98 protein-coding genes, 1 tRNA gene, 2 pseudogenes and 1 other annotated feature (1 of these 102 running past the window's edge) are annotated in these 115343 nt (G+C 43.9%); of the genes and pseudogenes, 46 read left to right on the top strand and 55 right to left on the bottom strand.

Annotation, left to right across the window (positions count from 1 at the left end):
• The 42 genes and pseudogenes from T357_RS0112505 to T357_RS0112300 all read left to right on the top strand — a co-directional run.
• Window positions 1-389, top strand: the 3' portion of a protein-coding gene (locus tag T357_RS0112505) for an ABC transporter ATP-binding protein (RefSeq protein ID WP_031553149.1). Its footprint begins 325 nt before the window's first position; only the last 389 of its 714 coding nucleotides appear in the window; the start codon falls outside the window, past its left edge; the stop codon is at window positions 387-389.
• A gap of 173 nt (window positions 390-562) precedes the next feature.
• Window positions 563-2197, top strand: a complete 1635-nt coding sequence (locus tag T357_RS0112500; protein ID WP_442944866.1) for an MBL fold metallo-hydrolase RNA specificity domain-containing protein — start codon at window positions 563-565, stop codon at window positions 2195-2197.
• 6 nt (window positions 2198-2203) lie between these two features.
• The gene (locus T357_RS0112495; RefSeq protein WP_090814998.1) at window positions 2204-2770 is read left to right on the top strand and encodes a hypothetical protein; all 567 of its coding nucleotides are present in this window, start codon (window positions 2204-2206) and stop codon (window positions 2768-2770) included.
• Window positions 2771-2891: 121 nt separating this feature from the next.
• Window positions 2892-5597 (top strand): alanine--tRNA ligase, encoded by a 2706-nt coding sequence (gene alaS / locus T357_RS0112490; protein WP_031553143.1) that lies wholly within the window; start codon window positions 2892-2894, stop codon window positions 5595-5597.
• 156 nt (window positions 5598-5753) lie between these two features.
• A complete protein-coding gene (gene rpsU / locus T357_RS0112485; protein WP_005539624.1) occupies window positions 5754-5930 on the top strand; it encodes a 30S ribosomal protein S21 in 177 nt (58 codons plus the stop codon).
• 112 nt (window positions 5931-6042) lie between these two features.
• A complete protein-coding gene (locus T357_RS0112480; RefSeq protein ID WP_031553140.1) occupies window positions 6043-7083 on the top strand; it encodes a PhoH family protein in 1041 nt (346 codons plus the stop codon).
• 89 nt (window positions 7084-7172) lie between these two features.
• Complete coding sequence (gene ybeY / locus T357_RS0112475; RefSeq protein WP_031553138.1) at window positions 7173-7670, top strand: rRNA maturation RNase YbeY; 498 nt, start codon at window positions 7173-7175, stop codon at window positions 7668-7670.
• A complete protein-coding gene (locus tag T357_RS0112470) occupies window positions 7667-9409 on the top strand; it encodes a putative polysaccharide biosynthesis protein (RefSeq protein ID WP_081828162.1) in 1743 nt (580 codons plus the stop codon). Before ybeY ends, T357_RS0112470 begins: the two co-directional genes overlap by 4 nt.
• A 130-nt stretch (window positions 9410-9539) precedes the next feature.
• Window positions 9540-10898 (top strand): aminoacetone oxidase family FAD-binding enzyme, encoded by a 1359-nt coding sequence (locus T357_RS0112465; protein ID WP_049962409.1) that lies wholly within the window; start codon window positions 9540-9542, stop codon window positions 10896-10898.
• Window positions 10899-10978: 80 nt separating this feature from the next.
• The gene (locus tag T357_RS0112460) at window positions 10979-12622 is read left to right on the top strand and encodes an NAD(P)/FAD-dependent oxidoreductase (protein ID WP_031553132.1); all 1644 of its coding nucleotides are present in this window, start codon (window positions 10979-10981) and stop codon (window positions 12620-12622) included.
• A gap of 95 nt (window positions 12623-12717) precedes the next feature.
• Window positions 12718-13584, top strand: a complete 867-nt coding sequence (gene proB, locus T357_RS0112455; protein WP_031553131.1) for a glutamate 5-kinase — start codon at window positions 12718-12720, stop codon at window positions 13582-13584.
• A gap of 90 nt (window positions 13585-13674) precedes the next feature.
• Complete coding sequence (locus tag T357_RS20890; protein ID WP_081828161.1) at window positions 13675-13983, top strand: DUF896 domain-containing protein; 309 nt, start codon at window positions 13675-13677, stop codon at window positions 13981-13983.
• Between the two features lie 113 nt (window positions 13984-14096).
• Window positions 14097-15380: a glutamate-5-semialdehyde dehydrogenase gene (locus T357_RS0112445; RefSeq protein ID WP_031553128.1), complete on the top strand. Its 1284-nt coding sequence runs from the start codon at window positions 14097-14099 to the stop codon at window positions 15378-15380.
• A 140-nt stretch (window positions 15381-15520) separates the two neighbouring features.
• The gene (gene miaB, locus T357_RS0112440; protein ID WP_031553125.1) at window positions 15521-16960 is read left to right on the top strand and encodes a tRNA (N6-isopentenyl adenosine(37)-C2)-methylthiotransferase MiaB; all 1440 of its coding nucleotides are present in this window, start codon (window positions 15521-15523) and stop codon (window positions 16958-16960) included.
• A gap of 132 nt (window positions 16961-17092) precedes the next feature.
• On the top strand, window positions 17093-19771 hold the full coding sequence (gene mutS, locus T357_RS0112435; protein ID WP_031553121.1) for a DNA mismatch repair protein MutS: 2679 nt from the start codon (window positions 17093-17095) through the stop codon (window positions 19769-19771).
• Between the two features lie 182 nt (window positions 19772-19953).
• Entirely contained in the window at window positions 19954-22182 is a 2229-nt protein-coding gene (gene mutL / locus T357_RS0112430) for a DNA mismatch repair endonuclease MutL (protein WP_031553118.1), read from the top strand.
• Between the two features lie 86 nt (window positions 22183-22268).
• Window positions 22269-23270 (top strand): tRNA (adenosine(37)-N6)-dimethylallyltransferase MiaA, encoded by a 1002-nt coding sequence (gene miaA / locus T357_RS0112425; protein WP_330373125.1) that lies wholly within the window; start codon window positions 22269-22271, stop codon window positions 23268-23270.
• Entirely contained in the window at window positions 23234-24523 is a 1290-nt protein-coding gene (locus T357_RS0112420) for a methionine gamma-lyase family protein (protein WP_031553112.1), read from the top strand. The genes miaA and T357_RS0112420 overlap by 37 nt, the downstream gene beginning before the upstream one ends.
• An 87-nt stretch (window positions 24524-24610) precedes the next feature.
• Window positions 24611-25309: a RadC family protein gene (gene radC / locus T357_RS0112415; RefSeq protein WP_031553108.1), complete on the top strand. Its 699-nt coding sequence runs from the start codon at window positions 24611-24613 to the stop codon at window positions 25307-25309.
• Window positions 25302-26162: pseudogene (mreC, locus tag T357_RS22220) on the top strand (rod shape-determining protein MreC); the annotation flags it as partial. The gene radC and the pseudogene mreC, both read left to right, overlap by 8 nt.
• Before the next feature lie 501 nt (window positions 26163-26663).
• Window positions 26664-27200: a rod shape-determining protein MreD gene (gene mreD / locus T357_RS0112405; protein ID WP_044916888.1), complete on the top strand. Its 537-nt coding sequence runs from the start codon at window positions 26664-26666 to the stop codon at window positions 27198-27200.
• Window positions 27201-27211: 11 nt separating this feature from the next.
• On the top strand, window positions 27212-30085 hold the full coding sequence (locus T357_RS0112400) for a penicillin-binding transpeptidase domain-containing protein (RefSeq protein ID WP_031553100.1): 2874 nt from the start codon (window positions 27212-27214) through the stop codon (window positions 30083-30085).
• 66 nt (window positions 30086-30151) lie between these two features.
• A complete protein-coding gene (locus T357_RS0112395; protein ID WP_031553097.1) occupies window positions 30152-31294 on the top strand; it encodes an FtsW/RodA/SpoVE family cell cycle protein in 1143 nt (380 codons plus the stop codon).
• Between the two features lie 28 nt (window positions 31295-31322).
• On the top strand, window positions 31323-31712 hold the full coding sequence (locus T357_RS0112390) for a methylglyoxal synthase (protein WP_031553094.1): 390 nt from the start codon (window positions 31323-31325) through the stop codon (window positions 31710-31712).
• A 9-nt stretch (window positions 31713-31721) separates the two neighbouring features.
• Window positions 31722-32741 (top strand): D-alanyl-D-alanine carboxypeptidase family protein, encoded by a 1020-nt coding sequence (locus T357_RS0112385; RefSeq protein ID WP_081828159.1) that lies wholly within the window; start codon window positions 31722-31724, stop codon window positions 32739-32741.
• 143 nt (window positions 32742-32884) lie between these two features.
• Entirely contained in the window at window positions 32885-33304 is a 420-nt protein-coding gene (locus T357_RS0112380; protein ID WP_031553088.1) for a hypothetical protein, read from the top strand.
• A 15-nt stretch (window positions 33305-33319) separates the two neighbouring features.
• Window positions 33320-34756 carry a biotin/lipoyl attachment domain-containing protein gene (locus T357_RS0112375; protein WP_031553085.1) on the top strand — a complete coding sequence of 479 codons (1437 nt, stop codon included), beginning with the start codon at window positions 33320-33322 and terminating at the stop codon, window positions 34754-34756.
• Window positions 34757-34918: 162 nt separating this feature from the next.
• Window positions 34919-35437 (top strand): cell division protein SepF, encoded by a 519-nt coding sequence (locus tag T357_RS0112370; RefSeq protein WP_031553082.1) that lies wholly within the window; start codon window positions 34919-34921, stop codon window positions 35435-35437.
• A 60-nt stretch (window positions 35438-35497) separates the two neighbouring features.
• Window positions 35498-36577 carry a 3-dehydroquinate synthase gene (aroB, locus tag T357_RS0112365; protein WP_031553079.1) on the top strand — a complete coding sequence of 360 codons (1080 nt, stop codon included), beginning with the start codon at window positions 35498-35500 and terminating at the stop codon, window positions 36575-36577.
• Between the two features lie 84 nt (window positions 36578-36661).
• Window positions 36662-37219: a signal peptidase II gene (gene lspA / locus T357_RS0112360; protein ID WP_031553076.1), complete on the top strand. Its 558-nt coding sequence runs from the start codon at window positions 36662-36664 to the stop codon at window positions 37217-37219.
• Window positions 37216-38127, top strand: a complete 912-nt coding sequence (locus tag T357_RS0112355; protein WP_031553073.1) for an RluA family pseudouridine synthase — start codon at window positions 37216-37218, stop codon at window positions 38125-38127. Before lspA ends, T357_RS0112355 begins: the two co-directional genes overlap by 4 nt.
• Window positions 38128-38134: 7 nt before the next feature.
• Window positions 38135-40729, top strand: a complete 2595-nt coding sequence (locus T357_RS20380; RefSeq protein WP_081828158.1) for an NlpC/P60 family protein — start codon at window positions 38135-38137, stop codon at window positions 40727-40729.
• Between the two features lie 131 nt (window positions 40730-40860).
• Complete coding sequence (gene rplU / locus T357_RS0112345) at window positions 40861-41166, top strand: 50S ribosomal protein L21 (RefSeq protein ID WP_031553068.1); 306 nt, start codon at window positions 40861-40863, stop codon at window positions 41164-41166.
• Between the two features lie 30 nt (window positions 41167-41196).
• A complete protein-coding gene (rpmA, locus tag T357_RS0112340; RefSeq protein WP_029200208.1) occupies window positions 41197-41460 on the top strand; it encodes a 50S ribosomal protein L27 in 264 nt (87 codons plus the stop codon).
• A 283-nt stretch (window positions 41461-41743) separates the two neighbouring features.
• Window positions 41744-43129 (top strand): GTPase ObgE, encoded by a 1386-nt coding sequence (gene obgE / locus T357_RS0112335; RefSeq protein WP_081828157.1) that lies wholly within the window; start codon window positions 41744-41746, stop codon window positions 43127-43129.
• Window positions 43126-43419 (top strand): annotated as a pseudogene (locus T357_RS22215) (YhbY family RNA-binding protein); the annotation flags it as partial. The gene obgE and the pseudogene T357_RS22215, both read left to right, overlap by 4 nt.
• Window positions 43420-43606: 187 nt before the next feature.
• Complete coding sequence (gene nadD, locus T357_RS0112325; RefSeq protein WP_044916884.1) at window positions 43607-44242, top strand: nicotinate-nucleotide adenylyltransferase; 636 nt, start codon at window positions 43607-43609, stop codon at window positions 44240-44242.
• A gap of 24 nt (window positions 44243-44266) precedes the next feature.
• Complete coding sequence (gene yqeK / locus T357_RS0112320) at window positions 44267-44890, top strand: bis(5'-nucleosyl)-tetraphosphatase (symmetrical) YqeK (protein WP_044916882.1); 624 nt, start codon at window positions 44267-44269, stop codon at window positions 44888-44890.
• A 54-nt stretch (window positions 44891-44944) separates the two neighbouring features.
• The gene (rsfS, locus tag T357_RS0112315; RefSeq protein WP_031553049.1) at window positions 44945-45304 is read left to right on the top strand and encodes a ribosome silencing factor; all 360 of its coding nucleotides are present in this window, start codon (window positions 44945-44947) and stop codon (window positions 45302-45304) included.
• A 188-nt stretch (window positions 45305-45492) separates the two neighbouring features.
• A complete protein-coding gene (gene lexA / locus T357_RS0112310) occupies window positions 45493-46137 on the top strand; it encodes a transcriptional repressor LexA (protein WP_081828155.1) in 645 nt (214 codons plus the stop codon).
• 49 nt (window positions 46138-46186) lie between these two features.
• A complete protein-coding gene (locus T357_RS0112305; RefSeq protein WP_031553043.1) occupies window positions 46187-46615 on the top strand; it encodes a hypothetical protein in 429 nt (142 codons plus the stop codon).
• Between the two features lie 150 nt (window positions 46616-46765).
• Window positions 46766-48223, top strand: coding sequence for a sensor domain-containing diguanylate cyclase (locus T357_RS0112300; protein ID WP_175456415.1), 1458 nt, complete (start codon window positions 46766-46768; stop codon window positions 48221-48223).
• A 140-nt stretch (window positions 48224-48363) separates the two neighbouring features.
• Here T357_RS0112300 and T357_RS0112295 read toward each other — a convergent pair whose 3' ends face one another.
• Window positions 48364-49440: a tyrosine-type recombinase/integrase gene (locus tag T357_RS0112295; RefSeq protein WP_155991419.1), complete on the bottom strand. Its 1077-nt coding sequence runs from the start codon at window positions 49438-49440 to the stop codon at window positions 48364-48366.
• A 418-nt stretch (window positions 49441-49858) separates the two neighbouring features.
• Between T357_RS0112295 and eno the strand changes: the two genes are divergently transcribed.
• On the top strand, window positions 49859-51157 hold the full coding sequence (gene eno / locus T357_RS0112290) for a phosphopyruvate hydratase (RefSeq protein WP_029200215.1): 1299 nt from the start codon (window positions 49859-49861) through the stop codon (window positions 51155-51157).
• 150 nt (window positions 51158-51307) lie between these two features.
• On the opposite strand, the gene T357_RS21215 is transcribed toward eno, so the two are convergent.
• From T357_RS21215 to T357_RS0112025, 53 genes are all read right to left on the bottom strand, one after another.
• Window positions 51308-51826 carry a hypothetical protein gene (locus T357_RS21215; RefSeq protein WP_155991413.1) on the bottom strand — a complete coding sequence of 173 codons (519 nt, stop codon included), beginning with the start codon at window positions 51824-51826 and terminating at the stop codon, window positions 51308-51310.
• A 328-nt stretch (window positions 51827-52154) separates the two neighbouring features.
• Window positions 52155-53603 (bottom strand): TrkH family potassium uptake protein, encoded by a 1449-nt coding sequence (locus T357_RS0112280; protein WP_031553030.1) that lies wholly within the window; start codon window positions 53601-53603, stop codon window positions 52155-52157.
• Window positions 53604-53619: 16 nt separating this feature from the next.
• Complete coding sequence (trkA, locus tag T357_RS0112275) at window positions 53620-54981, bottom strand: Trk system potassium transporter TrkA (protein WP_031553027.1); 1362 nt, start codon at window positions 54979-54981, stop codon at window positions 53620-53622.
• A gap of 15 nt (window positions 54982-54996) precedes the next feature.
• The gene (locus T357_RS0112270) at window positions 54997-55566 is read right to left on the bottom strand and encodes a Holliday junction resolvase RecU (protein ID WP_044916878.1); all 570 of its coding nucleotides are present in this window, start codon (window positions 55564-55566) and stop codon (window positions 54997-54999) included.
• Window positions 55567-55568: 2 nt separating this feature from the next.
• Window positions 55569-56714: a tryptophan--tRNA ligase gene (gene trpS, locus T357_RS0112265; RefSeq protein WP_031553020.1), complete on the bottom strand. Its 1146-nt coding sequence runs from the start codon at window positions 56712-56714 to the stop codon at window positions 55569-55571.
• Between the two features lie 45 nt (window positions 56715-56759).
• Window positions 56760-57215, bottom strand: a complete 456-nt coding sequence (locus T357_RS0112260) for a YraN family protein (RefSeq protein ID WP_330373124.1) — start codon at window positions 57213-57215, stop codon at window positions 56760-56762.
• A gap of 9 nt (window positions 57216-57224) precedes the next feature.
• Complete coding sequence (locus T357_RS0112255) at window positions 57225-57890, bottom strand: ribonuclease HII (RefSeq protein WP_031553014.1); 666 nt, start codon at window positions 57888-57890, stop codon at window positions 57225-57227.
• Window positions 57887-58759 (bottom strand): ribosome biogenesis GTPase YlqF, encoded by an 873-nt coding sequence (gene ylqF, locus T357_RS0112250; RefSeq protein ID WP_031553011.1) that lies wholly within the window; start codon window positions 58757-58759, stop codon window positions 57887-57889. The genes T357_RS0112255 and ylqF overlap by 4 nt, the downstream gene beginning before the upstream one ends.
• 94 nt (window positions 58760-58853) lie before the next feature.
• Entirely contained in the window at window positions 58854-59381 is a 528-nt protein-coding gene (gene lepB, locus T357_RS0112245) for a signal peptidase I (RefSeq protein WP_031553009.1), read from the bottom strand.
• Between the two features lie 84 nt (window positions 59382-59465).
• Complete coding sequence (rplS, locus tag T357_RS0112240; RefSeq protein ID WP_031553005.1) at window positions 59466-59813, bottom strand: 50S ribosomal protein L19; 348 nt, start codon at window positions 59811-59813, stop codon at window positions 59466-59468.
• Window positions 59814-60006: 193 nt separating this feature from the next.
• The gene (gene trmD, locus T357_RS0112235; protein ID WP_044916875.1) at window positions 60007-60798 is read right to left on the bottom strand and encodes a tRNA (guanosine(37)-N1)-methyltransferase TrmD; all 792 of its coding nucleotides are present in this window, start codon (window positions 60796-60798) and stop codon (window positions 60007-60009) included.
• Entirely contained in the window at window positions 60795-61313 is a 519-nt protein-coding gene (gene rimM / locus T357_RS0112230) for a ribosome maturation factor RimM (RefSeq protein ID WP_031553000.1), read from the bottom strand. Before rimM ends, trmD begins: the two co-directional genes overlap by 4 nt.
• A gap of 56 nt (window positions 61314-61369) precedes the next feature.
• Window positions 61370-61597 (bottom strand): KH domain-containing protein, encoded by a 228-nt coding sequence (locus tag T357_RS0112225; RefSeq protein WP_031552997.1) that lies wholly within the window; start codon window positions 61595-61597, stop codon window positions 61370-61372.
• A 19-nt stretch (window positions 61598-61616) separates the two neighbouring features.
• Window positions 61617-61859 carry a 30S ribosomal protein S16 gene (gene rpsP / locus T357_RS0112220; protein ID WP_031552995.1) on the bottom strand — a complete coding sequence of 81 codons (243 nt, stop codon included), beginning with the start codon at window positions 61857-61859 and terminating at the stop codon, window positions 61617-61619.
• Window positions 61860-62019: 160 nt separating this feature from the next.
• Window positions 62020-63417, bottom strand: coding sequence for a signal recognition particle protein (gene ffh / locus T357_RS0112215; protein WP_031552993.1), 1398 nt, complete (start codon window positions 63415-63417; stop codon window positions 62020-62022).
• Window positions 63407-63721: a sigma factor-like helix-turn-helix DNA-binding protein gene (locus tag T357_RS0112210; protein WP_031552991.1), complete on the bottom strand. Its 315-nt coding sequence runs from the start codon at window positions 63719-63721 to the stop codon at window positions 63407-63409. Before T357_RS0112210 ends, ffh begins: the two co-directional genes overlap by 11 nt.
• A 76-nt stretch (window positions 63722-63797) precedes the next feature.
• Window positions 63798-64670 (bottom strand): signal recognition particle-docking protein FtsY, encoded by an 873-nt coding sequence (gene ftsY / locus T357_RS0112205; RefSeq protein WP_031552990.1) that lies wholly within the window; start codon window positions 64668-64670, stop codon window positions 63798-63800.
• Between the two features lie 161 nt (window positions 64671-64831).
• Window positions 64832-68116, bottom strand: coding sequence for a chromosome segregation protein SMC (smc, locus tag T357_RS0112200; protein ID WP_031552989.1), 3285 nt, complete (start codon window positions 68114-68116; stop codon window positions 64832-64834).
• Entirely contained in the window at window positions 68097-68804 is a 708-nt protein-coding gene (gene rnc / locus T357_RS0112195; RefSeq protein ID WP_031552986.1) for a ribonuclease III, read from the bottom strand. The genes smc and rnc overlap by 20 nt, the downstream gene beginning before the upstream one ends.
• Window positions 68805-68853: 49 nt before the next feature.
• Window positions 68854-69096 carry an acyl carrier protein gene (acpP, locus tag T357_RS0112190; protein WP_031552984.1) on the bottom strand — a complete coding sequence of 81 codons (243 nt, stop codon included), beginning with the start codon at window positions 69094-69096 and terminating at the stop codon, window positions 68854-68856.
• Window positions 69097-69100: 4 nt separating this feature from the next.
• Window positions 69101-70147, bottom strand: a complete 1047-nt coding sequence (plsX, locus tag T357_RS0112185) for a phosphate acyltransferase PlsX (RefSeq protein ID WP_044916872.1) — start codon at window positions 70145-70147, stop codon at window positions 69101-69103.
• Between the two features lie 185 nt (window positions 70148-70332).
• The gene (locus T357_RS0112180; RefSeq protein WP_031552977.1) at window positions 70333-72426 is read right to left on the bottom strand and encodes an elongation factor G; all 2094 of its coding nucleotides are present in this window, start codon (window positions 72424-72426) and stop codon (window positions 70333-70335) included.
• Window positions 72427-72764: 338 nt separating this feature from the next.
• Window positions 72765-73862, bottom strand: coding sequence for a prephenate dehydrogenase (locus T357_RS0112175; RefSeq protein WP_031552974.1), 1098 nt, complete (start codon window positions 73860-73862; stop codon window positions 72765-72767).
• Between the two features lie 87 nt (window positions 73863-73949).
• Window positions 73950-78539, bottom strand: a complete 4590-nt coding sequence (locus T357_RS0112170) for a PolC-type DNA polymerase III (RefSeq protein WP_031552971.1) — start codon at window positions 78537-78539, stop codon at window positions 73950-73952.
• A 124-nt stretch (window positions 78540-78663) separates the two neighbouring features.
• A complete protein-coding gene (ispG, locus tag T357_RS0112165; protein ID WP_031552968.1) occupies window positions 78664-79722 on the bottom strand; it encodes a flavodoxin-dependent (E)-4-hydroxy-3-methylbut-2-enyl-diphosphate synthase in 1059 nt (352 codons plus the stop codon).
• Window positions 79723-79727: 5 nt separating this feature from the next.
• On the bottom strand, window positions 79728-80924 hold the full coding sequence (locus T357_RS0112160; RefSeq protein ID WP_031552966.1) for a M50 family metallopeptidase: 1197 nt from the start codon (window positions 80922-80924) through the stop codon (window positions 79728-79730).
• A 14-nt stretch (window positions 80925-80938) separates the two neighbouring features.
• Window positions 80939-82096 carry a 1-deoxy-D-xylulose-5-phosphate reductoisomerase gene (locus tag T357_RS0112155; protein ID WP_031552964.1) on the bottom strand — a complete coding sequence of 386 codons (1158 nt, stop codon included), beginning with the start codon at window positions 82094-82096 and terminating at the stop codon, window positions 80939-80941.
• Window positions 82097-82112: 16 nt separating this feature from the next.
• Complete coding sequence (locus T357_RS0112150) at window positions 82113-82967, bottom strand: phosphatidate cytidylyltransferase (RefSeq protein ID WP_044916870.1); 855 nt, start codon at window positions 82965-82967, stop codon at window positions 82113-82115.
• Between the two features lie 184 nt (window positions 82968-83151).
• Window positions 83152-83904, bottom strand: coding sequence for an isoprenyl transferase (locus T357_RS0112145; RefSeq protein ID WP_031552959.1), 753 nt, complete (start codon window positions 83902-83904; stop codon window positions 83152-83154).
• A gap of 1 nt (window position 83905) precedes the next feature.
• Window positions 83906-84460: a ribosome recycling factor gene (frr, locus tag T357_RS0112140; RefSeq protein ID WP_029200677.1), complete on the bottom strand. Its 555-nt coding sequence runs from the start codon at window positions 84458-84460 to the stop codon at window positions 83906-83908.
• 48 nt (window positions 84461-84508) lie between these two features.
• Window positions 84509-85213, bottom strand: coding sequence for a UMP kinase (pyrH, locus tag T357_RS0112135; protein WP_031552955.1), 705 nt, complete (start codon window positions 85211-85213; stop codon window positions 84509-84511).
• Between the two features lie 202 nt (window positions 85214-85415).
• Entirely contained in the window at window positions 85416-87077 is a 1662-nt protein-coding gene (locus tag T357_RS0112130) for a peptide ABC transporter substrate-binding protein (RefSeq protein WP_031552953.1), read from the bottom strand.
• Window positions 87078-87107: 30 nt separating this feature from the next.
• Window positions 87108-88094: an ABC transporter ATP-binding protein gene (locus T357_RS0112125; RefSeq protein WP_031552951.1), complete on the bottom strand. Its 987-nt coding sequence runs from the start codon at window positions 88092-88094 to the stop codon at window positions 87108-87110.
• Entirely contained in the window at window positions 88094-89158 is a 1065-nt protein-coding gene (locus T357_RS0112120) for an ABC transporter ATP-binding protein (RefSeq protein ID WP_081828153.1), read from the bottom strand. Before T357_RS0112120 ends, T357_RS0112125 begins: the two co-directional genes overlap by 1 nt.
• Window positions 89159-89168: 10 nt before the next feature.
• A complete protein-coding gene (locus tag T357_RS0112115; protein WP_031552945.1) occupies window positions 89169-90224 on the bottom strand; it encodes an ABC transporter permease in 1056 nt (351 codons plus the stop codon).
• A gap of 74 nt (window positions 90225-90298) precedes the next feature.
• Window positions 90299-91216 (bottom strand): ABC transporter permease, encoded by a 918-nt coding sequence (locus T357_RS0112110; protein ID WP_031552942.1) that lies wholly within the window; start codon window positions 91214-91216, stop codon window positions 90299-90301.
• Between the two features lie 407 nt (window positions 91217-91623).
• Window positions 91624-93108, bottom strand: a complete 1485-nt coding sequence (locus tag T357_RS0112105; protein WP_031552939.1) for a DUF1846 domain-containing protein — start codon at window positions 93106-93108, stop codon at window positions 91624-91626.
• Window positions 93109-93237: 129 nt separating this feature from the next.
• The gene (locus tag T357_RS0112100) at window positions 93238-94614 is read right to left on the bottom strand and encodes an MATE family efflux transporter (RefSeq protein WP_031552937.1); all 1377 of its coding nucleotides are present in this window, start codon (window positions 94612-94614) and stop codon (window positions 93238-93240) included.
• Window positions 94611-95231: a hypothetical protein gene (locus T357_RS0112095; RefSeq protein ID WP_031552935.1), complete on the bottom strand. Its 621-nt coding sequence runs from the start codon at window positions 95229-95231 to the stop codon at window positions 94611-94613. Before T357_RS0112095 ends, T357_RS0112100 begins: the two co-directional genes overlap by 4 nt.
• Window positions 95232-95258: 27 nt before the next feature.
• On the bottom strand, window positions 95259-96278 hold the full coding sequence (fliB, locus tag T357_RS0112090; protein ID WP_031552933.1) for a flagellin lysine-N-methylase: 1020 nt from the start codon (window positions 96276-96278) through the stop codon (window positions 95259-95261).
• The gene (locus T357_RS0112085) at window positions 96275-97279 is read right to left on the bottom strand and encodes a tRNA dihydrouridine synthase (RefSeq protein ID WP_031552930.1); all 1005 of its coding nucleotides are present in this window, start codon (window positions 97277-97279) and stop codon (window positions 96275-96277) included. Before T357_RS0112085 ends, fliB begins: the two co-directional genes overlap by 4 nt.
• 12 nt (window positions 97280-97291) lie before the next feature.
• The gene (locus T357_RS0112080; protein WP_031552927.1) at window positions 97292-98107 is read right to left on the bottom strand and encodes a L,D-transpeptidase family protein; all 816 of its coding nucleotides are present in this window, start codon (window positions 98105-98107) and stop codon (window positions 97292-97294) included.
• A 90-nt stretch (window positions 98108-98197) separates the two neighbouring features.
• Window positions 98198-99565 (bottom strand): L,D-transpeptidase family protein, encoded by a 1368-nt coding sequence (locus T357_RS0112075; protein ID WP_049962406.1) that lies wholly within the window; start codon window positions 99563-99565, stop codon window positions 98198-98200.
• A 96-nt stretch (window positions 99566-99661) separates the two neighbouring features.
• Window positions 99662-100444: a tRNA pseudouridine(38-40) synthase TruA gene (gene truA / locus T357_RS0112070; protein WP_031552922.1), complete on the bottom strand. Its 783-nt coding sequence runs from the start codon at window positions 100442-100444 to the stop codon at window positions 99662-99664.
• Window positions 100445-100466: 22 nt separating this feature from the next.
• Window positions 100467-100733, bottom strand: coding sequence for an acylphosphatase (locus tag T357_RS0112065; protein ID WP_031552920.1), 267 nt, complete (start codon window positions 100731-100733; stop codon window positions 100467-100469).
• 273 nt (window positions 100734-101006) lie between these two features.
• A complete protein-coding gene (gene tsf, locus T357_RS0112060; protein WP_031552918.1) occupies window positions 101007-101951 on the bottom strand; it encodes a translation elongation factor Ts in 945 nt (314 codons plus the stop codon).
• A gap of 126 nt (window positions 101952-102077) precedes the next feature.
• Window positions 102078-102824, bottom strand: coding sequence for a 30S ribosomal protein S2 (gene rpsB, locus T357_RS0112055; RefSeq protein ID WP_031552915.1), 747 nt, complete (start codon window positions 102822-102824; stop codon window positions 102078-102080).
• Window positions 102825-103092: 268 nt separating this feature from the next.
• Complete coding sequence (topA, locus tag T357_RS0112050; RefSeq protein WP_031552912.1) at window positions 103093-105087, bottom strand: type I DNA topoisomerase; 1995 nt, start codon at window positions 105085-105087, stop codon at window positions 103093-103095.
• A gap of 31 nt (window positions 105088-105118) precedes the next feature.
• The gene (locus tag T357_RS0112045; RefSeq protein WP_031552909.1) at window positions 105119-107005 is read right to left on the bottom strand and encodes a threonine--tRNA ligase; all 1887 of its coding nucleotides are present in this window, start codon (window positions 107003-107005) and stop codon (window positions 105119-105121) included.
• A gap of 85 nt (window positions 107006-107090) precedes the next feature.
• Window positions 107091-107292, bottom strand: a binding site (T-box leader).
• Window positions 107293-107370: 78 nt separating this feature from the next.
• Window positions 107371-108273: a DNA-processing protein DprA gene (dprA, locus tag T357_RS0112040; protein WP_031552906.1), complete on the bottom strand. Its 903-nt coding sequence runs from the start codon at window positions 108271-108273 to the stop codon at window positions 107371-107373.
• On the bottom strand, window positions 108270-110018 hold the full coding sequence (locus T357_RS0112035; protein WP_081828151.1) for a YifB family Mg chelatase-like AAA ATPase: 1749 nt from the start codon (window positions 110016-110018) through the stop codon (window positions 108270-108272). Before T357_RS0112035 ends, dprA begins: the two co-directional genes overlap by 4 nt.
• Before the next feature lie 194 nt (window positions 110019-110212).
• Window positions 110213-111319 (bottom strand): RluA family pseudouridine synthase, encoded by a 1107-nt coding sequence (locus T357_RS0112030; RefSeq protein WP_031552900.1) that lies wholly within the window; start codon window positions 111317-111319, stop codon window positions 110213-110215.
• A gap of 89 nt (window positions 111320-111408) precedes the next feature.
• Window positions 111409-112197 carry an SDR family NAD(P)-dependent oxidoreductase gene (locus T357_RS0112025; protein WP_031552896.1) on the bottom strand — a complete coding sequence of 263 codons (789 nt, stop codon included), beginning with the start codon at window positions 112195-112197 and terminating at the stop codon, window positions 111409-111411.
• Window positions 112198-112413: 216 nt separating this feature from the next.
• Between T357_RS0112025 and T357_RS20375 the strand changes: the two genes are divergently transcribed.
• Together T357_RS20375 and T357_RS0112015 are read left to right on the top strand one after the other, a co-directional pair.
• Window positions 112414-113853 carry an N-acetylmuramoyl-L-alanine amidase family protein gene (locus T357_RS20375; RefSeq protein ID WP_155991410.1) on the top strand — a complete coding sequence of 480 codons (1440 nt, stop codon included), beginning with the start codon at window positions 112414-112416 and terminating at the stop codon, window positions 113851-113853.
• Window positions 113854-113886: 33 nt separating this feature from the next.
• A complete protein-coding gene (locus T357_RS0112015; RefSeq protein WP_031552889.1) occupies window positions 113887-114744 on the top strand; it encodes a hypothetical protein in 858 nt (285 codons plus the stop codon).
• A gap of 105 nt (window positions 114745-114849) precedes the next feature.
• Here T357_RS0112015 and T357_RS0112010 read toward each other — a convergent pair.
• Window positions 114850-114933: transfer RNA gene (locus tag T357_RS0112010), tRNA-Leu, on the bottom strand.
• Window positions 114934-115109: 176 nt separating this feature from the next.
• On the opposite strand from T357_RS0112010, the gene T357_RS0112005 reads away from it, so the two are divergent.
• On the top strand, window positions 115110-115343 hold a 234-nt coding region (locus tag T357_RS0112005; RefSeq protein WP_031551869.1), incomplete at its 3' end, for a helix-turn-helix domain-containing protein.

Genomic DNA, 115343 nt, shown 5'->3' with positions numbered 1-115343 from the left:
ATAAAGAGGGCATTGAAGCCACTCTCAGAACGGTATATGAGCATTTCCCCAGACTGGAGGAGCGCAGAAACCAGATGGCCGGAACGCTTTCCGGAGGTGAGCAGCAGATGCTTGCCATGGGAAGAGCGCTTATGAGTAAGCCTGAAATGATGGTTCTGGACGAGCCCTCCATGGGACTTTCACCTATCTATGTAAATGAGATCTTCAACATCATTGAGAAGATCCACGACTCAGGCGTTACGGTGCTTCTGGTAGAGCAGAATGCCAACAAAGCCCTGTCCATTGCTAACCGTGCTTACGTGCTTGAGACCGGAAATATCACCATCGAGGGTAATGCTCAGGAGCTTGCGAATGACCCCAAGGTCAAGGCTGCTTATCTTTCGGAATAATTATCGACAATCAAATATAGAAGCATGGAATTCAAAAAGTTCTGTTGGTATAATAATGTTATATCGACAGGACTTTTTTATTTGTTGTATCGGGTTTTTGTGAAAACATGTCGGCATCGTCAACCCTTTACAAAGCGCTTTTAAATTGGCTGACATTCCAGATTTGACCGGAGGTGACTATGAAACTTTACTTTATCGGAGCAGATCATGAAGTAACCGGTTCATTACATTATCTTCATGCAGCAGGATTAAAGATCATGATTGACTGCGGCATGCAGCAGGGGATCAAGCATTATGAGAATGCTCCCATGCCGGTGAAATATTCTGATATTGATTACATACTTTTGACACATGCCCATATCGACCATTCCGGTATGATTCCATATGCTTACAAGAATGGCTTTAACGGAACGGTGGTTACCACAAGGGCAACGGAAGACCTGGTTAACATAATGCTCAGGGATTCGGCACATATTCAGATGCAGGAGACGGAGTATAAAAATCGTAAGGGTCAGAGAGCAGGAGCTGACAGAGTGGCTCCTATCTATGATCTCAATGATGTAAATGGAGTGCTGGAGCATTTTCGCGGTGTTGACTACAATGAAGTTGTGGAGCTTGGGGACGGAGTTAAGATTCGGTTTATAGATGCCGGACATCTGCTGGGGTCTGCGTCCATTGAAGTTTTGATAAATGAAAACGGAATTTCGAAGAAGATAGTGTTCTCCGGAGATCTGGGTAATTTTGATAAACCGCTTATCAGAGACCCGCAATACATTCATGATGCGGATTATGTGGTAATGGAATCCACTTATGGAGACAGGTTCCATGATAAGAGCGTTAATCACATTGATGATCTTGTAAAGATAACCCAGAGAACCCTGGACAGGGGCGGTAATGTGGTAATGCCTGCATTTGCGGTTGGGCGTACTCAGGAGCTTCTGTATCTGTTCAGGCAGATAAAGCAGGATAAGCTTGTAACGGGACACGGGGATTTTCCTGTTTATGTAGACAGCCCCCTGGCAGTTGAAGCAACTCATGTGTTTACTCAGAATCTTTCGGACTGCTATGATGATGCCACAAGAGAGCTTGTCATGAAGGGTATAAATCCTATATCCTTTAAAGGACTTAATCTCCTGATCACCTCCGAGGAATCCAGATACATCAATTATGACGAGACACCAAAGGTTATTATCTCCGCATCCGGAATGTGTGATGCCGGACGTATCAGGCACCATATCAAGTACAACCTCTGGAGACCTGAGTCCACAATAGTTTTTGCGGGATATCAGGCTGAGGGAACCCTGGGGCGCGTGCTTGTAGACGGTGCAAAGACTGTCAGGATATTTGGAGAGGAGATTGTGGTCAGGGCAGAGATCGCCCAGATGGCGGCGATGTCTTCACACGCTGATCAGGACGGTCTTATAGACTGGATATCTGCGTATGATCTCAACAGGCCGGACAGAGTTTTTCTCGTTCACGGTGATGATGACGCAATGAAGACATTGGCTTCACTTATTTTTGAAAAGCTTGGTTATAAAGTTGACTGTCCGTATTCCGGATCCGTTTTCAACCTTGCAAACGGTAAGTGGGAATTTGAGGGACAGCCTGTCCGAGTGGTTAAGGAAGCTGAGTATTCTTCCAGCGGCATACCCGGGCGGAGAAAGATATCTGACGCGGCATATGACAGACTTATGTCTGCTTACAATAAGCTTCTTACGGCTGTCAGGGCAAATTACGGCGGAACCAACAAGGATCTTGCGAAGTTCACAGACCAGATACTGAATCTCTATGACAAATGGATGAGATGATAAAACATGCACAACAGAATTTCTAAAAAAACACTTTGGGGGATAATGGTGCTCACTTTGGTGTGCACCATTATTACTTTGGGATTAAGAATATATCTTAAGGACAGACTCGATTCTTTCGAGATGGAATCTGTAGCGGAGACCCTTCCGCATGAAAAAGAAGAGCAGCTTATATTCACGGCTATTGAAGAAATCAGTGAGCCTGAAGAGGAGCTTTTGGAAAAATATAATTCTAGTTTTGAGGAGATAGATACCCTTTATGAAAGGATCTCCACACTGGAACAGGATGAGTCTCTTAAAGATAATTATCAGAAAATAGCGGATCTCTGGGACCGTGAGTTGAAAGCTCTTGGAAATGATATAACGGCCAAGATGCCGGAGGGAGAGAAAAAGGCATTCTTTGACGGAGAAAACACTTTCCTGGTCTCCAGGAATCATGAGTGTATGAAGACCGTGGGACAAAACAAAGTCAGCATTCAGGAGAGGATAGATTATCTTGACAGATACATCGTGATGACGCGGGAACATTGTAAAGACCTTGTCAAAGAATATACGTCCTATCTTGCAACTTAAAATGTGCTGTGGTATATTTTACGGGTTAACGAACTGTGTAAGTATGCCCAAAGGAAAGGACTTATACAGAAATACAGCCTAATCGGCAATATAGTTTAGAAATAACGAGGAGATAACAAGAATGCAGTACAGAGGCGTAAATGAATTACGTGAACTGTTCCTTAGCTTCTTTGAGGAGAAGGGATGCTTACGCTTAAACAGTTTCTCACTGGTGCCACACAATGACAATTCATTGCTTATTATAAATTCAGGCATGGCGCCTATGAAGCCATGGTTTACCGGACAGGAGATTCCACCAAGACGCAGAGTGACAACCTGTCAGAAGTGTATCCGTACAGGTGATCTTGAGAATGTTGGTAAGACTGCCCGTCATGGCACATATTTCGAGATGCTCGGAAACTTCTCGTTTGGTGATTACTTTAAGAAAGAAGCTATTCCATGGGCCTGGGAGTTCCTTACAGAAAGAGTCGGTCTTGATCCCGAGAGACTTTATCCGTCAGTTTATGTGGATGACCAGGAAGCTTATGATATATGGCTTAACGATATGCACATTCCTGCCGAGCGCATTTATAAGTTCGGAAAGGAAGATAACTTCTGGGAGCATGGTTCAGGCCCCTGCGGTCCCTGCTCAGAGATCTACTATGACCGCGGAGAGAAGTATGGCAACGGTCCTGAGGATGTAATGGGTGGAGAAGGCGACCGTTTCATGGAAGTATGGAACATAGTATTCAGCCAGTTCAACAACGATGGCGAGAACCATTACACAGATCTTGCACAGAAGAACATCGATACAGGTATGGGTCTTGAGAGACTTGCGGTAGCTGTTCAGGATGTTGCATCTATCTTTGATGTTGATACACTTAAGAGCCTTAGAGACCTTATCTGCGAAATCGCAGGTGGAATCGAATATGACAAACCTGAGACACATGAGTCTGACATTTCTGTTCGTATCATCACAGATCATTCACGTTCCATGACTTTCATGATCTCGGACGGTATCATGCCTTCAAACAACGGAAGAGGTTATGTACTCCGCCGTATCATCCGTCGTGCAGTACGTCACGGAAGAAAGCTTGGCATCAAAGGTTCATTCCTTCCTACTCTTGTTGAGAGAGTTATCGAGACCTCAAAGGACGGTTATCCTGAGCTGGATGAGAAGAAGGACTTCATACTCAGCGTAGTTAAGGCTGAGGAAGAGAAGTTCGAGAAGACTTATGAGCAGGGTATGGAGATCCTTGAAGAGATGGAAGCGGCTCTGTCTGCATCAGGCGAGAAGGTGCTTTCAGGTGAGGACGCATTCAAGCTTTATGATACATATGGATTCCCTGTTGACAATACCAAGGAGATTCTTGAGGAGAAGGGCTTCACAGTAGATGAAGAGGGCTTCAAGGCTGCCATGGAGAAGCAGAAGAAGCAGGGACGTAAGGACAGACTCGAGTCCGGTAAGATGTCAGAGTACAGCGGACATGCTGCAACAGTTTATGACGAGCTTGATCCTGAGATCAGCTGTTCATTTGACGGCTATAACAAGCTTTCGATGGAAAGCAGGGTGGTATCAATGGTTTCTCTCGGTGAAGAGGAAGCTGTTGTTGAGGCTCTTTCTGACGGTGAAGAGGGTGCTATCATTACTGAGGCTACTCCATTCTACGGAACAATGGGTGGTCAGGTAGGTGATACCGGTGTTATCGTTCTTGGTGAGGCTTCCGATGATGAAGCTGCAAAGCTTGGTAAGGGTGCCGCAGTATTTGAAGTTAAGAAGACAGAACATATCGGCGGAAACAAGATCGCACATATCGGTGTAATGAAGAACGGTATGATCAAGCTTAATGATACAGTTACACTTAAGGTTGATGCTTCAAATCGTATGGATACCTGCAGAAACCACTCTGCAACACACCTTCTTCAGAAGGCGCTCCGTGAAGTTCTCGGAACTCATGTAGAGCAGGCCGGTTCCTTCCAGGATGCAGGCAGAACCAGATTTGACTTCTCACACTTCCAGGCTATGACCAAAGAAGAGCTCAAGAAGGTTGAGGATATCGTTAATGAGAAGATCCGTGAGGGACTTTCCGTAAGAACAGATGTCATGACTCTTGAAGAGGCTAAAAAGTCAGGAGCTATGGCACTTTTCGGTGAGAAGTACGGTGCAGAGGTAAGAGTTGTACGTATGGGCGACTTCTCTGTAGAACTTTGCGGTGGTACTCACGTTGAGAACACACTTCAGATCGGTCAGTTCAAGATCGTAAGTGAAGCCGGTGTTGCTGCCGGTGTAAGACGTATCGAGGCTCTTACAGGCGAGAATGTACGTAAGTATTACGAGAACCTTGAGAAGGAGATCAATGCTGCAGCAGAGCTTGTTAAGGCTACACCTGCAACTCTGGCAGATCATATCAAGTCCCTTCAGAAGGAACTTAAGGATCTCAAGAGTGAGAACGAGGCGCTGAAGAGCAAGGAAGCCAAGAATGCACTTGGTAATGTTATGGACAATGTTACAGAAGTTAACGGTGTCAAGTTCCTTGCAGCTCATGTTGCCGGAGTAGATATGAACGAGCTTCGTAACCTTGGGGATGACCTTAAGGCTAAGCTTCAGGAGGGAGTAGTTCTTCTTATCTCAGATAAGGATGGCAAGGTATCCATGGTTGCCATGGCTACAGATGCAGCTGTCAAGGCAGGTGCTCACGCAGGAAACCTTATCAAGGCTGTTGCTCCTATTGTAGGAGGCGGCGGAGGCGGACGTCCTAACATGGCTCAGGCCGGTGGTAAGGACGCTTCCAAGATCGATGAGGCTGTTAAGAAGGCCGGTGAGGTTATCAAAGAGCAGATAAAATAAAGATTGAAATCCGTGAGGATTTTAAGGTATAATACATGGCGCTGATCATCATTTCGATATAAAACTTTAATTTCATTAAGGTTTTTGCTTGACGAATTGAGATCATGTGTTATAATTATCCAGAGTTTGTACCCGAAGGGAGGTTTGGGTTTCAGCATGTCAAATGTTATCGTAAAAGAGAACGAGTCTCTTGACAGCGCTTTACGTAGATTCAAGAGAAACTGTGCTAAGGCCGGCATTCAGCAGGAGATTCGCAAGAGAGAGCATTACGAGAAGCCATCTGTAAGACGTAAGAAGAAGTCTGAGGCGGCTAGAAAGCGTAAGTTCAACTAATCGTAAATAGATTATTTAAAAAGTGTAGCCCTGATTCAGAAATGAATTGGGGCTTTCTTCATACTTTGGAATTGAAGGTTTGAATAGTATTGAGAGACCGGAGGGGCAGTATTTGGCTACAGTAGAAGCAATTATGGATATTCCGATGGAACATGAGCAGAATGTTCTGGGCCAGTTGGATATGAATATAAAGAAAATAGAGAGATCTTTCAATGTAACCATCATAGACCGTAATGGTGTGCTTAAGATCATAGGCGATGAGGCAGATACCGAAAAGGCCAAAAATGTTATAAAGAAACTTTTGCAACTGAGCCAGCGTGGCAATACCATTACAGAGCAGAATGTGGATTATGCCATATCTCTTAGTTTCACTGAAAAAGTAAGGGTTAATGATATCGTCGAGATAGACAAGGATATACTGGCAAGGACGGCATTGGGCAAACCTGTAAAACCGAAAACTATCGGACAAAAGGATTATGTTGATGCCATCCGGAAAAATATGATCACATTCGGTATAGGACCTGCCGGAACCGGAAAGACTTATCTTGCTATGGCTATGGCTATCACGGCTTTCCGTCAGCAGGAGGTACAGCGTATCATTCTGACAAGACCGGCAATTGAAGCAGGCGAAAAACTGGGTTTTCTTCCAGGAGACCTCCAGTCAAAGGTGGATCCTTATATGAGACCTGTGTACGATGCTTTGTACTCCATCATGGGAGCAGAACAGTACCAGTCAAATTCCGAGAAGGGGCTTATCGAGGTTGCCCCGCTAGCTTATATGCGAGGAAGAACACTGGACAATTCCTATATCATTCTTGATGAGGCCCAGAACACTACACCTGCACAGATGAAGATGTTTCTTACCCGTATCGGCTTTGGATCAAAGGTTGTGGTGACAGGCGACCTTACCCAGAAGGATCTTGAGGAAGGTAAAAAATCGGGTCTTGAGGATGCCATGCGTGTTCTTAAAAATGTGGAAGGCATAGAGTTTATAGAGCTTACAAGTGCGGATGTTGTGAGACATCCTCTTGTACAGCGTATTGTCAATGCCTATGAAAAGGACGAAGAAAAACGCGCCAGAAGAGCAAGACAGCATGAAATATCACCGAGAAATTATGGTGAGCAGAGAAATGAAAACAGGCACAGGGACTGAAAGATAGAGTATGTGTTTTGGCATGATCAGAATTAGTCCGAGAATGTAAGGGGATACGATGCGGAGAATTGATTTAAGAGGGGACAGGAATGACTGTTAATATAGATTTTGAGGTTGAAAAGCGACTTGATCTGCAGTTCGAAGATATAATCAATGAGATCATCGAGGCTGCCATTACATACGAAAAATGTCCGTATGAATGCGAGATAAGTGTTGTTATCACGGATGATGAGGGTATCCATCAGTTAAATAAAGAAGCAAGGGGGATAGATTCACCTACGGATGTACTTTCTTTTCCTATGGTTGACTGGGAAACTCCGGCGGATTTTGATGTTATAGACGAAGAGGATTCAGATATCTTTAACCCTGATTCGGGAGAACTGCTCCTGGGGGACATCGTTCTGAATCAGAACCGTATAGAGTCTCAGGCAGAAGAATACGGGCATACAGAGCGAAGAGAACTTGCATTTTTAGTGGCTCACAGTATGCTTCATCTTTTTGGTTACGATCATATGGAAGATGACGAGCGTGTGGAAATGGAAAGACGCCAGAAAGAAATATTGGAAGGAAAGGGCTATTTCAGATGAGTGGTCAAAGAAGAAACTCGAATATCGGAAATAACGAAGGCAGGTTTTCGAGATCACAGAATATAAGATCAAGAAATACTGTCAATTCGGGCTTTGACAGAAACAGACGAAACAATTTCATCGTTCAGGGTTCTCTTCTCGCAGTGGCAAGCATCGTGGTCAGGATCATTGGCATGGTCTATCGTGTGCCTCTTACTGCCATAATCGGAGATGAGGGAAACGGCTACTATACAAGTGCCTACAGCATTTATACGCTGCTTCTTATCCTGTCGAGTTTTTCCATGCCTACGGCTGTTTCCAAGATCGTTTCTGCCAATATGGTAAACGGTAATTACAGGAACACTCACAGGGTTCTGAAAACAGCATGCTTTTATGCGACTATTGTTGGCTTTTTGATGTTCTGTATGCTGTGGTTCGGCTCTGATTTTATAGCAGAGGTATTTCTGAAGAAGCCGTTTTGTAAATATGCACTCAGAGCTTTGGCTCCCACTGTGTGGATCATGGCTTATCTCGGAATCCTGAGAGGTTACTTTCAGGGAAGCGGAAACATGGTGCCTACAGCAATCTCTCAGATACTGGAGCAGATCCTGAATGCCATTATTTCCATTCTTGCTGCCAGCATTCTGTTTAAAAAGGGTGCAGTTGCCAATGTCATCTACCAGAGTGATAAATACAGTACGGCATTTGGTGCTGCCGGTGGTGCTATAGGAACCGGTGCCGGAGCTCTTACGGCCCTTGCTTTCTTTTTGATCCTTTACAGTTCCCAGATGCACGAGATGCATAGGAATATACGGGAGGACAGGAGTCGTGTGGACAGCTACGGTACTATAGGACTGCTTCTTGCAGGAACCATGCTTCCGATTCTTATATCCTCAACGGTTTACAATATTTCGTCGGTTATTGATGATTCCATATTCGGAAACATTATGACTTATCTCGGAAAGGCAGAGAATATCGTAACCCAGTGGGGAGTTTTTGGAGAATATCATATCCTTTTCAACATTCCGGTAGCTTTGTCCAATGCTTTGTCATCGTCGCTTATCCCGAGTCTTACCAGAGCCGTTGCGGAGCATAATCGCAGGGATACGGTTTCAAGAGTGCGATACAGTATCAGATTTACAATGCTGATAGCCATCCCGGCTACTGTCGGGCTTTGTGCATTGGCTGACCCTATATGCCGCATGCTATTCCCGGGAAAAAATGTGGGACTTCTTATAATGCTCACAAGGATAGGTTCTGTGGCAGTGGTTTTCTATTCGCTGTCAACTATCAGCAATGCCATACTTCAGGGACTTGGTCATCTGAGTATCCCTTTAAAGCATGCGCTTATATCCCTTGTGATACATATAGCTTGTCTTATTGCCCTGTTGCTTACGGGTATGGGTATCTATGCGGTGGTTATTTCAAATATAATCTTTGCCTTCATGATGTGCTTACTTAATCAGCTGGCTATCAAGAAGCATGTAAGGCTTAGCTATGGTGTGACAGAGACTTATATTCTGCCATTTATTGCAGCTGCTGTTATGGGTATCGTAGCTTTCGCATGTTCCATGGGAATCCGTATGGTTCTTCCGGAGGCTCAAAGATATGGACGTATAGGATCTGTTATAGAGGTCGCTCCGTCAGTGGTTATAGCAATAGTGGTTTATTTTGGACTGCTTATCAAGCTGCATGCATTCACCGCAGAAGATCTTGATAACATGCCTATGGGCGGAAGACTCAAGAGATTTGTACACTGATGTAAATTTTGCCGGAACCGATTGTCGCTAAGGAGTGTGCTTTTGATTTTTTACTCCCAGGTTTAACGTGTTTAAAAGGATACCTACGGGTTCCGGTGAAATCTTATACCTGCACTGTGGAGGTAATAGTTTGAGTATAATAACCAGCTTAACAGAGAGCGGAACAGTGGATGTGGCAGTGATAGGTGCCGGCGCAGCCGGAATGATGGCAGCTATTGAGGCGGCACGTGCCGGGGCGAAGGTACTTTTGATCGAGAGGAACCGGGAACCCGGGAAAAAACTTGCCACCACCGGAAACGGAAGATGCAATTACACAAATCTTGATATGGAAAATCTGGTTGGAGGAAAGTACAGGGGATGTAATCCTGAGTTTTCTGAAATTCCACTTGAGAGTTTTGGGCCGGAACAGGCTGTGGAATGGTTCCGGGGTATAGGCATTGAACCAAAATACAGAGGAAACTATGTGTATCCGAACTCCGATCAGGCTTCTTCTGTTGTGACAGCTCTTTGGGATGAGGTTGTTCATTCAGGAGTTCAGGTCCTTTTGGGGACGCTGATAAGAAAGGTAAGAAGGAATGAGAGCGAAGCGGTAAATCATACAGGCAGAGAACAGTATTCTTCACAGAAGAATCATGGTAAATCCAGAGGTGTGAAGTCGTACAGAACCGATGGATTTCTGCTTGATATAGAGGGCTGTGATAATGTAATAAGAGCAAAAAAGCTTATTCTGGCTACGGGTTCAAGGGCGGTGCCAAAGACCGGCTCCACCGGGGACGGATATGTCTGGTCAAAGGCTCTGGGACATTCACTGGTTCCGCAGGTACCTGCACTGACAGCGGTAAAATGTAAGGGCAGCCATTATAAGAATATGGCAGGAGTAAGAACCGATGCGAAGCTCTGTGTCAAGGTGAGTGGCGAAACAGTTGCTGCCGAAGAAGGAGAGCTTCAGCTCACGGATTACGGCATTTCAGGCATACCGGTTTTTCAGATATCGAGACACGTAGCTTACGGACTGAGAGACGGTAAAGAAGTATCGGTATATATAAATTTCCTTCCTCATATTTCGGAAAAGAAGGAAGAAATAATTGAGTTCTGCAAAAAACGTGCGGAGAGACTTGGATATAAGGAAATGGGAAGCTTCTTCACAGGCCTTCTGAATCAGAAGCTCGGAAACACCATTCTGCAGCTTGCAAATATTGACAGCAAGCTGCCGGTTTCAAAACTTTCAGAGAAACAGCTGAAGGCTCTCGGTGCCCTTACAGTCAGCTTTAAGGCAGAATGTGTGGAGGTGAATCCTTTTGCCAATGCCCAGTGCGCAGCAGGAGGCATTAACACTGCAGAAGTGGATCCCCATACCATGGAGTCGAAGCTTGTGAAGGGGCTTTACTTTGCGGGTGAAATCCTGGATATCGACGGAATCTGCGGAGGTTACAATCTCCAGTGGGCCTGGAGCTCAGGGTTTATTGCGGGTAATGCGGCAGCGGGTTGACCCTGTCGGGAAAGGCAAGTTGAGTTTTAATCCCGGATATGCCCGGATCGTACATAAATAAAAAGTATAAAGGAAAAGAAATGATAAAGATAAATCAGTTAAAGCTCGGTGTGACAGAATCGGTCGTGAAGCTAAAGCTCTTAAGTGCCAAAGTGTTGAAGATAGAACCAAAGGACATAGAGACACTTGAAGTAGTAAAACGCTCCATCGATGCCAGAAAAAAGCCGGAGCTTTTCTTTAGCTATACGGTTATGATAGGGACTTCTCTTGGCGAAGCTAAAGAGAAAAAACTGGTTGAGAAGCTGAAGAACAGAGACGTAAGTATTGACAGAACAGTATCGTACAGAGAGCCAAAACTCAACGATGTGATATGCGGAGTTGACAGGCGTGAATTCTTCAGGGAGGAAAAGAACAGACCTGTTGTGGTGGGCTTCGGTCCCGCAGGTATGTTTGCGGCACTGATTCTTGCAAGAGCAGGTATGCATCCCATAGTTTTTGAGAGAGGTGCGGATGTTGATGAAAGAATAAAGAATGTTCAGGATCTTTGGGAGAAGGGCGTTCTTCATACAGAATCAAACCCTCAGTTTGGAGAGGGCGGCGCCGGTACCTTTTCCGACGGCAAGATCAATACTCTTGTAAAGGATAAGGATGGAAGAAGCCGTTTTATACTTGATCTCTTTGTGGGCTATGGTGCTGATTCATCCATTATCATCGATTCGAAGCCTCATGTGGGAACGGATAAGCTTGTAAATATCGTTAAGAATATCAGGCAGGAAATAGTGGCTCTTGGGGGAGAAATAAGGTTCAACACCAGGTTCACCTACGATAAAGAAAGAGATAAGGACAGAAAGATCATCCTTGCCATAGGTCACTCTGCAAGGGATACCTATAAAGAGCTTTTTGAATCCGGCCTCGAAATGCAGGCAAAGGATTTTGCCATGGGCTTCCGTGTACAGCATCTCCAGTCAATGATCAATGAAGATCTTTACGGGGATGTGGATGAGAAGACATTGGCGGCCCTGGGCCCCGGCGTTTACAAGGTTACTCACACATCCGATAAGAATGGCCGCGGTGTATACAGTTTCTGTATGTGTCCCGGAGGATATGTTGTGAACAGCTCGTCTGAAACCGGGAAGCTCTGTGTGAACGGTATGAGCTACCATGCAAGAGATGGTGTCAATGCCAATGCCGCCATCATAGTCTCAGTCCGTAAGAGCGATTATAACGGAGAAAATGAGCCTTTGGGCGGAATCGGACTTCAGAGAGAACTGGAGGAAAGAGCCCACAGACTTCTTGACGGAAAGGTTCCGGTTCAGACTTACGGCGATTTCAAAAAGGATATGGCAAGCACAGAAAAAAGCCTGGGAGAAGTGAAGCCACAGATAAAGGGACAGTATGGATTCTCGAAGCTGAACGATATCTTCAGGTTTGAAGAGGGTTCTAAATATGCGGCCCTCAATGATTTTAACGAGACCTTTATGGAGGGCATGGAAAGCTTCGGACATAAGCTTAAGGGCTTTTCGAGAGAGGATACAGTTCTGGCAGGAATAGAGGCCAGAACATCAAGCCCTGTAAGGGTACCGCGAAATGAGGATTTTGAGTCCAATATCCCGGGAATCTACCCCTGCGGCGAGGGCGCAGGCTATGCCGGTGGTATCATGAGTGCCGCTATGGACGGAATGAAAACCGCTGAGGCGCTTGTAAAACATTATAATTCATTGTAAACTTCTGCATAAGTCGGTGTCATGCAGCTATCACGTTAGTGTTGCGATACGTGTGACTTATGAGTCTGTGTCATGAAAATCAGATGGAGGTCTATATGACAAACGAAGAAATGCGCGCTTTGCTTAAAGATAAAAAACGTATCGTTATCAAAGTCGGTTCTGCAAGCATTACCCACGCAAAAACCGGCGGGCTTTACCTTTCAAAGATTGAAAAGCTTGTCAGAGTCATATCTGATCTGAACGGTGAAGGTAAGGATGTCATTCTGGTTTCTTCCGGTGCCATCGCAACCGGCAGACAGACCCTCGGCATACACAGACGCCCCAGGACTATGGAGGAAAAGCAGGCATTTGCGGCAGTCGGACAGGCCAGACTTATGATGACCTACCAGAAGCTTTTTTCTGAGTATGGTGTCATCGCAGCTCAGGTGCTTCTCACAAGAAATGTTATGCTGATCCCGGAATCCTGCAGCAACACCAGAAATACATTTGAAGAGCTCCTCAACCTGGGTACAGTTCCTGTTGTCAATGAAAATGACACCATTTCAACCTCTGAGATAAATCAGGTGGAGACCTTTGGGGATAATGACCAGCTGGCCGCTATAGTGGGAGCCGTTGTCAATGCTGACCTCGTGATATTGCTGTCGGATATAGACGGACTCTTCACCGATGACCCGCATGAAAATCCGGAGGCGGAGTTTATTCCGTTTATTCCTGAGATAAATGAAAGAATCCTGGATATGGGTAAATCCAAGAGCGGTTCCAATGTTGGTACCGGCGGCATGTCCGCCAAGCTTGCGGCAGCCCGCATCGCAACGGATTCAGGTGCCGATATGGTCATTGCAAAGTTTACGGGAGCTGAAGTTATAAGTGATATCCTGGAAGGCAAAAACATTGGCACACTTTTTGCTGCCCACAAGAATAAGGATTTTGACCTGATGGAATATGTGGGGCAGAACGAATAAAACGGGGCACGGGAAAGTGCTGTGATGAGAGTATCCAGGCATCAGCCTTTGGCGACTCATAAAAAAATAAAAACAAAAATGAGGAAATAAATGATTACAGAGAAAGAAATAGCAAGAATTAACGAGCTTTATCATAAATCAAAGGAAGGCGGCGGACTTACTGCCGAGGAAAAGGATGAACAGGCAAAGCTCAGGAGAGCCTATATAGATTCAGTTAAGGCAAACCTTGGCGTATACCTTAAGGATATAAAGAATGCAAGTGAGGATACTTCTGCATCAGGAGATGTAAAAGAAAGGGTTCAGAAGGCTATGGAAAAGACCGATGCGGAGCTTGCCGGGGAAGATAAAAGTGCAGCTAATTCCGGAAATCCTGAGATTTCAAGCCACCTGCATATTTGATGAAGCGAAGTATATTGAAGCAGATTATTTTGCTTAAGCGGTATAGTTCATATTGATTCATTGGCATACGTTCCGGTTGATTTCCGGGCGTGCATTTTGAAAGGAAGGTTCTTATGACGGATCTTTTGATGATTGGACAAAGAGCTAAAACGGCATCACATAAGCTTGCCGGGCTTTCTTCAGATGAGAAAAATGCGGTGCTGCTAAAAGCAGCGGAAGAGCTTGAGGCAGATGATAATATTCAAAAGATATTGGGGGCCAATGCAAAGGATCTTTTGAATGCCGAGCAATCCGGCATGAGTGACGGACTTAAGGATCGCCTGCGTCTTACAAAAGAGCGTCTGCAGGACATGGGTAAGGCACTTCGAGATATTGCAAAACTTCCTGACCCTGTTGGAGAGGTACTTGAAACCATAGAACGTCCCAACGGACTTAAACTTTTAAAGACTTCAGCACCAATCGGTGTTATCGGCATCATCTATGAGGCACGTCCGAATGTAACCAGCGATGCCTGGTCACTTTGCTTTAAGTCATCAAATGCCGTTATTCTGAAGGGTGGTTCCGATGCCATTAACTCAAACATTGCCATAACAGAGGTTATACGGAAAGCCATGGAGGAAAGCGGAGCAGATCCTGACGGACTTATGCTTATCGAAGCTACGGATCATGAGACCACAAACCACTTCATGCAGATGAATGATTACGTTGATGTGCTGATCCCACGAGGTTCCATGCGTCTTATCCAGGCAGTTGTGAAAAATGCTTCCGTTCCTGTTATAGAGACCGGTGCAGGCAATTGTCATATTTATATAGAAAAAACCGGGGATAGTGACAAGGCGGTTTCTATCATTTATAATGCTAAGACCCAGAGAATAGGTGTCTGCAATGCCTGTGAGTCTCTTGTGGTTGACAGAGAAGCATTGGAGAAACTTGTTCCGGTTGTTAAGAAGCTTCAGGAAAAAGATGTTATTACCTATGCGGATGAGGCATCCTTCGAAGTTTTAAAGAAGGCGTCCGAAGACGGATCAGGCATACGTATGGAACTGATAAAGGAGGCTTCTCCCGAGGATTTCGCCACAGAGTATCTTGACTACAAGATTTCAGTTAAGACAGTTGACAGCACGGAAGAAGCCATAGAGCATATTAATGCTAACAGCACTCATCACAGTGAGGCAATCATCACAGAGGATGCGGATAAGGCCGAGAAATTCCTTAACGGAATCGACAGTGCCTGTGTTTACTGGAATGCTTCCACCCGTTTTACAGACGGAGGCTGCTTTGGTTTCGGAGCGGAGATAGGCATCTCAACGTCAAAGCTCCACGCAAGAGGCCCTATGGGACTCAGGGAGCTCACAACGTATAAATACAAGGTATATGGAAACGGACAGATAAGATAAGCGGATCTGGATGCACCTTCCAATTTAATTATTGCCGGAAATATCGCACGAACATATTGAGATTCAGTGCTTTAATAAATTAATTTTTTTTACAGTATCCCAGGGGATTTACTATCCCCTGGGATTAACAATGAGGTTTTATGGAATACATTATCGATTATAAGGAAATAATTGAACAGGCACCAACAGAGGAGCCCGCAAGACAGTACTACTTTATGGACAGGGTACGTGAGCTTGTTGAGATTAAGAAACAGGAAGGTTACAAGGCTCACTGTATGGTTGAAGTTATGGGATGCCAGATGTCTGCCAAGGATGGCGAGAAGCTTCTGGGAATCCTTGAGAAGTGCGGATACACAACCACTGAAGATGACTGGGATGCGGATATCGTGCTTTTCACAACCTGTACTGTAAGAGAGAATGCAAATCAGAAGCTTTACGGCCGTGTGGGAAGACTTAAGCATCAGTATGAGAAGCGTGACGGAATGATCATCGGTATCACCGGCTGTATGATGCAGGAGAAGGATGAGGTTGAAGGCATATGTAAGCATTATCCTTATGTAAAGCTTGTGTTCGGAACACATAATGTCTACAAGCTGGCAGAGCTTTTATACAAGTCACTGGTTACCGGAAAGCGTACAGTCGAGGTTATCGACGATACAAAGATGATCGTTGAGGATCTTCCTTCTGACAGAAAGTTCAGGTTCAAGGGCTCTGTAAACATCAGCTACGGATGTAACAATTTCTGCACATATTGCATCGTGCCTTATGTAAGAGGCCGTGAGAAGTCACGTAATGCAACAGATATACTTAGAGAGTGCGAAAAGCTCATCGCAGACGGTTGTCTGGAGATCATGCTCCTTGGTCAGAATGTCAATTCCTATGGCAATGACATCCCGGGATCAACCACATTCCCGGAACTTTTGAAAGCTGTTGCAGAACTTCCGGGTCTTAAGAGACTTCGCTACATGACTTCAAATCCCAAGGATTTTTCAGATGAGCTTATCGAGGTAATGAGAACTCATCCAAATATAGAGAGACATATACACCTGCCTCTTCAGTCTGGTTCAAGTGCAATTCTTAAGAGGATGAACAGACATTACACAAAGGAGAGTTATCTTGAGCTGGTCAGAAAGATAAGAACGGCTATTCCGGAGGCAACTCTCACAACAGATATAATCGTTGGATTTCCGGGAGAGACTGAGGAAGATTTCCTGGATACCATTGAGGTTGTTAAGGAGTGTAAGTACGACGCTGCGTATACATTTATATACAGTAAGCGTACGGGCACACCTGCTGCAAAGTTTGAAGATCAGGTTCCGGAGGATATCGTTAAGGACCGCTTCGACAGACTTCTCAAGGTGGTTCAGGACAGCTCGGCGGAGAATGAGACAAGAGACCTCGGCAAGGTCATGGAGGTTCTGGTTGAGGATGAGAACAAAAACCAGGAGGGTTATGTCACAGGCAGACTTTCAAACAGTGTGCTTGTTCACTTTCCCGGAGATAAGAGCCTCATCGGAACCATGCAGATGGTGAAGCTGACGGAGAGTAAGGGATTCTATTACTTCGGTGAGTTATCCTAGTTGCGTCAGCAATTAGGATGCCGCCCAGCCGGCGAGGCTGGTTTCGGCGTGAGCCGAAATCAAACGAAAATGCCCGGCGCGTAAGCGCCATCTAATGGCATTTTCTCTTTGTATTTATTTAAGGAGAGATAGATGGCTGAAAAGAAGATGTCACCCATGATGGCTGAATATCTGGAGACGAAAAAACAGTATCCGGACTGTATTCTGTTTTACCGCATAGGTGATTTTTATGAGATGTTCTTTGAAGACGCAAAAACCGCATCCTCAGTGCTTGATCTGGTTCTCACCGGCAAGGACTGCGGAATGGAGGAACGTGCACCTATGTGCGGTATCCCCTTCCACGCAGCAGATGGATATGTGGCACGTCTTGCCGCAAGCGGCTATAAGGTTGCCATTGCCGAGCAGCTTGAGGATCCAAAGCTTTCAAAGGGTCTTGTGAAAAGAGGAGTTATCCGTGTTATCACGCCGGGAACCCTGACCTCTGAGCAGGCACTGGATGAAACAAAGAACAACTTCCTCATGAGTATCTTTTATGACGCTACGGGGTTTGGCGTTTCCAGTGTAGACATTACCACAGGTGAGTTTATGACCACTACCTGCGGTAATGAAAAGGATGTTATGGATGAGCTCAGCAGATTTTCTCCTGCGGAGATAGTATGCAACCAGGCATTTATGATCTCCGGCATCGATACCGATGATATCAAGAATCGTTTCGGACTTATCATAACAGAACTTCCGGATGAGGTTTATGATGACGGAAAGGCTACAACGCTTCTGGAGGAGCATTTCCATGCAAGCATCAGCGGCATCGGTCTTTCCGACAGAGACCTTGCAAGACTTAGTGCCGCAGCGGCTCTCAGATACGTTTATGACACACAGATGAATGCTGTGGAGCATATCGCAAATATAAAGTATTATTCCAGTGACCAGTATATGATCATTGATACGGCTACCCAGCGTAATCTGGAGCTTTGCGAGACCATGAGAGAGAAGAAAAAGAGAGGATCCCTTCTCTGGGTTTTAGATAAGACAAAGACTGCCATGGGCGCCAGAATGCTGAGACGTTTTCTGGAACAGCCGCTTATCGACAGGGCGACTATCCTTGCCCGTCAGGATGCAGTGGAGGATTTCTGCTCTCATTACATTGACCGTGAGGAGATTTCCGAGTATCTGAATACCATTTATGATTATGAGAGACTTCTCGGACGTATATGCTATAAGTCTGCAAATCCAAGGGATCTTATAGCTTTTAAGCAGTCGCTTAAGATGCTCCCGGATATCATTCAGGAGCTTTCAAGCTTTGACTCCGCCCTTGTAAAGGAAATACATGACGGCATTGACCCCATGGAAGATCTTTATGAGCTTATAGACAAAGCTATAGAGGAGAATCCGCCTTTATCCTCAAGAGATGGCGGTGTCATAAAGGAAGGCTTCCATGAGGAAGTAGACCGCTACAAGGACTCCCGTGTCAGCGGTAAACAGTGGCTCGCGGATCTTGAGGCCTCGGAACGCGAAAAGACCGGGATCAAGTCTCTGAAGATAAAGTACAACCGTATATTCGGGTACTGCTTTGAGGTTACCAATACATTCCGGGATATGGTGCCGGATTATTTCATCAGAAAACAGACACTTACAGGCAGTGAACGTTATACTACCGATAAGCTTGAGGAGCTTCAGAACACAATTCTCGGTGCAGAAGAGAAGCTTAACCAGCTGGAGTATGAGCTGTTCTGCGATGTGAGAGACACCATTGCCGGAAATATTCAGCGTATACAGAAGACTTCTCACTATGTGGCTCTTATCGACTGTATAATATCTCTTTCCAAGGTGGCTACGGATAACAATTACTGCCGTCCGGAGATTAATGAAAATGGAATCATTAATATAAAGGATGGAAGACATCCGGTCATCGAGAAGCTCATAAGGGATGGTATGTTTGTGTCCAATGACACTGTCCTGGATGACAGCACCAATCGTATCGCTGTTATCACAGGACCTAATATGGCAGGTAAATCCACCTATATGAGACAGGTGGCACTTATCGTGCTTATGGCCTCTATCGGTTCCTTTGTCCCGGCGCAAAGTGCGGAGATATCTATCTGCGACAGGATATTTACCCGTGTCGGAGCCAGTGACGATCTTGCTTCAGGGCAGTCTACCTTTATGGTGGAGATGAACGAGGTTGCCAATATTCTGAGAAATGCCACAACCAGGTCACTTCTTATTCTGGATGAAATAGGAAGAGGAACCAGTACCTTTGACGGTCTCAGCATTGCCTGGGCGGTGGTTGAATACATCGCAAAGGTTGTTAAGGCGAAAACTCTTTTTGCCACCCACTATCATGAGCTCACAGAGCTTGAGGGTAAGCTTGAGGGCGTGAATAATTACTGTATCGCGGTTACAAACCACGATCAGGACATCGTGTTCCTTCGTAAGATTATCCCGGGAGGCGCCGACAGGTCCTATGGTATCGATGTGGCGAGTCTTGCGGGAGTTCCGAAGCCGGTTATCGACAGAGCAAAGGTTATCGCAGCGGAGCTCAGTGATGCAGATATTACTGCAAAGGCGAAGAATATCGAGACAAGTGAGAGCTTTACTCAGGAAGCATTTGACGAAGAAGGCTTCCTTGCAGACCGGGATGAGACCCGGGTTTCGAATACAGCCGACCGTAAGGCTGAAGGAAACACTCAGGAATACGGCGCCGATGTGGCAGAAGCCATTGAGTTCCTTAAGGCTATTGATGTGAACCACATGACACCACTTGATGCCATGAACACTCTGTATGAATTGAAATCAAAATTTGGTGTATGATTCCTACGCAATGCAGTACCTCTGAAAGGTGCTGCATTTTCTGTACATAAAAATAAAACTTGCATTTGATATACAGGATATGATTGAATTATTAATTGGTCAGAGATGGGGAATCTGAACTGTTACCTCACTCGTTTGTTGAGATATTATTTCGTTTAGACTGATTATAAAGGACGACCAATATGAAAATCAAAGTTCTAAGTGATGAAACCATAAACCAGATCGCAGCAGGTGAAGTTATAGAGCGGCCTTTAAGCGTTGTTAAGGAGCTTTTGGAAAATGCCATCGATGCGGGTTCCACCTCGGTTACCGTGGAAGTCCGGGACGGAGGCATCGCCATGATACGAATAACCGATAATGGAGGCGGCATAGACAAGGATGATATAAGGAATGCGTTTCTGAGGCATGCAACCTCCAAGATCAGGGAGGCCAGGGATCTTGAGAATATTCAGACCCTTGGGTTCAGAGGCGAGGCACTGGCGTCCATAGCAAGTGTTTCGAGAGTTGAGCTCATAAGCAAGACTCCCGGGGCGCTCATGGCCTCACACTATGAGATAGAAGGCGGAGTGGAGAAGGACTTTTCCGAGATCGGTGCTCCCAACGGCACAACTTTTATAGTCCGGGACATTTTCAAAAATGTTCCCGCCAGAAGAAAGTTTCTGAAGAGTCCGCAGACGGAAGCTGCCCGCATTCAGGATATCCTGGAGAAGGAGGCATTGGCACATCCCGAAGTGGCGTTCCGATATATTCAGGATGGCCGTCAGAGACTGGCGACTCTTGGCAACGGTTCGCTTCTGGATGTGATTTACTCCATTTACGGCCGTGATGTGACGAATCAGCTTATTACAGTAAATCGCCAATATCAGCGTTCACAGCTTACGGGACTTCCTGCGGTAACGGTCCGAGGCTTTATCGGAAAGCCTGTGATCACAAGAGCAAACCGCAATTTTGAGATATATTTTGTAAACTCGAGATTCGTGAAGAATCCTATGGTTACGAAGGCCATAGAGGACGGCTATCATGCTTTTCTTATGCAGCATAAGTTTCCGTTTACAGTCCTTATGGTGGATGTGAATCCGGAGATTGTGGATGTCAATGTTCATCCCCAGAAGCTGGAGGTAAGGTTCTCGGACGGGATGCTCATATATAATTCTATTGTGGATTCTGTTCAGAATGCCCTTAGGGAAACAGAGCTTATTCTTAATACGGATCTGGAGAACTTCGGAAGAGATGAGAATACCTCAAAGAAAGCGGATCTTGACCCTCATGTGGAGATAGAAGAAAAGGAAAAGACTCTGCCTCATGTGGAACCCTTCGAGAAAAACCGTAAGGAAGAAACAAACCGGCAGTATGAGGAAGCCCTGAGACCGGAGATACATCCGGAGGCGGTACCTAAGTCAGATATATATCTGAATGGAAAAAATACTGCCGGCACAGGTGTGAGTGAAAAAAGCGGTTGGTCCGGTAATGCGGTTGGATACAGTCAGTATCGCAGGGACTATGCAGCAAAGCACAGCAGCGAAGGCATCGGGAGTTCATCAGGAGACGCGAGAGTGGCCGAGCATAAGTCAGGGTTCGGACTTTCTGACTTCAAAGAGGCAGCGGACGAGGTTGATAAGAATTATGGTCAGGTAAACAGACTAAACGGAAGCTCTGCAGAGTCTGATGCTTATAACATTGATAAATCAGAAATAAAAACTCTTTCCGTTACACAGGATGACTCAGCAACAGCAGGTGAAGCATCAGAAACCGGTAAAGGATCTGAAAAAATGCTTATCACGAAGCCTCAGCAGGAAACATTATTCTCGGAGAAGTTTCTGAGCGAAAAAGCAAAGATCCAGCACAGGATCATAGGACAGGTGTTTGAGACCTACTGGTTGATAGAGTATGGCGACAAGCTTTATATCATTGATCAGCACGCAGCTCACGAAAAGGTGAATTTTGAAAGAATGATGAAGCGCCTTAAGGAGCGTAAACCTGCAAGCCAGTATCTCAATCCGCCGATTCTCGTGACACTTACCTCAGAAGAGGCAGTGCTTCTCAATGAGTATGAGGAATATTTCCGGAATCTGGGATTCGAGATCAGCGATCTCGGAGGCAGAGATTTCAGCATTTCGGCGGTTCCCACGGACCTTCCGGAAATAGGAAAGAAGGAGCTTCTGCTTGAGATGCTAGATGGTTTAAGTGACGAAACAGGCATGACAACACCGGATTCCATATATTATAAGATTGCCTCTATGTCCTGCAAGGCGGCAGTTAAGGGCAATAATAAACTTAGTCTGATGGAGGCGGATACCCTTATTTCAGAGCTTTTGGAGCTTGAAAATCCTTATGCCTGCCCCCACGGACGCCCTACCATCATTTCTATGTCAAAATATGAGCTGGAAAAGAAGTTTAAACGTATCGTTTAACAGTTTTATATATGTCATAAGACTATCTGACTTCGGAACATTAATCCGTAGACGGAGTGGGGTCGTGACATTGGAAGGTATTAAGTTTGAAAAAAATTGATTTAACAAAGAAACCTCTTATCATTATCGCGGGGCCTACAGCTGTGGGGAAAACGTCAACATCAGTTGCTCTGGCCAAAACCCTTGACGGTGAGATAGTCTCGGCGGATTCTGTTCAGGTATATAGAAAACTTGATATAGGAAGTGCAAAGGTTACAAAAGATGAGATGGAAGGTGTGCCTCATCATCTCATAGACATTATCGACGTGACAGAGGATTATGATGTAAGCCTTTTCCAGAAGATGGCCTCCGATGCTATCGAAGGGATATATGAGAGGGGCCATGTGCCTATTCTTGCGGGAGGCACCGGTTTTTACATTCAGGGGCTTCTTTATGGTATAGATTTCACTGAAGAGGACGAAGATGCCCATAAGGAGATAAGAGACAGACTGGAGGCTATGGCAAAGGAACCGGGAGGTCCTGAGGCAATGTATAAAAAGCTTTCGGAGGTAGATCCCAAATCTCTGAAAAAAATCCATGAGCACAATATTCGCCGCGTTATAAGGGCACTTGAGTTTTATGAGCTTCATGGTTCGCCCATTTCAGCCCATAATGAGGAGGAAAGGGAAAAGCAGGCTGTATATTCACCGGCATTTTTTGTACTTACAGATGACAGAGAGGCTCTGTATGAACGCATAAACAAACGTGTCGACCTGATGGTGGAACAGGGACTTATAGATGAAGCCAGGTGGCTTTACGATCTTCATCTTCCCAAGGAAAGGACCTCCATGAAGGGCATCGGCTACCGTGAGCTTATTGCTGCCTTTGAGGCCCTTGATAAAGGAAATCTTGCGGCATCGGAAAAAAGTGCTATAATCGTTCAAGCTGTCGAGAAGATAAAGCAGGATTCCAGGAATTATGCTAAAAGACAGATCACATGGTTCAAAAGAGAACGCAATGTGAATTTTGTAAATATACAGGATTTTGATTATAAGAAGGACAGGATTACAGAATGGATAACAGAGAAATGTTTGAGTCTCTTGGGATAGCATCGGAGGTTTATGATTTTTGCGAGACAGAGCTCCGTACACTTAAGGACAGATTTCAGGAGATAGATGACATTGCCGAGTTCAATCAGCTTAAGGTTATTAAGGCAATGCAGGATGCCCAGGTTTCTGAGGCTCACCTCTACGGAACCACAGGCTACGGCTATGATGACATCGGCCGTGACACCCTGGAAAAGGTTTACGCCAATCTTTTTGATACGGAGGATGCGCTTGTCCGCTCACAGATCGTTTGCGGTACACATGCACTTTCCACGGCTCTTTATGCAAATACAAGACCGGGAGATGAAATACTTTGCCCTGCTGGAAAACCCTATGACACTTTGGAAGAGATCATTGGCATCAGACCTTCAGTGGGAAGTCTTCAGGAGTATGGAGTAAGCTACCGCCAGGTGGATCTTCTTCCTGGTTCGGAATTTGATTATGAAGGCATTAAGGCTGCAATAAATGAAAAGACAAAGCTTGTGGAGATACAGAGATCAAAAGGATATGCCACAAGAGATACATTCTCACCGGAGAAGATCGGTGAGCTTATAAAATTTATAAAGGAAATCAAACCGGACGTCATCTGTATGGTGGATAATTGTTACGGTGAGTTTGTAACAAAGGAGGAACCTTCGACTTTTGGAGCAGATATGGTTGTGGGTTCACTCATCAAGAATCCGGGTGGCGGACTTGCGCCTATCGGAGGTTATATAGCCGGAACAAAGGAGTGTATCGAAAGATGTGCGGTTCGTCTCACAACCCCGGGACTTGGCAAGGAAGTAGGACCTTCTCTTGACGTTAACAAGAGCTTCTATCAGGGACTTTTCCTGGCTCCTACCATAACAGCTGCAGCTGAAAAGGGAGCGATCTTTGCGGCTAAGGTATTTGAGAAGCTTGGTTTTGCATGTCACCCCACTGCTGACAGTGCGAGATATGACATCATACAGGCCATCACACTTGGTTCCGAGGAGGCGGTGGTTGCCTTTTGTCAGGGAATACAGGCAGCAGCCCCTGTAAACAGCTTTGTTACACCATATCCTGATGATATGCCGGGCTATGACAGTAAGGTAATCATGGCAGCAGGCGCTTTTGTTCAGGGCAGTTCTATCGAGCTTTCTGCGGATGGTCCCATTAAGCCGCCGTTTAATGTTTATTTTCAGGGCGGTCTCACCTGGTACCATGCAAAGCTCGGCATCATGATGGCAGTGCAGAAGATGTACGAGAAAGGACTTATCATCATTTCGAAGAAATGATGATGCCGTGTAATATTTACGCATCGAACGCTTTATGTTACAATAATCAACCGTGGGCTCCTGCTTCTCTTTGGGACAGGAGAAAAAATGAATTTAAAAACAACAAAGCTTACACAGGATGAGATGCCATATGAAAAGTGCATCAAAAACGGTCCGGAGGCCTTAAGCGACGCTGAGCTTCTGGCTGTGCTTCTACGTACCGGAACACAGGGATCTTCAGTACTGGAGGTTTCCCAAAAAGTTCTGGATATGAATCCTCTATATGACGGACTCGTTGGGATGATGCATTTTGGTGCCGAAGAGTACATGAAGATCAATGGCATCGGGAAAGTGAAGGCTATCCAGCTGAGTGTCATCGGCGAAATAGCCCGCAGAATTTGGAATCGTAAGAAACGTGTAAGACATATGCGCTTTACAGATTCGCGTCAGGTGGCGGATTATTACATGGAAGATCTAAGATACCTGGACCATGAAGTTGTTCGTGTGTTATATCTGGATCATCAGATGCAATTGATCAAAGAGGAATTACTTTCCGCAGGGACAAGCTGCAATTCTGCAATATCCTCAAGAGAGATATTTATTTCGGCACTGAAGCTTAGCGCGTCTTGTCTTATTGTGGTACACAATCACCCAAGCGGTGATCCGGAACCCTCCGGGGAGGACATTAGATTTACAAAGGAGCTGTGTGAAGCCGGAAAAGTTATCGGCATTGGACTCATTGATCATGTTGTGATAGGGGACAATGTCTATTTCAGTTTCAGCGAACAGGGATTAATCAGTGGATAATAAGAAAAGCAAGTATATATTCATAGTTCTTTCTGTGGTGTGCATAATGATGATTGTGCTTTCTTCCGTAAAGGACGGCATCATGAATCCTATACGGAACACTATAGGTTATGTGCTGGTTCCTTTTCAGAAGGGAGTCAATACCCTTGGATTCGGAATATATGAGAATCTGAAGGAACACCGTACGTTGGAGGAAGTGCTGGAAGAAAACAAAAGGCTTAACGAGAAGATAGGTATTCTTGTTGAGCAGAACAATCGTCTTACTCAGGATAGCGGAGAGCTTCAGAGACTGAGAGAATTGTATGATCTGGACCAGGACTATATGCAGTATGAAAAAATAGCTGCAAGAGTCATAGCAAAGGACTCGGAAAACTGGTTCCAGGTTTTTCGTATAGACAAGGGATCCCAGGATGGCATAAGGGTTGACCAGAACGTTATGGCTAACGGAGGGCTCATAGGCATAGTGACTGACGTGGGTCTTAATTATGCTACGGTTCGTTCCATAATCGATGATGAGTCAAGAGTTTCTGCCATGGGTATACAGGCCAGTGATACCTGTATAGTAGCCGGGGATCTGACTCTTTACGAAAAGGGACGCCTCAGAATCACGGATATGAAAAAGGATGCCTCCATACAGGATGGTGACCGTATAGTAACTTCTTCAATATCGGCAAAGTTTATGCCGGGAATTCTTATCGGATATGCGGTTGATGTTAAAGAGGATGAAAAGAGACTTATGAAAGACGGTTATCTGATCCCGGCTGCGGATTTTGACGATCTTTCAGAAGTTCTGGTAATAAAAGAAGTTAAGAGTGACAGTTTCCTGGATGAAAATAACGGAGAAGCTGCCTTAAACAGAACCAAAACCAAAAACAGCGAGACTCTGCCGGATGCGGCTAATGTTACAGCAGGCACCAATGTCAAGTCATCCTGGGCAGGAATGGAAGGTCTTACACCGCTGAGTGAGGTGGTGGGAAATGGCACTGCCGATACGGCGGACGATTATATCGTTACTGCGAAAGATATAACTGACGTACCGAGTGTCACCATAGGTTCCAATGAATCTGATGATGACGATGATGAAGATAATACTGGAAACAGATCTTCGAGTACATCAGCGTCAGAGGATAATGCCGGGAACGAAGGTACATCACAGAGAAGAAATGTAAGCAGACAGGAAGAGGATGATGAAGAAAACCGGGAAGCCGAAACTACCTCTTCGTCTGAAACAGAAAGTGAGACTGAACAGGTTTCTCAGGCAAGAAATAACGAAGAGGAAACTGTAAGAGAAACAGTGGCCGAAGAGGATTCATCAGAAGAAATTATCGAAGAAAATCCGGGTTGACCAAATATAATGAAAAAAATATTCAAAAAAATTTCGTTTAAAAAGAGTACAAAGAACAGATTAAGGATACTTTCGTATGTGATATCGCTGGTAGTGGCATTTCTTATTCAGACCAGCGTAATGCCGCTCATCCCTTTCCTTTCTGCGTCTCCAAATTTATTGCTGATCCTCACATTTTCGATAGGGTTTATTCATGGCAGTCTGCCGGGCATGATTTATGGTCTCGGAGCAGGACTCCTTATGGATATGTTCTATTCAGGAGCTTTTGGCTTTTACAGCCTGATATTTATTTTTATCGGATATTTAAACGGCTTGTTCAACAATATTTATTATGAAGAATACATAACTCTGCCTATGATCATGTGTGTCATCAATGAGTTTGTATACCATGTGTATATCTATGTTTTTCGTTTCCTGATACGTCTGAAACTGGATCTGCCGTACTATTTGATGCATGTAGTGCTTCCGGCAGTTGTTTTTTCATTGCTTGCTACATTGATCCTTTACAGATTTGTATTTACGGCAACGGAAAAGATAGATAAATAGGAGCATATAAATTGATCAAAGAAATATTTGAAGCAATCAAAGAATTTACTGTTCGATTTGTAAGTTCACGACTTTTTGCCCTTGGACTTATTTTTTCGATTTTGTTTATAGTTCTGGGATTTCGTTTATTTGATCTTCAGATAGTAAATGGTGAAAAATATCTGGCAGACTATCAGAATCGTACTCTTGCAGAGATAACGAGCAACGGAACCAGGGGCAATATTTACGATAGGGACGGTAAACTGCTGGCCTACAATGAGCTCCAGTACAATATCACAATTACGGATAATGGTGCTTATGACACATCTGCCGACGGTATTAACAGCAGAAACCGCATGTTAATGCGTCTTGCCCAGATCATCGAAAAACACGGGTATGACATTGACGGACAGTATAAGATAAAACTGGATGATTCGGGGGAATTCTATTTTACCACAAGCTCGGAGGATGACCGAAAGAGACTCATTTCAAATATAAGAGGCAGAAACATTGAAGACCTTTCAGAGAAGGATTTTAATGTAACTGCCAGACAGGCTTTTGAAGTCTCGAAAAGCAGATACAGGTTTGACAATATGTGGGATGAAAAGAAAAATCCCATTGTTCTGTCAGATAAGTTGGCTCTGGATATGATCAATATCTTTTATACAATGCGTCTTACCGCATATCAGAGGTATCAGACCACCACAATAGTAAAAAACGTATCTGAAGAGTGTACAGCAGAGATACTTGAAGCAAAGGGAGAACTTAAAGGCGTAGACATTGATAATGTTTCTGTCAGAAAGTACAATTATGCGCCTTATATGAGTCATATAGTGGGTTATACAGGTCAGGTTCAGGCAGAACAGCTTGAGGAACTGAAGAAAACGGATGATTCATATGAGCTTAATGATATTGTGGGAGTCTGGGGCATTGAAAAAAGCATGGAGTCGGAGCTGAAGGGTAAAAAGGGATATCGTCAGATGTACCTTAACTCTGTCGGATCTATTCTTGAGGTTGTTTCAGAGACCGATGCTGCAGCAGGCAATGATGTTTATACAACCATTTCGGCAAATGACCAGATTGCCATATATCATCTGCTCGAGCAGGAACTTGCCGGTCTTTTGGCGTCGAAGATTACAGAACAGGATCTCAATGATGATAATGCCGAAATCGAGCAGTCAGAGATCACAATTCCGGTTAAAGATGCCTATTACCAGCTTATCAATAACAACATTCTGGATTCGGCACATTTCAGCAGTGCGGAAGAGGGAACAGCTGAGCGTCGTATAGCCGAGGCATTTGAAGCGAACAAGAAAACTAAACTTGCTGCTATCCAGGAGGAGCTGCTTCATCCTACAACAAGCGGACTGAAAGAGCTGCCGCAGGATATGCAGGCTTATATCGTATATATTTATGACTACCTTGGGAAAAAGGAGAATGGAATCATAGACACCACTGACCAAAAGTATCGTGAGTCGGAAGCCTATGCGGCATGGAAGGATGATACCATTACTCTTAAAGATTTTATCCTCAGTGGAATAGATGAAGCATGGCTGGACACTTCAAAGCTTGAGTTGTCTGATGAGTACTATGATTCGGATAATATCTATACCTTGTTTGTTCAGATGCTGATAGATCAGCTGAACAACAATCCTGATTTTGATAAAGTACTCTATAAATATGCAATAGCAAACCAGATCATTCCGGGATATGTACTGCTTATGGCACTTTTTGAGCAGGGAGTACTGGAAGAGGATCCGGAAGCTTATGCTCAGCTTTCTGCAGGAGATGAACATTACGCATATACTTTCCTGATTTCAAAGATAAGAAAGATCGAGATCACTCCGGCGCAGCTTGCGCTTGATCCGTGCAACGGATCTGTGGTGGTCACAGATGTTGATACGGGAAAGGTGCGTGCTCTTGTAACATATCCGAGTTTTGATAACAACAGGATAACGGATCCCGCTTATCTCAAAAAATGCAATAATGACCTGTCATTGCCGCTTCTTAACGGTGCTACCCAGACTCAGCTTGCGCCGGGATCCACCTTTAAACCGTTAACATCGGTTGCGGCCCTTGAAGAAGGGGTATTGACACTCAATACAGTGATTGACTGTACCGGCGTTTACGAGGAAGTTACTCCTAATATCCGTTGTTGGATTTATCCTCAATCCCACGGAAGAGAGAATGTGGTAGATGGAATCAAGAACTCCTGTAACTTTTTCTTTGCGGCGGTAGGTCACCTTCTTTCTACAGATGAGACTGGAAATTATAACCAGGCAATCGGTCTTGAAAGAATACATAAGTATGCCTCATTGTTTGGCCTTGACTCGCTTTCGGGAGTAGAGATAGATGAGGCTATGCCCCGTATATCTGATTATGACCCTGAGCGTTCTGCTATGGGTCAGGGAAATCATGCATACAATGTTGTTCAGCTTTCAAAGTACATTACTGCTGTTGCAAATAAAGGTACCGTTTTTGATCTCTCGGTTATTGATAAGGTCACAACTTCAGATGGTTCTATAGTAAAAAATATTGAGCCGGTTGTGGTGAGGGAGCTGAATTTCAGTGACCTTACATGGAATGCGGTTCATAAAGGACTCCGTGAGATGATCACAGAAGGTGTTGCCAAGAGAGTTTTCCTGGGACAGGACATTCCTATAGCGGGTAAGACAGGAACGGCCCAGGAGCGTGAGGACAGAGGAAATCATGCCGTATTCGTTTCTTTTGCGCCCTATGGAGATCCTGAGATAACTGTTACTGTAAACATTCCGTACGGATATTCCTCCGGTAATGCTGCAAACCTTGCGAATACAGTTTACAACTATTGCTATGGTAAGGATAGTTTGGATGCAATACTTTCAAGAGATGCATCAGGCGTTTCTGCATTGAATGTCGTAGACTGATGGAAGGGTTATGTCAGTCCTTTGAGATGTTTAATATCAAGGACTGACATTCTCTGTGAGAAGATTATGAAATTTGATTACAACTTCAAAAATTATGATTTTAGATTAGTTTTTTATATGGTGATCCTCAATATACTTGGGGTCTTGATAATGGCTTCGGCAATAAATGCTTCGGATATCAAAGACCCTCAGGTTGTGAGACAGATAATGGGCTCTTTTGCGGGATTCACTGTGTGTATACTGATCTCTCTGATTGACTACAGATTTATATTAAAACAGGCGAATCTTATATATCTTATTTCTGTTCTTATGCTTCTTGGCGTAAAAATCTATGGTACGGCCTCGGGACATGGAGCGGTGAGATGGATACAGGTGCCTGTTCTGGGGCAGGTTCAGCCGGCAGAGTTTGTTAAAATAGGACTTATTATCTTTTTTTCCAGATATTTTCACAAAAACCGCGAGCGTATTAATTCGCTGCATGTCATTCTTATGGCATTTGTTTTTTACACTATCCCGATACTTTTGGTATTGCTTCAGCCTAATCTAAGTACGGCGATCATAATGACCGTCATCATAGCTGCCATGGTTTATGCTTCGAACATAAGCTTTAAATGGATAATGGGAGTTGTGTTTATCATTGTCCCATTTGCGCTGATATTTGTTTATCTTTTTAAATCGGGTCTTTACGACAGAATCCCGCTTCTCCAGGGATATCAGGCGGAGCGAATACGTACTTTCCTTAACCCGTCTGAAAACACCCAGACATTCTATCAGCAGATGTATTCCATTATGGCCATAGGTTCAGGACAGTTCGCGGGAAAAGGGCTTAATAACGATTCCATTTTTTCGGTAAAGAACGGTAATTTCCTTGCCGAGGAGGATAATGATTTTATTTTTGCGGTTATCGGAGAAGAGTTTGGATTCAGAGGCTCTGTATTTATTGTTATTATGTTCTTGTTGATTATTCTTGAATGCCTTATAATAGCATCAAAGGCAAAAAAATTGGGCGGACGTCTTATTTGTGTGGGCATGATGGCGTGGATAGGGTTTCAGACCTATACTAACATCGCAGTAGCCACGGGTATTTTTCCTAATACCGGAATAACGCTTCCTTTCTTTTCCAGAGGTGCGAGCTCCCTGATTTCGGTCTATATAGGCCTGGGCCTGGTGCTTAATGTTGCTTTGCAGCGAAAAGAGGGCGGAGTTTAAATCTGATCCGATCCGGAAAGGTTTTGAAATGAATGTTGGATTGATAGCACATGATACAAAGAAAAAACTGATGCAGAATTTCTGCATAGCATATCGTGGTATACTTAGTAAGCATGATTTATATGCAACCGGAACCACCGGGTTGCTTGTAGAGGAAGTGACAAATCTCCGTATACATAAATTCCTTCCGGGAGAAACCGGAGGAGCCAGACAACTTGCTTCCCAGATAGAGCAGGGCAATCTTGATATGGTGATTTTTTTGAGAGATCCTCTTCATGTAAAAGCACAGGAGCCGGAGGTCAACTCAGTGGTACAGCTTTGCGATACTTACAATATTCCCATTGCTACTAATCTTGCCACCGCAGAGCTGCTTATCAAGGCTTTGGAGAGAGGCGATCTTGAGTGGAGAAATATCTAAGGAAAATATATGACTTATAGCATTATTACTCGTGAAATAAAAAGAAGATCCGGAGGAAGCTGTATTCGTACAGCACTTCCGGTTCTTTTATGTCTTATGTTTCTGACGGGCTGCGGACAGAAGCTTGAAAACAGATACAATGTGGATGAAGGTCTTTTGCGTATGAATTCTGTCAATACGAGTCTGACTGAGGGCGTTCATGCGCAGGGCTTTTCTGTGGGACTGGCTCTCCCTGACAATACAAATTATAACTCTGAGGATATTACTGCAGAAGCAGCGCTTCTTGTGGAGTATGGTAAGGATGATCCGAAGGCAATTGCTTATAAGAATCCTTATGCCAGGACATATCAGGCGAGTATCACCAAGGTTATGTCGGCTCTTGTGTGTTTAAGACATATAGATGATCTCAGTCAGGAGTTTACCATAACCAAAAATTCAACCATCAATGTTTCCGGTTCATCAAGAGCGTGGCTCAGGACCGGAGAAACCATGACGATAGAAGATCTTTTATATGGCATGCTGGTACCATCAGGAAATGATGCAGCTGTGGCTGTTGCTGAAGCTACCTGCGGATCGCTGGACGCCTTTGTTGAGGAGATGAACAGGACAGCTCTTGAAATAGGTGCTACAGGAACCCACTTTGTGAATCCACATGGGCTTCCGGATGATAACCACTACACAACACCCTTTGATATTTATCTCACCATGAATGAAGCTCTTAAGTATGACGTTTTCAGAAAGATCGTGGGAACCATAAGTTACAGTCCGAAGTATAAGGATTCAAACGGTGTTGCTAAAACCCAGGACTGGGCCGGCACCAACAGGTATCTGTTGGGAGAAGCGGCTTCCCCGGATGGCATAAAGGTTCTCGGAGGAAAGACAGGTACTACCAATGCCGCAGGCTATTGTCTCACAACTGCTGCGGAAAAAGTGTCTACGGGAGAAGAGTATATAGGCACTGTTATGAAGGCATCTTCAAAGGATGAGCTTTATAATAATATGACGGCACTTCTTCAAAAAATACATTAAACAGATGCGGAAACAAAGATCTGTTTAGGTGATTTTTATACAAAAAATGGTGTGGTACATAAGGCTTTAATTGGTAATTGTTGCTTGAATTAGACCGTTTAATGTACTATACTGAAACTACAAAGTTTAGGAGGTACTTGACTATGGTACAGTTGATTGTAGGCAAGAGGGGCAAAGGAAAGACAAAACAGCTTCTTGATAAGGCAAATGCAGTTGTTAAGGAAGCAAACGGAAATGTAGATTTTCTTGATAAATCTGCACAGCATATGTATGAACTCAACAATAAGATCCGTCTTATTAATGTTAATGAATATCCTATTGATTCTGAGGATGCATTCGTGGGTTTCGTAAGTGGTATCATTTCTCAGGATCATGATCTCGAGTATATGTTCCTCGATAGTTTCCTTAAGCTTTCATCCTTGGAGGGCGCAGACATTTCAAATTGCATCAAGCGTCTTGAAGACCTTGGCGAGAAGTATAAGATAACATTTGTTTTAAGCGTTTCTATGGATGCTGATGAGCTTCCGGACAGTGTTAAGAAGGATGTAGCTATTTCACTTTAATCAATATTTCGGACAATGGCAGCTAAAGATACATCTAACGTTATAAAACATAATAATTTGCCTAAGATCAATGTAGGGATGGTAATCTTCGTGATTATCAGTCTCTACATTGTTTTTAGTGTGTATTCATATATCAAGAGAGACCAGATAAGGTATTATGAGGTATTGGAAGGCAGTATAGTAAGGCAGGAACAATACTCAGGGGTTGCCTTAAGGGAAGAAGAAGCTGTGGATGCGGTTTCCTCCGGATATATACATTATTACATCCAGGACGGAAAACGTGTTGCAGTGGGCTCGGCAGTGTATACTGTGGATGAAACAGGCTCTTTGGAATCATATCTGAAAGAGCATCCTGAGCTTACCCAGGAGCTGTCAAGCGAACAGGTAGCAGATATCAGATATAAGCTTTCGGATTTTTCGCAGTCCTTTAAAAACATTAATTATTCCGATTTGTACAATACAAAGATTTCTCTGGATGCCGCAACATTGGAGTATTCAAGTATTTCCAGCACACAGGATCTTGATTCTGTATTGTCACAGCTAGGAATAAACTACTCACGTATTTCTGCTGATAAGGCAGGCGTTGTGTCTTATTCCATAGACGGGTATGAGAATCTGACGCCGGATGCTGTTACGGAAGACATGTTTCTTATGAACGGGTACAAGATGAATATCACTAAACCCGGAGATCTGGTTGAGGGTGGCGTGCCTGTATATAAGCTTATCACAAGCTCCAACTGGTCCATCATTTTTCCGTTGGATGATGAGATTAAAGAAAAGTATCAGAATATGCACAAAGTAAAGGTGCATTTTACGGATAAGGATCTTTATACCAATGCTGTTTTAGATGTATATACAGCCTCAGACGGACACGAATACGGTCAGCTTTCGCTTAATGAACTTATGGAAGAGTTCTGTGATGAACGATTCATAAGATTTGAAATCGTCACAAGTGACAGAAGAGGATTGAAGATTCCGCTTAGTTCAATAACCGGTAAGGATTTCTTTATCGTTCCAAGGGACTTTATGGTGACAAATGAAGATGGAACTACCGGATTTAACCGTCAGACGATTTCTGCAGATGGTACCGGCACTAATGTAGAATTTGTTGAAAGTGATATTTATCGTCTTGATCAGCAATATTGCTACATAACTATTCCGGAAAAAACAGATACAAATGATCTCAAATTAAATGATTTCATAGTCAGACCCGGTGTTCAGGAATCTCAAAATGCAGATGTTTCAAATACTTATCATGTGGGTCCTGTTAAGACACTCCAGGGTGTTTACAACATAAACAGGGGATTTTGTGTATTTAGACAGATAATCCCTATCGAACAGAATAACGAATATGCTATTGTTGAAAAAAATACAGATTATGGCATTTCTGTCTATGATCATATAGTGATGGATGCATCCCTCGTTTATGAAGGTCAGCTGATATATCAATGATGACTTGATATAAGCAACAACTTACAATTTTCTGAAGATTGGCCTTTATATAGTATGTAAACCATTACTTCTTTTGAGGATTTGTTGACAAGGATAGAAATTAGTTTAAAATAATACGTATTAGATGAGGTCTGCTCATCGAATGGTTACGGGGGGATAGTAATGAGTTTTATCGGTAACATAATGAAAAACATGAGGGTTAATCAGGATGATGAGTACGATCTTCAGGATGATTACGATTTTGAGGACGGTTATGATGAGGAACCTCAGAGAAACGGATTCTTTTCAAGAAGATCTCAGGATGAGGATGATGATGTTGAGGATGTGAGACCTGCGAGACCTACACTTTTTATGAAGAAGCCGGCTCAGACCCAAACACACAGAAGCATGGAAGTGACTATGATAAAGCCAACCTCCATGGATGATTCCAGAGATATCTGTGATTATCTTCTTGATGGTAAGGCTGTCGTTCTCAATATGGAAGGGCTTCATATGGAGATAGCCCAGAGGATTATAGATTTTACTTCCGGAGCAGCGTATTCTATGAATGGTAATCTTCAGAAGATTTCCAATTATATTTTTATCGCAACACCGCAGAGCGTAGAGTTGTCGGGAGATTTTCAGAATATTCTCGCCGGTACTTCAGATACAGGTTTTAGCGGACTTAACTTAAGAGTTTGATAATGAAAAGCCGAGAGACATATCCAAAAAAGGGTATGTCTTTCTTTTTGGGAGGAAGCTATGTCTAAAATACTTGATGTCAATTATGAAGGTGAGTTTGCATACCATATTTATATAGAGAAGACCTTTGATGGTTTGAAGGGCGCTGTTTCTGAGCTTCGGATTTCTGACAGAAGGGCACTGATAGTTACAGATAAGAATGTGGCACCGTTATATCTTGATAAGGTTAAGGATATACTTTCGGAGTGTTTTTGCTTTGTGGATGAGATCATTCTGACTCCGGGTGAAGAAAATAAAAATACAGATTCCATAGCCCATATCTACGAAAGGGCTATACAGGATAATTTTGACAGAAATGATTTTTTCGTGGCTCTCGGAGGCGGAGTTGTAGGAGATATGACAGGATTTGCTGCTGCAACCTACATGAGAGGTATCAGATTTATTCAGATTCCTACCACGCTGCTTTCTCAGGTGGATAGTTCCATAGGAGGAAAGACCGGAGTGGATTTTCGTGCCTACAAGAATATGGTAGGTGCCTTCCACATGCCTTCTCTGGTTTACAGTTCTGTCACCACGCTTAAATCTCTTGATGAAATTCAATATGCTTCCGGAATGGGAGAGGTTATAAAGCATTCTCTCATTAAGGATAAGGACTACTTTGGGTTCCTTACAGATAAACTTGAGGGCCTAAAGGATCGTGATATGGATGTCCTCATTGAGACGGTATACCGGAGTAATGTAATAAAAAAAGAGGTTGTTGAGAAGGATCCTAAAGAAAAAGGAGAGAGACAGCTTCTTAATTTTGGTCATACATTGGGACATGCAATTGAAAAATGCTCTGATTTCTCTTATAGTCATGGCCAATGCGTGGCTTTTGGATGCCTTGCTGCAATGCATATTTCTGATGTGACAACTGAGGAAGAAAATAAAGCTGTTTGTGAACTCATGAAAGCAGTTGGGCTTCAAACTACATTAAAGCCCATGGATAATCAGACAATCCTTGCGGCTACCAGAAAAGATAAGAAAATGGATAAGGGACATGTCAGATTCATTTTGCTTCATAGTTTGGGAAATGCATATATAGATAGCAATGTATCCGATGACAGCATGCTTGAGGCATTAGAATATATATCAAAATGATGGGGCGGATTTATCGGCAGATGTATGTCGTATACCGGGGCTCAATAAACATTATTAACTTAGGAGACGTTACTAAAGAATAATATGAATTCAAGAATAAAGAGAATACTTCTTTTTTTGCTCTTGGCGGTGGTTTTGATCATTCCCGATCAGCTTACAAAGCAACTGGCAGTAGAAACCTTAAGGGGGAATGCACGAATCCCGGTTATCAAGAACGTTTTATATTTGCTTTATGTGGAAAACCAGGGTGCCGCTTTCGGAGTATTTCAGGGGGCTCAGTACGCCTTTTATATCATAACTATAGTGGTGCTTATCGGCATTCTTTATGTAGTATACAAAACACCTTTGAATAACAAGCGTTATTACCCGGTTCTGTTTATTGCGGAACTTGTTTTTGCGGGAGCTATAGGTAATTTTATAGATCGCGTAAGTCAGAAATATGTGGTTGATTTTATATATTTCAGCCCTATAGATTTTCCGGTTTTTAATGTAGCTGATATATATGTTACCTGTGGGTGTATTGTCATGGTACTTTTGCTTCTGTTCTACTATAAGGATGAGGACTTTAATTATCTGAGAAGCAGCAAAAAAAATGCCGGTGCAGAATCAGACAAAGAAGATTCACTTATGGAGGAAAAATGATAAAGGTCAATGTTCCTGAGGGTGTAGATCAGGTCCGTCTTGATCAGTTTCTTTCTACACTGGAGGAACCTGAAATATCCAGAAGCTATGCTTCTAAGTTAATTAAGGATGATCGCATACAATTAAATGGAAGAAGCTGTAAAGCAAGTTCTAAGGTGAAAGAAGGGGACGAGCTTCTGATAGATATGCCGGAACCTGTATCTCTTGACGTGGTGGCTGAGGACATTCCTCTTGATATTGTATATGAAGATGAAGATTTTCTTATCGTAAATAAGCCTAAGGGTATGGTGGTACATCCTGCAGCGGGACATTATCAGGGAACCCTTGTCAATGCCGTGATGAATCATTGCGGGGAAGAGCTTAGTACCATAAACGGTGTTATGCGTCCGGGGATAGTGCATCGGATAGACAAGAATACTACGGGGCTTCTCGTGGTATGCAAGAATGACAAGTCACACAAATCCCTGGCAGAGCAGCTTAAGGAGCATTCCATAACAAGAAAATATGTTGCAGTAGTCTGTGGTAATATAAAAGAAGATTCCGGAACGGTGGATGCGCCATTGGGGCGTTCAAAGAAGGATAGAAAAAAGCAGGCTATCGATATGGTGGACGGAAGGGATGCGGTTACGCATTTCAGGGTTTTGGAGCGTTTTGGAGATTATACTCTTGTGGAATGTGTTTTAGAGACCGGTCGTACACATCAGATACGTGTTCATATGGCATCCATAGGACATCCTGTTCTTGGAGATGACGTCTATGGTCCCAAGAGATGTCCTTTCACACTCGAAGGACAGTGTCTCCATGCAAAGGTTCTCGGATTCATACATCCCTCAACAGGCGAATATGTGGAGTTTGATTCTGAGTATCCGGAATATTTGAAACAGCTTATGGATAGACTGCGGAAATAAATTATATATGAGTAAACCTAAAAAACGATTGACTAAAAAACAATTGACTAAAGAACAATTGAAAAAGATCAAGCTCGGAGTCCTGACCTTATGTATGGGGTTGGGACTTTTGGTGGTTGTTGTTTCTCAAAAATCCGTTAAAACAGTGGAATCAGAGGCAGTAGTTGAAACAACGGCAACGCCTTCGGAAATACCTGAGACAACAACTATCGAGGAAACAGAGCCTGAAACTGAAGAAGTATTTGTTCCATCTCCGTACAAGTTAAATCTGGCTTATGTTTTTCCGGAGGGGGTGGATGAGAGTGATCCTCTTAACAGTTATGCCGGTGAGATCTACAAAGAACTTATGAAGGAGGACAATGATTATATTGCCAATATCTATGATACCTCAGGTGTGACTCCATTATCTCTTGCGAAAAGACTGGGAGTAAGCTCCGGAAGAGTTATGGGTAAGTATAATCCTTCTGCGGGCGGGCAGGATCCGGATAATCCTGCCACCTGGTACATACCGACCTTTAAAAATGTTAATGTTTCCTTTTACGATGCTGACGGAAAAAGGGTAAATGAATACTCCAATGTTAAGGAAATCATGTCAATGGCATCGGTTTATACCTATGCCCATGATTATCTTGATGTTGAAACATTCAAAAAATATTGTGAAGAACTGTATGATAAGTCCAGAAGGTATACGATCAGTATCGGTAAGGTTTATTACGACAGTGGCTGTATTAACCGTTCGGCTAAGGAAGAAGGGGAAGAAGCCAAGAAGATTGAAGAAGAACTTGAAAAGCTGAAAAAGCAGCTTGCAGAGGAAAAAACGGAGGACTCCGAGACTGAGAGTTCTTCAGATTCCGCTGATGAAAGCAGTCATATTGATCAGTCTCCGGAATCCGATGGAACCGGGACGGAAGCTAATGGTAATGATGCCGGAGCATCTCAGGGGGAAACCCGACAGGAAACTTTAGATACATCAGGCGAGATTTCATCGGATCTGTCAGAAACAGAAGCGCAGAGTAATGAGTCTGATTTCGGGGCACAGACCGATAATGCCGGGGGTTCAGAACAGGGAGTTTCCCAACAGGAGACTTCTTATCAGGAAAGCTCATTGTCAGATGCAGGAAATGAAAATAACGGAATGGTACTCGCTGCGGCAAAGATACTTAATAAGGCTTCCTGGGTAAAGAGAATCAATCCTTTATTAAAGATTACGGCATACGGAGCTGAACTTTCACAGGAAGAGTCCTCCGATATGAATTACGAATCACAGGTGATTGAAACGGCACCGGCTGAAATAGAGACGGAGGCTTTGGAAGAATCAACAGAAGAGAGTTCAACAGCCTATGAGTCAGTGAGCCTTGTTCCCGCATTGTATGATCATTCGGCTAAGGAAACGCTGGTTACAAAAGAGCCTGAATCTACGACAAGCAAGTACTGGGAATATAAGGCAGGTCAGGGCATAGACATTATCAATGACGGCACAACTGCGGAAAATGAATCTGCTGAAGCAGATGGTGATGAAGCGGTGGAAACGGCGGAGGCTTCATCTGAAGGTGAGGGTGAAGATAAAGAAGATAAGGATGAATCATCAGAAACAGAAGAAGGCAGCACTGATGAGAGTAAAGAGGATAGGATCATTCTCGGAACCTTTACCAGAGAAGAACTCCGAAATATGGATGATGCCACTCTTTATAGTCTTATAGAGGAGTCTCTGGAGGCCAAGGAGACCACGGAGGAAAGTAACGGAGAAACAGATGTAAAGAGCAAGAATTACTGTCCGGGACATGTAGATCTTTACGTGAGCGTTACGATTTACGGATTTAAAGAGGATGACGGACTCAGAAGTGTTGAGCTTGAGGCAGAGAAAGCGGATCAGGAAGAAACAGGAGAAGCTGAGGAAACCGACGGTTCGGATAAGGAAGAATCTGAAACAGTAGAATCTTCAGAGTCTGCTGAGGATGAGACATTGGAAGCGACAGACAATGAGTCCCCTGGAAGTGTCTGGGAAGGATGGACAGATGAACAGAAGGCTTATGCCGAAAGACTTATAGCTCAGGACTGGTTTAAGGTTTATGGATTGTCTATCTCAACCATCGATCCTAAAAATCCTTTAACTGAAGAGGAAATCTCCAAGTATATTGATGGTCTTCCCAAGGATGTTTCAAAAGACAGAAAAAGAGTTATAAAGTTTGCCCTTGAATCAGTAGGTAAGATACCATACTACTGGGGAGGCAAGGCAAGCAGTAATAACTACGAAGGAAATGCTTTCGGAAGCGTAGTTGAGGCAGATTACAGAGGCAGAGTGTTGAGAGGACTTGACTGCTCAGGATGGATACAGTGGGTATACTGGTCTTCTATAGGAAATAATCTGAATAAAGCATACAGTACATCCAGTCTCATAGGAGAGGGAGAAAAAATAAACAGAGCGGATCTTCAGCCCGGAGATGTTGTTATCCGAACCGGAGCAGACTCCCATGTGGTAATGTTCCTGGGATGGGCCGAAAACGGAAAAATGATTGCTATCCACGAAAATTCGGGAGCAAACAATGTTTCCGTCAATGAGGTTACGGCAAGCTATCCATATTATAGAAAGTTAATAAATTAATTTTTTAAAACCCATTGACAATTTCGAAGCGAGCATTTAAAGTACTTGAGTATGCCGCATGACGAGGTTAGAAGTGTGCATTATTGTACCACCAAAGTCAGCGAGTAATGATAAAAAGGAGGACCCTCGTAATGTATGCAGTAATCCTTACAGGTGGAAAGCAGTACAAGGTAAGCGAAGGCGATATCATTAGAGTTGAGAAACTTGATGTAAAGGAAGGCGACAAGGTTACTTTCGATCAGGTGCTTGTTCTTAATGATGGCGCTATGAAGATCGGTACACCGGTCGTTGATGGTGCTAAGGTATCAGCCACTGTTACTAAGAATGGCAAGGCTAAGAAAGTCATCGTTTACAAGTACAAGAGAAAGTCTGGATACCACAAGAAGAATGGTCACAGACAGCTCTTTACAGAAGTAAAGATTGATTCTATCGGCTAATTTTTTCAAAGTATTTAATGGAGGATAATCATGGCTCATCATAAAGGTATGGGCTCTACCAAGAACGGTAGAGATTCCGAGTCCAAGAGACTTGGACAGAAGAGAGCAGATGGTCAGTTCGTAAAGGCTGGTAATGTTCTTTACAAGCAGAATGGAACAAGAATTCACCCAGGTCTTAATGTAGGTCTTGGCAATGATTTCACACTTTTTGCAAAGGTTGACGGCGTAGTTAAGTACAGCCACCTTGGAAGAGACAGAAAGCAGGTATCCGTACTGCCTAGAGATGCTGAGTAATCTCGCTTGGTTTTTCAGAAAATTACCCCTGTACCGTAATATCGGTGCAGGGGTTTTGTTCTAATTCTGTCCACGGTTATTAGTGTTTTTAAGTGGTTCATAAGAATCCTAATGGATTCTTTCTTTAATTAATGTGTGAGTCTGTTATGGATATTCTTTCAGCAGTTGAGGTGTTCAAGGAAGTGTTCCGGACTTAGGCATTGTTTCTATTTGATTTGCTCTCTGAGGGCTAGCGACGCTATTTGCGGCGCGGGGATACCCTTGGGAAAGGAGAAATGATTCTATGTTTGCAGATATTGCAAAAATTTTCATCAAAAGCGGAAAAGGCGGCAACGGACATGTTTCCTTCCGTCGTGAATTGTTTGTACCGGCCGGTGGTCCTGACGGAGGCGACGGCGGAAAAGGCGGTGATATCATCGTTGAAGTTGATAAGGGTATGAATACTCTTGAAGACTTCAGAAACCGCCAGAAATATGTCGCAACCCCCGGTGAAGAAGGCGGCGGAAAACGCATGCACGGAAAAAACGGTAAGGATCTTGTTATTAAGGTACCTGAGGGTACTATCATCCGTGATTTTGAGACCAAAAAGATCATCGCGGACATGTCAGGTGACAACCAGAGACTTGTACTTCTTAAAGGCGGAAAAGGCGGCCTGGGCAATATGCACTTTGCCACACCGTCAATGCAGGCACCTAAGTTTGCACAGCCGGGTCAGGATGCAAGAGAGCTCTGGGTACAGCTTGAACTGAGAGTTATCGCTGATGTGGGACTGGTCGGACTTCCGAATGTAGGAAAATCCACCATTCTGTCCATGTGTTCCAATGCAAGACCTGAGATTGCAAACTATCACTTCACAACGCTTACTCCACATCTCGGAGTAGTTGGTTTAAAGGGTGACAGATCCTTTGTTATGGCGGATATTCCCGGTCTTATCGAAGGAGCTTCAGAAGGTGTTGGTCTGGGACATGAGTTCCTGCGCCATATAGAGCGCTGCAAGGTGCTTGTTCATGTTGTGGATGCATCAGGCTGTGAAGGAAGAGATCCGGTTGAAGACATTAAGACTATCAATGAAGAAATCGGGAAGTACGATCCGGATATCCTTAAGAAACCTATGATCATAGCCTGCAACAAAACTGATCTTATCATCGATGAACAGGGTTCTGACAGTGCAGTTACAAGGATCAAGGAAATATACGAGCCCCAGGGTGTGAAAGTTTTTGCAATTTCTGCAGCCACAAATACCGGACTCCGGGAGGTTCTTGAAGCTGCCTGGACCTACGTTGAGGAAGCCGGTGCAAAGGAAGTCGAGGTTTATGAAAGCGAAGTCGATCTGGAAACCCTTGGACATAAAGAGCAGCTTGCCATCGAGTACAAGAAGCTTGACGACAGCACTTACTCTGTTGAAGGACCAAAGATTGAGAAGATGCTTGGATATACCAATATCAGTACAGAAAAAGGCTTTGAGTTCTTCCAGCGTTTCATGGCTGAACAGGGAGTTATCAAAACTCTCAGGAAAATGGGTATTCAGGAGGGCGATACCATAAGGATCTATGGTCATACTTTTGAGTACTACGATACAGATGCTTATGAGGATGAGGAGCTTGAGAAGGCTATCGATACAGCTTTCCCTAAACGTCATCAGCCAAAGAATAACGGAGAAGAAGAATGAAGAAATATATAAGAGACAGTAAGATGCGTTCTGAATTAAAGGGCGCAGCTATGAACATAGAACCGGTTCTTTCCATAGGAAAAAACAGCCTTACACCGGAATTTATTGAGGCAGTAAGAGAAAATATCGTTAAAAACGAGCTTATCAAGATCAATATTCTGAAGAACTGTGATGATGATCCAAAGGCCATTGCTCATACTCTTGCCGGACGTACCCAGTCAGAGGTTGTTCAGGTTATCGGTCGCAAGATCGTGCTTTATAAGCCGGATCCGGACTTTAAAAAGCGTAAGTATGAGATTTCAAAGGCTGAGCTTAAAGACGGCGGAAAAAACACGGGAAAGCATTCAAAAAGCAGGAATCACAATGCTGAGATCGCCGGCGCAAAGAAGAAGGCCTCCAGAAGCGGAATGAGTCTTCGTTTTGTGGAAGAAGCCGACGAGGAATTTGATAACGACATTGAGTAACAGAGGTACCGGTATGTTTGAAACAGGGGTTCATGACAGCAAAAAGAAAGTCGGTATAATGGGAGGCACTTTTGATCCCATTCACAATGCGCATCTTTCTCTGGGTCAGTGTGCCCTTAACCAGTTGTCCCTTGATGAAGTCTGGTTCATGCCGGCTAAGGATCCCTATTTTAAGAAAAACAAAAAGGTTACGCCTGCAAAACAAAGGTGTGAAATGACTTCTCTTGCGGTTTCTAGGAGAGAGGGTTTTAAACTTTCTCTGTTCGAGCTTGAACGGGAGGGAGAGACATATACAGCGGAAACATTGGCACTGCTTCATGAAAAGCATCCGGATATTCATTTTTATTTTATCATTGGGGCAGATTCAATGTATCAGATAGACACCTGGTATCATCCGGAGATGATAATGAAGCTTGCTACACTGGCTGTGGCAGGGAGACATTATCCTGATGGATATAGGAGTTTTCAGGAACAGGTGGAATATCTTAAAGACAGATTTCAGGCGGATATAGAGGTTCTTGATTATCCGGAAACAAATTTATCCAGCACTATGATCCGCGAAATGGTGGCGGAAGGCAAAGACATAAGCGGACTTCTGCCGGATAAGGTTAAGGAATATATCAGGGATAACAATCTGTACAGATCCTGACATCTGTTCATGGGGGATCATTTTATGGCATCAGACAAAAAAGCAAAGAAAAACGGTGATAAGCCGGATATTTCAGAGATTTATGAATACAGAAAGAAGCTTAAAAAGATTCTGAAACCTGACAGGTATGAGCATTCACTCAGTGTGAGCTTTACCTGTGTCTGTCTTGCAATGAGATACGGAGTTGATCTTTATAAGGCTGAGGCAGCAGGGCTCGTTCATGACTGTGCAAAGCAGTTCTCGGATGAAGAACTGATAAAGCTTTGTAAAAAAGAAAGAGTAGAGCTTACAGATGATATGCTGAAAGCACCTCAGGTTATACATTCTGTTTTTGGTGCCGTATATGCCCGTAAAGAGTTTGGAATAGATGACAGGGATATTTTATCGGCCATATACTATCACACCCTTGGAAGGCCAAATATGAGTCTTCTGGAGGCTATAGTTTTCACTGCCGACTACATTGAAGCAAGAAGATATAAAGCTTCAAGGCTTACTGAGATCAGAAAGCTGGCATTCGAGGATCTGGATAGAGCTGTATACGAGATTAATCATGATACCATAACATATCTTGAGGAATCAGGAGGCTTCATCTGTAAAGATTCTTACGATACCTACAGGTATTACAAAGAACTTATTGAAACGCGCTGACAGCCGATAAAATAAATATCATCATTATGACAGTTATTTAAAGGAGTTATTTTTATGGCAAATGAAACTTCAAAGGAAATGGTCAAGGCAGTTTACAATGCTCTTTCGGATAAAAAGGGATATGATATAACTGTTATTGATATTTCGGAGGTATCTGTTATTGCCGATTATTTTGTGATCGCAACAGCAGACAACCTGAGACAGGTGGATGCACTCAGTGATGCGGTAGAAGATAAGATGGCTGAGCTCGATTTTGAGATGCGTCGTAAAGAGGGCGTTCCCAACAGCGGCTGGATACTTCTTGATTATAATGATATCATTGTGCACATCTTTGATAAGGAACAGAGATTGTTCTATGACCTTGAACGTATATGGTCTGACGGAAAAAAGATGGTTGATATAAATGAGCTTTGATCGCAAATCCCGACTTGTATAGTCGGGATTTTTTAGTTCTGCCATGGCTTTAAAGCGCGTCAAAATAAGACTTCAAAAGAAGCCGTAAGAATTCTTTTTTTTAAGTACAAATGTTTATATGATAGTTGCAATGAACGGATGTTTGTGATAAAGTTTTATTATATTTAATAATAAAAAAGGAGTATGACATGGGCAGACACAAAAAACAACCGGATGCTAATCATATGACACCAAAGCAAAAAGCAGTTTTTGAGTATATTAAACAATGTGTTATTGAGAGAAATTATCCCCCTTCTGTGCGGGATATTTGTGCTGCGGTAGGCTTAAAGTCTACATCAAGTGTGTTTACATATATCAATGATCTGGAAACCATGGGATTGATAAAGAAAGATCCTTCACATCCAAGAGCTCTGATGATCACAACATCAGAGTTCCGTTCGGCGCCTGAACGAGAGGTGGCTCAGGTACCTTTGGTTGGTACTGTTGCGGCAGGGCTTCCTTTACTTGCTCAGGAGAATATCACGGATTATTTCCCCATTCCTGTAGATATGCTCCCAAACAAATCAGTATTTATGCTGACCATAAAAGGTGAATCCATGATCAACTGCGGCATACTTAACGGGGACCGTGTTATAGTAGAACAGCAGGAAACCTGCAACGATGGCGAGATTGTTGTCGCTCTCGTTGATGATAGTGCTACAGTGAAACGCTTTTATAAGGAAGACGGACACATAAGACTTCAGCCTGAGAATGACAGCATGGATCCTATTATTGTGCCTGATTGCAAGATACTCGGAAAAGTTATCGGTTTGATCCGTATGGGTATGAAATAACATTGTTGTTTCGGCAATATTTAAATATTGCCGAAACCGGAGATCCGGTATGATTGAAAGAGCAAAAGACGCATTAAATTATGATATCATTTATCATAAATTCAAAATGGCTCCAATGGACGGAGAATCGCTGGAGGATTTAAAGAAGGATATTAACGAATTATCCGGAAAACTTGAAGCCTGTGGTATATATGTTCATGTTTTTGAAAGCAATGTCCAAAAGAAAAGCGGGAAATCACGGGATGGTTTTGTAAATGTTGAGGTTGGCATACATGAACATCACAGGACCAGAGGAGCCGGATGGTTTAAACGAAAAGAAAGTCAGGTTACGGTGGGAGAAGTGTATAAATTCTCTTTAGAGCACAATACCAGGGAAACTGCGGAATTTGCCGGGGTTTCTGTAAGGACGCTGTACAACAGGAAAACCTTGCTAAAGAACCGGGGTAAATGGCAGGAAGATAATCCAAGCATGTTTTGATGAAATTTTTATTTTTTAATGAGTTATCAGATTGGAATTTATTACCGATATAACACTATATGGTTTTTAGATAAGTGACGACATGATGTCGTTTTATTTTTCGTGAAAGATCAGTGTGATCAGTTTTCATTTAGAAAGGTAATGGTTTCAATGGAAAGAATGCAAGGTGACAATGATAGTTCATTAATAAAAAATGCGTTTTTGTTATTCGACAAGATGTCGGAATTACAAAAAAAACTTCCTGTGGCATATGCTCTTTTTCAAATTGTAGAAAATGATAAGCATGACGGAGCTGTTGATGCAAAATATCTTTACGCTAATGAACGCTTTTGCAGAGGTATCGGACATGATAAAGAAGATCTGGTAGGGCATCTGGCTACAGAAACCTATGAAGATGAAACCAAAGAATTGTTTTATTATGCCTATAAAGCTGCGTATCGGGGAGAAGAGAGTAACTATACAACCTACAGCAAAATACTTGGACATTGGGCGGAGTTTATTATTGCCCCGACCAATATTAGAGGGTGTTGTATAGTAGTGTGTACATTCATCGATGACAGTCATCTGGAAAGAGAATTGCTGCGAAGAAATTCAACTACAGATGATGCTATAGTACGTATCAGTCGTCTTCTCAGCAATGAGGATGATTATGATGCTGTTATGAATCAGGTTCTTCTGGAGCTTAGTCGGGTTATCCATCCTGAAAGAATTTATATACTCAGCACTGACAGGGTTGTTGTGGATCTGGAGTTTGAGTGGTGCAATGACGGTATTCCTACTCACAGGGAAAAACTTTCAAAGCTTAGTTATCAAAAGTACTTTGGAAACTGGGAAAAATACCTGAATCGCGACAGAGCGGTTATAAAGATTGACGATATCGATATTTTCAAAGAACATGAAAAAGATGTATATGAAAATTTAAAGGACAGAGGAATTCAAAGATTTGTATGTGCACCGTTCTATGATAACAAGCATCAGATACTTGGCTTTTTATGCGCGGACAATTATGAAATTATCGATGATATCGACACTCGTAAGATCATAGAGAGTATTTCTTATTTTATCGGATTTAGGATCAGAAACCATACATTGATGAAGCTTTTGGATTACAGGGGTACTCATGATGACCTGACCGGCCTTAAGAACCGACGTGTCTTTGGAGAGGCATTAAAAGCTGTTTCACAGACCAGAGATACATATGGAATTTATTATGTAGACCTGAACTTCTTTAAGTATGCCAATGATAATTACGGACACCATGTGGGTAATGAGGTTCTTCAGGAAACTGCCATAAGACTCAGGGATGCATCCCGTCATGAAGTATTCAGAATTGGCGGTGATGAATTTGCTATTTTGATAGACGAGGAGCTTCCGGAAGAAGAGTACAAGAAAATCCTGGAGGATATGGACGCAGCATTTAAGGTTCCTATATTGGATACAAAGGATTACAGGATAACCATAAGCGTAAGTGCCGGCTACGCAATAGCACCGACGGACAGTACAAGTCCTAACGAGCTGAGAAAAATTGCAGATCAGCGCATGTATGAGAAAAAGAAATTGATGCATGAGAAAATCATAAGCGAAGGGGGAACAGATCCCAGAGGATAAAAAAGAATCTCCAAAGTTCCTGAGAGGAGGTCTCCAAAGTTCCTGAGATGTTCTCGAGCTGATTGAGTGGCAGACTAAAAAAAAGAGCCTTACGAGGCTCTTTTTTTAATCTCCAAAGTTTAATGTGGTTTCCCAATGTTTTAGTCTGTTCTTAATCGAACCTTGTTTCGGGCACTTCTGCGACGTTCGTCTTCCAAAGCGGCATAGTGTTTTTTTGTGGTATTAACGTCATTGTGTCCCAGAACGTCTGCCACCAGGTATATATCACCGGTTTCTTTATATAGATTGGTGCCATAGGTGCTTCTTAATTTATGGGGAGTGATATGCTTAAGAGGCGTTACAGTTTTGGCATATTTTTTTACCATATATTCTACAGATCTCACAGTGATACGTGAGTTTCTCAGAGAAAGAAACAGAGCATCCTCGGAGCCGTTTTCTGGTACAAGATGTTTTCTGTGAACCACGTATTGACGTAAAACTCCCTCGACTTCATCGCCAAAGTAAACGGTAACCTCTTTGCCGCCTTTTCTGTGGATATGAATGCCGTTATTATTAAAGTCTACATCTGAGATATTAAGGCCTACACATTCAGATACTCGGATTCCGGTGCCTAGCATGAGTGTCATCATGGCAACATCACGGAGTTCGGTTTTATCATGGAATACCTGTTGATGTTTGGTGAGGTTGTCTCCGGTTTCGACTTCATCCAGAAAATCTGCAACTTCATTGGAGTCCATTCGAATGATTTCATGGTCTTTCAATTTGGGCATCTGTAATAGGGCGGCAGGGTTGTTCTGTATAAGCTGATTACGATAAAAATAGTTATAGAAGCTTCTCAGGGAAGCAACTTTGCGCTTTATGGCAGTGCGGCTGTTGATAACATCTGTTGTTATTTCATTTCCCTTTGAGTCTTTAGTCGTTCGTTTACGGTATTTAAGGTATTCAAGAAAGTCTTCAAGATCCAAAACGGTTATATTACTTATGTCATCCAGAGAGATATCCCTGATGGCTTTGCTTCTGAATATAGGATTTTCATCTCTAAGAAATTGGAAAAACACTTTTAGATCATAAGCATAAGCGATACGGGTTCTTGATGAAGTCCGTGGTTCGATGCCCCTGAAAAAAGTAGTACAGCACTGGGGCAGTTCGGAGAGCAGAGATCTTAATTTAAGAGTATTTTCTTTATCTACCTGCTCATGATATTTTAATGCCATTATTTTTCCTCCGATTTTCAAGTGAAATAGTTTTGTCGGTTTAATGGGTATAAGTATATATGAATATTAGTGCATAAATGATAATAATTTCACAATCTGACGATCCAAATCATTATTCTTTGTATATTATAACAAAGAGAAGCATAGGAATGTAGAAAGGTTTTGCGAAATAATGACGGATATAACGAAAAAACAAGATGTTTTTTAGCTATGATGACATACAAATTTCCTATTATTTTCATAATATAAAGCTATGTTGCGGTTGCGAGGGTTTATACTCAGTGTTATAATTGCATTTGGTCAGATACAATCATAGGCCAAGGAGACAATGTCAGGGTTTTAATTATTCTGATATGCAGCAACGGTTCTTCGCGAAGCGAAATATTAAAGGACCGGTGTCAAAAGCGAAAGAGGTAAAGACATGAATGATTATTTAGAAATTGTAAATGTTCACGCGCGTGAGATTCTTGATTCAAGATCTAACCCAACAGTTGAGGCAGAGGTTACTCTTGCAGATGGTACTGTTGGAAGAGCAGCCGTACCAAGTGGTGCATCCACAGGTCAGTTTGAGGCTCTTGAGCTTCGTGATGGCGATAAGAGCCGTTATGTAGGCAAGGGTGTTCTTAAGGCTGTTGAGAATGTTAATACTCTTATCAATGACGCTTTACAGGGCGTAGATGCATCAGACGTTTATGCTGTAGATGCAGCTATGTTAAAGCTTGATGGTACAAAGGATAAGTCAAAGCTCGGTGCTAATGCTATCCTTGCAGTATCACTTGCATCAGCACATGCAGCTGCTGAGTCTCTTGGTGTTTCTCTTCATCAGTTCCTTGGTGGTGCAGCAGGCTGCGAGCTTCCTGTTCCTATGATGAACATTGTTAACGGTGGTGCACATGCTGCAAATAACATTGATGCTCAGGAGTTCATGATCATGCCGGCAGGCGCTCCAAGCTTCAAGGAAGGTCTTCGTTGGTGTTCAGAAGTATTCCATGCACTTCAGTCAGAGCTCAAGGCTAACGGTCTTGCAACAGCTGTAGGTGATGAGGGTGGTTTCGCACCTAACCTTGCATCAGATGAGGAAGCTCTTGACTATATCGTAGCTGCTATCAAGAAGGCAGGATACGAGCCGGGTAAGGATTTCGTACTTGCTATGGATGCTGCTTCTTCTGAGTGGAAGAGCGACAAGCCGGGCGTATATCACCTTCCTAAGGCTGGTAAGGATTTCACAACTGATGAGCTTATCGATCATTGGAAGAAGCTTACAGAGAAGTATCCAATCATCTCTATCGAGGACGGTCTCGATGAGGAAGATTGGGAAGGCTGGCAGAAGATGACCAAGGTTCTTGGTGACAAGGTTCAGCTTGTTGGTGATGACCTTTTCGTTACAAACGTTGAGAGACTTCAGAAGGGTATCGACCTTGGCGTTGCTAACTCAATCCTTATCAAGCTTAACCAGATTGGTTCTCTTTCAGAGACAATGGACGCTATCAAGCTTGCTCACAAGCATCACTACACAGCAATCGTTTCTCACAGATCAGGTGAGACAGAGGATACAACAATCGCTGATCTTGCTGTAGCTCTTAACACATGCCAGATCAAGACAGGTGCTCCTTCAAGATCAGAGCGTGTAGCTAAGTACAACCAGCTCCTTCGTATCGAGGAAGCTCTTGGTGATGGTGCTGACTATCCTAAGTTCAACGCATTCAACGTTAAGAGATAATCTTTTCGTAGTAATAAGAAGATTTAAGGCGGAACAGTATAGCTGTTCCGCCTTTTTCAGTATGTAATAATGATGAGTCTGTTATAAACATTATTAATAAATGCTACAAATGTGACATAGAAATCGGCAACAATTAAATATTGCCGATTTCTATGGATGTTTTGAGTTTTCTCGTGATACAATAAATATATATAATCCAATTGCTATTAATGTTGTGAAAATCAGCCAGCCAAAAGGAAGATAGAGGAGCTTATTCATGAAAAGTACGGTGGAAATCATGATTAAGATGGAGGCAAAGGATTGTGCAGTACCTATAAGCTGGAATTTTTTTTGGAACCAGGGATATTCAGTATCATGTACCAACAGTCCGTCATGAACATATTGTATTGTATCCAAAAGTGCCTGTTCCGGGGATTTATCATAAATTCCGTTTTCATGAAGGAAAAATCCGCCTTTTTCGCACAATGAGTAAATCATATTGTATACAATTTCTTTTTTTAGCTCATTAACCGGAATGCTATATAAGACATATAAGAATACATTTCCGGTATCATTTATACGTTCCAGATAAAAAAGAGGAGATATGGAGGTAATTGCATCTAAATTATCTGAAATTAAGCTTTTTTGGACCTCGGATTTAAATTCCAAAAATGGATCTGTATCAATCAAAATCTGATCCAATGTATTGCAGGATTCTTTGTCAGAGCCTGTAATTATATTGAGACAGAATAAACTGTCCGGATGCTCAGAATAAAAGCGTCTGAATTGATTTATCCAGGTTGATTCAGCATTAAGACGATCGATACCTTTTTTGATTTCGGTATATGAACCATCATTAGAAAATATTCTTATTTTATTGGTATTGTCATTTCGAAGTCCGGATACAGACATCAATGTATGGACAGGGTGGATGTCCAGGTCAAATTTCAGCTCAAAATTATCTAAATAGCTCATAATTCATTATTTCGCAAAACTCCAGTTTAACGAAAAGATGAAATTAGTTATTGCCGTACCATGTTTTCGGAAGCAATAAAATCATCATAGGTAGGATTTCCAATCTTCCTGCAAGCATGTCTATGGTCAGAATAATCTTACTTAAATCAGAGTATTCCGAGTAATTGCATACAGGGCCTACTGCACCAAGTCCGGGACCTATATTGTTGAAGGTTGCGGCTACTGCAGAAAAGTTAGTTACAAAATCAAATTTATCAAATGAAATGATAAATACTGATACCAAAAAGATAAACACGTACATTATAAGGTAACAGTTCACGGATCTTACAACTGAATGCTCCAGTCTCTTTCCTTCCAGCCTTATATGTCTCACAGCTTCAGGATGAAGAAGAACCAAAAGATCCTTGCCGATCTCCTTGAATAAAATGATAACTCGGGATACCTTGATTCCGCCGCCGGTTGAACCTGCACAGGCACCACAGTACATCAGGAACAAAAGAACCATCTGGCTCGGCTGCGGCCAGGTATTAAAGTCCAGAGTTGAAAAACCTGTTGTGGTTATAAGTGATGCTACCGTAAAGAAGCTGTGATGCAATGAATAAATCAAGTCGCCGCCACACATCTTTAGAATATTAAAAGCGATAAAAATGCTTGATGCGATTATTATAGCAAAATAAACTCTTGCTTCCTCACATCCAAGGGCGTCCTTGTATTTGCGTTTCTGCATAAGATAATAGACGTTGAAATTAACACCGTACATTATCATGGCTATGGTAATGAGAAACTGGCAGAACATGCTGTAATCGCCCATTCCTGAGTTCCTTACTGCGAAACCTCCGGTGCCGGCAGCACCAAAAGCGATACATAAGGCATCAAATAAATCCATGCCGCATACAAAAAAAATCAGTATCCATGCAATGGTCAGGAAAAAATAAATCTTGTACAGGGCCTTGGCGGTGTCAGCAACCCTTGGAACCATTTTACTTACTGCAGGTCCCGGAGATTCGGCCTTCATTATCATCATGTTATATCCGCCGCCCAAAGGAAGTATGGTAAGAACAAGTACCAGTACTCCCATTCCGCCTACCCAGTGACTGAAGGAACGCCAGAACAGTAAGCCCTTTCCTAAATGCTCCACCTCATCGAGGATTGAGGCTCCGGTGGTTGTAAAACCTGAAACTATCTCAAACACCGCGTCGATATAATGAGGAATGGTGCCGGTAATGTAGAATGGCAGGGCCCCGATAAGGGATAACACTATCCAGCTGAGGGCACATATTACGAAGCCTTCCTTCACGTAATAGGCGATCTTTTTAGGCTTTTTCAAGGTCACAAGAGTTCCTATGAATAAAGATAGCAACGCACTTATACCTAATGCTGAAAAAGCCCATAATTCCTTGTAAATCAATGCACACAGCATGGGCAAAAGCATCAGGCAGGCCTCAAGCTTAAGTACCCATCCAAGTACATATACGATCATATTTATGTTCATGTATCAATAAGCTCCCTTATGCAAGAATATCCTTAAGATCATTGAAACCCGTGTTTGTAGTGACAACAATGGCACTGTCACCGGGAAGCATGAAATCAGAGCCTCTTGGAGTAATAAGATTGCCGTCACGAACGATAGCAGCAATAAGAACATTAGGCTTAAATCTCAATGAAGAGAACTTGTGATTTACCAGATTGGGATCATTGCCCACTCTGAATTCCAAAGCCTCAGCTCTTCCATCTGCAATCTTAAACATGGTTTCCACATTTGATCCCTGTGAATTCTGGAGGGCTCGTACATACTGAACGATATAGTCTGCTACAATCTGTTTTGGATAGATAACTGAACCCAGGTTTAGCTCATTAACCACATCTTCAAAGGAGATACGGTTGATCTTGGTGATAAGTCTTGCCTTTGAAAGCTTTCCTGCATACAGAGAAAGCATGATATTCTCCTCGTCAATTCCGGTAAGGGAACAGAATGCGTCGGTTCTTTCGATGCCTTCTCTTATAAGCATATCCTGATCGGTGCCGTCAGCATTGATTATGGTTGCTTCAGGGAATTCGGCTGCAAGAAAATCGCAGCGGTCATGATCTATATCAATGATCTTCAGTTTGCAGCGGGATTTGGAAGCCTGAAGGTATTTGGCAATGTAGTAGGTGACTCTCCCACCTCCGATTATCATGATATTCCTGATAGGAGCAAAATCTATACCGAGGAGGATGACGAAAGCATTAGCCTGCGGGGCATTGGCGATAAAGCTTAAGATATCTCCGCTTCTGATTTCCTGTTTTCCGGATGGGATGATGACTTCATCGCCTCTTTCAATGGAGCATATGAGTACATTAACATTTAACTCATGATGTATATTGTGGAGTTTTATGCCTGAGATACTACTGTTTTCAGGAACCCTGACTCTGAAAAGATCGATCTTTCCTCTTGAAAAGCTGTCGATTTTCAATGCCTGTGGGAAATGCAGCAGTCTTTCAACTTCCTTTGCAGCAGCCATTTCGGGATTTATAACTGTGGCAAGGTTCAATTCGTCTCTGAGATAGGTGATTTCATTAGTGTACTCCGGATTTCTGATACGAGCTATGGTGCTGCAATTACCCTCCTTTTTGGCGATAAGGCAGCATAACATGTTGATTTCATCAGAATCCGTTGCGGCTATCAGAACGTCAGCGTTTTTTACACCTGCTTCCTGCTGTATCTCAAGCATGGCGCCGTTTCCGGTTATGCCCATAACATCGATGGATTCCACTGCATGACGTAATGCTCTCTCATTGGTATCTATAATGGTAATATTATGATTCTCTTTGGATAGCTGCTCTGCAAGCGTAAGTCCGACTTTGCCGCAACCTACAACAATAATGTTCATATATTAAATTACTCCTTAAAGATTGGTTTTATCTTCTTCCCCTGAGCCGGCCCTGTCACGTTCGTCAAGATCCCTCTGCAAAGGTTCCAGATAGTGTACGAACATATCCTTCAGTGAACGGATCAGATAATTGTGATCTATTTCGCCGTAGTTAAAGGATTTTTTGCCGCCGTTTTCCATTCTTTCCCAAAAATAAAGGATGTCACGGAAAGGAATGTAATACATTTCGTTTCTTTCTGTAAATGAAAGAATGATAAAACTGATGCCGCCCTGTTTTTCAAATTCGCTCATGAATCTGACCTGGTGAGGATGAAGATTCGCCAGGGGCCAGAGATCCTTGGCACACTCTTTTGCATCAAAACAAATAGGAATGCCTTGCACGATCCCTATGTAGTCTACTGTTGACTTCTGGTCAAAATAAGCCAGAGTGATCTGGGTGTGCTCAGCATTCATATTTATAGGTGTGATGGGCGTAGGTATCTTTTGGACAACCGCAAGATGCTTATCCTGATAAGCTTCATTGGTACGGTTTATGAGATCTTCAAGTTGAGATCCCCGAAGACCTCTTGATTTCCAGGTACCCATTTTTATTGATGGCTTTCCTTGAGCCAGTCTTCCCAATCATTAACCATGGTGTTTTTGTCATCAAAATAATTGATTCTCATGGCTTCACGGCACTCTGAAAGAGTCTGATTGGTTACCTTAACGGCATGGTCGGTTCCGGTCTTTAATATGTCATATACCTCGCCGATATTGTTCTCCCACTTGGCACGCTCGGTACGGATAGGATCAAGCATCTCTTCCACAACCTTGAGAAGGAACTTCTTGCACTTCATATCCCCAAGTCCTCCGCGCCGGTAATGCTCCTTCATCTCCTGAAGATTCTTATAGTCAGGGAGATAATCCGCAAACTGGCTGTCATCGCGAAGGAAAGCATCAAGATAGGTAAATACCATATTGCCCTCGATATGACCGGGATCGTCAATGTTTATATGTGTAGGGTCTGTATACATACTCATTATCTTCTGCTTTACAGACTTTGCGTCATCGGAAAGATAAATGCAGTTGCCAAGAGACTTTGACATCTTTGCTTTTCCGTCGATGCCGGGAAGTCTTCTCTGGGCACTGTTTTCCGGAATAAGGATATCCGGCTCCACAAGAACATCACAGTTATAAATGGTGTTGAATCTGTGGGCAATCTCACGGCACTGCTCTACCATAGGCATCTGATCTTCGCCGGCAGGTACAGTGGTTGCCTTAAATGCAGTGATATCTGCAGTCTGAGAAACAGGATATGTAAAGAATCCGGCAGGAAGTCCGGCTTCATTATCGTCGGAATCATTACCGCTGAAACCACGCATCTGCATCTCCGATTTAACAGTCGGATTACGTGAAAGTCTCTGTGTAGTTACGAGATTCATATAATAAAAAGTCAGTGCATGCAAAGCCGGGATTCCTGACTGTATGCAGATATTGGACTTATCAGGATCTATTCCCACAGATAAATAGTCCAATGTTACTTCTATGATGTTATCGCGAACTTTCTTAGGGTTTGCCCAGTTATCGGTTAATGCCTGATCATCTGCAACAAGGATATTGATCTCATCAAAATTTCCGGAGTTCTGTAACTCAACTCTTCTTTTAAGGGAACCGATGTAGTGTCCAAGGTGAAGTTTTCCGGTTGGTCTGTCACCGGTAAGAATGATTTTCTTTTTACTGTCTTTAGCTAACATGCCTGCCTCCAGTATTTATACATATTCAGAGTGCATTATACCATATCAAAATGCATTTTTAAATAAAGTAATCTCGCCGCCGTCAAGGGACACTACATCAAATCTGCAGGGAGTGTCCGTAAGACTCAGGCGGTTATTTATAAGGTAAGCCTGAGCTACCTTTCTGATGAGTGACTGCTTATGAAGATCCACTGCCTGAAAGCCGTAACCATGCAGAGAATTCTTTCGAGCCTTTACTTCTACAAAGACCAGGTATTTTCCGTCCTTTGCAATTATATCGATTTCATTTTTGTGGAATCGGAAGTTCTGTGTGAGGATTTCATATCCCTTATCCTCCAGATATCGGGCAGCCTTTTTTTCTGATGCAGAGCCCTTTTCGTGATTGGCTTTTCTTTGGTCACTCCGGAAATTACGGAGTCCGGACTGCAATTCATTCCCGGTGACCGGTGCAGTAAAAATCCCGGGTAAGGTTTTATTATTGTTTTGTGAGGGTGTGTTCAATAGTTGACCTCAAACAAACTTCTTAATGAAGGATCTTCTGTGAATGGGACATGGTCCCAGTTCCTTAAGTGCGGCAATATGAGCAGCCGTGCCGTAGCCTTTATGTTTTGCAAAGCCGTAGCCCGGATACATTTCATCATATTCTGCCATGAGATGATCCCTTGTGACTTTTGCTATGACACTGGCCGCAGCTATGGAAACAGACTTCGCATCACCTTTAATGATGGAAACCTGGGGTATGTTGATTTCAGGTACAATTACCGCATCATTTAAAAGAAGCTGTGGTGCATCTCCAAGCCCCTTCTTCTTAAGCATTTCGGATGCATTGGCAATGGCAATCCTCATTGCCTCATAATCTGCCTGAAGGATGTTTATTTCATCGATTCTTTTCTCATCAACGATGCCATAACCATAGGCTAATGCTTTTTCCTTTACCTCCGGCAGCAGCTCCTCACGTCTTTTCTCACTGAGCTTCTTTGAGTCATTTAAATAAAGTATCACCGCATCCTTGGGAAGTATACAGCAGGCGGCCACAACAGGACCTGCAAGAGGCCCTCTTCCGGCTTCGTCCAGACCTGCTATCAAAGTGTATTCCGGGTATGAGTTTTCAAACTCCCGCATAAGCTTGAGTCTTGCAAGCTCTTTCTCGAGACGTTCACCCTTTAATTCTCTCATGATTTATCTTCCTCATCTGCCCCCGGTGTATGTTCCAGGGTAATGTTTCCGAGGCGGCCGTTTCTGAAGTCATCAAGTATGATTTTTGCGGTCTTTGTGTAGTCAACATTTCCGCCCTTCATGATGCAGCCTCTCTTGGTTCCTATGGCATCGAAAACCTTTATGGCTTCTTCATCCTCCTCAAAAGTAACACCGTACCTGTTTATAAGCGCGTCAGGATAATATCTGACGAGGTACTTGAGTAGATAGAAAACCAGTTCATCAATGTTTATGATCTGGTCGTTTATGGAACCGATAAGTGCCAGATTCAGTCCGACTATTTCGCGTTCAAATTTAGGCCAGGTTATACCCGGAGTATCCAGAAGCTGGAGCTTTTTGTTTACATTGATCCACTGGTTTCCTCTGGTGACACCCGGTTTATTGCCGGTTTTTGCCATGGATTTTCCTACGTAGGAATTGATAAAGGTGGACTTTCCAACATTAGGAATTCCCAATACCATGGCACGGATGGTAGGAGTTTTAATGCCTTTTTTCAGGTTTTTTTCCATGATGGGCTTGCAGGCTTCGTCTATAAGGCTGTTAAGCTTTTTAAGAGAGGCTTTGTTTCTTGCATCTATTTCAAGGGTATAAAAGCCTTTTTTTGAGTAATAAGCCGCAAATCGCTGTGTTTCTTTTTTATCTGCAAGATCAGCCTTGTTGAGAAGAAGTATGCGGGCTTTTTCTTTTGCAAAACTGTCTACATCCGGGTTTCTGGAAGACTCCGGACAACGGGCGTCAACTACTTCGATCACAAGGTCAACCAGTTTAAGGTCTTCGCGTATATTTCTTTTGGCTTTGGCCATATGGCCGGGGTACCATTGGATGTTCATGGTGATCTCCTTTCTCTATGCACCGGTAAGTGTAAGGGATAAACCGGCTTCGAAGTCGGGGTGGGCGGCAAAATAAGCTGCGAAAAAATTATTATCAGCTTATGGTGCCGATTTTTAGAGTGGGCAGCAAACGGAACCAGATTTTTCCGATGATTTGAGAACGATGAATGTTTCCAACATTGGTAAAACGGCTGTCTTCCGATGAGTCAGCATTGTCACCAATGAGAAAGTATTCGTCGTCCGTGAGTTTTATCGGCTTTTCAGCCACCCCTGCAAGGGAAATGTTTGATATTTTGTCATTTTCCATAAGAGTTCCGTCGATATAAATGCGGCCGTTTTGTATGGTTACGGTTTCCCCCGGAAGTCCAACTATACGTTTTACATTGTCGGTGGAGTCGTTTTTGCGAAATATAACAACATCCATTCTATTGGGATGGAAAAATTTATAGCCTAATGTATCTACCAGCACCAGGTCACCGGAGGATAAAACGGGTTCCATACTGTGCCCTGATATTTCTGCTGTTGTAAGGTAGCTGTGAACCAGAAACCATGCTAAGGCTATGATGACGGCAATATTTGTCAGAGTATGTACGGTTATGTATACAATATTTTTTTCACGCATCTGACACTCCTCCAGGTTTTACAATTATATAGGAAAAGGGCATCCCGTAAACGGAACGCCCCAAAGATCTTAATCAATAACAGATTACAGTGCCTTAACCTTGGCAGCCTTACCTGTACGCTGTCTGAGATATGTAAGCTTAGCTCTTCTAACCTTACCCTGTCTAATAACTTCTACCTTCTCAACAAGTGGGCTGTGAAGTGGCCATGTCTTTTCAACACCTACACCGTTAGAAGTCTTTCTAACTGTGAATGTGATTCTGTTTGATCCACCCTGAATCTTAAGAACTGTACCCTCGAAGATCTGTAATCTCTCGCGGTTACCCTCTTTGATCTTGTTGTAAACCTTAACTGTGTCACCTGTGTTGAAGCTTGGAACCTCAGCCTTAAGCTGTCCCTGCTCAATGTTCTTGATAATATCACTGTTTGCCATTGTGTTACCTCCTAATTCTATTTGACATTCATTCACGGATTTCTCGTCCGGACAAATCCTCCGGAATCCCCTATTCCAAGCATATGGAACCGTCAGCGGAATATCTCTTCTTAGTCACAACTTTTGTAATTTAACATATATTCACTTATATTGCAAGTGAATTCGTATTATTCAAATACTGATTTATTTCCGGTCAGATTTCCGGATTTTCCGAGGGAAGCTCCGACTGCTCTGCCGGCTTATGATGTCTCTTCCGTTTGGGTTTTTTTGGCGCAAATTCCTCGGGATTTTCGGCAACATATTTTTCGTACAGATCCGGACGCCTCTCTTTTGTACGTTCAAGACTCATCTGATGACGCCATTCGTCTACCTTTTTATGGTCACCTGACAGTAAGATCCTGGGAACCATATGATCTTCGAAATTTTCCGGACGGGTGTACTGGGGATATTCCAGAAGGCCGTCGGAAAAGCTTTCTATTTCATGTGATTCGTCTTTATTGAGGACTCCATGCACAAGTCTTGATATGGAATCTATCATACTAAGGGCCGGCAGTTCCCCTCCCGTAAGGATATAATCACCTATGGAAACGTGCTCGACCTCAAGGATCTCAAGGGCACGTTCGTCGATGCCCTCATAATGCCCGCATAAAAAGAGGATGTCCTCTTCTTTGGAAAGCTCCTCTGCCATTTTCTGGTCAAAAGTTTTTCCCTGGGGGGACATGAAAAGGACTCTTCCCGGACGGTGACCGATGGTATTGACTATATGTCTGTAGCAATCTACCACCGGCTGTACCTGCATAAGCATGCCGGCGCCTCCGCCATAGGGATAGTCATCCACGTGATTATGGGAATCCTTTGTGTAATCTCTTATATTAAAAGCCTGAACACTCATGAGTCCGGACTGAATGGCTCTGCCGCTGATACTCTCGCGGACAACATTGTCTATCAGTTCCGGAAACAGGGTCATAACATAATAATTCTTCATAGATCCAAAAGACCCGGTATAAGATGAACCCTGATATAGCCCTCTTCCGGTGCTTTCTCAAGGATGAACGGGTCACAATACGGTATCATAAGGTCTTTGCCTTCAGTCTTTACCAGCATGACATCGTGGGCTCCGGTTTCTATGAACTCCTTTACTGTGCCGAGTTCAGTATCATTTTCATCCAGAACCTTACAGCCGATAATATCTCCGACGAAATACTCTCCTTCCGCGAGAGGGATAGCATCGGCTCTGTCCACGTAAAGCTCTCCTTTACGGATTGCCATTACATCGTCAATACTATCGTATTCTTTGAATTTCACTAAAGCGAGATTTTTGGAAAATCTCACATTTTCGACCTCAAGCTGGAGCATATTTTCCATTTTGCCTGAACGATCAAGCCAAACTTTTTTAAGGTCAAAAAATCTCTCGGGTTCGTCGGTTGTAGGATATACTTTAACTTCGCCCTTAAGACCATGGGTGGTAACTATAGTACCGACTCTCAGTTTTTCCTGCATATTTTTCCTTTAACTGCAATTACTCAGCATAGTCATGACTATACTGAGTAATTATATCACTTAATATCTACGGATACCTTTATATCTGCTTTGCTTGCCGCCGCAGACATAACAGAACGGATTGCCTTTGCGATACGACCTGAACGCCCGATAACCTTACCCATATCCTGCTCATTCACAGAAAGGGTCAGGACGATCTCGCCATCCTTGTTCTCCTCAACGACATTTACATCATCAGGATTCTGAACAAGTGCCTTGGCAATTGTTTCGAGTAATTCCTTCATTAGGTCTCCTCTCGGCGGATTAGTTGATTCCGGCTCTCTTAAGAAGCTTAGCTACTGACTCTGTTGGCTGTGCGCCATTTGAAATCCACTGCTTAGCCTTCTCAGCATCAATCTTGATCTCTGATGGCTCCTTGGTAGGGTTGTAAGTTCCGATCTCCTCGATGAACTTTCCGTTTCTTGGTGATCTTGAATCAGCAACGATTACTCTGTAATATGGTGCGTGAATCTGACCCATTCTTCTTAATCTGATCTTTAACATGATTTTTCTCCTATTTTCTAAATAAATGATATATATGATCAACAGTCTGGTACTGTTAAATCTGTGGTTAATATAAATATATCCGGAACAATGACTTGCATTGATTCTGAAATACATTCGAAAATGACTGAATCAGTGGTTTCTGACAGGTTTAGGGTTTTTGTCAGAACGGGAATCTTCCACCTTTCCCAAAGCCGCCCAGACCTCCGAGATTTCCGAGACCGCCAAAGCCTCCCAGGCCGCCTCTGCCATGTTTGCTTCTCATGGCTCCTCCGAACTGTTTCATCATCTTTCGCATCTGCTCAAACTGCTTTACAATCCGGTTTACTTCAGCTATGTCAACTCCGGCGCCATTAGCGATACGGCGCTTTCTTGAAGGATTGATAAGATCCGGATTGGAACGCTCTTTTGCAGTCATAGACTGAATAATGGCGCGAACCTTGCCAAGCTGTTTTTCGGTGTCATCCATGTCAATGTCACCGAGGCCTGATGCTCCGGGAAGCATCTTGAGGATTCCGCCTATTCCTCCAAGTTTTGACATCTGATCCATTTGAACCATGAAGTCGTTGTAGTCAAACTTACCTCTGGTAAGCTTTCCGATGGATTCGCGGCTCTTTTCCGCATCCAGGTTTTTCTCGGCTTTTTCAATGAGTGAAAGTACATCACCCATTCCAAGGATTCTCCCTGCCATACGATCCGGATAGAACTGTTCCAGATCATCCAGCTTTTCTCCCATACCTAAGTAAAGGATAGGTTTGCCGGTCATGGCTTTTATGGATAATGCGGCACCGCCTCGTGTATCACCGTCACACTTTGTGAGGATGACACCGTCAATACCTACCTTATCTGAAAAGGTCTCAGCCACATTAACGGCTTCCTGACCTGTCATGGCATCTACAGTAAGGATGGTCCACTGTACTTCAACTGCTTTTTTAATGTTCTGAAGCTCATCCATGAGCTTTTCGTCTATCTGAAGACGTCCGGCTGTATCCAGGATTACAACATTGTAATGCTTTTCTTTGGCTTCCTGAATAGCTTTTCTTGCTATTTCAACCGGGTTTACCTTGTCTCCCAGGGAGAAGAAAGGAATGTTTACTTTCTCGGCATTGACTCTTAACTGGTCAATGGCAGCCGGTCTGTAAATATCGCATGCTACCAGTACCGGAGTACGACCGTTGGACTTGAACTTTCCTGCAAGCTTTGCGGCAGTGGTTGTTTTACCTGCACCTTGAAGACCTGCCATCATGATGACTGTAATGTCGCTTGCCGGTTTGAGTACTATCTCAGTGGTTTCTGAACCCATCATGGAGGTGAGTTCTTCGTTTACGATTTTTACTACTGTCTGCGCGGGAGTAAGACTGCTGAGGACTTCCTCACCGATAGCCTTTTCTTTTACCTTGGCTATGAAATCTTTAACAAGCTTGAAGTTAACATCGGCCTCCAGAAGTGCCATACGTACTTCTCTTAAGGCCTGGTTTACATCATCCTCGGTCAGCCTGCCTTTATGTCCGAGGTTCGAAAATATATTGGATAATCTGTCTGTCAGATTTTCAAATGCCATCTATGATCTCTCCTGCAAGTTTTTGTATCTCATTATCTTCTGCATGATTTAGGATTGCAACGGCGCGCTCACGTATATTAGTGAGTTTGGATTGAAGTCCCAGAGTTTTTTCGGTTTCCTGAAGCTTCTTGTCTGCCCGTCTGAAAAGTTCCTGTGCTGCCTGTCTTGTTGTTCCCATCTCTTCACCGATTTCTGTGAAGCTCATATCGTCAACGATATGGTATTCATAAACTTTCCTCTGGTTTTCATTGAGCAATCCGCCATATAACTCATATAGATTGCCTCTCAAAACAAAGTCATCCATCCATAATCTCCTCAAACCTTTGCTAGTATAGCATAAAAAAATATGCTGTCAACACTTTTTGTTGACAGCATATTTATTAGTCTTCAAATATTGAATCTACATATTCCTTCGCGTCGAAGCGTCGAAGGTCGGAGGCTTTTTCGCCTACGCCGATGTATTTTACGGGGATGCCGAGTTCAGACTGGACTGCAAGTGCGATACCGCCCTTTGCGGTGCCGTCCATTTTTGTCAGGATAATGCCTGTTACCTGGCAGGCATCTTTGAAGATTTCGGCCTGGGACATGGCATTCTGTCCTGTGGTGGCATCAAGGACTACAAGAGTTTCTCTGTATCCTTCTGCGAATTCTTTATCGATGATCCTGTTGATCTTCCCAAGTTCCTGCATAAGATTCTTCTTATTGTGAAGACGTCCTGCAGTATCAATGATGAGGAGATCGGCATTTTTAGATTTGAAGGACTGAAGTGCATCAAAAACTACTGCGGCAGGATCAGAACCTTCTTTCTGGGCAATGACATCAACATCTATGCGGTGTCCCCATTCTTTGAGCTGCTCAATGGCACCGGCTCTGAAAGTGTCTGCGGCGGCAAGGATTACCCGCTTGCCCTTGTTTTTGAAATTGCTGGCCATTTTCCCGATGGAAGTGGTTTTGCCTACTCCGTTGACGCCGATCACCGAAATGATACTTTTCTGCTTCTCAAAATCATAATAGGAATCGTCAACTCTCATTAACTCATAGAGATAATCACGAAGTATTTTCTTTATCTCGCGGGTGGTATTAACGCCCCGGCTTGAGGCCTCTGTTTTTATAGCATCGATGATTTTCAGTGTTGTGGTGACACCTACATCCGACATGATCATGGCGTCTTCGAGACTCTCATAAAAATCGTCATCTGCGATCTCATTGGTCTGGAAGATATTGTTTATAAGTTTGGAAAAGAAATTAGCCATAAATCCACATTCTCCTTGTTAAAAGCCGATGGTGCTTTCATGCCTGTCATTAAGATGAGAGTTTGATCGGCTTCTAAATATTATGTCTAAAGTCCTTAGTGTTACTTTTACAGACTGGCTCAGGGACTTTAGACAGATGTTAATAAAATGTTTACTTTAAATTATGCCTCCAGCTGATCCTGTACCAGGTCAACGGATACCAGTGTTGACACACCCTTTTCCTGCATGGTGATACCGAACAGGCGGTCAGCATTTTCCATAGTTCCTCTTCTATGGGTGATGACTATGAACTGTGTCTGTATAAGTGTGTGGAGGTACTCCGCAAAACGTGTGACATTGGAGTCATCAAGTGCTGCCTCGATCTCATCCAGCAGACAGAAGGGTGACGGTTTCAGATTCTGAATTGCAAAAAGCAATGCAATAGCCGTAAGTGCCTTTTCACCTCCGGAAAGCTGCATCATGTTCTGCAGTTTCTTTCCGGGCGGTTCCGCAATGATGGAAATTGATGCGGTAAGAACATCCGGATCCTCTGTGTCAAGCTCAAGTCTGCCCTGTCCTCCGCCGAAAAGTATCTTGAATGTTTTGTTAAACTGTTCCTGAATGAGCTTGAAGTTTTCATTGAACTGCTTACGCATACCCTGATCCAGTTCCGCAATGATCTCATTAAGAGACTTCTCGGATTCTGTGAGATCCAGGTACTGATTGTTCAAAAATTCATAACGTTCAGACACTTCTTTGTACTGCTCGATGGCATCCAGATTAACAGGACCGAGAGCCTTTAACTTGCCCTTTAACTGGTTAACAAGAGTACGTACCTCGTTTGTGTTTTTGTATTCGTCAGAATAACGCTTCTTTGCCTCTTCATATGTGATACCGTACTCGTCAAACATATAATTTGTGAGCCTGTCGATCTTTTCATCCAGCTTTTCTCTCTTGTTCTGAACACGCATGGACTCCTTCTCCATATCGAGAAGTCGTACAGATATCTCATCTTTTTTCTGGAAGAAGGACTTTCGTTCCTCCAAAAGACCGGTTTTCTGCTCTTCATCCTGTGTCATTTTTTCATTCAGTGACTGAGCAGCGGACTCGGCATTGGCGATCAATGATTCAAGTTCAGATATCTTATCAGTCTTTTCCTGAAGAACATTATCGGAATTCTGCTGTGAATCCTCCATGGATCCCTTTTCGGTAGTGATCTCCTCAAGCTCTGAATTCAGTCTGTGAAGATTTTCGGTAACGAAGTCGGTACGTGTCGAAAGGGATGAGTACTCAACATTGATCTGGGAAGCGATAGCCATGGTCTGGGTATTCTGCTCCAGAGTGAGTTTCTCAATCTCCTGTCGGTGGGATTCTACAGAAGCCTTTGCAAGGTCTCTTCTGCTTTCGGACTCCGCAAGCTGATGCTTCAGAGTTTCAACGGCGTTTTTGGCCTTGAGTATCTGCTCCTCAATCTCCTCCAGCTCGCGCTTTCGGCCCATGAGGTTAGAGTTATTCCTGAAGGAACCACCGGAAATGGAACCGCCCGGGTTTAAAAGATCTCCCTCCAGAGTTACTATCCTCAGACTCTGGCGATATTTTCTCTGGATACTGAGAGCGGTGTCAATGTTGTTGACCACCAGGACTCTTCCCAGCAGGAACTCGGAAAGCCCCTTATATTTTGCATCAAATTTAATGAGGTCACAGCCAAGTCCGATGGCTCCGTTTTCAGAGCATGCACGTTCGCAATTGTCATCCCTTCTACCCTTAATGTTTGAGAGAGGAAGGAAGGTTGCACGTCCGTAACGGTGCTGTTTTAAGTACTGCACCATGTTCTTGGCGGTGTTTTCGTCTTCTGTTACGACGTTCTGTATAGAACCGCCAAGGGCAGTTTCTATGGCAGTTTCATAATCCTTGGGAACTTCGATGAGATCTGCAACTACACCAAGGATACCATGCTCCTGATCGCGACGATCCATGACCATCTTTACTGCATTGCCATAGCCTTCGTAGCGTTCTGCGAGATTCCGAAGGGTTTCGAGACGGTTTTTGAGATTATCGTGCTCCCTGGTCTTGTGGTTGATCTGATCTCTTAATTGCTGGTTTGCTTCACCGAGCTTCATAACCAGCTCGGAGTCTGAGGAAATGAGATTTTTAACCTCTTCGAGACGCAGGTTCAGCTTTTCCAGGATTTTTCGCTGTTCTTCGATGTTTCCCAGGAAATCATCGCTTTTAAGGCTTGATGATTTCTCGGTTTCCTTTAAAGGGCGTTCCTCAAGTTCAAAATCCGGACCCATACAGGAATTGATGGTAAGCGAAGTCTCGTCCATGGTAGACTGGATCATTTCCAGATCCAGATCTATATTTTCCATCATTTCATCTGTTCCGGCTTTGTTATCTTTGATGAAAGTAATCTGTTCCCTGATCCACTTTAACAGGCTCAGATTATCCTCAATCTGAGAAATACGGTCGAACATGTCCTTCTTCAAGGCATTGATGCGCTGGGTATAATGAAGGGCGTTGTTCTTTTCTGTATTGATCTGCTCATTTAAAACGTCAATCTGTCCGCGAAGGTTTGTTTTCAGAAGGTCTGACTTGTTTATATCATCCTTTGTGTTGGTGATTTCGCTTTCGAGAGTTCTGATCTTTTCTTCTATTTCAGTATACTTGCTGTTTAACTCTTCCGATTCCTTCTTAACGGCAGCCAGTTCGTCATTAACCGTGCTGGCATTTTCATTAATGGAATCAAGACCCTTTAAGGTGTCATCCATATCTCTGATGAAGAGGTTGGAATCCGCATTGACAAGCTCGTCACGAATTGAAAGATATTGTCTTGCCTCGTCGGACTGCTTTTTCAAAGGTCCCACCTGGCGTTCCAGCTCGTTAAGGATATCTGTTACACGGGTAAGATTTGCCTGCTCGTCCGTAAGCTTTTTCTCGGCCAGAGCTTTTCTTCTTTTGAATTTGACGATACCTACAGCTTCGTCAAAAAGATCTCTTCTCTCTTCGGGCTTACCGGAAAGGATCTTTTCTACCTGACCCTGTCCTATGATACTGTAACCATCCTTACCGATACCGGTATCATAGAACAGCTCGTTAATGTCTTTTAGTCGACATTCTGTGCCATTCAGCATATATTCTGATTCGCCCGAACGGTAAAGACGTCTGGATACGGTTACCACATCATAATCGATATTTAAGAGACGGTCTGAATTATCCAGAGTTATGGCGACAAAGGCTGAACTCTGGGGACGTCTCAGCTGAGTTCCGGCAAATATAACGTCCTGCATGGAAGAACCACGCAGCTGCTTTACCTTCTGTTCACCGAGAACCCAGCGAACGGCATCGGAAATATTGGATTTTCCGGAGCCATTAGGGCCTACGATGCCTGTGACTCCTTTACTGAAATCAAGGACTGTCTTATTTGCAAAGGACTTGAAGCCCTGAACCTCAATAGATTTTAAATACATATCCGGTTTCCGCCTTAATCTGCTTTAATGTCTGGTAAGCTGCTCCCTGCTCACCCTTTTTCTTACTGGAACCTTCGCCGATGCCGTATTCCCTGTTGTTAAGTATTGCCTGAACACGATAGAATCTGTCATGGCAGGGACCTGATTCCTCGATAACTCTGTACTCGAGCTCCATTTTGTTCTGGGAAACATATTCCTGGAGAACGGTTTTTGCATCTCTGAAAAGACCGGCGCTTTCAATGTCGGTAAGCACAAGCTTATTCACGAAATTCTGGGCCTGTTCGAAACCACCGTCCAGATACATGGCGCCTATTACGGCTTCAAATGCATCTGATATTACAGAATCACGGTTATTGATGCGTTCTCTTGCCTCTCCTTTTCCCAGGATGATGTAATCACCAAGATTCACCTTTCTGGCGGCTTCTGCCAGCGTAGGTTCACATACCAGTGATGCACGGACCTTGGTCATGACACCCTCCTGTAATACGGGTTTTCTGTTAAAGAGAAATACGCTTGAAATAAGTTCGAGTACCGCATCTCCCAAAAATTCAAGTCTTTGATTGGAAGCTTCCTTTGGTTCACCGTTTTCATTACTGAAGGAAGGATGTGTAAGGGCATGTTTTAAAAGCCCCACATCATTAAAGTGATATCCTAAAGCTTCCTGTAGCTTTTCTAAATCGTCTGACATTTATACTCCTTAAAATGCAGCCGGCCATAGGCCGGCTGATGTATTTTTATTATCCTTTTGCTGCAACTGCATCATGAATGGCTGTAACGGCTTCCTGAACTGTTGTGAGATGTTCAGCGGCATCGTCCGGAACCTCGATACCAAACTCCTCCTCAATTGCCATAACCACCTGAACAACATCCAGAGAATCCATCTCCAGATCATCCACAAACTTTGCTTCAAGTGTGATCTTGTCTGCTTTAACATGAGATACTTCTCTTATTATGATCTCTTTTAACTTCTCGAACTCCATGTTTTTATACCTCCTGCTGATCCGGCTCTGTATTACCGGATTCGATACTTGCTGCGATCTTATTTACCGCATCTGATTTAACGAAGTCGAAGCACTGTTGAACTGCATGAGTGATTTCGATGCCGTCTGTATTTCCGTGAACCTTTACAACGAGCCCCTTTAAACCGAGAACCGGAGCGCCGCCGTATTGCTTTGCGTCAAATTTTCCAAGGGTATCCTTAAGTGCTTTTTTAATGAGGATTCCTCCGATCATTGAGATGAAGCCGGACTTTATGGCACTCTTTATCTCTCCGAGGAGCATTTTTCCGGATCCCTCATAGGTCTTAAGGATACAGTTTCCTACAAATGCATCGCATATGATGACATCACAGGCCCCGAAAGGAATCTCTCTCGCCTCACAGGAACCTATAAAGTTTATATCCTCAACGGCCTTAAGAAGAGGCATGGTTTCTTTGACCAGCTGATTTCCCTTTTCTTCTTCTGCACCAACATTTACGAGACCTACGGTAGGATTCTTTATACCCACAACTTCCTTCATATAAATGGTGCCCATCTTTGCATACTGGACAAGCCATTCCGGTTTGGCGTCGATGTTGGCACCACTGTCCAGAAGCAGGCTTACACCGTTTTTTGTAGGGATGAGGGCTCCGAACGGAGGACGGGGAACACCCTTCGCGCGGCCTACTATGAGCTGACCGCCTGCAAGCACGGCTCCGCTGGAACCGGCTGATATAAAGGCATCAGCATTACCCTCTTTTACAAAATGAAGAGCCTTAACGATACTGGACTCTTTTTTTCTTCGTATGGCGATGACCGGAGCCTCGTGAAGAGAGATGACATCCGGAGCATCGACTATCTCCACCCTCTCTTTAAGGTCTGACTCACTGATACCCCATTCCTTTGCGTGGGAAAGCTCAGACTTTACTGCAGCCTCCGGACCGAAAAGAAAAAGCTTTGTATCCGGAGTAACACTTAAAGACTTAAGAGCACCCTTGACAATGGCAGAAGGCGCGTTGTCTCCGCCCATACAATCTATTGCAATCTTAACCATTATATTCCTTAAATGAATCCTTTCGTAATAATGCATTCTGAAGGAAATTCTGATAAAAACAGAATTAGCCGAACACTAGCATATTCTAATATGCGTGATGATTCGAGTCAAGTGTATAGGCAAGCAAGAGCCGGAGGGCGCCCTGATTATAATGGATGCCCTCCGGCTTTGAATCATACTATATTTTACTTTTCAGCCTCAGCTGCGTTCTCGTCAACGATCTGCTTCTGAACATCGCCCGGAGCCTGCTCGTATCTTACGAACTCATATTCGTAGTCGCCGGCACCACCGGTCATTGAGCGAAGATCTGTACTGTAGCCGTAGAGACTTGACATAGGAGCTTCAGCCTGGATAACCTGCTTGCCCTGTCCGATGGACTCCATACCAAGTACTCTTCCGCGGCGCTTTGTCATATCGCCCATGATGTCACCGGTATTGGCATCGGGAACAGTGATCTTTACTGCAGCAATAGGCTCAAGGATAACAGGCTGGCACTTCATGAAGGCATCCTTAAATGCCATGTTGGCAGCTGTCTTGAACGCCATATCGGAAGAATCTACAGGATGGTATGAACCGTCAAGGAGTGTTGCCTTGATACCAACTACAGGATAGCCTGCAAGAGGTCCCTTCTCGGTTCCTTCCTGAATACCCTTTTCAACAGCAGGGAAATAGTTCTTAGGAACTGCTCCGCCGAATACCTTCTCTTCGAAGATGTAAGGTGTCTCAAGATCGCCTGAGGGCTCGAACTGCATGATAACATCACCAAACTGACCGTGTCCGCCGGACTGCTTCTTATATCTGCCCTGAACCTTGGCAACCTTCTTGATGGTCTCCTTATAAGCAAATCTTGGCTTTTCAAGGATAATGTTTACATTGAAACGCTCCTTGATCATGGAAGCAACAACTTCAAGCTGCTGATCGCCGATACCGTAAAGCAGTGACTGACGGTTGCCCGGATCAGCAACAGCCTTAAGGGTCTTGTCTTCATCCATCATACGTGCAAGAGCTGTTGAAAGCTTATCTTCATCAGTCTTGTTCTCGGCACGGTATGCCTTATAGGTGTATGGCTTGGAAATCTGAGGTCCGTGATAAACGATAGGTGCATTTCTGTCAGCCATGGTATCACCGGTTCCGGTAACTGTAAGCTTTGCTACTGCACCGATATCTCCGGCCTTGAGCTCATCAACTTCGATATTCTCTTTTCCGCGGAGGATGTAGATCTTACCGATCTTCTCCATCTGTTCCTTGTTTACATTGTAAACTTCGGTGTTAGGTGTAAGGGTTCCTGTGCAGACCTTAAGGAGTGAATATTTGCCCATGAAAGGATCTGCGATGGTCTTCCAAACCTTTGCAGTAAGTGTTGCATCGGAATTGTATTTAGCTGTGAAACGTTCGCCGTTGGATGCGTCTACACCGACTGTCTCGAACTCATTGGGAGCCGGGAAATACTTGTCGATAACCTGAAGGAGGACATTGAAGCCCTGGATGTTGATACCTGAACCCATAAGAACAGGAACCATTTCACAGGTTCTTACACTCTTTCTGAGAGCTGCCTGAATCTCTTCTACTGTGAACTCTTCTCCGCCAAAATACTTCTCCATGAACTCGTCAGATGTTTCTGCAACCGCCTCAAGAAGAGCATTTCTTGCGATACCGAGGTTCTTCTGAACATAGTCAGGAATCTCTGCAGCTTCATACTGGTTAAGCTTGGTGAACTTACGTCCTTCCATCTTAACTACGTTAACGAAACCTACGAATTTTTCATTTTCTCTGATTGGAATCTGGAAAGGTGCGACAGATCTGCCGAAACGTTTCTCAAGATCGAGAACCAGCTGACGGAATGATGCATGATCATCGTCCATGTTGGTTACGAAGAAGAGACGTGGAATGCGGAACTTCTCGCATATATCCCATGCCTTTACAGTGCCCGGTTCGATACCGGCCTTGCAGTTGACAACAATGATAGCTGCGTCGGCAACGGAGATAGCCTCCTCTACTTCGCCCACGAAATCGAAGTAGCCCGGAGTGTCGAGTATATTGATCTTTAAATCTCCGCTCTCGCCCTTGTATTCTACAGGGATTGTTGATGTGGAGATTGAAAACTTTCTCTTTATTTCCTCTTTGTCAAAATCTGAAACTGTGTTGCCCTCAGGGATGCTGCCCATACGGCTTGTTGTGCCGGTTACGTAAGCAAGCGCCTCGGCTACAGTTGTCTTTCCTGCGCCGCCATGTCCCAAGAGAACAACATTACGTATGTTGCCGGTGTCATATACCTTCATAAGTCTTACCTCCTGTCTTCTCAAACGCCGGTCACTTATTTATTTTGCCTTAGGCAAGTGATCAGGCGCTGCGATCCGTTTTCACGTTACCCGGATCCGCTGTATGCATACGAAGTATGTGATATGTAGATATTTTACTAAAAAAGAAGTCATAATACAAGAAAATAGGAAAATATGTATAAAGATTCTAAAGAGAAAATAAAAAGCATGATGCAAAAAATAAAAATAATCCCGGTGTTTTTTTCTATACTTGAAAGCTTTTCCTAAACCGGAAACCAATACAATAGGGACGGTTCTCTCCGAAGAGAACCGTCCCTACTGGTCGTGATAAGATCTTATTATCTTATGTCATACATGTATCTCTTAAGTGTTGTGAGGGCCTTTTCCTTTGCCTCTTCCTCGTAGAAGGAAATGCGGAGGGCGCCTTCACCATGGTCACGGGCATTGTTGATGCCGATGTTCTTGATGGAGATACCCTTGGATGCAAGGATAACGGATATAGTGGAGATGGCACCTACCTCATCCGCAATATCAACCGAGAAGCTGTAATCCGGTGTAAGGGCTCCCTTATTCTTTGAGTCAATGGAATTTCTGTAGGCACGGGAACTCTCAAACATATGAAGGATCTTCTTGTCGGAAACCTCCTTTTTAAGGGAAGTTGAAATATCCTGCAGAGACTCAATGTAGCTGTCCAGAAGTGTCACAAGGGGCACAGAGTTTGTATCACAGATCTGCTCCCACATCTCAGGGCTTGAGCTTGCGATACGGGTAATGTCTCTGAAACCGCCGGCTGCGATGGTCTTCATAAGATGTGATTCATCGTCTGAATCCTTTACGATATTTACCAGCGAGCTTGCAATGATGTGCGGAAGGTGTGAAACCGCAGCCACTGCCCTGTCATGACGGTCCGCAGGAACTATGATGGGGATTGCTCCGAGAGATGTTGCCACCTCTCTCAATGTATCCACAAGTCTCGGGTTCTGGTCTGATACCGGTGTGATGATATAGTAAGCATTGGAGAAAAGATAATCTGTAGCAGCTTTATAGCCGGTTTGTTCAGATCCTGCCATGGGATGTCCGCCGATGAACTTGTCCTGAAGTCCAAGCTCAAGAGCTTTATTGCATACTGCGGTTTTGGTTGAACCGACATCTGTAAGAACCGCACCGTCCTTCAGAAGTTTGCCGATGTTCTCCATGTAAGAAATGTTGGTTTCCACCGGTGCACAAAGAAATACTATGTCAGCCTCGGAAAGTCTCTCGCTGTCAGGAGCATCCAGTACCACATTTACGATACCTTCCTCCTGCGCCACCTCAAGATTGGACTTATTTCTTGCGTAAGCCATGATACGCATGGTTGGATCCTTTTTCTTGAGTCCCTTTGCTATTGAACCTCCGATGAGGCCAAATCCTATAAATGCTGCTGTTTTCATAATCATCTTCCCCTTCTTATAATAATATTTTGGCACTTACACACTTTAACGCGTTTAAGTGTAAAAGTCAATGTCTGAATTATAGAAGTTATCTTAGTTCATTAGATCAAAAATACTCATCTGGTTCGATTCAGGAATGTCTCCCAGAAGTCCAAGCTCGCTGAACTTTTCCACGAAGCCCTTCGGGCAGTGTGTCCTGTTAATAAAGTCGTCCTTACTGAGATATCTGACTCCGCTCTTACCGCCGTCCTCGATGCCCTGGGCAACGGCTTCACCGAGACCCGCCATGGAGGTGAAGCTCGGCATGATCTTTTTGTCAGGAGTGATGGTAAAGTCCTTTGCCTTTGCCTTATAAATGTCAAGAGGCGCAAACTCGATGCCACGGGCATACATTTCTTCACATATACGCATGTCGCGGAGACACACGGCTTCAGTGTTGGTAGGCTTCGGAATGTTTAAATACTGGTCGATATAGAACCTGAGTTTATCGATTCCTCCGCACATCTTGTCATAATCGAAGCCATCGGCACGGATACTGAAGTAGGCGGTGTAGTACTCTATAGGGTGGAATACCTTACACCAGGCAACACGCCATGCCATCATAACGTAGGCTGCGGCATGAGCCTTCGGGAACATGTACTTTATTTTCTTGCAGGCGTCAATGTACCACTGAGGCACATCATGATCCAGCATGTCCTGACACCATTCGTCCTTAAGAGGCTTATGCTTACGGGTGGCCTCCATGATGCTGAAGGATTCTCCCGGATCCATGCCCTTGTGCATAAGGTATACCATGATATCGTCTCGACAGCAGATCGCCTGCTGCAGGGTGGTTATGCCATCCTTAATGAGATCCTGGGCATTATTGAGGTATACGTCTGTTCCGTGGGACAGGCCTGAAATCCTTATGAGATCGGAAAAATACTTCGGCTTTGTGTCCTCAACCATCTGCATAGCAAAAGAGGTACCGAATTCGGGGATTCCGAGACAGCCCAGCTTCACTCCATGAATATCCTCCGGCTTAATGCCGAGGACTTCCGTTGACTGGAAGAGACTCATTACTTCCTTGCAGTCAAGGGGGATATCCTTAACGGGATCAATGCCTATGAGATCCTGGAGACGACGTATCATGGTGGGATCGTCGTGTCCCAGGATATCAAGTTTCAAAAGGTTATGGTCGATTTTATGATAATCGAAATGGGTGGTGATGATGGGGGATTGCATATCATTAGCCGGATGCTGTACCGGTGTAAATGTATTGATCTCCTCACCGTGAGGAAGTACTACGATTCCTCCGGGGTGCTGACCGGTGGTACGGCGCACTCCCACGCACCCCTGAACCAGACGGTCTATTTCTGCGGTTCGTTTTTCAATTCCCTTTTCTTCATAGTATTTTTTGACCATTCCGTAGGCTGTTTTATCTGCAAGGGTACCTATGGTTCCTGCCTTAAAGGTGTGGCCTTCTCCGAAAATGACTCCGGTGTAGGCATGGGCCTTTGCCTGATATTCTCCGGAGAAGTTAAGGTCGATATCCGGTTCCTTGTCACCCTTGAATCCAAGGAAAGTCTCAAATGGTATATCATAGCCCCAGCGATTTAACTCGGCTCCACACTTCGGACACTTCTTCGGTGGCATATCGCAGCCTGCCATACCCGAGTACTGCTTTACCTCAGGTGAATCAAAATCATACCAGAAGCATTCAGGGCAGACATAGTGCGGGCTCAGAGGGTTAACCTCTGTGATATGTGACATGGTGGCTGCGAAGGAAGAACCTACAGAACCACGGGAACCAACCAGATAGCCATCCTCGTTTGACTTGTCAACAAGCTTCTGGGCAATAATATACATAACGGAGTAACCGTTTGAAATGATTGAATTAAGCTCCTTTTCCAGTCTGTCGGAAACAATCTGAGGGAGGTCCGGTCCATACATTCTATGGGCGGTTTCATAACAGATCTCTCTCAGAGTTTCATCAGAGTTTTCGATAACCGGCGGGCACTTGTCGGGACGCACCGGCTTTATCATGTCACACATATCCGCTATGAGATTCGGATTGTCAATAACTATCTCCTTTGCTTTCTGCGGCTCAAGGTATGAGAATTCCTGAAGCATTTCATCGGTTGAACGGAAATAAAGCTTGGCATCACTCTCTTCTTCGTCGAAGCCGCGTCCTGCCTGAATGATGGTCCTGTAGATATCATCCTCAGGATTAATGTAATGACAGTCACAGGTTGCACATACCGGTTTTCCCAGCTGGTCCGCAATGGATATGATCTTATTGTTGTAATCTATAAGGTCCTGCTCTGTAGTGGCGGTATACTTTTCGTTTCCCAGCATAAAGCTGTTGTTTCCGAGAGGCTGGATCTCCAGGTAATCGTAAAAGGATGCTATATCAATCAGCTGTGCGTCGTCCACTCCGCGTATCATGCTCTGGAATACTTCTCCCATGACACAGGCGCTTCCGATAATGAGTCCTTCTCTGTATTTCCTGAGTAAGGACTTGGGAATACGGGGCCGTGACTTAAAGTAGTTAAGGTGACTTTCTGATACCAGGCGGTACAGGTTTATACGTCCGATGTCGTTTTTAGCCAAAAGGATGATATGGTAAGTGGGAAGCTTCATGACATTGGCAGCGTGGTCAAATTCCAGCTTGTCGATGTCTGAAAGCCTTGTGCAGCCGCGCTGCTTTACCATTTCTATCTCTTTGATATAGATTTCGGCAGTACATCCCGCATCGTCTACAGCGCGGTGATGATGCTCGAGGGAGACATTAAGCTCCTTGGCAACAGTATCCAGTTTGAATCTGTTGAGTTTAGGAAGCAGCAGTCGGCTGAGGCTCACCGTATCAATGATGGTAGGGTCATAGGAAAGCCCGAGGCGCTTTGCATTTTTGCTTATAAAGCCGGTATCGAAGGAGGCATTGTGAGCGACTATAACCGCGTCTCCGCACCATTCGAGGAATTTAGGCAACACCACTTCTATCGGATCGGCATCCATGACCATGGAGTCGTCGATGGAGGTGAGCTGTGTGATACGGAACGGAATAGGCACACCGGGATTTATGAAAACATCCATGCGGTCCACGATTTCATTGTTGTGAAGCTTTACCGCACCGATCTCGATAATGTGGTCGGTCTCGGCACTGAAGCCGGTGGTCTCGATATCGAAAACCACGGTGTCATGGAAAAGCTCCTGACCTTTATCATTGACAACTATGGTCTCCTGATCATCCACCAGGTATCCTTCACATCCGTAAATTATCTTGAAATCTTTATCACGGCCTATCTTTTTCAGATAAATGCTTGCGTCCGGGAAGGCCTGGACCACACCGTGATCTGTGATGGCCATGGCATTCATTCCGAAGGAAATGGCGGTATCGATATAATCACATACATCTGAGACGGCATCCATATCTGACATTTTTGTATGGAGATGGAGCTCCACGCGCTTTTCCGGATGGCTGTCGGTTCTTTTGGCGCGGGTTATCTGGTACTTGAGGATACCGTCGATAAAGCTCATTTCTACCTGCTTGTCAAAGGAGTCAAAGGAAACAGAACCCTTTATGAGAAGGTCTGTTCCCGGTTTGATAAATGAGGTTGCAAGCTCCATATCTTCGTCATCCACGAATATTTTGCAGGTTATGGAATCGGTGTAATCTGTGATGTCAAACTTAAGTATATTTTTGCCGGTTTTGGTATGAACCGGATCATGTACCAGGAAGATGGTTCCTGCCATAATAATGTTTCCGGATCCGGCGTCCACATCCTTGAGGGAAACAGGCTCTCCTTCAAAGTATCTTCCGTAAAGGACTTCGGCGTTTTCGGACATCTTAAAGGCGCGTTTTTTGCGCTGGAACTGGGTATTGCCTCCGCCGAAACGACTGCTGCCATTTTGAGAACCCTGGTTTTGAGTCTGATTTCCCCCGTTGGAGCCTGAATTCCGGTTTGCCATATTGAGGTCTAAGCTCATGCGGGCATTTTGAGCTTCCAGAGCTGCAGCAGCTGCATCACGTTCGTTGGCATTGGCAGAACTATCCCTGTCAGGAATTGCGAAACTGTCGGAGCCCCTCATGAAGCCTTCTGATTTCTGAAGTTCTGCTCTCCGGCGTCTTGACTCATCGGTGTCTCCCCTAAGCTCCGGAGGAATGTAGTTATAGCCGGGATCCTTTGATGCGGAACTCTGCTTTTCTTCATAAAGCATGTTAAGGTTAAAGGCTATGGAACAACGATCTTCAAAAAGACGTTTAAGGGCATGAAGAAGTTCCCTGCTGGCCTCTTTGTACAAGTGGGAATTTGCCACCTTGAGATCCATGGTGTCATCGTCCTTCCAGGAAATCTGACCGGTAGTCATCATGTTATAGAGGATGATGTTGAAGTTCCTGAGTTCTATAAGGATGCTTTCACGGTACATGTCAAACAGAGTTCTGGCATTGTACTGTGCGCTGAGACGGAAATTCTCCTTGATACTTACAGCTATTTTCTTTTTACCGAAAAGCTGGTCTTTGATGAGTTTTTCCATACGAAAAACAGTCCTCTTATCTATAAGATGAGGACTTGTGATGTAGATTCGTATCTGTGTATGATCTTTTGTAATGGTGACACGGGTTACAAAGGTGTCACGAAATAATCCCTCGAGGTCATCGCTGACCTCGAGAGTTTCAAATACTTCGAAAAATTTTTTCATTTTCTGGTGCACCGCCCTCGCATTCCACGGTATCTGCGGTACAGCCCCCTCTCTGATATAAAAAGTTCAAAGTGAAATACCGATACTTTCGGCATTCCCTGATGTTTAATGCATTAAAAAACTGTCACATCTTCTCGATCTCAGCCTTAAGAGTAGACAGAAGCTCTGCCTCCGGTACTTTACGGATGATCTCACCCTTCTTTATAAGGAGACCTTCACCTTTCCCCCCGGCGATACCGATATCGGCTTCCTTTGCTTCTCCGGGACCGTTTACAACACAGCCCATAACAGCAACCTTCAGATTCTTATAGTCATATTCCTCCACAAGAGTCTGTACTTCATTTGCAAGGCTTATAAGGTCAATGTTGGTTCTTCCGCAGGTCGGGCAGGAAACAACTTCTATGCCGCCGGTCCTTAGGCCAAGAGTCCTTAAAATAAGCTTTGCTGATTTGATCTCTTCTACAGGATCTGCGCTCAGTGAAACACGGATGGTATTTCCGATACCCTGACCTAATATCATGCCGAGACCTATTGAAGATTTAATGTTTCCGGACCATACTGTTCCGGCCTCGGTAATTCCTACATGAAGAGGGTGTCGGGTCTTGTCAGCAATAAGTTCGTGAGCTCTTGTACACATAAGAACATCCGAGGACTTAATGGAAATAACCAGATTGTCATAGCCCATATCTTCGATGAGCTTTACCTTCTGAAGTGCAGATTCCACTATTCCTTCGGCAGTGACATGACCGCCGTACTTTTCGATGAGATCCTTTTCAAGAGAACCGGAATTTACTCCCACACGGATGGGGACGTTGTGAGCCTTTGCGCAGTCAACAACGGCCTGTATTTTTTCGTTTGAACCGATATTTCCCGGATTGATACGGATCTTGTCCGCACCGTTTTCCATGGCAGCTATGGCCATCTTGTAATCAAAATGGATATCCGCCACGATGGGGATATGAACCTGCTGCTTTATTTCCTTAAGGGCCAGTGCTGCCTCATTTGTGGGGACGGTGCATCTGATTATCTCGCATCCGGCTTTTTCAAGTCTCAGTATCTGTTCAACAGTGGCCTTTACATCCTCTGTTTTGGTATTGCACATTGACTGGATCGCAACGGGATTGTTTCCGCCGATCTTTACGTTTCCAATGTTTACAACTTTAGTGTTCTCTCTTGGTAACATTTACATTAACCTCCAAGTATAGAAGCATAGGCTCCTGAAATGATATTCCAGATATCGTTTGACAGTATGACAAGCATCAGCATAAGTAAGGCTGCCATGCCGATCTGATTGATGCGCTCCTCGACGGAAAAAGGAAGCCTGCGTCTCGAGATCATTTCGAAAAGAATGAATATCAGTCGTCCTCCGTCAAGGGCTGGTATGGGCAAAAGATTCATGATGCCGAGATTTGATGACAGCATGCTTAAAAGTTCCAGGAAAACCAGAAAGGCATTAAAAAGACCGTATTCCGAGGACTTCTCAACAGTAGTACTCATGACGCTGACGGTACCAACGGGTCCCATGACTTCATTTCTGTGTACTCTTCCTTTGGCAATGAGTTTCAGGCTCTGGATCACGATGGTGAGATCATACCGGAATTCATAGTAGGAATACTTTATGAACTCCATGGGGGTTGATGCAAGCATCCGACCACCGTAAAATGCAAGCCCAAGCTTGTAAGCTTGCTGCTCTTCATTGTAGTAGGGCTTAAAGGTGATAGTTTCTTTTCTGCCATTACGGAGAACCACAGCGTCAAGCAAGGTGTTTTCATCAAAGTCCTCAGCATTGATATACATCCACATGAAAAGATCTCTGTACCCGGGCATTCTGGAAAGATGTTCTCCATGACGTCCCAGATATATGAGGTTATCTTCCTGCTGAAAACCGGCTTCTGCAGCGGGAACATTTTCAACTGTATCGGTTATATACAGAGGGTCGAAACCGCAGAAAAAAACGATAACTGCCGCAAAAACAGCAGCCAGAATAAAGTTGTTCATTACTCCGGCGATACAAATGAAGAATCGCTGTAGGGCAGGTTTCTGCTGGAAGCTGTATTTAACGATTTCGGATTTTCTGAAACGGACACCGTCATAGTCGATCCATGGATCACCGGTATTTTCCCGGTCCGGCAGTTCTTCCCCGAAAGACACAGAAAAATCTCCGGAACCGGCGGAGTCTTCTCCCAGCATGGCACAGCTTCCGCCGAGTGGCAAAAGCTTCAGTGAGTAACGGGTGTTGTTTTTTACCCGGCTTATAAGTCTTGGCCCCATGCCTATGGAAAACTCAAGAACACCCACATGGCATAGCTTGGCAGCAAGAAAGTGTCCGAGTTCATGGAAAAATATTAAAAAACTCAAGCCCAGAAGGGCGACAATTATTCCCAAGTTTATATCTCCTGTCAGCGTACTATTTTTGAGTTGGTTTTTACATAATCCCTTGCCCATTTCTCTATGGAAAGGATTTCTTCCACAGAGGGAGAAGCCACTACATGGGCTTCGTGGGCATTCATAGCTTCTTCGATAACATCGGCTATTTCAAGGAAATCTATCCGGTCTTCAAGGAACATAGCAACCGCTTCCTCATTGGCTGCGTTGTAAACAGTTGGCATGGATCCGCCTGTTCTTCCGGCACGGAAGCCAAGGGCGAGACCCTTAAAGGTATCCATGTCAGGGTCTTCGAAAGTGAGCTGACCTAATTTTGCCAGATCAAGTCGCTGATCCTCCGGAAGCGCCCGACGGTCAGGTGCATAAAGAGCATATTCGATGGGGATCCTCATGTCAGGAAGACCAAGCTGAGCCTTTACGGAGCCATCCACATACTGGACAGCTGAATGGACGATGGACTGAGGCTGTACAACAACCTTTATCATATCCACAGGAACATCGAAGAGCCAATGGGCTTCCAGAACCTCCAGACCTTTGTTTACCATGGTGGAGGAATCTATAGTGATCTTTCTTCCCATAGCCCAGTTAGGATGCTTAAGGGCATCTTCTTTTGTTTTACCCCTGAGTTCCTCCCGCTTTTTTCCTCTGAAAGGACCGCCTGAAGCAGTAAGAAGGATCTGCTCTATTCGGTTATGAGGTTCTCCCGTGAGGGACTGCCAAATGGCGCTGTGTTCCGAGTCTATAGGCTTAATGTCTATACCGCACTCTGCTGCCAGGGGCATGATGATGTGCCCTGCGCATACCAGGGTTTCCTTGTTGGCGAGAGCAACCTGTTTATGAGCCTTAAGGGCTGCGATGGTAGGCTGGATTCCTATCATTCCCACAACGGAAACCACAACCTCATCACAGTTTTCCATGGTTGCAATCTCGATAAGTCCTTCCATTCCGGAAAGAACCTTCACAGGTAAGCCGAAGCCTTTGAAGGTCTCAGCTTTTTTCTCGTCATATATGCAGACTACTTCAGGATGAAGTGCTTCTACCTGCTCTTTTAATTTATCAATGGAACCGTAAACAGCGAGACCTGTGACTACTATCTCCGGGTCACCATTTATGACATCGATAGTCTGGGTTCCTATGGAACCTGTGGAACCAAGTATTACCAATCTTCTCATAAACATTAATCCTCTTTCAGATATTTAAAAATGTTAAGGCAAAATAAACTGCAGGTGCAGTGAAAATCAGTGAATCAAATCTGTCCATGATACCTCCGTGACCGGGGATCAGGGTACCGTAATCCTTTACCTCATAATCCCTTTTGATGCCGGAAGCGGTGAGGTCTCCCACCATGGAGATGAGTGCTCCGATTGCGCAGGCAATGGCACATGTTGCTCCCGGGTTAAGGATATAGGTAAAACGGCTCTGAAGGATCGTGGCATAAACAAAACCAAGGAGCGCTGCTCCTATGACCCCTCCGACTGCTCCTTCCACGGTTTTTTTGGGACTCAGTATGGGAGTCATTTTGTGTTTTCCTATGAGCATCCCCGTGCAATAAGCAAAGGTGTCTGAACCCCAGCTGGCAATAAAAATGAGCCATACAAGATATACTCCGTCAGGCATGACACGGGTCTGATACAGATAACTCATCATGATGCCGGCATAGCAGACGCACATAAAGGCTTTTGCCACTGCTGTGATCTTATAGGTTGGATAAGTAATGACGTAAAAAGACATGAGAGCCATGAGACTCAATACCACCATAAGAGTGAAGTATTTGTCCAAATCAAACCAAACTATCACATAATAAGCTATGGTGGTAAGGTAGCCCACGAATCCCAGTGATCTTTTCTCTATTCCGAAAACCCTGTACAGTTCGAAAAGACCTATCATGGAAATGAGGAAGGTCAGAAGAAACAGGGGCAGACCTCCCATGGGCACTATTATTGCCGCGAGAATAACCAGAATTATACCGCTTATAAGTCTCGTGATGAAGGAACCGGGTTTCTTTTCATTATGATCTTTTTTTAAATTATCTGTAGCTGACATATGTATTCCCATTGATCATATAAGGTTCCGCAGGCTGCAATATGCAGAACGGCAGAACTTTATACAACAAAGACAGGCTTCTTTTCTATCGCAGGTGCGTCGAAATAAACTGTCGACGCATCGCGGGCAGGTAAGGGAATATCATTGCCCGAACCCGATTGGTAAAAGAAGCCTGAGTCAAAATCTATTTTTTTAATCTGCCGCCAAAACGACGTTCGCGGCTGTTGAAGTTATCGATGGCCTTCAATAACTCTTCTTTGTTGAAGTCGGGCCAGAGAACCTGAGTTATATAATATTCCGCATAGGCACTCTGCCAAAGAAGGTAGTTTGAAATCCTGAATTCACCGGAAGTCCTTATGACGAGATCCGGATCAGGCATCCCGCTTGTATCGAGATAACCGGAAAATGCCTGTTCTGTCAGAGCTTCTATCTCCTCCTCGGATTTTCCTTCTCTCAGAGCCTCAAGGGTATATTTTCTTACAGCCCGGACGATTTCGTCTCTTGAACCGTAGTTTACCGCAAAGACAAAAGTCATTCCCGTGTTCTGAGCCGTTTCCTTCTCGAGACTCTCGATGCCCTCCCGGATGTCCGGGGCAAAGCGGCTTCTTTCACCTATCATGCGGGCTTTGACATTGTGCTCATTTGCAACCTTAATAAGCTTGACCATATATAAACGGAAAAGCTTCATCAGGGCTCCTACCTCTTCCTCTGAACGTTTCCAGTTTTCTGTTGAAAATCCATAGACGGTCAGATACTTTACTCCGAGTCGTGCACAATCCGCAACGATGGTTTCAAGAGTTTCGCAGCCCTGCTTGTGCCCCATGGCTCTGGGAAGTCCCCGTCTTTCTGCCCATCTTCCGTTTCCGTCAAGAATAATGGCGATATGAGCAGGGATATTGCGGCCTTCGTTATTTATGATATCGTTAACGTTTTCCATATTAAACAGTTAAGAGTTCCTTGTTCTTTGCTTCAACAGACTTGTCGATCTTCTCGCACATGTGGTCTGTAAGCTCCTGAATATCCTTTGTTGCACGGGTAAGATCATCCTCTGTCATCTCAGATGACTTCTCGAGCTTCTTTGCAAGATCCATGGCATCACGACGGATATTTCTGATGGCGATCTTAGCCTCTTCGCCTTTCTTCTTAACATCCTTTGTGAGTTCCTTACGTCTCTCCTCTGTAAGCTCAGGGAAAACGAGACGGACAACAGTTCCGTCATTTGTCGGGTTGATACCGAGATCAGACATATTTATAGCCTTCTCAATCTCTTTAAGCAGGCTCTTGTCCCATGGCTGGATCTGAATAAGACGTGCCTCGGGAACGGAAATGTTACCTACCTGCTGAATAGGTGTCGGTGTGCCGTAGTAATCTACCATGATACGGTCCAGCACATGAGGGTTTGCACGTCCTGCACGGATAGTTGCAAGCTCTGACATGAGGTTGTCATGTGTTTTGTGCATCTTCTCGATATAAATGGTAAATTGATCATCCATAATTAAATCCTCCTGTTTAAACCCGGTGTTTCGGGATAATGTATATTTTTATGCTGTAACTCTGGTGCCGTTTATCTGTCCCTTGAGAGCATTGGCAATTCCGTTTTCTTCGTTAAGAGAGAAAATAGCCAGCGGCATATGGTTTTCCATGCAGATAACAGATGCAGCCAGGTCTATAACACCTAAACGCTTGTCTACTACTTCCTGGATGGAAAGTTCATCAAACTTCTTTGCATCAGGATTTATCTTTGGATCTGAGTCATATACCCCATCGATAGCCTTGGCAAGAAGTATTTCGTCACATTCCAGTTCAACTGCACGGAGAACTACGCCGGTATCTGTTGAAAAGTAAGGGTGACCGGTTCCGCCTGCGCAGAATACAACTGTTCCCTCTGCCATGGCATTGAGAGCTTTGTCTTTATTGAAAAGATCTGCCATATCCCCAATCTGTATCGAGGACATGACCATGGTTTTCATACCCTGTGTTCGGAATATTTCAGATACATATATACAGTTCATGACTGTGGCAAGTATTCCCACCTGATCGGCTTTATAGCGGTCTACAGCCTCGGACTGGCGGCCTCTCCAGAAATTTCCGCCGCCGATAACTATGGCGATCTGTACACCTTCATCTACTGCTGACTTAACTTCTCTGGCAACTTCTCTGATAGTATCATCATCAAAGCCGAAATGTTTTTCGCCGGCAAGGGCTTCGCCGGAAAGTTTCAGCATAACTCTTCGTTCATTTGACATAAAAATATCTCCATTCTGCCAATTCTCAGGCATATAGTAATGAAGGATGATCCTTCATACCTTTATATGTTATTTTAGACTAAAATAGGACAGCTTAAAAGTGCCTACATTAAGGTTTATTCTAGCATATTACAAAGTAAGGGGCAACAAAACAGAAAAATCCCCTGAGGCTTTTGCCTCAGGGGAAAACTGATTCTAAGTCTTATTCAAATGAACCGTACATGAAGTACCAGTAGCCGTATGGTGAATGCCATGTGCCCTTGAGATTTGGCTTCTGGAGCCAGAACTCATTGTAGTACGCAATAGGAGCCATAGCAGCATCATTAAGAAGAACCTGCTCTGCCTGATGAAGAAGATCGTAATGCTTGTCAATGTCAGTTGTGCTTCTTGCTTCATCTACAAGCTTATCAAACTCTGCTGATGAGTACTTACCATCGTTGTTTCCGTTGGTGGTCTCAAGAAGGTTGATCATGTTTGAAGGATCATCCCAGTCATATACCCAACCGTTACGTGCAACGTCGAAGTTGCCTGCACGACGGTCAGCTGTAACAGTCTTCCACTCCTGGATGTTTACATTCATGGTTAATCCAAGCTCAGCCCATGCAGACTGGAGATACTCGGCAACTGCCTTGTGGTATCCGGAATCATTTGTAAGGTAGTCAAATGCAGGGAAACCTTCACCATTTGGATAGCCTGCCTCTGCAAGAAGCTCCTTTGCCTTTTCAAGGTTGGCGTCGTAGTTCTCGATATCAAAGTGATCGCCGTACTTTTCCTTTGTTACATCTACAAAAGAAGAACCTTCAGCTGCATCAGATACGCCGGCACCTACAAAGTTTGTAGCAGGTGAATATGTACCCTGCATGATGGTATCTGCAACATACTTACGGTCGATGGCAAGTGAAAGTGCCTCACGCACCTTGGCGTCATTGAAAGGCTCCTTCTGTGTATTGAAGGTTACATAGTAAGTTCCCATAAGAGGCTCTACATGGAACTCTTCGTTACCATTAAGAGTAGGTATCTCTTCAGTAGGAACATCCTTAATCATATCAAGCTCGCCCTGGTTGTATGCGGTGTATGAAGTATTGGAATCCTCGATAAGATGCCATACAATCTTGTCGAAAGTGATGTTTTCTGCATCCCAGTAGTACGGATTCTTCTCAAATACGATCTGAGAACCGTCTGTGAACTCAGTCATATAATAAGGACCGTCTGTGATATAAGTTGCAGGATCGGTTGCCCAGCTATCTCCGGCAGCTTCGATGGTTGCCTGCTGTACAGGAACCATAACTGTAAATGCAGCAATCTTGTCAAAGTAAACACAGGGATTTGAAAGGTGAACAACAAAGGTGTTGTCATCGGTAGCTTCTACCTGAAGGGCGTCAATGTCTCCCTTTGAAGCTTCTTCATAACCGGCAACAACATTAAGAAGGTCATAGCCGTAAGGTGCAGCAGTATTAGGGTCTGCAACTCTCTTCCAGGAATAAACAAAGTCATTGGCTGTAAGAGCGCTTCCGTCTGACCATTTAAGATCAGGTCTCAGATGGAAAGTCCATGTAAGACCGTCCTCTGATTGTTCCCAGCTTTCTGCAAGACCTCCTACGATATCGTTGTTCTGATCGAACTTGAGAAGACCTTCAAAAGCATGAAGAATCATGTTTGCACCATCAGATGCAGAGTTAAGTGCAGGGTCGATGGTCTCAGGTGAAGGACCTCTCTGTACATTAAGTACCTTTTCGGCATCAGATGACTCTGAAGCATTGCCTGGCGCAACTGATTCAGGAGTGGTGGATGAACCACCGCAGGCTGAAAGCAAAAGTGCTGCAGATACAGCTGCTGCAACAATAGCGGTTAAATTCTTTTTCATAAATACCTCCGTTTTTCATTATATATTACTTCAATTAAGTTTATCCAGATGATGACATGCTGCATAGTGTCCTGGCTTAACTTCTTTGAATTCAGGTTTTGTCTGTGCACAGAGCTCGTCCGCATAAGGACATCTGGTCCTGAAAGGACATCCTGAAGGCGGATTCATGGGAGAAGGTACATCTCCGTTTAGGATGATACGTTTGGAAGCTCTTGCAGTTTTTGGATCTGCAATAGGTATAGCAGAAATAAGTGATCTTGTATACGGATGCATCGAGTGGAAAATGAGTTCATCGGAATCTGCAAGTTCCACCATGTTTCCAAGGTACATAACACCTATTCTGCTGGAAATATGATTTACGATGGAAAGGTCATGGGCAATAAACAGATAAGTAAGACCCATCTTCTGCTGCAGATCCTCGAACATGTTCACAACCTGTGCCTGGATAGAAACATCAAGCGCCGAAACCGGCTCGTCACAAACTATAAACTGAGGATCAACTGCCAGAGCCCGGGCAATGCCTATACGCTGACGCTGTCCGCCTGAGAACTCGTGAGGATAACGGTTTGCGTGCTCACTGTTGAGACCAACTGTTGAGAGAAGCTCAAGTATCTTTTCTCTACGTTCTGCCTTTGTCTTGTAGAGTTTATGTATATCAAGGGCTTCACCAACTATATCTCCAACTGTCATACGAGGATCAAGTGATGCGTAGGGATCCTGGAATACGATTTGCATCTTACGGCGATATGGAAGCATATCCGCTTTAATATTGCTTTCTGAGTTGAAAATCACATTTCCATCATATACTATTTTTCCGGAAGTAGGCTCTGTGAGTCTCAGAATGGAACGTCCTGTGGTGGTTTTTCCGCAGCCTGACTCTCCAACCAGACCGAAGGTTTCTCCCTTCTTGATAAAGAAGCTGACATCGTCAACAGCCTTAACTACTTTTTTTGTTCCTGCTACGGGAAAATACTGTTTGAGGTGGGATACTTCAAGTAAGATATCTTCTTTATTCATCAGTTTTCACCTCCTGCGTTTAATGCTTCCCTTATGACGATGCCATGGTCATCTGTGGAAACGGTGGTTTTTCCCATTTCGAAGTCTTCCTTCTGCTGAAGCCAGCATCTTGAATAATGAATGCCCTCATAGTTGTTTCTTAAAGGCTTCTTATCAAGACAAATCTTCATGCAGCTCTTACATCTCGGAGCAAAGCCACAGCCCTTTGGAGGATTAAGAAGATCCACAGGCTGTCCTTCGATAGGAATCAGTCTTTGGTACGTCTGTTCCGCAAGGTTTGGGATAGACTTAAGAAGTCCCTTTGTATATTCGTGCTTGGGATTATAGAAAATGTCGTCGGTGGTTCCGTATTCAACGATCTCTCCTGCATACATAACTGCAATATGATCGCACATGCTTGCAACTACACCGAGATCATGGGTGATCATGATGATTCCCATGCCAAGCTTTTTCTTAAGATCCTGCATAAGGTCAAGAATCTGGGCCTGGATGGTAACGTCAAGGGCTGTTGTTGGCTCATCGGCGATAAGGAGCTTAGGTTCACAGGCAAGAGCCATAGCGATCATGACACGCTGACGCATACCGCCTGACAGCTCATGAGGGAACTGCTTTAGGCGCTTATCGGGCTCATTGATACCTACAAGGGTGAGAAGCTCTTTTGCTCTTGCGGTAGCTTCCTTTCCTTTCTTATCGGTATGTAGCCTGATGGCTTCCTCCAACTGGTTTCCTATGGTCCAGACAGGGTTAAGAGAAGTCATGGGATCCTGGAAAATGATGGATACTTCCTGTCCGCGGATACGTCTCAGTTCCTTCTCTGTCATCTGATCAATGCGATGACCGTTGAACTCAACGGAGCCGCCCATGATCTTTCCGTTCTCTGCTGTAAGACCCATGATGGAGTAGGCTGTTACGGATTTACCTGAACCTGACTCTCCTACGATGCCGAGGACTTCACCCTCCTTCATCTGTATGGTTACATCATTTAAGGTCTTGACCTCTCCTGCAGGAGTGAAAAAGGAAAGACGTTCATGCTGTATATTTACTAAGTATTCTGATTCTGCCATGTTAATCTCCTTACTTTTGCTTCATCTTAGGATCGAAGGCATCACGAAGACCATCACCTAAAAGATTGAAGCTCAGGATAATGATAAAGATAAGTGCAGCAGGTGCGAAAAGCTTTTCCGGATAGGTCTGGAAGCCGTTGAGCGCAGCACTTGCAAGGGAACCCAGTGAAGGCATGGGAGCCTGAACACCGAGACCAAGGAAACTGAGGAAAGACTCAGTAAAGATAGAGCTTGGTATCTGAAGTGTTGTGGTAACGATAAGTGTTCCCAGACAGTTTGTGATGAGATGCTTTCCGATAATACGCTTGTCATCTGCACCAAGAGCCTTTGCGGCAGTAACGTACTCCGACTGCTTGAGAACCATGATCTGTGAACGGACTATACGTGCCATACCAACCCAGTAAAGGAGGGCAAACACTATGAACATGGAGATCATATTTGGTCCAAGCTTCTCTATCCATCCAAAACCCGGAGCTGCACCAAGCTTTTCCAAAGGGAACTTAAGGGTCTGGGCAAGAAGGATGATGATAAGGACATCAGGTACGGTATAGATGATATCGACTATACGCATCATGATCATGTCCACCATACCGCCAAAGTAACCTGCTATGGCACCGTATATAGAACCTATAAAGAGGATAAGGACGGAGGCTACGATTCCGACGGTCATGGATACTCTTCCGCCAACCAGAACACGGATCATATAGTCACGTCCGTTCTGGTCTGTACCCAGAAGATGAGGAAAAATATTTTCACCGGCAGCTATCTTCTGCTGCTCCATCTTTGAAAATGCCATGGGAGCAAGTCTTTCCGAACCCTTGATCTGTTCCTCGTATCCATATGGATAAAACATGGGAACTATGTAACAGAAAAACATGATTATAAGCACTATGGTAAGTGCTGTCATGGCAATCTTATTTCGGCGAAAACGCTGTATGCCGTCTTTGAAGAAGCTTACAGATTCACGCATGACATTTAATGACTGCTTCTCCTCTGTAGAGGCAGGAGCAAAGTCGTCAACATTGAGCTGAAGACTCAATGGGTTTTTAGCTTTATTTTCAGACATATGAGGAATTTCCTTTCGGTGGTTTAGCCTATCTCAAAACATCAGGTTTTAATCCTGAGGACAGGACTTTTTTATCACTTAAGTTTGATACGTGGATCGATAACTGCGTAAAGTATGTCTACGATAACATTCATGCAGATGACGAAGACCGCCAGGAATATGGTGGTTCCCATGATCATAGGATAGTCACGGGAGGTGATGGCTCCAACGAATTCAGAACCAAGTCCCGGGATATTGAAGATCTTTTCAATGATGAAAGATCCTGTCATAAGTGATGCAAGTAAAGGTCCAAGGTAGGTAACTACCGGCAGGATGGCATTACGCAAGGCATGCTTGAAAATAATCAGTAAGGTACTTACACCCTTTGCTCTTGCTGTTTTCATGTAGTCCTGACCGATAACATCCAGCATTGAAGAACGCATGAGACGTGCTATATAAAATGTCGGATAAAGAGCAAGTGCTGTTACCGGCATGATATAACTTTCGGGAGTTGTGAGTCCCAGAGACGGAAGCAGCTTGAGCTTCGTTGTAAATACATACATAAGAAGTGTTGATGAAAGGAACGAGGGTATGGCTATTCCAGCCGTGGACAACACCACCAGAATATTATCTACAAGCTTTCCCCTGTTAAAGGCTGCAACAGAGCCCAGTGGAACTCCGATGCAGACTGCAACAATAAGCGCACAGGCACCAAGTCGCGCAGAAACAGGGAACTTGGTCGAGATGATCTCAGCTACAGTACGACCTCTCTTCTTGAGGGACAAACCGAAATCACCGTGAAGAAGACCACTGAGATATGTTAAATATTGCTGCGGCAGCGGCTTGTCGAGACCGTACTTGGCTTCCATCGCAGCCTGAGCCTGCGGTGTGACCGCCTTTTCTGCCAGGAAAGGTCCGCCGGGAACCAGATTCATGATACAGAAAGTCAGAGTTGCGACAAGGAATGCCGTGACCACAGCCATAATTACTCTTTTCGCTATGTATTTTGGCATAATAAAAAACCTCCTTGATAATCAGACATAATGAGAAATATACATTATAGTTATCTCTATTTCAAGGATAAAATTTAATGGTTTAAAGTGTATGATGTTTAAATCACTAAATATGTTTGTTCACAACGGACAAACATTTGTCTATTGTACGTGTACACTAAAAAACAGAAGCTTTGATCGCTTGATATGAAATATTGATATGGTAAACAGCTTTAATATGAAAATATGCCAATATCAAAATGGTAAGTTTCTATAGGTTTAGTTATGTAATTTTGATCCACCCGATGTTCCAAAAAAACAAAAGCCGAAGCCTTGCCATATAGTCAGGCAAAGCTTCGGCTGAAACCGGATTAAATATTAAAATACTATACCTACGTATGTTAAGTGAAAGATGCGTCCTTGCATCATCAGTTATGGAATAACTTTGAAGTCTGGTACTGCGGTTCGCAGGTGACATTGATGCCAAGCTTCTTGAAGGTGCGGGCGTCTACTTCGGAAAGAATTACTGAGCTGTGTACCTCGCAGCCCTTAAGCTTTTCAAGCTGCTGCATGGCGATTTCTGCATTATTGTCTGTGGTTGCACAGATGGTAAGCGCAATGAGGATCTCATCGGTATGAAGTCTCGGGTTACGGTTACCCAAATGCTCGGTTTTTAAATGCTGGATAGGCTCGATGATCTCTCTTGAAATAAGATTTACAGAGTCATCTATTCCGCCCATTACCTTAAGGGCATTTAAAAGCATGGCTGAGCAGGCTCCAAGTAAGGTTGAAGTCTTTCCGGTTACGATGGTTCCGTCTGAAAGCTCGATGGCTGCTGCGGGCTCTCCTGTCAGCTCTGCCTTTTGCTTTGCTGCGGCAACAGCAGGTCTGTCATCGCTGGAAACATTGGCCTGTTCCATGAGAAGCTGAAGCTTGTCAACCACCTGCTGTGTACCGTCACCTTTACGGAGGTCACATAATGCAGTGTAGTAACGACGGATGATCTCCTGACGTGATGCATAGCTACAGTTGTCATCATCAACGATGCCATAGCCTGCCATATTTACACCCATGTCTGTAGGGGACTTATAGGGAGATTCACCGTAAATGCGCTGGAACATGGCATTAAGAACAGGGAATACCTCTACGTCGCGGTTATAGTTAACTGTGGTCTTGCCATATGCTTCAAGATGGTAAGGATCGATCATGTTTACATCATTGAGGTCCGCAGTGGCTGCCTCGTAAGCAAGGTTTACAGGATGCTTGAGCGGAATGTTCCAAATCGGGAAGGTCTCGAACTTGGCATAGCCTGCCTTAACACCATGCTTGTTCTCCTGATAAAGCTGTGAAAGACATACTGCCATCTTTCCTGAACCGGGACCGGGAGCTGTAACGACAACCAGGGAGTGGGTTGTCTGAATGTAGTCATTCTTTCCGAAACCGTCATCGGAAATAATGAGCGGAAGGTTTCCGGGGTACCCCTGTATGGGATAATGTCTGTATACCTTGACGCCAAGGCTCTCGAGCTTCTTCTGGTAGGCAACGGCACTTTCCTGACCGTCAAATCTGGTGAGTACTACAGAACCCACGAAAAGACCGTAGCTTCTGAAGGCGTCGATAAGGCGGAGTACATCCATGTCATAGGTTATGCCGAGATCTCCTCTTACTTTGTTTTTTTCAATGTCTCCGGCATTGATAACAACAACTATCTCAACGTCTTCCTTTAACTGGGTAAGCATACGGATCTTACTGTCGGGCTGGAATCCGGGAAGGACTCTGGAAGCGTGATAATCATCGAACAGCTTGCCTCCGAACTCGAGATACAGCTTGCCTCCGAATTTGGAAATACGCTCTCTGATATGCTCGGACTGCATCATTATATACTTGTCATTGTCAAAACCTTTTTTAAACATATTTGTGCTCCCTGAAAAAATTTAGACGAAAAATAACCTAAGAAAGTATAAATTTACTTAAATAAGATGTCAACGTGAGTTATGTACATTATATTGATTTTTCTTGACTGATTTTAATGCCTGTTTCCTTCAGAATATCTTTCGCTTATTTAGAAACCTGAAATAATAAAGCAGAAACAGGATTGATGTTGTCACCCAGGTCAGAGGATAACTGAATTCAACGGTTTCTATCCTGTGCCATACGGGTACGGCAAAGAATATCCATAAAACTCTCAGGATACAGATTCCAAATACTGAAATGATCATTGGTTTCAGGCTGTTGCCCATACCCCTGAGAGAACCGGATAAAAGCTCAATGGTCGTATAAGTAATGTAGAATGGTGATAGATACCGTATCATGGCGGTTCCGGTATTTATGACACTTTCGTCTGTGGCAAAAAGGTTGAAAGCAAGGAATCCCCATTTGTAGAGAATAAAGGTCATAAAGCCGGTGATGAGAGCCATGATGACAGCACTTTGCCTTATACACTGCCGTACTCTTTTATACAGCCCGGCTCCATAATTCTGCCCTACGAAGGTTGTTACTCCTATGCCGAACGAACTTGAGATCATCCAGTATACCGAGTCTATCTTGGAGTAGGCAGCCCATGCCGCCACTGCATCAGTCCCGAATTCGTTTATGGCTGTCTGGATAAAGACATTGGACAGGGAATACATGAGGGACTGGATTCCTGCCGGTAGTCCTATGGCAATGATACGAAGAAGCTGCTTTTTGTGGAGTGTCAGTTCTCCTCTGAACAGCCGGTAACTGCTTCTGGATCTGCTCAAAGTGTATAAAACCATCACGGCACTGATGAGCTGGCAAAGAATCGTGGCAAGCGCGACTCCCATAACTCCGAGTCCCATCTTAAGAACAAAGAAATAGTCAAGTATTATATTGGAAATGCAGGATACAACAAGGAATATAAGAGGCCGTTTGGAATCTCCCACAGCTCTCAGAATGCCGGCGCCCATGTTGTAAATGAGGTTTGGTATCATTCCCAGGGAATATACACGAAGATATATAATGGTGAGATCCAGAACTTCAGACGGGGTCTTCATCCATACACTGAAAACAGGCATCATGAAGTAACCTATCAGTGTAAGAAGTGCTCCGCTGATTATGGAAAGCAGCATGGCGGTGTGAACAGCTTTTCTGACGGAGTTATCCTTATTTGCGCCATAATACTGGGCCGTTACCACACCTGCCCCTGATGCTACGCCAACAAAGAACCCCACGAAAACATTCACCAGCATGGCAGAGCTTCCGCCAACTGCGGATAAGGCTTCCTTACCTACAAATCTTCCTACCACAACGGCATCCACCGTGTTGTAGAGCTGCTGAAAAAATGTGCCCATAATAAGAGGCAGCACATAAAGAATGAGAGTCCTCCATATCACACCCTGGGTAATGGCGTTATATGAAAGACTATCGTTGTTGGAAATAGTTTTATCGTTGGATTTCATTTTACCTGTTTGATGAGTTCTTTAAGGGTTTTTTCGTCGATTCCGTTTTCTGAGTAAATGGAATAAGCATTCCCCGCCTCTTTCCAGATAGCGTCATAGATTACGTCATCCTTAAGGCTGAGGTTAACTTCTTTGCCATCAATGGTTTTTGTTGTGCTGGTGGTATCAGCATCGTTAGCTGCTTCTGAAAGAAGGTCGGACAGAGTTTTACTGTCAGTGCCCTTTCTGATAATGATGTCATTACCGTCGGTGGTAATGTAATCTGCTTCCAATAGGGAACCGGCAATTGCCTTATAATAAGGCTCTACTCCGGATATATCTTCGGGGAACGTACCTTCAAAGCCTGCCTGTTTTGCTGCATCGGAAAGAAGCTGCATGGAGGCCTCGGGATTGTCCATAACATAGTTTACAAGGTTTGATAATATCCTTTTCTCTCTTTCTGTCACATTGATCTCGCCACTTTTAAAGCCTTCAGCTATTCCGGAAATGATCTCCTGAGTTAAGTCCTCAGATGAAACAGACTCTTGTGGAGTCTTGCGTTTTCCACAGGAACATATAGTGATAAGAGATAAAAGTATCAAACCGGTATATACAGTTTTTCTGAATTTTCTGATCATATTAATCTCCATTCTGCCTGCTTTATATTAGTCGGCGAATTTCTTTATCCTGCCAACATTACCGTCATCATGCTCTACTTCTTTTGAATAAAGATGAGCCACATAAATCATATCCGACACATCAAGCTTTCCTTTACTTACCCATTCAGCAAAAAGCATGAAAAATATAAGTCTAAGGCTGCGATGAACGAAGCATAATTCGTTTTCTATGTCACCGTCTGTAAGTGTATCGATAAAATATCTGAAAACAAAATATACTCCGGTTTTGGATATCCATTCATCAAGCTTTTCGGAATAAAGAGAGGTGAATTCGGGTATCCTGTCAAGTTTGGATGGATTTTCGGATAATTCCTTATAGTAAGAAAGCTTTTCGGACCATTCGTCATTAATGGAATCCAGGGATTCAAAAAGTATAATGAGCTCCTTGAAGCTTTCCTGAAGGAAAACCCGGGATTTATCCTTTTCCCCGGGATTTTCGCCCTCGGCATAAGAAACCAAAGCTCTTACTTCACGGAGCTTATCGTTAAAAGACTGGTCAGTATCCTGCAAAAGGGAAATGCATTTGTTTCTAAGGGACAGGATCTCAACAAGAGTATCCTGATCCTCTTCTGTCATAGGCTCTCCTTCCACCGGATTTTCAGACCGGACATATTCTATGACCGGGGTTTCTGTATAGAAGATCCTTCCGAGTTCCATACAGCTCAGACTCATATCGGTCTGTTCATAATTACCGATATCTATAAAATATCTTGGATACTCGGTACAGGTCTGACAAAGACTTTCCTCTCCCAGGTTGATGTATATATCGCATAAATTTTCTTTGTTCAAAAATGGACATCGTTTATTTTTTGTGAGTGGGAAATAACAGTCGTCTCCTTCCTCGCAAATATGGGCTTTAAGTCTTTTCCCAAATTCACTATCAACGCTTTTGTAGTATTTTGCGGACTCCGAATCTACATCTACTTCCCAGCCGGCGCAGCAGGTGTCCGGACATTCACCGCCGATACAGCGGAAACGTTCATAATATTCAGGATATTCCAGTATCATAATGTTTTTCGCTCCAGTTTACAGTTTGCCATGAGATTTCGCACGGCGGCCTTATACTCGGGCAGGGTCTTTGCCTTTCTTATATCCTTCATATATCTTTCTGAACCTGCAAAGGATTTGCTAAGCCAGCTCCAGTACTCTTTTACTTTGTATAAAAGATTTGCATCGCTGCCCATTTCGGGTATATATGATTCTATCAATGCTTCGTGAAAGGCCTTTATTTCATCAAGGGTGCAGGACTCTCCACCGTTAAGCTCTCTCACAAGAGATGGATTAATGAGTAAACCTCTGCCTATCATTACGGTATCTATCTCAGGAAACAATGCTTTCACCTTTTCGAAGTCCGATCCGGTAACAATGTCTCCGTTATACACAAGGTGATGTTTTGAATCTTCTATGAATTTCCTGAAGTAATCATAGTGTATCTCGCCTTTATAGAACTCCTTTTGTACCCGGCTGTGAACTATAACATCACAAAGTGGATATCTGTTGTATATGGCTATAAGCTGCCCGGATTCTGAAGGGTCATGTATGCCAAGTCTGGTTTTCACGGAAATGGAGACCTGCTTTTTGGCAGATGCAGAAGCATTATCGGAAGAATCATAGGATATATGATTTTTATCAAGGAGTTCAAAGGTTTCTTCCAGGAAAGCGTCCAGCCTGTCAGGGGAACGAAGCATTCCTGAACCCTTACCCTTGGCCACAACAGTACCTGATGGACAGCCAAGGTTCAGGTTTACTTCCTTATATCCAAGATCTGCCATCCTTTCTATAGCCCACACGAACATTTCGGCATTGTTGGTGATGATCTGGGGAACAAGGTCGGGCACTTTGTTAAGTGCGGGGTCAGTATCTCTTATATCTCTTGTTGTAAAAGAAAATGTATCGTTTGCCGAGAGAAAGGGCGTGTAAAAACGATCTATCCCCGGAAAACACTGTTGGAAGGCATTACGAAAAGGATATCCTGTAATGCCTTCCATAGGTGCAAAATGAAATTTCATATGATGATAGTATTAAAAATAAGAAATGTAGTCAGCATCAGGAACTATCATGATATAGCAGCCGTCATGACATTTCTGTAAAAGCGTAAGCATATCTTCTTCAAGCACTGATACGCAGCCGGCAGAGCCCCACTCGGCAGGGTTTTTACAATGAAGAAAAATAGCGGAACCGCGCTTGTATACAGTAGGATTGATATTGAAGCCGATAGCCATAGCGTATTTATAGCAAATCTCATACTTGATAAGGTGCTCGCCTCCGACGGGAGTTGCGCTCTCAACCCAGGTATTGTAGGTATCCTTCTCGCCTGACCAGTAGGAGTTTTCTGTTATCTCTCTCCAGGTCATGGCAGTTCCCGGGTTTGAACCGAATCCGAAGGCATGAAGTATGGGGAAAGAACCTATAGGAGTTGTTTCGTCTCCTTCATGTCTTTCGCTAAAAAGCTTTAGGCCTTTTCTGCCATAACCGCAGTAAACATCCATATCCTTGATCCAGCTTCCGTCAGACTGTTTATTCCATAAGGTGAGGTTGTGGTCCACCACAAGGATGATCTGGTCTGTTATCTGGGCAGTCTGACTTGATTTAAGCTTCTCGTATAATGCAGAGGTGTCTTCTGCAGGGATTTCACTGTTGATGATAGTACCGGCAGTTGAGGAACCGGTGGTTTCATTGATGGCAGCACCGTCGGAAGCATTTGCGGAACTGGTATATGCTGCAAGCTCTGATTCCGGCATACCGGGACCGAATTCTGCAAAAGAAGAAAATGCGGTGCAAATAATGGCAGTCAGTGTAAGGGCTGCGGTAATAAATTTTAAATCAAACCTTTTCATAAATCTCCTCTTTATTACATAACCTGTGGACGCCGGAAATACAGAGTCCACAGATTAAACTTAAGTCAGGGTCGGCAAAACGTAACCTTTTTAATAGTATGTGATTACAGGGATGCCTGCGTATACCAGTGAGTAAAGCTCTTTTGCTTTAGGAATAGGCATATTTACACAGCCGTGGGATCCGCTGTAACGGTAAATGGAACCACCGAAGCTTCCGCGCCAGGAGGCGTCATGGAAGCCGCAGCCATTATAGAACGGCATCCAGTAAGTAACAGGAGATGCATAGTCACGTCCGCGTAATACTACATTTTTTGCCTTATACATGACGCTGAAAATGCCTGTAGGGGTTCCTCTTCCGCGACTGGTGTTTCCGGTTACACAATCGGAAGTGAAAACAACATTTCCATCCTGTACGAAGTAAACCTTCTGGTCAGACATATCAACTTCCAGATAAGTATCGCCGTATTCGTTTCCTGAACGCTGGCAGCCGGAGGTTGTGTATACAGGTTCACGTTCTACCGGTAATCCTGAAAGGATATCCTCCTTAAGCTGTTCGATTTCCTTTTTCTTCGAAATGTTGTAACCGTAAGGGCCCTTGACATTAATTATACGTCCTGAAACAGTCTTGAAGCTTCTTGTGGTATAGGCAGTATCTGTTGAGGTTTTAAGTTCGGTAACATATTCATCTACCTTTTCTTCATTTAATGTAACGGTACCATCTTCCTGCTTGTCTAGCCATGGATAATAGGTATCTGAATTCAGTATGATCTTTTGATTTCCGAAATCGTAGGTTATGGAGGCAGCAAGAGCTTCGTTCAGGGTTGTGGCTCTCTGGTTCAGGAGAGTATCATTTGAACGGATATCTGCTGTCAGATAGCAGTCTTCATCTGTCAGATCTACAAAAACAGCCCTGTCGGTTATGGCATCCTCAATAACGCCTGTAACCTTTTCGGGATCAGGAGTGTCACCGTCTACTTCCGATGCTATGGTATAGCCGGCTCCGGGTATATAGGCTGTCAGAAAAGCATCAACAGGAGCATCTGTGGTTCCTTCCTTTGGCAAAAGATCATTGTTTATGATGGACTTTAATTTTTCTTCATCAAAGGAAACAGAATCGGGCTCTACAAAGTAGTTGCCCGGATTCAGCATATAGTAAGGATAGATTAAAGGATTCTGCACACGGATTTTATCTACAGGGAAAACTGCAGTGAGGTCAATGTCTGAACCTTTAATTGTTAATTCGTTTTTATGGATGTCTCTGACGGTGATGGCATAGGCATCCCTTTCCATTGCTGAAAGTCGTTCATTAAGTTCTTCCCTCGGAACCATGGAAAAATCTGCACCGTTAATAATGGTGCCCGGCATGATCTTGCCGGACATGTACATAGTACTTGCCAGATATCCTGCCAAAAGTCCGGCTGTGACTCCTAAAACGATACCAATACTTTTATCTTTCAAAACTAATCCCCTCCCTAAAGCTTTGTGATGTTTATATATGAGCTATGCATTCAAATGGAAATGCACTATAAATTCAAATAATTGATAAGATGACTATCAGTCGTAATCCACTTTCATGAGACATAACCCTTTTGCTTCTGCGGTATAGCCGGCTTTTTGACGGTCTTTGCTGTTAAGTATGTCTGCCATGGAATCCGGTGTTCTTTTTCCGAAGCCTATCTCCAGAAGCGTGCCTGTCATGATACGTACCTGATTTTGCAAAAAACCGGTTCCGTGAAAATAAAGTCGGATGTAAGGACCATTTTCAGTGATTTCTATATGGTCTATCACTCTGACAGTGGATTTCTTGAAATGTGAGTTACCGCAAAAACATTTAAAATCATGTTCTCCCAAAAGATATTCTGCAGCTTTGCGCATCGCTTCTATATCCGGCCTGCTGTCAAGGACCGTGACATATTTTCGTTCAAACACCGGCTTTTGCTCATCAAACCAGCAGGTATATCTGTAAGTCTTTCCGGTGGCCTTGAAACGGCTGTGAAACCGTTCTCCGCAAGGTTTAACCTCATTGATGCTTATATCATCGGGAAGATACCTGTTCATATAAGCTTTTATCCCTGTCTCTGTCAGGTCTTTTTCGGAATCAAGGATTACATTTGCGGTCATAGCTCTGGCATGAACTCCGGCATCTGTTCGTCCGGCACCTATTACGGTGATGGGAAAAGATGCAAAATCCTTAACAGAATAATCTTCTCCGTAAATCATACGGGTCAGCACCTGTTCCAGTTTCCCTTGTATGGTCAACTCTGTATTGGGCTGATGTTCCCAGCCGTAGTAACGGGAACCATCATAGCTAAGTGTGATTTTGTAGTTTTGCTTCATTACTATTAAAGATATGATCCTTTCAGTAAAGTACCCTAAAGGAACGTTCCTCTTTAATAACATTAATATTGCGTTCCTCTTTATCTGTAATCTCTATAAAACGCTGATTTCCTATTCTGTTCATGAATTCCTGGATGGCAACACTGGAACCCTGAAGCTCACAGGTTACTGATCCGTCGTCTTCATTTCTTGCCCATCCGGTAAGCCCCAGGGAACTGGCAAGGTGATAGGCGGTGTATCTGAACCCCACCCCTTGAACGGTGCCATAAAAAACTATGTGCTTACGTATGGCATTTCCGGCAGCAGGTGCTGCATCATCCTTTGAGGATGAGTTATCAAACTGATCAGAGTATTTTTTAAGGAAATCAAAAAGCATATTTATGACCTCATGTTTTACATGGTTTTTATTGTAGCATAAATATTAAACAGAAAAAATAACTGTAATATGTGGGAATTATGAAAATTGTTTAACGGAAGGCTTTAAGACAACAAAAGAGCAGGAAGAAAACTTCCTGCTCCAAACGTAAGATTATAAATTTTAGTTATACTAAAGACTATTGAATTAAGCCTTCTTAGCAGCAGCCTGCTGAGCAGCAACTTCTGCAGCGAAATCTTCGTTCTTCTTCTCAAGACCTTCACCAGTCTCAAAACGAACGAATGTTACAACCTCGATTGTAGCATTCTCAGCCTTGGCAACAGAATCAACATACTGCTGAACTGACTGCTTGCCATCCTCAGCCTTAACGTATGTCTGGTCAAGGAGACAGATCTCCTTAAGCTCCTTGTTGATACGTCCCTGAACCATACCTGCGATAACCTTCTCAGGAGCATTTGGCTTCTCGTTCTTAGCTGCAGCTGTAAGGATCTCAGTCTCGCTTGCAAGATAAGCCTGATCTACTTCTTTACGTGATGTGAACTTAGGCTTAAGAGCAGCAACCTGCATAGCGATGTTCTTTGCCATCTCTACAACAGCGTCATTAACAACTGTTGACTTAACCTGAAGAAGAACACCGATACGTCCGCCGCCGTGTACGTAATCCTGTACGAAACCATCGTTCTCTGTAAGCTTCTGGAAACGACGGATGTGCATGTTCTCACCGATGATTGAAATCTCCTCTGAAAGCTGCTCAGCAACTGTTCTTGAGTTGTCAAGATCCCACTTCTCAGCAAGGAAAGCGTCGATATCAGCTGCCTCTGAATGAAGAGCCTGTGCTGCTACCTCAGCAACATATGTCTGGAACTTCTCGTTCTTAGCAACGAAATCTGTCTCAGCATTAACTTCTACAACAACACCTGAGTGCTTGTCATCAGAAAGCTTTGTGAAAGAAACACCCTCAGCTGCGATTCTGCCGGCCTTCTTCTCTGCGCCTGCAAGACCCTGCTCTCTGAGGAAATCTACTGCCTTGTCCATATCTCCGTCAGTTGCAGCGAGAGCCTTCTTACAAGCCATCATACCTGCACCTGTCATGTCACGTAACTCTTTAACCTGAGCTGCTGTAATTGCCATTGTTGTATCCTCCTGGATTAATTTATTATGGAAGAATAATCTTCACTTATTGTTTTTAAAATGAAATGAACCCAGCATTTAGCAATCTATTAAATTGTCTAATGCTGGGTTTATGTGTTTTCTTAATTAAGCCTCTGCAACTACAGAATCGTCACCAGCTGTAGCAGCTGCTGCCTCTTCCTCAGTCATCTCGCCCTGCTTAGCCTCGATAACAGCATCAGCCATCTTGCCTACGATAAGCTTGATGGCGCGGATAGCGTCATCATTTCCCGGGATAACATAATCAAGCTCCTCAGGATCAGCATTTGTATCAGCGATACCGAAAAGTGTGATTCCAAGTGTGCGAGCTTCCTTAACGCAGATCTTCTCCTTCTTAGGATCAACTACGAAGATTGCATCAGGAATCTGCTTCATATCCTTGATACCACCGATGTTAGCCTCAAGCTTGTCCCACTCCTTCTTGATAAGAGCTACTTCCTTCTTAGGAAGAACATCGAATGTACCGTCCTCAGCCATCTTCTCGATCTCCTTAAGACGATCGATACGAGTCTGGATTGTCTTGAAGTTTGTAAGCATACCGCCAAGCCATCTCTCGTTTACATAGAACTCGCCGCAACGAAGAGCCTCTGACTTAACTGCATCCTGAGCCTGCTTCTTTGTACCAACGAAAAGAACAGTACCACCGTCCTGTACAAGTTTAACCATAGCGTTGTATGCATCGTCAACCATCTTTACTGTCTGCTGAAGATCGATGATGTGGATACCATTACGCTCTGTGTAGATGTAAGGAGCCATCTTAGGGTTCCATCTTCTTGTCTGATGACCAAAGTGTACGCCAGCCTCAAGGAGCTGCTTCATTCCAATTGCACTCATTTTAAATACCTCCTGGTTAAAATCTTCCACCTGAACGTGTGTGCTCACCGTCGTCGCCTGTATTCTCAGGTACCATTCCGGTTTTCGTTCAGATGTGCTTTATAATGTTACTTTTGCAGATACACAAAAGTCGCGCTTTTTAAACGCGACTTGTAATATAACATAGTATTTTATTTTGTGTCAACTTAATTTTGGAGGTATAAGTGACAACTTTGCAAGACCCGTAACAGTTCAGACGGTGGGCCGGCTTGAATCGGAAGCTTTCCGGTCAGCACATGATCTCGCCGTCCTTCTTCTCCCCTGCTGTTGCTTCTTTTGGTTTGTTCCAGGTCATGTAATTGCACTCCGGATAATTTGAACAGCTGTAGAAAATACGTCCTTTCTTGGAACGGCGTTTTACACATTCGGAACCGCAATCCGGACATATAAAGCCGGCGTATTCCACATAGGGTTTGGTGTTCATGCATTCAGGGAATCCCGGACATGCAAGGAACTTACCGTGAGGTCCGTACTTGATAACCATCCTGCGTCCGCATTTGTCGCACTCGATGTCTGTTTCTTCATCACGGATGGTGATCTTTTCAACCTCCTGATGAGCCTTTTCAACTGCCTGTGACAGATCCGGATAAAAATTCTCAACCAGGGTCTTCCAGCTGATGTTGCCGTTTGCAACAGTATCCAGAAGTGATTCCATGTTGGCAGTGAAAGCTGTATCCACAATGGTCGGAAAATTCTTCTGCATCATGTCATCTACAGCCTGTCCAAGCTCTGTGACGAAGATATTCTTCTTTTCCTTTGTGATATATCTTCTTGCCAGCAGTGTGCCGATGGTAGGAGCATAAGTAGAAGGTCTGCCGATACCGTCTTCTTCCAGTGTCTTTACAAGAGAAGCCTCTGTGTAGTGAGCAGGAGGCTGGGTAAAATGCTGTTCCTTATCAAAACTCTGGAAACTGAGTTTTTCGCCTTCCTTCATTTCCGGAAGGGATACATCCTTATCGGCCTTATCCTCTTCTGACATGTATACAGACAGGAAACCGTCAAACTTAAGCTTTGATCCGTTTAATGTAAATACATAACCCTTGGCATCAAGCTTTACGGATTCGGTGTCGTAAACTGCAGAAGTCATGCGGCTTGCGAGAAAACGCTTGTATACAAGAGTATAAAGACGGGCTTCATCTCTCTGGAGCTTTGCTTTAGCCTCTTCCGGTGTCATGTCAAGATCTGTAGGACGGATAGCTTCGTGAGCATCCTGGATCTTTACTTCCGGTTCCTGAGGCTTGCGGGCATCCTGTGAACCGCCGTTTACGTATTCCTCACCGTATTTATCGGATATGAAGATTTTTGCAGCTGCATCGGCTTCAACCGAGATACGGGTACTGTCGGTACGAAGATAGGTTATGTAACCATCCTCGTAGAGAGTCTGGGCAAGCTTCATGGTTTTGCTTGTTGCAAATCCGAGAGACTTGGCTGCCTCCTGCTGCATGGTACTTGTAGTAAAAGGCAGAGGGGCTTTCTTTCTGCGTTCGGATTTTTTGATATCGGAAATAGTGAAATCTGTTTTACCGATATGCTTTATGACATCGTCAACGGACGCTTCATCCGGCAGAGGCATTTTTTTATCTTTGCCGTAAAAGGCTGCAGTTAATTTCTTTTTGCCATGAAGAAGGTGGGCATCAAGTGACCAGTACTCTTCAGGTGTGAAGGCTGCAATTTCTGCTTCACGGTCGCAGATCATGCGAAGCGCTACAGACTGTACACGTCCTGCGGAAAGTCCCTTACGGATTTTCTTCCATAATAAGGGACTGATGGTATAACCCACCAAACGGTCTATGACTCTGCGGGCCTGCTGGGCATTAACGAGATCCATGTCAATATCTCTGGGGCTCTTGATTGCATTCTTAACCGCATTCTTTGTTATCTCGTTAAAGGTGATACGTGATATTTTGTTTCTGTTGGAAGCATCCTTATCAAGCTCGTTTTTGAGATGCCAGCTGATGGCCTCTCCCTCGCGGTCCGGGTCAGTTGCGAGATATATTTTATCGGCTTTTTTTGCTTCTTTTTTCAGCTTTGAAAGAAGCTCACCTTTACCGCGGATGGTTATGTACTTAGGTTCGTAACCATTCTCCACATCTACACCGAGAGAACTCTTCGGCATATCTATGAGATGACCCATGGTGGCATCCACGGTATAAGTTTTTCCAAGAAATTTTTTTATGGTCTTTACCTTTGCAGGAGACTCAACGATGATTAAGCTATTTGACATCTATGAATTACCTTTATATGTATTTATGTGATCAGTCGAAGTTCTCCGGAAGCTCAAGAGTATGCTCTGTATTAAGTTTCTTACAGATCTCAACGAACTTATCAAGAGGAACATTCTGAACCTGCTTGTTGGTTCCGCGGATATTGATGGAAACAGTATTCTCCTCAGCCTCCTTATCTCCGAGAACCAGGATATAAGGATCCTTAAAGTTCTTGAAGCCCTTGATCTTGGTCTTCATATTGTTGTCTGAGTAATCAGCCTCAACACGAACGCCTGCTGCTGTAAGAGCCTCTTCAACCTTCTTTGCATATTCATTGTGGTTCTCACGGATAGGAACGATACCTACCTGATATGGGTTAAGCCAGAACGGGAACATTCCCTTGAAGTTCTCGATGACAATACCGATGAAACGCTCAAGTGAACCGTAGATGGCACGATGGATAACTACAGGCATAACAGACTCACCCTGGTCATTGATGTAGGTGAGACCGAAGTTGTGAGGAAGCTGGAAGTCAAGCTGGATAGTTCCGCACTGCCATTCTCTTCCGAGGGCATCCTTGATCTGAAGGTCGATCTTAGGACCGTAGAATGCACCGTCGCCTTCATTGATCTCGAATCCGTTCTCGCCGTACTGCTCTGTAAGGATCTCCTTAAGGTCAGCTTCAGCCTGGTTCCAAACCTCGATGTCACCCATGAAGTCATCCGGACGTGTTGAAAGCTCTGCACGGTAGGTTACACCAAAGGTTGTGTAAATCTCATCTGCGATTGCAATGATATCCTTGATCTCGTCCTTGATCTGAGATTCCATTACGAATGTATGGTCATCATCCTGACGGAACTCCTGTACACGGAAAAGTCCGTTCATCTGACCTGACTTCTCCTTACGGTGAAGAACGTCGTACTCGCTGTAACGGATTGGAAGCTCCTTGTAGGAACGGTTCTTGCGCTTGAAGGTCATCATGGCATTGGGACAGTTCATGGGCTTTGCTGCCATGGTATCAAGGTTCTCACGGTTGTAAACAACGGAACCTGCCATGATCTTTACAGCCTTAGGAGCCTCTTCCTGATTCTTAAGGTTCTCGATAACGCCATTGATATCAGCGTCTGCTGCGAGGTGACCCTCGATACCGGGAACTATGAACATATTGTTGAGATAATGTGCCCAGTGTCCGCTGATGAGCCAGAGCTTCTTGTTGTTGATAAGCGGAGCTGAGATCTCTGTATATCCGTGAGCCTTCTGAAGCTCGCGGCTGTACTTAAGGAGAGTCTGATACATTACCCATCCGCGTGGGAGCCAGTATGGCATACCGGGAGCGGTCTCGTCAAACATGAAAAGCTCGAGCTGAGCACCGATCTTCTTGTGGTCGCGCTCTCTTGCTTCCTCGATCATCTTGATGTGCTGCTTGAGCTCATCCTTGTTTGGGAATGCATAGAAGTATACTCTCTGAAGCTTGTCTCTCTTCTCGTCGCCTCTCCAGTAAGCCATGGAAGCTGCGTGAAGCTCGAAGGCTGCGCTCATAAGCTCCTGTGAATTGTCTACGTGAGGTCCGCGGCAGAGGTCAACATAATCTTCGCCTGTATAGTAGATGGTAATGATTTCGTCCTCAGGAAGATCATTGATAAGCTCGGTCTTGAACTTCTGATCCTTGAAGATGTCAAGGGCTTCAGCCTTTGATACTTCCTTACGGGTCCAGTCCTCTCTTCTCTTTATGATCTCGCGCATTTTGTTTTCAATCTGCTTGAAATCCTTGTCGGTTATTGTCTTACCCTCGGGTAATGCAAAGTCATAGTAAGCTCCGTCTTCGATCTCCGGTCCGATTGCATACTGTACTTCTTTGCCGTAGATTTCGATGACAGCCTTTGCAAGGATGTGTGCAAGAGAATGACGATACACCTTTAAAATCTCTTCTTTTTCCATTTTGGTTCTCCTTTGTTTAGACAGAAAAGCTCTTTGGGGAAGCTTTTTTTATAATGAAACGTCCCAACCCATGACTGTAGTCATAGATTGGGACGATAAGTTCGCGGTTCCACCCAAATTGCTGCTGCGTTATACAACAACCACTTTTTCTGATTATAACGTGATCAACGGGTCTGATTAAAGACCTCTCGGAGGTGGTTTTCACGTTTTCTTCTGCGAAGCCTCGCACCAAACGGCTCCTCTCTGAAGCAGGCTGAAAAAGCTACTGTCCTCGTCAACGATTTAAGGCACTTCCGGTTCGGAAGTTAAAATTTAAAGACGGCACTATTCTATTGCTCTGAAAGAGTCTTGTCAATAATTTTCATTTATAACGAGATTTTTCTTCTGTAGAATCCTGTTTTCGTGCATTCGGAGAAACCTAGGATTTCAAGTTCCAGTAGGACTGCGGTCAGCTCCGGGACGGGTAGTCCGCATTTCGGGACGAGGGTGTCGAGATGGGCGGCGTCGGTTTCCAGGATGTCGTAGACAGCTTTTTGTTTTGGGCTCAGTACGGAGGTGTCTTTTTCAAGGATCAGCTGCTCGCCTTGGGTTTTCAGGTGGAGGTACTCAAGGATGTCTTCGGGGGAAGTCAGGATTTCGGCACCTTCTTTTATGAGTTGGAGACAGCCTTTTGACAGGGGGTCGGTGATGCGTCCGGGAAGGGCGAAGACTTGTTTACCCTGTTCGAGGGCGTTGTTTACGGTGATGAAGGTACCGGAGCGTTCTCTGGCCTCAATCACTATTACAATGTCGGAAAGCGCGGATATGATTCTGTTTCTGGAGGCGAATTGTTTTGGAAGCGGAGGTGAGTCCAGTGGGACTTCCGACATTATTCCGCCGCCATTTTTTAATATTTCATCGTAAAGCCGGTAGTTTCTTGCGGGATAACAGATGTTTATTCCGCAGCCGAGAACTGCATACGTGCTTCCTTTTCCGTCAAGAGCGCCCCACTGTCCTGCGCTGTCGGCTCCCAGGGCCATGCCACTGACGATGCCTACGCCCCGGGATGCAAGCACTCGGCCAAAAGTCCTCGCCACATCTATTCCGTATTCCGTTGAGGTTCTGGAACCGATGATGGCAACCGTCGGCAGGTCGTCTGGAGGCAACTGGCCTTTTATATAAAGTGTAGTCGGTGGATTTTGTATCTGGCGTAATCTCTCTGGGTATTCTCTGTCCAAAGGTGTAAGTTCCCGGATTTCATTTTTAAAATTAATGTCCTGAGCTGTCATAGGCTGAACCCCCTTTCAAGCAGTTTTTTAGATTCAATTACGGAAGTTCGACCATGCTTTGTTGTGGTACGGGGGTTTGATCCTGATGGTCCGTCGTATCCTGACGGTTTTGTGAATCCGTACTTGCTTTTAGCCCTGGAGGTTATGTTAGAGAATTTTTTTCCGCCGTTTCCCGAAGGGATCGGATGTACACATTCGGTCTCAGCAGCACCGTACAGGTGATCCTCCAGTCCCCGGTAGCTTACAGCTTCGCTCAGATGGCTAATGCTTATGTCCTCCGCTCCCTCAAGGTCCGCTATGGTTCTGGCTACTTTAAGTACCTTATGATAGGTTCTCATGGAAAGGGATTTGAGCTCAAAGATCTTTCCTATGAATCTTTTACTCTCATCATTCAACGGGCAGAACTTTTCTATATCTTTTGCACCCATGTCAGCATTAACATGAAGGTGACTGTAGTTTTTAAATCGTTCTTTCTGGATAGCCCGGGCTTTTTGAACCTGCTTCCTTAATTCTGCGGAGCTTACGGAGGCTTCAGTGCTGATAGCCTCTTCGAATGTTACGGGGGAGGCTTCGACGCAGAGGTCGATTCGTTCCAGAATGGGTTTGGATATGCCTCTCTGATAGTGCCGGATCTGGTTTTCGGTACAGTGGCATTTGTTTCTGTCCGGGTAATAACCGCAGGGACATGGATTCATGGCTGCCACCAGCATACAATCTGCCGGGTACAGGAAGCTGCCGTTCAGGCGGTTTATGACCACCTTTTTTTCTTCCAGAGGCTGTCTGAGGGCTTCTATTGAAGATTTTGAAAACAGGGGAAGCTCGTCCAGAAAAAGTACGCCCTTTGACGCCAATGCTATCTCCCCGGGCACAACGCCTGAGGGTGAGGAACCGCCAACGAGAGACGGCGTGGTAATGGTGTGATGAGGTGTTCTGAAGGGACGACGGTTCATAAGAGCTGAACCTTCGGGAAGGAGTCCTGCTATGGAATAGACTTTGGTGATTTCGATATTCTCTTCTCTTGTTAGTTCGGGAAGTATGGTAGGGATTCGTCTTGCAATCATGGTCTTGCCGGAGCCGGCGACTCCTGAAAGAAGCAGGTTATGTCCGCCTGAAGCGGCGATCAGTGCTGCTCTTACCGAAAAAGACTGGCCGTGGATATCTGAAAAATCCACATCGTAAGACTCTTCGGATTTTTGTATCATGGGTGTTTCCCTGGGATGATTTAAAAAGCTTTCTCTGCTTGCGATGATGGTGCAGAGATCAATGAGGTCCTCCACACCAAGGATATCCATCCCGGAGACTACCAGAGCTTCCTGGATATCAGCTCTGGGGACAACGGCGCCTTTTAAGCCGGCTTTTTTCATTTCTGTTACGATGGGCAGGATTCCGTTAACATGTCGTATCCTGCCGTCCAGGCCCAGTTCTCCCACAAAGCCATAATCGTCAAGGGAGAAATCATTATCCAGAAAGATTGATTTAAGAATGCCGGTGGCTATGGCAAGATCAAAATGGGTTCCATCCTTTCGCCGGTCTGCAGGCGCAAGATTTATGGTAAGCCTTTTAGGAGGAACATTTATACCGGCATTTTTGAGAGCTACCTGACAGCGGTCCAGAGCCTCTCTCACCGAGGCGGAAACATTGCCGACGATTATGGATTTTGGAAGGCCGTCGCTTTCGTCCACCTCGACAGATACAAGGAAGCCATCCATGCCGGACAGACCGGCACTGTTTATTTTTGCTAACATTTAACCTCTTTCCGAGGAATATGTTTATAACCAAAAAGAAAATATCACATAATTAGGAAAAGTGTAAGGTCTGAAAATAGACTATAACATCGTCGGGTTCCTTTTTTAAAACCGGCTGACTTCGCCGTTAAAAACTAAAATCCGATTCCTAAGGGGCACCAGGGAGTCGGATTCTGATTTTTGACGTTTTGGCTCTATGCTTTTGAAAAGGTATTTGACGGCTCTATCAAAAACTCTTTCGGTGGTTCTGCTGTCAGTGTTTTTCCTGCCAGAGGTTCCAGTACGCCACTAAGATCTTCCGGGAATTTGAGTTGCCAGGAATGCAGCAGCTGATGATCCAAAGAATACTTCTTTTTGTAATAACTGTTCACTTTTGGGTCACCATACTTAGGATCTCCGATTATGGAGTGTCCTATGGAAGAAAGGTGTGCACGGATCTGGTGAGTTTTTCCTGTTATCAGGTGAACCTTTAAAACTGTATATCTGTCGGTGATTTTCAGCGGTTCATAGGCTGTATTAATCTCTGATGAGTTTTCGAAGCGCTCTTTCTTTATCACAACCTTGTTGAGCTTCTCATTCTTTGAAAGATATCCTTTTATTGTCTTAGCCTCTTCCAGTCTTCCGTTAACGATGGCAAGATAATATTTCTGTGCGGTACGTTTTCTCAAAAGCTCCGCCAGACTTTGGAGAGCCGGCAGGGTCTTTCCGAAAAGAATGAGTCCGGAAGTGTTTCTGTCAAGACGGTTTGCGATACTCGGCTTGAAGGTCTCAAGCTGCTTTTCGGTGAGCTCACCTTTTTCTATGAGATACATGAGGCAGAGTTCATTAACGGACAAATTGCCTGAGTCATCGCTCTGACTGATCCAACCGGCCGGCTTATCGATGACCAAAAGATGTTTATCTTCATATATTACGCGTTGCTTGAGAAGGTTAAGCTCAGAGCGAATCTCCGGAGTTATCCTGTAAATAGATTTTTTCGGAATGCCGGTTTTATGATCCTTTTTCGCTGCGCTATTTTCGTGTGCTCCTGCTGCAGTTGTATCTTTTTCGGCAGTTCCTGTTACACCGGTCCCTTGTTTTCCGCCGGTCATAATTGCAAAGGTTTCATCAGAGAAATATATCTTTACGGAGTCACCCTCCTTAAGGATTTCTTTCCCTTCTGCTTTTTTATCATTTAAAACGATATTCTTTTTCCTCAGCATCTTATATATAAAGCTTGTGTTGGCGTTGGACAGATATTTATGCAAAAGCTTATCGAGACGCTGTCCGGATTCGTTTAGGGATATATGTAATTCTTTCAAAACTAACTCCTTTGGATGTTTAGGTTCGTCATCTGCCTATAGGCGCTAATCTGCGGTTTTTGGCATAGAGACATTATGAATCCATGCAGCTAATGCTTATTTTTTGATCTGGAGAGGTGATTTATAGCTCGCAATGCAAGAAGTATGAGTGGCACCGGTGTGATCTTGGAAAGGATCATGACCAGCTTCATGCCCATACCATAGACTGAAATATCTGCTTTGTTAATGCTGTCAATAAGTGCTTTTTTGCAAACTTTCTTTGGGTTTGCCATGAATAAATACTTGTAAAACGGGATTTTGCCGGTGGTTTCGGCAATGTCAAAAAATTCGGTTTTGACAGGCCCGGGACAAATGGCCGTTACATGACAGCCTGTACCCCTTAATTCTTCATTCAGGCTTCTTGAGAAACTGAGCACATAACTTTTTCCGGCAGCGTATACTGCAAATGCCGGCTGAGGGAGAAAGGCAGCGCTGGAAGCAAAGTTTATGATTCTTGAATTATCCGACATATAAGGAAGGCTCAGCTTGCAGATGCCTGTAAGGGCACGGACATTGAGATCGATCATCGAAAGCTGATCCTTAAGGCTGAGATCCCTGATATTTCCGATCTTTCCGAAGCCCGCAGCATTAACAAGAAAGACGATATTGGGCTTTTCGCCGGATAAAAGTTTTTTATATTTTGAAAGGAAGTCATTGCTTGTCAGATCCTCATCAAAAATTCTGCAGGGCTTTCGAAGGGTTCTTTTTAAAGCCTTAAGTCTCTCTTTGCGACGCCCAAAAAGCCAGTATTCCTGAATGTTTGGTATTTGTTTTTTTATTTCGATTGCCATGCGGCGTCCCATGCCGGAGCTGGCACCGGTAATGATTGTAACATTCATGATGAATCCTTTCCTTATCTAAAGACACCGGGAAAGTTTAAGATGATTATATAACTGTGCAAGGGTTCCCGGATCAAAATACAAGCCTGTAATTACTCATTGATTATTATATAGAATAATGTTTGGCACATCTACACGTGATGAGGCATTGCTTCCAGGATATTATGTATTTTATAATATCAAACAAATACTCATAAGGAAAAGAGGACATAATTTGTGAAAAGGAAAAATCAGAAAATGGAGTCATCCAACGGCGGCAAACAGACAGGAAGCGTCGGCAGAATGGTCATGACCTCGATTCTCTGTTTCTTAATCGCTTCAGGCATGGCAGGTTGTGACGTGATAAAGTCACAGGAGACAGACTCACAGACGGAAACAACGAAAGCCGGCAGATCTGATAAAAGAAAAAAAGTCGATCGCTCTCGTAAAGAAACATCAGCTGTCCGGAAGTCAGGCTGGATCGATAAAGAGGATGGCCGGCACTACTTAGGTGAGGACGGAAATCAGATAACCGGCTGGATTCTGCTGGACGACAGCTACTTCTATCTGGATGATGACGGTGTAATGCTGAGAGGATGGCAGGAAATCGATGGAAATTGGTATTTTCTGGACGAAGACAACGGTTCCATGCATCACGACGTTTGGTCCGGAGAATATTATTTGGGAAGTGACGGCAAAATGCTCACAGAATGCATTACACCGGACGGTTTCATCGTGGATGCGGAAGGCCTGAGAATCTCACTGGATGAGCTTTTCAACAGAAAAAAAGCTGAGCTGGATGCCGAAGCAGAAGCAAGTGCACGTGAGACCGAGTATTATTATAATGATTTTTATACAAACGGATATGGTCATTATGAATATTCGAAGGTAGATATAGACAGAGACGGTTTCTTCGAACTGGTGGCAAACATAGCATATATGCAGCATGCGCAAAACTGTCGCGTTTTCTCCCTGCGGAACGGCAGTCTGAAGGAGCTTGAAATAGAGTCCTCCCAGGGCAGTGTGGATGGAACGGGATATCTGAATTCCAGAGGATATTTCGAGATTGGCATGGGAACCAGATCCTCCGGATATGATGATTACCTTGTGATAAAGGGTGATAAGCTTGTACTTATGCACACCCATGATTATGATAATTACAACGGTATGCGCTATGTTGGAGATGTACCTGAACCTGTGTGCGATTTCGACGCAGCGATTTATCCGGACCAGTTGATCCGTTTTAATGACTCGGCAAAGCAGTACGCGAATTACACGCTTGAGAGTTTGCAAGGCATGTTTGGAAGCTATAAGATTGACTGGGAAACTTATGATGACCCGGTATGGGATCAGCTGCTCTTCGGAGATGGTGATTCCGAGTATTACGCCTTTGATGGGACCGATCTCATATTTGATATCTATTATGGAAATGTGTGTGGCGTCTGCAGCAAAAACCCGCATCACTTCTTTGATTACTATGGTGATCTGACTATCCGTCATGTCACGGCTCCTTATGAATCAGAGGATTTGGAATCGTATGCAATATATGCACCGGAACTCGCTTCTTCTTATGCACGTAAGCGTGTGTACATTCCTGAAGCACCAGGTGGATTCGTTGATGTAGATTACTCGATTACTGACGGAAAGGTAACTGCAGTTTATATGTGGCTTGGCTAAGGAATAAGACTGTGACTGACAAGGAGACTAGCAATGAAGAAAGAGAATGATTTGATATTCACCGGATGTTCAGGACGTAATACACTGAATACGATGAGGAATCTGTTGATAATTATTTTATGTCTCTGTGCTCTTTCGGCAGGTCTGACAGGCTGCGCTAAAGTGAATGTTACAGAGGAGAAAGATTATACAGAAACAGAAAATGACGACAGTCAAACTTTATCTGAAAACATAAATGAAGACGACTACACTCAGGAAGAAATAGACGAAAGGAAATATAAGGACACGTATATTCAGGTCGAAGAGCCCACGGGCGCAGCATCAAAAGGAAAACCTGTACTGGCGCCCTCCATGGTCTGGGGTGAAGAGGATGCAAAACTTTGGAAAAAGGTAGTGGAAGGAATCCACATCGAAAGAATCACTGACGATAAGGCATTTTATGTCTCAGATATCACAAGTGCCGGTGGCGTGGTGGTATTTTCCCTGCTTCCTACATTCGTCAATCAATCTACATATCCTTACACGATCAGTAAGGACTATCTTTATCAACTGACAGAAGACTGCTTCGGTGCGGAGATAGCCGCAATGCTGCCAGATTTATATGAACGTCAGGCAGACAGAGAAAGCAGCTACTATTCTTATTATGGCGGCGACTGGGGGGAGTATTTCCCAACCGATCAAAGTATAGATGACGTGGAATTTAATGGGAAAGAAGTTACGCTGAAAGGAAAGAGTTATTTTTCCGGATGGGATCACACTATACAGTCCAATGTAAATGATACCTATGGGTATGTCATGAAGCTGGAATACAACCCTTCAGGAGTTTACAGCAAGTTCAGATTTGTTTCTTATCAGGAATCATTCGAAGAACAGGTTAAGAATAATACCTGAATCGGTTTACGGGCTTGGTGTGGTACATATCCGCTCCATCTGAAACCGGAATAATGATTTATACAGCAAAAAACGGAAGTCATCCGACTTCCGTTTTTTTAATCCTGCGGAGGATGGGACTTGAACCCACACGTCCTACCGGACACAAGATCCTTAGTCTTGCCTGTCTGCCAATTTCAGCACCTCCGCGCAACAAATGGTATATTAGCACAGAGATTTATGTTTGGCAAGTGGAAAAATAAAATTTTTTTGATCTCATTGAATGAAATAGTAAATTCCATATTATGCGGAATTAAGTCTTACACTCTGATTCATATGTGTGTATTCTTAGACAGGTTTCTTATTCGCAGTAGAAAGAGAAAACCATGTCTAAAAAAATACAGACCAGTCAGAAACACATGAACCAAAATGACCGCGTTGTTATTGAGAAACGGTTGGACTTATCCGTATCTTTCAGAGCAATAGGTGCAGAGCTCGGCAAAGATCCTACCACTATTGCCAAGGAGGTGAAGAAGCACAGGGTCTTTCAGGAACACAACAAGTTCAATGAAAAACCTTACAGATGTGCTAACGCCAAGGATTGTCACAAGAAAAATGTA

It is taken from the genome of Oribacterium sp. FC2011 (assembly GCF_000701645.1).
In the GTDB taxonomy this organism is placed as follows: domain Bacteria; phylum Bacillota; class Clostridia; order Lachnospirales; family Lachnospiraceae; genus Oribacterium.
Note: the sequence above shows the minus strand (reverse complement) of the source record. Positions and strands in the feature narration are given on the sequence as shown.

Bases quoted from the DNA above. Each gene is read 5' to 3' on its own strand.
- T357_RS0112495 (WP_090814998.1), top strand. From the start codon at position 2,204: ATGCACAACAGAATTTCTAAAAAAACACTTTGGGGGATAATGGTGCTC.
- alaS (WP_031553143.1), top strand. From the start codon at position 2,892: ATGCAGTACAGAGGCGTAAATGAATTACGTGAACTGTTCCTTAGCTTC.
- rpsU (WP_005539624.1), top strand. From the start codon at position 5,754: ATGTCAAATGTTATCGTAAAAGAGAACGAGTCTCTTGACAGCGCTTTA.
- ybeY (WP_031553138.1), top strand. From the start codon at position 7,173: ATGACTGTTAATATAGATTTTGAGGTTGAAAAGCGACTTGATCTGCAG.
- T357_RS0112470 (WP_081828162.1), top strand. From the start codon at position 7,667: ATGAGTGGTCAAAGAAGAAACTCGAATATCGGAAATAACGAAGGCAGG.
- T357_RS0112460 (WP_031553132.1), top strand. From the start codon at position 10,979: ATGATAAAGATAAATCAGTTAAAGCTCGGTGTGACAGAATCGGTCGTG.
- proB (WP_031553131.1), top strand. From the start codon at position 12,718: ATGACAAACGAAGAAATGCGCGCTTTGCTTAAAGATAAAAAACGTATC.
- T357_RS20890 (WP_081828161.1), top strand. From the start codon at position 13,675: ATGATTACAGAGAAAGAAATAGCAAGAATTAACGAGCTTTATCATAAA.
- T357_RS0112445 (WP_031553128.1), top strand. From the start codon at position 14,097: ATGACGGATCTTTTGATGATTGGACAAAGAGCTAAAACGGCATCACAT.
- miaB (WP_031553125.1), top strand. From the start codon at position 15,521: ATGGAATACATTATCGATTATAAGGAAATAATTGAACAGGCACCAACA.
- mutS (WP_031553121.1), top strand. From the start codon at position 17,093: ATGGCTGAAAAGAAGATGTCACCCATGATGGCTGAATATCTGGAGACG.
- mutL (WP_031553118.1), top strand. From the start codon at position 19,954: ATGAAAATCAAAGTTCTAAGTGATGAAACCATAAACCAGATCGCAGCA.
- T357_RS0112420 (WP_031553112.1), top strand. From the start codon at position 23,234: ATGGATAACAGAGAAATGTTTGAGTCTCTTGGGATAGCATCGGAGGTT.
- radC (WP_031553108.1), top strand. From the start codon at position 24,611: ATGAATTTAAAAACAACAAAGCTTACACAGGATGAGATGCCATATGAA.
- mreD (WP_044916888.1), top strand. From the start codon at position 26,664: ATGAAAAAAATATTCAAAAAAATTTCGTTTAAAAAGAGTACAAAGAAC.
- T357_RS0112395 (WP_031553097.1), top strand. From the start codon at position 30,152: ATGAAATTTGATTACAACTTCAAAAATTATGATTTTAGATTAGTTTTT.
- T357_RS0112390 (WP_031553094.1), top strand. From the start codon at position 31,323: ATGAATGTTGGATTGATAGCACATGATACAAAGAAAAAACTGATGCAG.
- T357_RS0112385 (WP_081828159.1), top strand. From the start codon at position 31,722: ATGACTTATAGCATTATTACTCGTGAAATAAAAAGAAGATCCGGAGGA.
- T357_RS0112380 (WP_031553088.1), top strand. From the start codon at position 32,885: ATGGTACAGTTGATTGTAGGCAAGAGGGGCAAAGGAAAGACAAAACAG.
- T357_RS0112375 (WP_031553085.1), top strand. From the start codon at position 33,320: ATGGCAGCTAAAGATACATCTAACGTTATAAAACATAATAATTTGCCT.
- T357_RS0112370 (WP_031553082.1), top strand. From the start codon at position 34,919: ATGAGTTTTATCGGTAACATAATGAAAAACATGAGGGTTAATCAGGAT.
- aroB (WP_031553079.1), top strand. From the start codon at position 35,498: ATGTCTAAAATACTTGATGTCAATTATGAAGGTGAGTTTGCATACCAT.
- lspA (WP_031553076.1), top strand. From the start codon at position 36,662: ATGAATTCAAGAATAAAGAGAATACTTCTTTTTTTGCTCTTGGCGGTG.
- T357_RS0112355 (WP_031553073.1), top strand. From the start codon at position 37,216: ATGATAAAGGTCAATGTTCCTGAGGGTGTAGATCAGGTCCGTCTTGAT.
- T357_RS20380 (WP_081828158.1), top strand. From the start codon at position 38,135: ATGAGTAAACCTAAAAAACGATTGACTAAAAAACAATTGACTAAAGAA.
- rplU (WP_031553068.1), top strand. From the start codon at position 40,861: ATGTATGCAGTAATCCTTACAGGTGGAAAGCAGTACAAGGTAAGCGAA.
- rpmA (WP_029200208.1), top strand. From the start codon at position 41,197: ATGGCTCATCATAAAGGTATGGGCTCTACCAAGAACGGTAGAGATTCC.
- obgE (WP_081828157.1), top strand. From the start codon at position 41,744: ATGTTTGCAGATATTGCAAAAATTTTCATCAAAAGCGGAAAAGGCGGC.
- nadD (WP_044916884.1), top strand. From the start codon at position 43,607: ATGTTTGAAACAGGGGTTCATGACAGCAAAAAGAAAGTCGGTATAATG.
- yqeK (WP_044916882.1), top strand. From the start codon at position 44,267: ATGGCATCAGACAAAAAAGCAAAGAAAAACGGTGATAAGCCGGATATT.
- rsfS (WP_031553049.1), top strand. From the start codon at position 44,945: ATGGCAAATGAAACTTCAAAGGAAATGGTCAAGGCAGTTTACAATGCT.
- lexA (WP_081828155.1), top strand. From the start codon at position 45,493: ATGGGCAGACACAAAAAACAACCGGATGCTAATCATATGACACCAAAG.
- T357_RS0112305 (WP_031553043.1), top strand. From the start codon at position 46,187: ATGATTGAAAGAGCAAAAGACGCATTAAATTATGATATCATTTATCAT.
- T357_RS0112300 (WP_175456415.1), top strand. From the start codon at position 46,766: ATGGAAAGAATGCAAGGTGACAATGATAGTTCATTAATAAAAAATGCG.
- eno (WP_029200215.1), top strand. From the start codon at position 49,859: ATGAATGATTATTTAGAAATTGTAAATGTTCACGCGCGTGAGATTCTT.
- T357_RS0112280 (WP_031553030.1), bottom strand. From the start codon at position 53,603: ATGAACATAAATATGATCGTATATGTACTTGGATGGGTACTTAAGCTT.
- trkA (WP_031553027.1), bottom strand. From the start codon at position 54,981: ATGAACATTATTGTTGTAGGTTGCGGCAAAGTCGGACTTACGCTTGCA.
- T357_RS0112270 (WP_044916878.1), bottom strand. From the start codon at position 55,566: ATGGGTACCTGGAAATCAAGAGGTCTTCGGGGATCTCAACTTGAAGAT.
- trpS (WP_031553020.1), bottom strand. From the start codon at position 56,714: ATGTTAGCTAAAGACAGTAAAAAGAAAATCATTCTTACCGGTGACAGA.
- T357_RS0112255 (WP_031553014.1), bottom strand. From the start codon at position 57,890: ATGAGAGAATTAAAGGGTGAACGTCTCGAGAAAGAGCTTGCAAGACTC.
- ylqF (WP_031553011.1), bottom strand. From the start codon at position 58,759: ATGAACATCCAATGGTACCCCGGCCATATGGCCAAAGCCAAAAGAAAT.
- lepB (WP_031553009.1), bottom strand. From the start codon at position 59,381: ATGCGTGAAAAAAATATTGTATACATAACCGTACATACTCTGACAAAT.
- rplS (WP_031553005.1), bottom strand. From the start codon at position 59,813: ATGGCAAACAGTGATATTATCAAGAACATTGAGCAGGGACAGCTTAAG.
- trmD (WP_044916875.1), bottom strand. From the start codon at position 60,798: ATGAAGAATTATTATGTTATGACCCTGTTTCCGGAACTGATAGACAAT.
- rimM (WP_031553000.1), bottom strand. From the start codon at position 61,313: ATGCAGGAAAAACTGAGAGTCGGTACTATAGTTACCACCCATGGTCTT.
- T357_RS0112225 (WP_031552997.1), bottom strand. From the start codon at position 61,597: ATGAAGGAATTACTCGAAACAATTGCCAAGGCACTTGTTCAGAATCCT.
- ffh (WP_031552993.1), bottom strand. From the start codon at position 63,417: ATGGCATTTGAAAATCTGACAGACAGATTATCCAATATATTTTCGAAC.
- T357_RS0112210 (WP_031552991.1), bottom strand. From the start codon at position 63,721: ATGGATGACTTTGTTTTGAGAGGCAATCTATATGAGTTATATGGCGGA.
- ftsY (WP_031552990.1), bottom strand. From the start codon at position 64,670: ATGGCTAATTTCTTTTCCAAACTTATAAACAATATCTTCCAGACCAAT.
- smc (WP_031552989.1), bottom strand. From the start codon at position 68,116: ATGTATTTAAAATCTATTGAGGTTCAGGGCTTCAAGTCCTTTGCAAAT.
- rnc (WP_031552986.1), bottom strand. From the start codon at position 68,804: ATGTCAGACGATTTAGAAAAGCTACAGGAAGCTTTAGGATATCACTTT.
- acpP (WP_031552984.1), bottom strand. From the start codon at position 69,096: ATGGAGTTCGAGAAGTTAAAAGAGATCATAATAAGAGAAGTATCTCAT.
- plsX (WP_044916872.1), bottom strand. From the start codon at position 70,147: ATGGTTAAGATTGCAATAGATTGTATGGGCGGAGACAACGCGCCTTCT.
- T357_RS0112180 (WP_031552977.1), bottom strand. From the start codon at position 72,426: ATGAAGGTATATGACACCGGCAACATACGTAATGTTGTTCTCTTGGGA.
- T357_RS0112175 (WP_031552974.1), bottom strand. From the start codon at position 73,862: ATGATTATGAAAACAGCAGCATTTATAGGATTTGGCCTCATCGGAGGT.
- T357_RS0112170 (WP_031552971.1), bottom strand. From the start codon at position 78,539: ATGAAAAAATTTTTCGAAGTATTTGAAACTCTCGAGGTCAGCGATGAC.
- ispG (WP_031552968.1), bottom strand. From the start codon at position 79,722: ATGTTACCAAGAGAGAACACTAAAGTTGTAAACATTGGAAACGTAAAG.
- T357_RS0112155 (WP_031552964.1), bottom strand. From the start codon at position 82,096: ATGAGAAGATTGGTAATACTTGGTTCCACAGGTTCCATAGGAACCCAG.
- T357_RS0112150 (WP_044916870.1), bottom strand. From the start codon at position 82,967: ATGTCAGCTACAGATAATTTAAAAAAAGATCATAATGAAAAGAAACCC.
- T357_RS0112145 (WP_031552959.1), bottom strand. From the start codon at position 83,904: ATGGAAAACGTTAACGATATCATAAATAACGAAGGCCGCAATATCCCT.
- frr (WP_029200677.1), bottom strand. From the start codon at position 84,460: ATGGATGATCAATTTACCATTTATATCGAGAAGATGCACAAAACACAT.
- pyrH (WP_031552955.1), bottom strand. From the start codon at position 85,213: ATGTCAAATGAACGAAGAGTTATGCTGAAACTTTCCGGCGAAGCCCTT.
- T357_RS0112130 (WP_031552953.1), bottom strand. From the start codon at position 87,077: ATGAAAAAGAATTTAACCGCTATTGTTGCAGCAGCTGTATCTGCAGCA.
- T357_RS0112125 (WP_031552951.1), bottom strand. From the start codon at position 88,094: ATGAATAAAGAAGATATCTTACTTGAAGTATCCCACCTCAAACAGTAT.
- T357_RS0112120 (WP_081828153.1), bottom strand. From the start codon at position 89,158: ATGGCAGAATCAGAATACTTAGTAAATATACAGCATGAACGTCTTTCC.
- T357_RS0112115 (WP_031552945.1), bottom strand. From the start codon at position 90,224: ATGTCTGAAAATAAAGCTAAAAACCCATTGAGTCTTCAGCTCAATGTT.
- T357_RS0112110 (WP_031552942.1), bottom strand. From the start codon at position 91,216: ATGCCAAAATACATAGCGAAAAGAGTAATTATGGCTGTGGTCACGGCA.
- T357_RS0112105 (WP_031552939.1), bottom strand. From the start codon at position 93,108: ATGTTTAAAAAAGGTTTTGACAATGACAAGTATATAATGATGCAGTCC.
- T357_RS0112100 (WP_031552937.1), bottom strand. From the start codon at position 94,614: ATGAAATCCAACGATAAAACTATTTCCAACAACGATAGTCTTTCATAT.
- T357_RS0112095 (WP_031552935.1), bottom strand. From the start codon at position 95,231: ATGATCAGAAAATTCAGAAAAACTGTATATACCGGTTTGATACTTTTA.
- fliB (WP_031552933.1), bottom strand. From the start codon at position 96,278: ATGATACTGGAATATCCTGAATATTATGAACGTTTCCGCTGTATCGGC.
- T357_RS0112085 (WP_031552930.1), bottom strand. From the start codon at position 97,279: ATGAAATTTCATTTTGCACCTATGGAAGGCATTACAGGATATCCTTTT.
- T357_RS0112080 (WP_031552927.1), bottom strand. From the start codon at position 98,107: ATGAAAAGGTTTGATTTAAAATTTATTACCGCAGCCCTTACACTGACT.
- truA (WP_031552922.1), bottom strand. From the start codon at position 100,444: ATGAAGCAAAACTACAAAATCACACTTAGCTATGATGGTTCCCGTTAC.
- tsf (WP_031552918.1), bottom strand. From the start codon at position 101,951: ATGGCAATTACAGCAGCTCAGGTTAAAGAGTTACGTGACATGACAGGT.
- rpsB (WP_031552915.1), bottom strand. From the start codon at position 102,824: ATGAGTGCAATTGGAATGAAGCAGCTCCTTGAGGCTGGCGTACACTTT.
- topA (WP_031552912.1), bottom strand. From the start codon at position 105,087: ATGTCAAATAGCTTAATCATCGTTGAGTCTCCTGCAAAGGTAAAGACC.
- T357_RS0112045 (WP_031552909.1), bottom strand. From the start codon at position 107,005: ATGGAAAAAGAAGAGATTTTAAAGGTGTATCGTCATTCTCTTGCACAC.
- dprA (WP_031552906.1), bottom strand. From the start codon at position 108,273: ATGACAGCTCAGGACATTAATTTTAAAAATGAAATCCGGGAACTTACA.
- T357_RS0112035 (WP_081828151.1), bottom strand. From the start codon at position 110,018: ATGTTAGCAAAAATAAACAGTGCCGGTCTGTCCGGCATGGATGGCTTC.
- T357_RS0112025 (WP_031552896.1), bottom strand. From the start codon at position 112,197: ATGAATGTTACAATCATTACCGGTGCCAGCTCCGGCATGGGACGCCGC.
- T357_RS0112015 (WP_031552889.1), top strand. From the start codon at position 113,887: ATGAAGAAAGAGAATGATTTGATATTCACCGGATGTTCAGGACGTAAT.